At 69.6% G+C, this 112,281-nt stretch carries 110 protein-coding genes, 1 tRNA gene, 1 pseudogene and 1 riboswitch (1 of these 113 only partly in view); of the genes and pseudogenes, 78 read left to right on the top strand and 34 right to left on the bottom strand.

The window, feature by feature from the left end:
• A protein-coding gene (locus tag AB0I98_RS03490; RefSeq protein ID WP_362934586.1) for a hypothetical protein crosses the window boundary here: on the top strand, positions 1 to 338 show its 3' portion. It extends 316 nt beyond the left edge of the window; only the last 338 of its 654 coding nucleotides appear in the window; the start codon falls outside the window, past its left edge; it ends in the stop codon at positions 336 to 338.
• On the opposite strand, the gene AB0I98_RS03485 is transcribed toward AB0I98_RS03490, so the two are convergent.
• Both AB0I98_RS03485 and AB0I98_RS03480 read right to left on the bottom strand, forming a co-directional pair.
• A complete protein-coding gene (locus AB0I98_RS03485) occupies positions 314 to 1,717 on the bottom strand; it encodes a cytosine permease (RefSeq protein WP_362934582.1) in 1,404 nt (467 codons plus the stop codon). The genes AB0I98_RS03490 and AB0I98_RS03485 overlap by 25 nt on opposite strands.
• Before the next feature lie 81 nt (positions 1,718 to 1,798).
• Positions 1,799 to 2,128, bottom strand: a complete 330-nt coding sequence (locus tag AB0I98_RS03480) for a PLD nuclease N-terminal domain-containing protein (protein ID WP_362934579.1) — start codon at positions 2,126 to 2,128, stop codon at positions 1,799 to 1,801.
• 87 nt (positions 2,129 to 2,215) lie between these two features.
• Here AB0I98_RS03480 and AB0I98_RS03475 point away from each other — a divergent pair, with 87 nt between their 5' ends.
• A complete protein-coding gene (locus AB0I98_RS03475; RefSeq protein ID WP_362934576.1) occupies positions 2,216 to 3,673 on the top strand; it encodes a menaquinone biosynthesis decarboxylase in 1,458 nt (485 codons plus the stop codon).
• Positions 3,670 to 4,572, top strand: a complete 903-nt coding sequence (gene mqnP, locus AB0I98_RS03470; RefSeq protein WP_362934573.1) for a menaquinone biosynthesis prenyltransferase MqnP — start codon at positions 3,670 to 3,672, stop codon at positions 4,570 to 4,572. Before AB0I98_RS03475 ends, mqnP begins: the two co-directional genes overlap by 4 nt.
• A gap of 132 nt (positions 4,573 to 4,704) precedes the next feature.
• Here the strand turns inward: mqnP and AB0I98_RS03465 are convergent, their stop codons facing one another.
• Positions 4,705 to 5,244 (bottom strand): rhomboid family intramembrane serine protease, encoded by a 540-nt coding sequence (locus tag AB0I98_RS03465; RefSeq protein WP_362934864.1) that lies wholly within the window; start codon positions 5,242 to 5,244, stop codon positions 4,705 to 4,707.
• A 276-nt stretch (positions 5,245 to 5,520) separates the two neighbouring features.
• Between AB0I98_RS03465 and AB0I98_RS03460 the strand changes: the two genes are divergently transcribed.
• From AB0I98_RS03460 to mqnE, 3 genes are all read left to right on the top strand, one after another.
• On the top strand, positions 5,521 to 6,204 hold the full coding sequence (locus AB0I98_RS03460; RefSeq protein WP_362934570.1) for a UbiX family flavin prenyltransferase: 684 nt from the start codon (positions 5,521 to 5,523) through the stop codon (positions 6,202 to 6,204).
• Between the two features lie 111 nt (positions 6,205 to 6,315).
• Positions 6,316 to 6,771: an Lrp/AsnC family transcriptional regulator gene (locus AB0I98_RS03455; protein WP_210581025.1), complete on the top strand. Its 456-nt coding sequence runs from the start codon at positions 6,316 to 6,318 to the stop codon at positions 6,769 to 6,771.
• Positions 6,772 to 6,812: 41 nt separating this feature from the next.
• Positions 6,813 to 7,976, top strand: coding sequence for an aminofutalosine synthase MqnE (gene mqnE / locus AB0I98_RS03450; RefSeq protein WP_210581027.1), 1,164 nt, complete (start codon positions 6,813 to 6,815; stop codon positions 7,974 to 7,976).
• A 45-nt stretch (positions 7,977 to 8,021) separates the two neighbouring features.
• On the opposite strand, the gene AB0I98_RS03445 is transcribed toward mqnE, so the two are convergent.
• On the bottom strand, positions 8,022 to 8,486 hold the full coding sequence (locus tag AB0I98_RS03445) for a MarR family transcriptional regulator (RefSeq protein WP_362934567.1): 465 nt from the start codon (positions 8,484 to 8,486) through the stop codon (positions 8,022 to 8,024).
• Positions 8,487 to 8,562: 76 nt separating this feature from the next.
• On the opposite strand from AB0I98_RS03445, the gene AB0I98_RS03440 reads away from it, so the two are divergent.
• The 6 genes from AB0I98_RS03440 (at position 8,563) to AB0I98_RS03415 (ending at position 12,733) form a co-directional block, all read left to right on the top strand.
• Positions 8,563 to 9,432 (top strand): alpha/beta hydrolase, encoded by an 870-nt coding sequence (locus AB0I98_RS03440; protein WP_362934564.1) that lies wholly within the window; start codon positions 8,563 to 8,565, stop codon positions 9,430 to 9,432.
• Positions 9,433 to 9,484: 52 nt separating this feature from the next.
• Positions 9,485 to 10,390 carry an NAD-dependent epimerase/dehydratase family protein gene (locus tag AB0I98_RS03435; protein ID WP_362934561.1) on the top strand — a complete coding sequence of 302 codons (906 nt, stop codon included), beginning with the start codon at positions 9,485 to 9,487 and terminating at the stop codon, positions 10,388 to 10,390.
• A 54-nt stretch (positions 10,391 to 10,444) separates the two neighbouring features.
• On the top strand, positions 10,445 to 11,104 hold the full coding sequence (locus AB0I98_RS03430; RefSeq protein WP_362934557.1) for a UdgX family uracil-DNA binding protein: 660 nt from the start codon (positions 10,445 to 10,447) through the stop codon (positions 11,102 to 11,104).
• 16 nt (positions 11,105 to 11,120) lie between these two features.
• Entirely contained in the window at positions 11,121 to 11,645 is a 525-nt protein-coding gene (locus AB0I98_RS03425) for a GNAT family N-acetyltransferase (RefSeq protein WP_362934554.1), read from the top strand.
• Positions 11,646 to 11,730: 85 nt separating this feature from the next.
• On the top strand, positions 11,731 to 12,030 hold the full coding sequence (locus AB0I98_RS03420; RefSeq protein ID WP_362934551.1) for a DUF4229 domain-containing protein: 300 nt from the start codon (positions 11,731 to 11,733) through the stop codon (positions 12,028 to 12,030).
• Between the two features lie 37 nt (positions 12,031 to 12,067).
• Positions 12,068 to 12,733 carry a TetR/AcrR family transcriptional regulator gene (locus AB0I98_RS03415; protein WP_362934548.1) on the top strand — a complete coding sequence of 222 codons (666 nt, stop codon included), beginning with the start codon at positions 12,068 to 12,070 and terminating at the stop codon, positions 12,731 to 12,733.
• Here the strand turns inward: AB0I98_RS03415 and AB0I98_RS03410 are convergent.
• Positions 12,721 to 13,569, bottom strand: a complete 849-nt coding sequence (locus AB0I98_RS03410) for a MaoC/PaaZ C-terminal domain-containing protein (protein ID WP_362934545.1) — start codon at positions 13,567 to 13,569, stop codon at positions 12,721 to 12,723. The genes AB0I98_RS03415 and AB0I98_RS03410 overlap by 13 nt on opposite strands.
• Positions 13,570 to 13,913: 344 nt before the next feature.
• Here AB0I98_RS03410 and AB0I98_RS03405 point away from each other — a divergent pair, with 344 nt between their 5' ends.
• From AB0I98_RS03405 to AB0I98_RS03385, 5 genes are all read left to right on the top strand, one after another.
• Positions 13,914 to 15,857 (top strand): AMP-dependent synthetase/ligase, encoded by a 1,944-nt coding sequence (locus AB0I98_RS03405; protein ID WP_362934542.1) that lies wholly within the window; start codon positions 13,914 to 13,916, stop codon positions 15,855 to 15,857.
• A 30-nt stretch (positions 15,858 to 15,887) separates the two neighbouring features.
• Complete coding sequence (locus AB0I98_RS03400) at positions 15,888 to 16,388, top strand: hypothetical protein (protein WP_362934539.1); 501 nt, start codon at positions 15,888 to 15,890, stop codon at positions 16,386 to 16,388.
• Entirely contained in the window at positions 16,385 to 16,684 is a 300-nt protein-coding gene (locus tag AB0I98_RS03395; RefSeq protein ID WP_362934536.1) for a hypothetical protein, read from the top strand. The genes AB0I98_RS03400 and AB0I98_RS03395 overlap by 4 nt, the downstream gene beginning before the upstream one ends.
• A gap of 309 nt (positions 16,685 to 16,993) precedes the next feature.
• Positions 16,994 to 17,296, top strand: coding sequence for a hypothetical protein (locus tag AB0I98_RS03390; protein ID WP_362934533.1), 303 nt, complete (start codon positions 16,994 to 16,996; stop codon positions 17,294 to 17,296).
• Between the two features lie 116 nt (positions 17,297 to 17,412).
• Positions 17,413 to 18,549 carry a substrate-binding domain-containing protein gene (locus tag AB0I98_RS03385; protein WP_362934530.1) on the top strand — a complete coding sequence of 379 codons (1,137 nt, stop codon included), beginning with the start codon at positions 17,413 to 17,415 and terminating at the stop codon, positions 18,547 to 18,549.
• A 16-nt stretch (positions 18,550 to 18,565) separates the two neighbouring features.
• Here the strand turns inward: AB0I98_RS03385 and AB0I98_RS03380 are convergent, their stop codons facing one another.
• From AB0I98_RS03380 to AB0I98_RS03365, 4 genes are all read right to left on the bottom strand, one after another.
• The gene (locus tag AB0I98_RS03380; RefSeq protein ID WP_362934527.1) at positions 18,566 to 19,465 is read right to left on the bottom strand and encodes a LysR family transcriptional regulator; all 900 of its coding nucleotides are present in this window, start codon (positions 19,463 to 19,465) and stop codon (positions 18,566 to 18,568) included.
• A 242-nt stretch (positions 19,466 to 19,707) separates the two neighbouring features.
• Positions 19,708 to 20,346, bottom strand: coding sequence for a methyltransferase domain-containing protein (locus tag AB0I98_RS03375; RefSeq protein WP_362934524.1), 639 nt, complete (start codon positions 20,344 to 20,346; stop codon positions 19,708 to 19,710).
• A gap of 41 nt (positions 20,347 to 20,387) precedes the next feature.
• Complete coding sequence (locus tag AB0I98_RS03370) at positions 20,388 to 20,702, bottom strand: AzlD domain-containing protein (protein ID WP_362934521.1); 315 nt, start codon at positions 20,700 to 20,702, stop codon at positions 20,388 to 20,390.
• On the bottom strand, positions 20,699 to 21,385 hold the full coding sequence (locus AB0I98_RS03365) for an AzlC family ABC transporter permease (protein WP_362934518.1): 687 nt from the start codon (positions 21,383 to 21,385) through the stop codon (positions 20,699 to 20,701). Before AB0I98_RS03365 ends, AB0I98_RS03370 begins: the two co-directional genes overlap by 4 nt.
• An 82-nt stretch (positions 21,386 to 21,467) precedes the next feature.
• Here AB0I98_RS03365 and AB0I98_RS03360 point away from each other — a divergent pair, with 82 nt between their 5' ends.
• Positions 21,468 to 22,016 (top strand): XRE family transcriptional regulator, encoded by a 549-nt coding sequence (locus AB0I98_RS03360; RefSeq protein ID WP_362934515.1) that lies wholly within the window; start codon positions 21,468 to 21,470, stop codon positions 22,014 to 22,016.
• A gap of 101 nt (positions 22,017 to 22,117) precedes the next feature.
• Here the strand turns inward: AB0I98_RS03360 and AB0I98_RS03355 are convergent, their stop codons facing one another.
• Positions 22,118 to 22,321, bottom strand: a complete 204-nt coding sequence (locus AB0I98_RS03355; RefSeq protein ID WP_003992177.1) for a cold-shock protein — start codon at positions 22,319 to 22,321, stop codon at positions 22,118 to 22,120.
• A gap of 305 nt (positions 22,322 to 22,626) precedes the next feature.
• On the opposite strand from AB0I98_RS03355, the gene AB0I98_RS03350 reads away from it, so the two are divergent.
• The 8 genes from AB0I98_RS03350 to AB0I98_RS03315 all read left to right on the top strand — a co-directional run bounded on the left by AB0I98_RS03350 (position 22,627) and on the right by AB0I98_RS03315 (position 32,088).
• Positions 22,627 to 23,475, top strand: coding sequence for a menaquinone biosynthesis protein (locus AB0I98_RS03350; protein ID WP_362934512.1), 849 nt, complete (start codon positions 22,627 to 22,629; stop codon positions 23,473 to 23,475).
• 80 nt (positions 23,476 to 23,555) lie between these two features.
• Complete coding sequence (locus AB0I98_RS03345) at positions 23,556 to 25,244, top strand: protein kinase (protein ID WP_362934509.1); 1,689 nt, start codon at positions 23,556 to 23,558, stop codon at positions 25,242 to 25,244.
• Positions 25,245 to 25,608: 364 nt separating this feature from the next.
• Positions 25,609 to 28,158, top strand: a complete 2,550-nt coding sequence (locus tag AB0I98_RS03340; protein ID WP_362934861.1) for a YfhO family protein — start codon at positions 25,609 to 25,611, stop codon at positions 28,156 to 28,158.
• Between the two features lie 41 nt (positions 28,159 to 28,199).
• On the top strand, positions 28,200 to 29,183 hold the full coding sequence (locus AB0I98_RS03335) for a glycosyltransferase family 2 protein (RefSeq protein WP_362934506.1): 984 nt from the start codon (positions 28,200 to 28,202) through the stop codon (positions 29,181 to 29,183).
• Positions 29,183 to 29,626, top strand: a complete 444-nt coding sequence (locus AB0I98_RS03330) for a GtrA family protein (protein ID WP_362934503.1) — start codon at positions 29,183 to 29,185, stop codon at positions 29,624 to 29,626. Before AB0I98_RS03335 ends, AB0I98_RS03330 begins: the two co-directional genes overlap by 1 nt.
• A gap of 37 nt (positions 29,627 to 29,663) precedes the next feature.
• Positions 29,664 to 30,392: an A24 family peptidase gene (locus AB0I98_RS03325; protein ID WP_362934500.1), complete on the top strand. Its 729-nt coding sequence runs from the start codon at positions 29,664 to 29,666 to the stop codon at positions 30,390 to 30,392.
• A 72-nt stretch (positions 30,393 to 30,464) separates the two neighbouring features.
• Complete coding sequence (gene mqnC, locus AB0I98_RS03320; RefSeq protein WP_210581056.1) at positions 30,465 to 31,664, top strand: cyclic dehypoxanthinyl futalosine synthase; 1,200 nt, start codon at positions 30,465 to 30,467, stop codon at positions 31,662 to 31,664.
• Between the two features lie 7 nt (positions 31,665 to 31,671).
• Positions 31,672 to 32,088 carry a hypothetical protein gene (locus AB0I98_RS03315; protein WP_362934497.1) on the top strand — a complete coding sequence of 139 codons (417 nt, stop codon included), beginning with the start codon at positions 31,672 to 31,674 and terminating at the stop codon, positions 32,086 to 32,088.
• 72 nt (positions 32,089 to 32,160) lie between these two features.
• Here AB0I98_RS03315 and AB0I98_RS03310 read toward each other — a convergent pair whose 3' ends face one another.
• A complete protein-coding gene (locus tag AB0I98_RS03310) occupies positions 32,161 to 33,168 on the bottom strand; it encodes a chitinase (RefSeq protein WP_362934494.1) in 1,008 nt (335 codons plus the stop codon).
• A 185-nt stretch (positions 33,169 to 33,353) separates the two neighbouring features.
• Here AB0I98_RS03310 and AB0I98_RS03305 point away from each other — a divergent pair, with 185 nt between their 5' ends.
• Genes AB0I98_RS03305 through AB0I98_RS03290 form a run of 4 tightly spaced genes read left to right on the top strand, consistent with a single transcriptional unit; the run spans position 33,354 to position 37,764 of the window.
• Complete coding sequence (locus tag AB0I98_RS03305) at positions 33,354 to 33,683, top strand: hypothetical protein (protein ID WP_362934491.1); 330 nt, start codon at positions 33,354 to 33,356, stop codon at positions 33,681 to 33,683.
• A gap of 19 nt (positions 33,684 to 33,702) precedes the next feature.
• The gene (locus tag AB0I98_RS03300; protein ID WP_362934488.1) at positions 33,703 to 35,943 is read left to right on the top strand and encodes a bifunctional polysaccharide deacetylase/glycosyltransferase family 2 protein; all 2,241 of its coding nucleotides are present in this window, start codon (positions 33,703 to 33,705) and stop codon (positions 35,941 to 35,943) included.
• A gap of 1 nt (position 35,944) precedes the next feature.
• Positions 35,945 to 37,045, top strand: a complete 1,101-nt coding sequence (locus AB0I98_RS03295; RefSeq protein WP_362934485.1) for an acyltransferase — start codon at positions 35,945 to 35,947, stop codon at positions 37,043 to 37,045.
• A gap of 23 nt (positions 37,046 to 37,068) precedes the next feature.
• Positions 37,069 to 37,764 carry a demethylmenaquinone methyltransferase gene (locus AB0I98_RS03290; RefSeq protein ID WP_301983193.1) on the top strand — a complete coding sequence of 232 codons (696 nt, stop codon included), beginning with the start codon at positions 37,069 to 37,071 and terminating at the stop codon, positions 37,762 to 37,764.
• 41 nt (positions 37,765 to 37,805) lie between these two features.
• Here the strand turns inward: AB0I98_RS03290 and AB0I98_RS03285 are convergent, their stop codons facing one another.
• Together AB0I98_RS03285 and AB0I98_RS03280 are read right to left on the bottom strand one after the other, a co-directional pair.
• Entirely contained in the window at positions 37,806 to 38,144 is a 339-nt protein-coding gene (locus tag AB0I98_RS03285; RefSeq protein WP_362934482.1) for a PASTA domain-containing protein, read from the bottom strand.
• A gap of 93 nt (positions 38,145 to 38,237) precedes the next feature.
• Positions 38,238 to 38,744, bottom strand: a complete 507-nt coding sequence (locus AB0I98_RS03280) for a GNAT family N-acetyltransferase (protein WP_362934479.1) — start codon at positions 38,742 to 38,744, stop codon at positions 38,238 to 38,240.
• A 97-nt stretch (positions 38,745 to 38,841) separates the two neighbouring features.
• Here AB0I98_RS03280 and AB0I98_RS03275 point away from each other — a divergent pair, with 97 nt between their 5' ends.
• Both AB0I98_RS03275 and AB0I98_RS03270 read left to right on the top strand, forming a co-directional pair.
• Positions 38,842 to 40,134: a geranylgeranyl reductase family protein gene (locus tag AB0I98_RS03275; protein ID WP_362934476.1), complete on the top strand. Its 1,293-nt coding sequence runs from the start codon at positions 38,842 to 38,844 to the stop codon at positions 40,132 to 40,134.
• A gap of 108 nt (positions 40,135 to 40,242) precedes the next feature.
• On the top strand, positions 40,243 to 42,054 hold the full coding sequence (locus AB0I98_RS03270) for an FAD-dependent oxidoreductase (RefSeq protein WP_362934473.1): 1,812 nt from the start codon (positions 40,243 to 40,245) through the stop codon (positions 42,052 to 42,054).
• 82 nt (positions 42,055 to 42,136) lie between these two features.
• Here AB0I98_RS03270 and AB0I98_RS03265 read toward each other — a convergent pair whose 3' ends face one another.
• On the bottom strand, positions 42,137 to 42,979 hold the full coding sequence (locus AB0I98_RS03265; protein ID WP_362934470.1) for a C40 family peptidase: 843 nt from the start codon (positions 42,977 to 42,979) through the stop codon (positions 42,137 to 42,139).
• Positions 42,980 to 43,693: 714 nt separating this feature from the next.
• Between AB0I98_RS03265 and AB0I98_RS03260 the strand changes: the two genes are divergently transcribed.
• From AB0I98_RS03260 to AB0I98_RS03170, 19 genes are all read left to right on the top strand, one after another.
• A complete protein-coding gene (locus tag AB0I98_RS03260) occupies positions 43,694 to 44,053 on the top strand; it encodes an NADH-quinone oxidoreductase subunit A (protein ID WP_033319564.1) in 360 nt (119 codons plus the stop codon).
• Positions 44,054 to 44,066: 13 nt separating this feature from the next.
• The gene (locus AB0I98_RS03255) at positions 44,067 to 44,621 is read left to right on the top strand and encodes an NADH-quinone oxidoreductase subunit B (protein ID WP_010041554.1); all 555 of its coding nucleotides are present in this window, start codon (positions 44,067 to 44,069) and stop codon (positions 44,619 to 44,621) included.
• Positions 44,618 to 45,373 carry an NADH-quinone oxidoreductase subunit C gene (locus tag AB0I98_RS03250; RefSeq protein ID WP_362934467.1) on the top strand — a complete coding sequence of 252 codons (756 nt, stop codon included), beginning with the start codon at positions 44,618 to 44,620 and terminating at the stop codon, positions 45,371 to 45,373. Before AB0I98_RS03255 ends, AB0I98_RS03250 begins: the two co-directional genes overlap by 4 nt.
• The gene (locus tag AB0I98_RS03245; RefSeq protein WP_362934464.1) at positions 45,370 to 46,692 is read left to right on the top strand and encodes an NADH-quinone oxidoreductase subunit D; all 1,323 of its coding nucleotides are present in this window, start codon (positions 45,370 to 45,372) and stop codon (positions 46,690 to 46,692) included. Before AB0I98_RS03250 ends, AB0I98_RS03245 begins: the two co-directional genes overlap by 4 nt.
• Positions 46,689 to 47,561, top strand: coding sequence for an NADH-quinone oxidoreductase subunit NuoE (gene nuoE, locus AB0I98_RS03240; RefSeq protein WP_362934461.1), 873 nt, complete (start codon positions 46,689 to 46,691; stop codon positions 47,559 to 47,561). Before AB0I98_RS03245 ends, nuoE begins: the two co-directional genes overlap by 4 nt.
• A complete protein-coding gene (gene nuoF / locus AB0I98_RS03235) occupies positions 47,558 to 48,907 on the top strand; it encodes an NADH-quinone oxidoreductase subunit NuoF (RefSeq protein WP_362934458.1) in 1,350 nt (449 codons plus the stop codon). The genes nuoE and nuoF overlap by 4 nt, the downstream gene beginning before the upstream one ends.
• Positions 48,904 to 51,408 (top strand): NADH-quinone oxidoreductase subunit G, encoded by a 2,505-nt coding sequence (locus AB0I98_RS03230; RefSeq protein WP_362934455.1) that lies wholly within the window; start codon positions 48,904 to 48,906, stop codon positions 51,406 to 51,408. The genes nuoF and AB0I98_RS03230 overlap by 4 nt, the downstream gene beginning before the upstream one ends.
• Positions 51,405 to 52,769, top strand: a complete 1,365-nt coding sequence (gene nuoH, locus AB0I98_RS03225; protein WP_362934452.1) for an NADH-quinone oxidoreductase subunit NuoH — start codon at positions 51,405 to 51,407, stop codon at positions 52,767 to 52,769. Before AB0I98_RS03230 ends, nuoH begins: the two co-directional genes overlap by 4 nt.
• Positions 52,762 to 53,364, top strand: a complete 603-nt coding sequence (gene nuoI / locus AB0I98_RS03220) for an NADH-quinone oxidoreductase subunit NuoI (RefSeq protein WP_362934449.1) — start codon at positions 52,762 to 52,764, stop codon at positions 53,362 to 53,364. The genes nuoH and nuoI overlap by 8 nt, the downstream gene beginning before the upstream one ends.
• A complete protein-coding gene (locus AB0I98_RS03215; protein ID WP_362934446.1) occupies positions 53,361 to 54,179 on the top strand; it encodes an NADH-quinone oxidoreductase subunit J in 819 nt (272 codons plus the stop codon). Before nuoI ends, AB0I98_RS03215 begins: the two co-directional genes overlap by 4 nt.
• Positions 54,176 to 54,475, top strand: a complete 300-nt coding sequence (nuoK, locus tag AB0I98_RS03210) for an NADH-quinone oxidoreductase subunit NuoK (RefSeq protein WP_107904232.1) — start codon at positions 54,176 to 54,178, stop codon at positions 54,473 to 54,475. Before AB0I98_RS03215 ends, nuoK (AB0I98_RS03210) begins: the two co-directional genes overlap by 4 nt.
• A 14-nt stretch (positions 54,476 to 54,489) precedes the next feature.
• Positions 54,490 to 56,454 carry an NADH-quinone oxidoreductase subunit L gene (gene nuoL, locus AB0I98_RS03205; RefSeq protein ID WP_362934443.1) on the top strand — a complete coding sequence of 655 codons (1,965 nt, stop codon included), beginning with the start codon at positions 54,490 to 54,492 and terminating at the stop codon, positions 56,452 to 56,454.
• A gap of 5 nt (positions 56,455 to 56,459) precedes the next feature.
• Positions 56,460 to 58,031, top strand: a complete 1,572-nt coding sequence (locus AB0I98_RS03200) for an NADH-quinone oxidoreductase subunit M (RefSeq protein WP_362934440.1) — start codon at positions 56,460 to 56,462, stop codon at positions 58,029 to 58,031.
• Positions 58,028 to 59,677 (top strand): NADH-quinone oxidoreductase subunit NuoN, encoded by a 1,650-nt coding sequence (gene nuoN, locus AB0I98_RS03195; RefSeq protein ID WP_210581095.1) that lies wholly within the window; start codon positions 58,028 to 58,030, stop codon positions 59,675 to 59,677. The genes AB0I98_RS03200 and nuoN overlap by 4 nt, the downstream gene beginning before the upstream one ends.
• 182 nt (positions 59,678 to 59,859) lie before the next feature.
• The gene (gene recQ / locus AB0I98_RS03190; RefSeq protein ID WP_362934437.1) at positions 59,860 to 61,848 is read left to right on the top strand and encodes a DNA helicase RecQ; all 1,989 of its coding nucleotides are present in this window, start codon (positions 59,860 to 59,862) and stop codon (positions 61,846 to 61,848) included.
• A 249-nt stretch (positions 61,849 to 62,097) separates the two neighbouring features.
• Positions 62,098 to 62,616 carry a toxin-antitoxin system HicB family antitoxin gene (locus AB0I98_RS03185; protein WP_362934434.1) on the top strand — a complete coding sequence of 173 codons (519 nt, stop codon included), beginning with the start codon at positions 62,098 to 62,100 and terminating at the stop codon, positions 62,614 to 62,616.
• Positions 62,617 to 62,727: 111 nt separating this feature from the next.
• Complete coding sequence (locus AB0I98_RS03180; protein ID WP_362934431.1) at positions 62,728 to 63,570, top strand: DUF4097 family beta strand repeat-containing protein; 843 nt, start codon at positions 62,728 to 62,730, stop codon at positions 63,568 to 63,570.
• A gap of 75 nt (positions 63,571 to 63,645) precedes the next feature.
• Positions 63,646 to 64,653 carry an ATP-binding cassette domain-containing protein gene (locus AB0I98_RS03175; protein WP_362934428.1) on the top strand — a complete coding sequence of 336 codons (1,008 nt, stop codon included), beginning with the start codon at positions 63,646 to 63,648 and terminating at the stop codon, positions 64,651 to 64,653.
• Positions 64,650 to 65,468, top strand: coding sequence for an ABC transporter permease (locus tag AB0I98_RS03170; RefSeq protein ID WP_362934424.1), 819 nt, complete (start codon positions 64,650 to 64,652; stop codon positions 65,466 to 65,468). Before AB0I98_RS03175 ends, AB0I98_RS03170 begins: the two co-directional genes overlap by 4 nt.
• Before the next feature lie 62 nt (positions 65,469 to 65,530).
• On the opposite strand, the gene AB0I98_RS03165 is transcribed toward AB0I98_RS03170, so the two are convergent.
• Positions 65,531 to 66,472: a M56 family metallopeptidase gene (locus AB0I98_RS03165; RefSeq protein WP_362934421.1), complete on the bottom strand. Its 942-nt coding sequence runs from the start codon at positions 66,470 to 66,472 to the stop codon at positions 65,531 to 65,533.
• A 169-nt stretch (positions 66,473 to 66,641) separates the two neighbouring features.
• Positions 66,642 to 67,862 carry a fumarylacetoacetase gene (gene fahA, locus AB0I98_RS03160; protein WP_362934418.1) on the bottom strand — a complete coding sequence of 407 codons (1,221 nt, stop codon included), beginning with the start codon at positions 67,860 to 67,862 and terminating at the stop codon, positions 66,642 to 66,644.
• Between the two features lie 298 nt (positions 67,863 to 68,160).
• Here fahA and AB0I98_RS03155 point away from each other — a divergent pair, with 298 nt between their 5' ends.
• Complete coding sequence (locus AB0I98_RS03155; RefSeq protein WP_362934415.1) at positions 68,161 to 68,973, top strand: HAD family hydrolase; 813 nt, start codon at positions 68,161 to 68,163, stop codon at positions 68,971 to 68,973.
• 3 nt (positions 68,974 to 68,976) lie between these two features.
• On the opposite strand, the gene AB0I98_RS03150 is transcribed toward AB0I98_RS03155, so the two are convergent.
• On the bottom strand, positions 68,977 to 69,459 hold the full coding sequence (locus tag AB0I98_RS03150; protein ID WP_362934412.1) for a transglycosylase SLT domain-containing protein: 483 nt from the start codon (positions 69,457 to 69,459) through the stop codon (positions 68,977 to 68,979).
• Positions 69,460 to 69,464: 5 nt separating this feature from the next.
• Positions 69,465 to 69,632: riboswitch (cyclic di-AMP (ydaO/yuaA leader) on the bottom strand.
• Between the two features lie 274 nt (positions 69,633 to 69,906).
• Positions 69,907 to 71,898 carry a CocE/NonD family hydrolase gene (locus AB0I98_RS03145; RefSeq protein WP_362934409.1) on the bottom strand — a complete coding sequence of 664 codons (1,992 nt, stop codon included), beginning with the start codon at positions 71,896 to 71,898 and terminating at the stop codon, positions 69,907 to 69,909.
• Positions 71,899 to 72,112: 214 nt separating this feature from the next.
• Between AB0I98_RS03145 and AB0I98_RS03140 the strand changes: the two genes are divergently transcribed.
• From AB0I98_RS03140 to AB0I98_RS03120, 5 genes are all read left to right on the top strand, one after another.
• A complete protein-coding gene (locus tag AB0I98_RS03140; protein ID WP_362934406.1) occupies positions 72,113 to 73,123 on the top strand; it encodes a polyprenyl synthetase family protein in 1,011 nt (336 codons plus the stop codon).
• Positions 73,124 to 73,269: 146 nt separating this feature from the next.
• The gene (locus AB0I98_RS03135; protein WP_362934403.1) at positions 73,270 to 74,271 is read left to right on the top strand and encodes a CHRD domain-containing protein; all 1,002 of its coding nucleotides are present in this window, start codon (positions 73,270 to 73,272) and stop codon (positions 74,269 to 74,271) included.
• A 260-nt stretch (positions 74,272 to 74,531) separates the two neighbouring features.
• Positions 74,532 to 75,761 carry a sigma-E factor regulatory protein RseB domain-containing protein gene (locus AB0I98_RS03130; protein ID WP_362934400.1) on the top strand — a complete coding sequence of 410 codons (1,230 nt, stop codon included), beginning with the start codon at positions 74,532 to 74,534 and terminating at the stop codon, positions 75,759 to 75,761.
• 62 nt (positions 75,762 to 75,823) lie between these two features.
• On the top strand, positions 75,824 to 76,798 hold the full coding sequence (locus tag AB0I98_RS03125; protein ID WP_362934397.1) for an ABC transporter ATP-binding protein: 975 nt from the start codon (positions 75,824 to 75,826) through the stop codon (positions 76,796 to 76,798).
• Complete coding sequence (locus AB0I98_RS03120; protein ID WP_362934394.1) at positions 76,785 to 77,684, top strand: ABC transporter permease subunit; 900 nt, start codon at positions 76,785 to 76,787, stop codon at positions 77,682 to 77,684. Before AB0I98_RS03125 ends, AB0I98_RS03120 begins: the two co-directional genes overlap by 14 nt.
• Positions 77,685 to 77,797: 113 nt before the next feature.
• Here AB0I98_RS03120 and AB0I98_RS03115 read toward each other — a convergent pair whose 3' ends face one another.
• The 3 genes from AB0I98_RS03115 to AB0I98_RS03105 form a co-directional block, all read right to left on the bottom strand.
• Positions 77,798 to 78,379, bottom strand: coding sequence for an NAD(P)H-dependent oxidoreductase (locus AB0I98_RS03115; protein ID WP_362934391.1), 582 nt, complete (start codon positions 78,377 to 78,379; stop codon positions 77,798 to 77,800).
• A gap of 92 nt (positions 78,380 to 78,471) precedes the next feature.
• Positions 78,472 to 79,560 (bottom strand): amidase, encoded by a 1,089-nt coding sequence (locus AB0I98_RS03110; protein WP_362934858.1) that lies wholly within the window; start codon positions 79,558 to 79,560, stop codon positions 78,472 to 78,474.
• A 38-nt stretch (positions 79,561 to 79,598) separates the two neighbouring features.
• Complete coding sequence (locus AB0I98_RS03105) at positions 79,599 to 80,102, bottom strand: DUF6668 family protein (protein ID WP_362934388.1); 504 nt, start codon at positions 80,100 to 80,102, stop codon at positions 79,599 to 79,601.
• A gap of 267 nt (positions 80,103 to 80,369) precedes the next feature.
• On the opposite strand from AB0I98_RS03105, the gene AB0I98_RS03100 reads away from it, so the two are divergent.
• Positions 80,370 to 81,824 carry a tetratricopeptide repeat protein gene (locus AB0I98_RS03100; protein ID WP_362934385.1) on the top strand — a complete coding sequence of 485 codons (1,455 nt, stop codon included), beginning with the start codon at positions 80,370 to 80,372 and terminating at the stop codon, positions 81,822 to 81,824.
• A 15-nt stretch (positions 81,825 to 81,839) separates the two neighbouring features.
• On the opposite strand, the gene AB0I98_RS03095 is transcribed toward AB0I98_RS03100, so the two are convergent.
• The 3 genes from AB0I98_RS03095 to AB0I98_RS03085 all read right to left on the bottom strand — a co-directional run bounded on the left by AB0I98_RS03095 (position 81,840) and on the right by AB0I98_RS03085 (position 83,864).
• Complete coding sequence (locus tag AB0I98_RS03095) at positions 81,840 to 82,784, bottom strand: M28 family metallopeptidase (protein ID WP_362934382.1); 945 nt, start codon at positions 82,782 to 82,784, stop codon at positions 81,840 to 81,842.
• A gap of 139 nt (positions 82,785 to 82,923) precedes the next feature.
• Positions 82,924 to 83,391: a VOC family protein gene (locus AB0I98_RS03090; RefSeq protein ID WP_362934379.1), complete on the bottom strand. Its 468-nt coding sequence runs from the start codon at positions 83,389 to 83,391 to the stop codon at positions 82,924 to 82,926.
• A 26-nt stretch (positions 83,392 to 83,417) separates the two neighbouring features.
• On the bottom strand, positions 83,418 to 83,864 hold the full coding sequence (locus tag AB0I98_RS03085; protein ID WP_362934376.1) for a helix-turn-helix domain-containing protein: 447 nt from the start codon (positions 83,862 to 83,864) through the stop codon (positions 83,418 to 83,420).
• Positions 83,865 to 83,966: 102 nt separating this feature from the next.
• Here AB0I98_RS03085 and AB0I98_RS03080 point away from each other — a divergent pair.
• Positions 83,967 to 85,322: pseudogene (locus AB0I98_RS03080) on the top strand (MFS transporter); the annotation flags it as partial.
• On the opposite strand, the gene rarD reads toward AB0I98_RS03080, so the two are convergent.
• Both rarD and AB0I98_RS03070 read right to left on the bottom strand, forming a co-directional pair.
• A complete protein-coding gene (gene rarD, locus AB0I98_RS03075; RefSeq protein WP_362934373.1) occupies positions 85,217 to 86,218 on the bottom strand; it encodes an EamA family transporter RarD in 1,002 nt (333 codons plus the stop codon). The pseudogene AB0I98_RS03080 and the gene rarD sit on opposite strands and share 106 nt — an antisense overlap.
• 107 nt (positions 86,219 to 86,325) lie before the next feature.
• Positions 86,326 to 87,180, bottom strand: coding sequence for an SDR family oxidoreductase (locus AB0I98_RS03070; RefSeq protein ID WP_362934370.1), 855 nt, complete (start codon positions 87,178 to 87,180; stop codon positions 86,326 to 86,328).
• A 90-nt stretch (positions 87,181 to 87,270) separates the two neighbouring features.
• Here AB0I98_RS03070 and AB0I98_RS03065 point away from each other — a divergent pair, with 90 nt between their 5' ends.
• From AB0I98_RS03065 to AB0I98_RS03055, 3 genes are all read left to right on the top strand, one after another.
• Positions 87,271 to 87,657 (top strand): helix-turn-helix domain-containing protein, encoded by a 387-nt coding sequence (locus AB0I98_RS03065; RefSeq protein ID WP_362934367.1) that lies wholly within the window; start codon positions 87,271 to 87,273, stop codon positions 87,655 to 87,657.
• Positions 87,658 to 87,895: 238 nt separating this feature from the next.
• A complete protein-coding gene (locus AB0I98_RS03060) occupies positions 87,896 to 88,459 on the top strand; it encodes a DUF6082 family protein (protein WP_362934364.1) in 564 nt (187 codons plus the stop codon).
• A gap of 175 nt (positions 88,460 to 88,634) precedes the next feature.
• The gene (locus AB0I98_RS03055; protein ID WP_362934361.1) at positions 88,635 to 88,892 is read left to right on the top strand and encodes a hypothetical protein; all 258 of its coding nucleotides are present in this window, start codon (positions 88,635 to 88,637) and stop codon (positions 88,890 to 88,892) included.
• Between the two features lie 108 nt (positions 88,893 to 89,000).
• Here AB0I98_RS03055 and AB0I98_RS03050 read toward each other — a convergent pair whose 3' ends face one another.
• The 5 genes from AB0I98_RS03050 to AB0I98_RS03030 all read right to left on the bottom strand — a co-directional run bounded on the left by AB0I98_RS03050 (position 89,001) and on the right by AB0I98_RS03030 (position 96,083).
• Positions 89,001 to 90,080 (bottom strand): 2-oxoacid:ferredoxin oxidoreductase subunit beta, encoded by a 1,080-nt coding sequence (locus AB0I98_RS03050; RefSeq protein ID WP_362934358.1) that lies wholly within the window; start codon positions 90,078 to 90,080, stop codon positions 89,001 to 89,003.
• Entirely contained in the window at positions 90,073 to 92,001 is a 1,929-nt protein-coding gene (locus AB0I98_RS03045; protein WP_362934355.1) for a 2-oxoacid:acceptor oxidoreductase subunit alpha, read from the bottom strand. The genes AB0I98_RS03050 and AB0I98_RS03045 overlap by 8 nt, the downstream gene beginning before the upstream one ends.
• Before the next feature lie 307 nt (positions 92,002 to 92,308).
• Positions 92,309 to 92,968: a response regulator transcription factor gene (locus AB0I98_RS03040; RefSeq protein ID WP_362934352.1), complete on the bottom strand. Its 660-nt coding sequence runs from the start codon at positions 92,966 to 92,968 to the stop codon at positions 92,309 to 92,311.
• A 409-nt stretch (positions 92,969 to 93,377) separates the two neighbouring features.
• The gene (locus AB0I98_RS03035; protein WP_362934349.1) at positions 93,378 to 94,760 is read right to left on the bottom strand and encodes a sensor domain-containing protein; all 1,383 of its coding nucleotides are present in this window, start codon (positions 94,758 to 94,760) and stop codon (positions 93,378 to 93,380) included.
• Positions 94,761 to 94,889: 129 nt separating this feature from the next.
• Positions 94,890 to 96,083 carry a sensor domain-containing protein gene (locus tag AB0I98_RS03030; protein WP_362934855.1) on the bottom strand — a complete coding sequence of 398 codons (1,194 nt, stop codon included), beginning with the start codon at positions 96,081 to 96,083 and terminating at the stop codon, positions 94,890 to 94,892.
• Between the two features lie 223 nt (positions 96,084 to 96,306).
• Here AB0I98_RS03030 and AB0I98_RS03025 point away from each other — a divergent pair, with 223 nt between their 5' ends.
• The 13 genes from AB0I98_RS03025 (at position 96,307) to AB0I98_RS02965 (ending at position 108,265) form a co-directional block, all read left to right on the top strand.
• Entirely contained in the window at positions 96,307 to 96,702 is a 396-nt protein-coding gene (locus tag AB0I98_RS03025) for an NADH-quinone oxidoreductase subunit A (RefSeq protein WP_362934346.1), read from the top strand.
• On the top strand, positions 96,693 to 97,427 hold the full coding sequence (locus tag AB0I98_RS03020; RefSeq protein ID WP_362934343.1) for an NADH-quinone oxidoreductase subunit B family protein: 735 nt from the start codon (positions 96,693 to 96,695) through the stop codon (positions 97,425 to 97,427). Before AB0I98_RS03025 ends, AB0I98_RS03020 begins: the two co-directional genes overlap by 10 nt.
• Positions 97,424 to 98,584 carry an NADH-quinone oxidoreductase subunit C gene (locus AB0I98_RS03015; RefSeq protein ID WP_362934340.1) on the top strand — a complete coding sequence of 387 codons (1,161 nt, stop codon included), beginning with the start codon at positions 97,424 to 97,426 and terminating at the stop codon, positions 98,582 to 98,584. The genes AB0I98_RS03020 and AB0I98_RS03015 overlap by 4 nt, the downstream gene beginning before the upstream one ends.
• On the top strand, positions 98,581 to 99,549 hold the full coding sequence (locus tag AB0I98_RS03010) for a complex I subunit 1 family protein (RefSeq protein WP_362934337.1): 969 nt from the start codon (positions 98,581 to 98,583) through the stop codon (positions 99,547 to 99,549). Before AB0I98_RS03015 ends, AB0I98_RS03010 begins: the two co-directional genes overlap by 4 nt.
• 2 nt (positions 99,550 to 99,551) lie before the next feature.
• A complete protein-coding gene (locus AB0I98_RS03005; protein WP_362934334.1) occupies positions 99,552 to 100,256 on the top strand; it encodes an NADH-quinone oxidoreductase subunit I in 705 nt (234 codons plus the stop codon).
• Positions 100,253 to 101,017: an NADH-quinone oxidoreductase subunit J gene (locus AB0I98_RS03000; protein ID WP_362934332.1), complete on the top strand. Its 765-nt coding sequence runs from the start codon at positions 100,253 to 100,255 to the stop codon at positions 101,015 to 101,017. The genes AB0I98_RS03005 and AB0I98_RS03000 overlap by 4 nt, the downstream gene beginning before the upstream one ends.
• Positions 101,017 to 101,406 carry an NADH-quinone oxidoreductase subunit NuoK gene (gene nuoK, locus AB0I98_RS02995; protein ID WP_362934330.1) on the top strand — a complete coding sequence of 130 codons (390 nt, stop codon included), beginning with the start codon at positions 101,017 to 101,019 and terminating at the stop codon, positions 101,404 to 101,406. The genes AB0I98_RS03000 and nuoK (AB0I98_RS02995) overlap by 1 nt, the downstream gene beginning before the upstream one ends.
• A complete protein-coding gene (locus AB0I98_RS02990; RefSeq protein WP_362934328.1) occupies positions 101,403 to 103,397 on the top strand; it encodes an NADH-quinone oxidoreductase subunit L in 1,995 nt (664 codons plus the stop codon). The genes nuoK (AB0I98_RS02995) and AB0I98_RS02990 overlap by 4 nt, the downstream gene beginning before the upstream one ends.
• Before the next feature lie 6 nt (positions 103,398 to 103,403).
• Complete coding sequence (locus AB0I98_RS02985) at positions 103,404 to 104,978, top strand: NADH-quinone oxidoreductase subunit M (RefSeq protein WP_362934325.1); 1,575 nt, start codon at positions 103,404 to 103,406, stop codon at positions 104,976 to 104,978.
• On the top strand, positions 104,975 to 106,498 hold the full coding sequence (locus AB0I98_RS02980) for an NADH-quinone oxidoreductase subunit N (protein ID WP_362934322.1): 1,524 nt from the start codon (positions 104,975 to 104,977) through the stop codon (positions 106,496 to 106,498). The genes AB0I98_RS02985 and AB0I98_RS02980 overlap by 4 nt, the downstream gene beginning before the upstream one ends.
• Before the next feature lie 178 nt (positions 106,499 to 106,676).
• Positions 106,677 to 107,540 (top strand): zinc metalloprotease HtpX, encoded by an 864-nt coding sequence (htpX, locus tag AB0I98_RS02975; RefSeq protein ID WP_210582755.1) that lies wholly within the window; start codon positions 106,677 to 106,679, stop codon positions 107,538 to 107,540.
• Entirely contained in the window at positions 107,537 to 107,932 is a 396-nt protein-coding gene (locus AB0I98_RS02970; RefSeq protein ID WP_362934319.1) for a YccF domain-containing protein, read from the top strand. Before htpX ends, AB0I98_RS02970 begins: the two co-directional genes overlap by 4 nt.
• Before the next feature lie 129 nt (positions 107,933 to 108,061).
• Complete coding sequence (locus AB0I98_RS02965) at positions 108,062 to 108,265, top strand: hypothetical protein (protein ID WP_362934316.1); 204 nt, start codon at positions 108,062 to 108,064, stop codon at positions 108,263 to 108,265.
• A gap of 98 nt (positions 108,266 to 108,363) precedes the next feature.
• Here AB0I98_RS02965 and AB0I98_RS02960 read toward each other — a convergent pair whose 3' ends face one another.
• Entirely contained in the window at positions 108,364 to 109,611 is a 1,248-nt protein-coding gene (locus AB0I98_RS02960; RefSeq protein WP_362934313.1) for an APC family permease, read from the bottom strand.
• 161 nt (positions 109,612 to 109,772) lie between these two features.
• Here AB0I98_RS02960 and AB0I98_RS02955 point away from each other — a divergent pair, with 161 nt between their 5' ends.
• The gene (locus AB0I98_RS02955; RefSeq protein ID WP_210582752.1) at positions 109,773 to 110,039 is read left to right on the top strand and encodes a GlsB/YeaQ/YmgE family stress response membrane protein; all 267 of its coding nucleotides are present in this window, start codon (positions 109,773 to 109,775) and stop codon (positions 110,037 to 110,039) included.
• 86 nt (positions 110,040 to 110,125) lie between these two features.
• Here the strand turns inward: AB0I98_RS02955 and AB0I98_RS02950 are convergent, their stop codons facing one another.
• Positions 110,126 to 110,614, bottom strand: coding sequence for a YajQ family cyclic di-GMP-binding protein (locus AB0I98_RS02950; RefSeq protein ID WP_189941171.1), 489 nt, complete (start codon positions 110,612 to 110,614; stop codon positions 110,126 to 110,128).
• 220 nt (positions 110,615 to 110,834) lie between these two features.
• Between AB0I98_RS02950 and AB0I98_RS02945 the strand changes: the two genes are divergently transcribed.
• A tRNA-Tyr gene (locus tag AB0I98_RS02945) sits at positions 110,835 to 110,916 on the top strand.
• 89 nt (positions 110,917 to 111,005) lie between these two features.
• On the top strand, positions 111,006 to 111,218 hold the full coding sequence (locus AB0I98_RS02940; RefSeq protein ID WP_362934310.1) for a hypothetical protein: 213 nt from the start codon (positions 111,006 to 111,008) through the stop codon (positions 111,216 to 111,218).
• A gap of 35 nt (positions 111,219 to 111,253) precedes the next feature.
• On the opposite strand, the gene AB0I98_RS02935 is transcribed toward AB0I98_RS02940, so the two are convergent.
• Positions 111,254 to 111,910 carry an SDR family oxidoreductase gene (locus AB0I98_RS02935; protein WP_362934307.1) on the bottom strand — a complete coding sequence of 219 codons (657 nt, stop codon included), beginning with the start codon at positions 111,908 to 111,910 and terminating at the stop codon, positions 111,254 to 111,256.
• Between the last annotated feature and the right edge of the window lie 371 nt (positions 111,911 to 112,281).

Here is a 112,281-nt window from a genome sequence, read left to right as displayed (position 1 = left end):
CCGTCGACCAGCCCCACCAGACGGCAAAAGTCTGGCGCATTCCTTCCGCCGCGCTCGACGCCGACCTCTGCGGGGCCGCCGAGAAGGGCGTGACGATCCGGCTGCACGACACCGACGTCAACCGCACGACCCTGGACGCGCTCGCCGGGCGGATCAGTGAGGACATGCGGCGTTGGGAGGGCACGTTTCAGATGCGTGTGGTCGGCGTGGACGAGCGGGGATACGTCGATGTCGGCGTCGACCACCCCCGAAAGGCCGAGCCCATCATCAAGAAGGAGTTCGGGCCCCGGCACATCAAGGTGACGTACATGGGTCAGATTGAAGCGGACGTCGGCTGATACTTCCGCCGCAGCGCCCAGTACAGCCCCGCGCTCACCGCGAACCCGACCAGGCATGTCACGTCCCCGAAGGACGGCCACTGCTCCGGCACCCAGCCGACGTACTTCTCCTGGTTGGAGAAGAACGGCACGGACACCACGATGCCGGTCAACAGGGCGGCGATGCCGGGCCAGTTGGTGAAGGTCCGGTCGCCGAGCCGGGGCGCCAGTTCCTCGGCCGGCGTCCGCGCCCGGAGCCACCGCTCCACCAGGACGACCCCCAGCCACGGGCCCACCCAGTACGCGATCACCAGCAGGAACGCCTCGTACGCGTGCCCCGCGTCCGCGAGCGACGCCCACGCCGCCGCCGTACCCGCGAGACCGCACAGCACGACGATCGCGCTGCGCCCGAGCCACACGGGCAGCTTCAGGCCGAGCGAGGTGATCGACATGGCGGAGGAGTAGACGTTCAGGGCGTTCGCGGAGACCGCGCCGAGGATGATGGCCAGCAGCACCAAGTTGCTGAGCCAGCCGGGGAGATGGCCCGTGAAGGCGGCCGTAGGGCTGGCGCCCTCGGGGGCGACGATCGTCGCCGACGCCGCGCCGATCACGGAGACCACCGCGATGGAGACGAAGAGGCCGACGGCCGGGTACAGGGCCGTCCGGAGGCGGTTCGCCGTGCGCGGGAGATAGCGGGAGTAGTCGGAGGCGCCCGGGTTCCAGCCCGCCGCGTAGCCCCAGGCCGCGCTGAAGGCGAGCAGGAAGCCGCCGATGCCGCCGCCCGCGCCGGGGGCGGCGAGGTCCGCCTCCTTGAAGGTCCACACCCCGGCCAGCAGGAAGATCACCGCGAGGGCCGGGAACGCGTACTTCTCGAAGGCGTGGACGAAGTTGTGGCCGATGAAGCCGATCACGATCTCGGCGGCCACCACCAACAGGAGGGAGGGGAGCGGACGTAGACCGGTCAGGGTGTTGAGCGCGAAGGCGGCGCTCACGCTGTTCACGGCGAACCAGCCGACCCCGGCCACCAGCGCGTTCACTCCGGAGGGCAGCAGATTCCCCTTGAACCCGAAGGAGAAGCGCCCGATCGCCATCTGCGGGACCCCGAACCGCGGACCGTCCAGGGACAGGATCCCGTGCGTCAGCGCCCCGAGCGCCGTGCCCAGCAGCAGCGCCGCGGTCGCCTGCCAGAAGGTCAGCCCGAAGAAGAGGACCGAGATCACGCCGATGTAGACGGTCGCGAACTCGATGTTCGGAGACGCCCATGTCCACAGCAACTGCAGTGGACCGCCGTGCCGTTCGGCGTCGGGGATGGGTTCCGAGCCCGCCGTCTCGACGGCGATGACCTTGTCACCGTACTCGGGGGCGATCGTGCCGGAGGAGTCGGCGGGAGCTGTCGTCATGCGAGACAAGTGTCCGGCCCGCACCTGCCCCGGCCCAGGGGCGCATTGCCCGCTTCGGAGGGCTCCGCAGCGTACAGCTTGTCAGTCGTCCTTCGGGTCGTCGCCGCGCTTCTTGTCCTCCTCCTCGTCCTTCTTGAGGGACTTGAGGAAGTCGGGGTTGTCGTCAGGAGCGACGAATTTCGTACGGCTGCCCGGGGAGAAGGGGGTGATGCCGCTCGCCGGGTTCTTGCGGACCTTGCCCGCCACGAGCCAGGCGACCGGGCCGACCAGCACCTGGCCGAAGAGCAGGATGATGAACACCCACGCCAGCTTCGGCAGCTTCTTCACCTCGTCCTCCGGGGTGTTCAGGCAGTCGATGAAGGCGTAGATCCACAGGGCGAGGACCAGCAGGAGGGGCAGATACCTGAGCATGAAGGCGGTGAACCCCCAGAAGACGGAGAGGGGCTTGGGACGGCCCCGGTGACGGGGCCAGGGTAGCCCGTGGCCGATACTGGACACATGGCTTACGACGATCTTCGCTTCCTGCTCAGGGCGCTGGAGCGCGAGGGTGACCTCAAGCGCATCAAGGCCGAGGTAGACCCGTATCTGGAGGTCGGGGAGATCGTCGACCGGGTCCAGAAGGCGGGCGGCCCGGCGCTGCTCTTCGAGAGCGTGCGCGGCTCCAGCATGCCGCTCGCCATGAACGTCTTCGGGACCGACCGGCGCCTGCTGAAGGCGCTGGGCCTGAAGTCGTACGGCGAGATCTCCGAGAAGATCGGCGGCCTGCTCCGCCCGGAGCTGCCGCACGGCTTCGTCGGCGTACGCGAGGCCTTCGGGAAACTCGGCGCGATGACGCACGTACCGCCGAAGAAGGTGAAGTCCGACAGCGCGCCCGTGCAGGACGTCGTTCTGTACGGCGACGAGGTCGACCTCGACGACCTGCCCGCCCTCTTCACCTGGCCCCAGGACGGCGGCTCCTTCTTCAACCTGGGGCTCACCCACACCAAGGACCCCGAGTCCGGTATCCGCAACCTCGGCCTGTACCGCCTCCAGCGCCACGACAAGCGCACCATCGGCATGCACTGGCAGATCCACAAGGACAGCCGGAACCACTACCAGGTCGCTGCCCGGCGCGGTGAGCGGCTGCCGGTCGCCATCGCCTTCGGGTGTCCGCCCGCCGTGACCTACGCCTCGACCGCGCCGCTCCCCGGTGACATCGACGAGTACCTGTTCGCCGGGTTCATCTCGGGCAAGCGGATCGAGATGGTCGACTGCAAGACCGTGCCGCTGCAAGTTCCGGCGCAGGCGGAGGTCGTCCTGGAGGGCTGGCTGGAGCCGGGCGAGATGCTGCCCGAGGGGCCCTTCGGCGACCACACCGGCTTCTACACCCCGCAGGAGCCCTTCCCCGCCCTGAAGATCGACTGTGTGACGATGCGGAAGCGGCCGCTCCTGCAGTCGATCGTCGTAGGCCGCCCCCCGACGGAGGACGGACCGCTGGGCCGTGCAACGGAACGCTTCTTCCTCCCGTTGCTGAAGGTCATCGTCCCGGACATCGTGGACTACCACCTGCCGGAGGCCGGGGGTTTCCACAACTGTGCGATCGTCTCGATCGACAAGAAGTATCCCAAGCACGCCCAAAAGGTGATGCACGCTGTCTGGGGTGCGCACATGATGTCCCTCACCAAGCTGATCGTCGTGGTCGACGCCGACTGTGACGTCCACGATCTGCACGAGGTCGCCTGGCGGGCCCTCGGCAACACGGACTACGCCCGCGACCTCTCGGTCGTGGAGGGTCCGGTCGACCATCTCGACCACGCCTCCTATCAGCAGTTCTGGGGCGGCAAGGCGGGCATCGACGCGACGAAGAAATGGCCCGAGGAGGGCTATACGCGGGACGGCGGGTGGCCCGAGATGGTGCTGTCCGACCCGGAGACGGCGGCGAAGGTCGACCGCCGGTGGAAGGAGTACGGCCTTTGAGTTCCGCATCCGCCGCGATCCCGCAGCCGGGACGCACCAAGGCGTTCCTGCGTCTGGTGATGATCGAGCACTCGGTCTTCGCGCTTCCCTTCGCTTACATCGCCGCGCTCACCGCGATGTTCCAGTGGGACCGGAACATTCACTGGGGGCGGCTGCTCCTGGTGACGATCTGCATGGTCGGGCTGCGCACCTTCGCGATGGCCGTGAACCGGATCATCGACCGTGAGATCGACGCCCGTAATCCCCGGACGGCGCAGCGTGAGCTGGTCACCGGTGCGATGTCGGTGAAGCATGCGTGGACCGGTGCGTTGATCGCCGTGGTGATCTTTCTGGGCTCGGCGGCGCTGCTCAATCCGCTGTGTCTGGCCCTCGCGCCCGTCGCGGTGATCCCGATGGTCGTCTATCCCTACGGCAAGCGGTTCACGAACTTTCCGCAGGCCATCCTTGGTCTCGCCCAGGCGATGGGGCCGGTCGGCGGGTGGCTGGCGATCACCGGTGAGTGGTCCTGGGACGCGGTGATCCTGGGGCTCGCCGTCGGTATCTGGATCGGTGGGTTCGATCTGATCTACGCCTGCCAGGATGTCGAGACCGATCGTGAGATCGGGGTGATGTCGGTTCCGGCTCGCTTCGGGATTCCGGCGGCGGTGCGGGGGGCGCGGGTCTGCCATGCGGTGACGACGGCCTTGTTCGTCTGGTACGCGGTGGTGACGGATGCGGGCTTCTTTTTCTGGTTCGGTCTGCTGATTGTCGCGAGCGCGTTCATTTACGAGCACTCGATTGTGCGGCCGCATGATCTTTCGCGGCTGAACAGGGCGTTCTTCAGTGTCAACGGGTTTATTGGGATCGCGCTGTTTGTGTGTGCGTTGCTGGATCTGATGGTGCGGGGGCTCACGGTCTAGGGGCGGTCCGTTGTGGGTCGTCTGCGGCTGCGTCGTGGCTGGTCGCGCCCACGCGGCGGAGCCGCATATCGATACAGCCCCGCGCCCCTATCGGGGCGCTGCAGAACCGTGGGTGACTTCGCCTGGGTCGCCTTAGGCTCCGCGCGCGGGTGTCGCGGGGCGGCGGAATAGGTACGCCGCCACGACCCCCGACACCAGGCCGATCAAGTGGCCCTGCCAGCTGACGCTGGTTTGGGTGGGGGCCAGGCCGGTCAGGATGGAGCCGCCCCAGACCGCGGCTATCAGGAGGCCGACGAGGATGCCGAGGGGGCGGCGTTCCACGAAGCCGGTCGCCAGGAGGAAGCCGAAGAGGCCGAAGATCAGGCCGGAGGCGCCCGCGGTGTTGCTGTGTGCCGGGGATATGAGCCATACGCCCAGTCCGTCCGCGACGATGATCAGCGCGCAGACGAGGGCGAACCGGCGCAGGCCGCCGAGGGCCGCGAGGAAGCCGAGGACCAGCAGCGGCACGCTGTTGGCGGCGACATGGGCGAAGCCGAAGTGGAGGAAGGCGGCGGGCACGATGTCGATCAGCTCGGACGGTTCGCGCGGGGTGATGCCGAGGCTGTCCAGCGCATGGCCGCTGATCACGTCGACCACTTCCAGCAGCCACAACAGGGCCACCCAGCCCACCATCAACTTGGCCGCGGTCTTCGCCCGGTCACCCCGCGTCAACGCAAGGCCCCCACCGGACCCGGCACCCGGACCCCAACGCCGACCCCCGACCGGCAGCCAACCGGAGCCCGCCCCGAACCGCGAACCGGAGCCCGCGCCAGACCACCCACTCGGCCCGCTCCCAGACCCCGTACCCATACCCGCCATGGCATCCCCCAGCCCTAGCCCGTCACTCATAGCAACGGCCCGCACCCCTCGGCCGGTTCCCGGGGTGCGGAGCCGGATAGGCTCGGTGTCGTGAACCGAGTCAAGCCAGGAGAGACGGCGCGTACGCCTTGGATCGTAGGGGTGTCCGGCGCCTCCGGCACCCCGTATGCCGCCGCCGTGCTGCGCGCGCTGCTGGCCGCGGGCGAGAGCGTCGACCTGGTCGTCAGCCGCGCCTCCCGGCTCACCGTGCTCGATGAGACCGGCATCGCCTTCCGGGACGCCCACTGGCAGGACGACCTGCGGGAATGGCTGGCGCGAGGAGCCGACGGCAAGCCGGACGCCTACGCCGTGGACCTCGCCGGCGTACGGCACTGGAGCGCCGGTGACCTGGCCGCGGGCCCGTCCTCGGGGTCGTACCCCGCCAAGGGCATGCTGATCGTGCCCGCCTCCACCGCCTGCGTCGCGGGCGTCGCGCTCGGTCTGTCGAAGGACCTGCTCCAGCGCGCGGCGAGCGTGACCCTCAAGGAGGGCCGCAAGCTCGTCGTCGCCGTACGCGAGGCTCCGCTCAACGGGCAGACCCTGCGTCACCTGGTGACACTGGACGACGCGGGCGCGACCGTCGTGCCCACCTCGCCCGCCTTCTACCAGGGGGCCACGCACATCCAGGACCTGGTGGACTTCGTGGCCGGCCGGATCCTGGACGCGGCCGGTGTCGAGCACGACCTCTACCGCCGCTGGAAGGGCGAACTCGGCGGCGGCTCCGGCCCGACCTGAACCACCGAGCCACTGAGTCACTGGGTCAGTTGGCAGTCACTTGGCAACACCCGAAAAACTCGTCACCTCTATATCTCTAATCGTCGGAATCAGCGGAAGGCTTCGAATCGCATGGACGCGGTGGACAGGCAGCTCATCCAGGCCCTGAGAGAGAACGGCCGGGCCTCGTACGCGGAGCTGGGGCGCCTCGTCGGCCTGTCGGGACCCAGCGTCACCGACCGCATCAACCGGCTGGAGGCGGCCGGCGTCATCACCGGCTACCGCGCCACCGTCGACGCCGCCTCGCTCGGCCTCGGCGTCACCGCGCTGATCGGCATCTCGCTCTCCGACGCCACCGACCACGAGGACGTGGCCCGGCGACTGAGGGATCTCTCCGAGATCGAGGACTGCTGGTTCATCGCCGGCGAGGACTCCTACATGCTCAAGGTGCGCGCCGCCGACGTGGACGGCCTGGAGAAGATCATCCGCCGGCTCAGCGGTACCAAGGGCGTCTCCCGGACCCGTACCACGATCGTGCTCTCCACGAAGTGGGAGAACCGGGTCGGAGAATTGCCCGAAGAAGCGTAGGCGTACGGTTGTCGAGGCTGTCTGAGAAAGGTGTGACCCCCATGGACGTCGGGCTCAAGCGCGAGCTGGAGCAGAAGGTCAGGGCCGGTGAGCGGCTGACCCGTGAGGACGGCATCGCGCTGTACGAGTCGGACGACCTGGCCTGGCTGGGCGGGCTGGCGCACGAGGTGCGGACGCGCAAGAACGGCGACGTCGTGCACTTCAACGTCAACCGGCACCTCAACATGACCAACGTGTGTACGGCCTCCTGCGCCTACTGCTCGTTCCAGCGCAAGCCGGGCGAGAAGGACGCGTACACGATGCGCATCGAGGAGGCCGTCAAGCTCGCCAAGTCGATGGAGGGCGAGAACCTCACCGAGCTGCACATCGTCAACGGGCTTCATCCCAATCTCCCGTGGCGGTACTACCCCCGCTCACTGCGCGAGCTGAAGGCGGCCCTCCCGGACGTGTCGCTCAAGGCGTTCACGGCGACGGAGATCCACCACTTCGAGACGATCTCCGGGCTGAGCGCGTCCGAGATCCTGGACGAGCTGATCGACGCCGGGCTGGAGTCCCTCACCGGCGGCGGCGCGGAGATCTTCGACTGGGAGGTGCGGCAGCACATCGTGGACCACCGCACCCACTGGGAGGACTGGTCCCGCATCCACCGGCTGGCGCACGAGAAGGGTCTCAAGACCCCCTGCACCATGCTGTACGGCCACATCGAGGAGCCGCGCCACCGCGTCGACCACGTGCTCCGGCTCCGTGAGCTGCAGGACGAGACGAACGGCTTCCAGGTCTTCATCCCGCTGCGCTACCAGCACGACTTCGTCGACATGAAGGACGGCAAGGTACGCAACCGGCTCCAGGCGCGCACGCAGATGGCGACGGGTGCGGAGGCTCTGAAGACCTTCGCCGTCTCCCGGCTCCTCTTCGACAACGTCCCGCACGTCAAGGTCTTCTGGGTCATGCACGGCGTCCAGACCGCGCAGTTGGCTCTGCAGCACGGCGCCGATGACATGGACGGCTCGGTCGTCGAGTACAAGATCACGCACGACGCGGACGACTTCGGCACGCCGAACAAGCTCACCCGTGAGGATCTGCTGGATCTGATCCGGGATGCGGGGTTCCGGCCGGTGGAGCGGAACACGCGGTACGAGATCATTCGGGAGTACGAGGGTCCGGATCCGGAGCGCCGGGAGTCGCCGCAGCCGATGCGGGTGTGATCCTTCGACATCCCGGTACCTGATCGCTCCTTACGTCACCGCAGTTCAGGGCTGGTACAGCGCTTTGGTGGTCCCGGCAAGGGCCCGGGCGAGATCCGGCACCAGGTGCTCAGGGATGTGGTCGAGGACGCGTCGCCGTGCGCTGGCGAGTTGGGTGGCCTGGGCCGAGCGCATGGCGTGCAGACCGGTGTCCGTGAGGACGGCGTCGTTGCCGCGTCTGTCGTTGTCGGGACGTTCCTTGCGGACCATGCCGTGGTGGGCCAGCCCGTCGACCACGCGGGTGATGCGGGAGGGTGTGAGACCGGCCGCGGCAGCGAGTGCGGACATACGCATGCGCCGGTCGGGGGCCTCGCTCAAGAGGAGCAGGACCGCGAACTCGGTCATGGTCACGCCGGTTCGGGCCATGTCCTCCTCCAGCGCGCGCGGCAGGGCGTGGACCAGTCGCCCCAGGCTCCGCCACAGAAGGAGTTCGTCGGGGGTCAGTGCTGCGGGTCCGGTGTCGGGGGCCATGTCTCCAGTTTATTTGACGAGGCAAGCAAGGGAGATTAATACTTGCTGAAGCAAGCAACTGAGAGGTGAGCTGCTCATGGATTCGGCAACCCCCTTACCGGACGGGTTCACGCACGCCCACGCCGAGGTGAACGGCGTCCGGCTGCACTATGTGAGCGGTGGCGCCGGTCCCCTGGTCGTCCTCGTGCACGGTTGGCCGTTCACCTGGATCGAATGGCGGGCCGTGATGCCGCTCCTCGCTGAGCGGGGCTTCACGGTCGTCGTACCGGACCTGCGTGGTTCCGGCGACTCGGCCATCCCGGCAGGGCACTGGACCAAGCGGGACGAGGCCGAGGACCTGCACCAACTGCTGCGGCACCTCGGCCATGAACGTGTCTTCGCCGTCGGTACGGACGTGGGCTCGATGACCGTCCACGCCTGGGCCCAGGCGTACCCGGACGAGGTCTCCCGGCTGGTGCTCAGCGAGGCGTTCCTGCCCGGCTTCGGCCTGGAGGAGCACATGAACCCGGCCAACGGCGGCTCATGGCACTTCGGGTTCCAGGCCCAGAGCGAGTTGGCGGCGATGCTCACCGCGGGCAAGGAGGAGCAGTACCTGTCGGGCTTCTGGTCGATGATGACCCGAGGCGGCATCACTGACGGAGACCGCGCCGACCTCCTGCGCGCCTACACCCGCACCGACGCCATGCGCGGCGGGTTCGAGCACTACGCCACGCTCGTCGAGGACGGCCGGGCCGCCCGTGCCGGGGGCCCGGTCGGGATGCCGGTGCTGGTCCTCAACGGCGAACACGGCCTGCCCCAGGACGTCCTGCTGGACGGCGCCCGCCAGGCGGCCATGGATGTCCGCGCGGACATCGTTCCCGGCGCCGCACACACCTTCGCCGCCGACAACCCGGCATGGACCGCCGACAGGCTCGCCCGCTTCTTCACCACCACCCCCGCTGTCTGATCGCAGGCACACCACACGCGGCACACACCACACACCACACGGAGCACCAAACATGCAGATCCTCGTCATCGGCGCCACCGGATATGCCGGCCGACGCGTCTCCGCCGCTCTGGCCCGGGCCGGCCACCGCGTCCTCGGCCTGACCCGCGACACCACCGGCCAGGCCGCCCGGGACCTCACGATCAGCGAGGTCACGCCCGTCGAGGGCGACTTCACCAAGCCCGAGACCTGGCGCGGCCACCTGGATGGCACGGACGCGGTCGTTCACCTGCTCATGGAGCTGAGCGACCCGTTCGGCGGCGACCAGCGCCTGTTCGCCGAACTCGTCGCCGCTCAGGAGCGTGACGGGCGCCGTCGGCACCTGGTGTTCACCACCGGCATCTCCTCCTACGGCCGCACCGGCCTGCCGCTGATGGACGAGAACACGCCCGGCAACCCCGAAAGCCCCCTCGGCTTCCGCTTCACCCTGGAGAAGGAGCTGGCCGCCGGCGGCCTCGCACACACTGTGGTCCGCCCCGGGTTCATGTACGGAGGGCCCGCCACCACCTCCATGACCGGCGAGTGGTTCGCCGCCGCCGAGGCAGGCAAACCCGTTTTCTACGGCGACACCGCCAAGCGCTGGAGCTGGGTGCACGTCGACGACCTCGCCGACGCCTACGTCCGCATCCTCGACAACCCGACCGCTGTGGACGGCGACGTGTTCGTCGTCGCCGACGACCAGCGCCTGCCCGCCCTGGACATGCAGCACGTCGCCGTGCGCGCGGCGGGCTACACCGGCGAGATCATCCTGGGGACCGCGGAGGCCGGCGGGATGCTGCAGATGGCTGCCGACCAGGACGAACTCGTCACGAGTGCGAAGGCCCATCGCCTGCTCGGCTGGCGCCCCCGCCACGCCTCGTTCACCGACAATCCCGAGCAGCACTACCGCGCGTGGAAGGCCAACCAGTCGAGGCGGTGAGGGCAGGCGCAACGCACACTGCGCTGACCGGGCCGAGGTGGGTACTCGGGCGGCATGACTGGCACCAAGGCTCCTGAGGACGCCTATACCGCTGAACCCTTCCTTCCCGACCGCGGCGGTCTTCCCGCCCTGCGTCGCGCCGCCGCCGACTGTCGCGGCTGCCCCCTGCACCGGGACGCCACCCAGACCGTGTTCGGCGCCGGGAACTCGGATGCTCGCGTCATGCTCGTCGGCGAGCAGCCCGGTGATCAGGAGGATCGTCAGGGCAAACCCTTCGTCGGGCCCGCCGGGCGCCTCCTGGACCGTGCGCTGGAGGAGGCCGGCATAGACCCGGCGGACGCGTATGTCACCAATGCCGTCAAGCACTTCAAGTTCACGCAGTCCGAGCCTCGTAAGCGCCGTATTCACAAGGCGCCGACGCTGCGTGAGATGACGGCGTGCGGGCCGTGGCTCGCGGCCGAGCTGGCGGTCGTGGAGCCGGAGTTGATCGTCGTGCTCGGTGCCACCGCGGGCAAGGCGCTGCTCGGGTCGTCGTTCCGGGTGACGCAGGTGCGCGGGACGGTCCTGGAGGAGGAGATCCATGGACGCCGGGAGCGGCTGGTGCCGACCGTGCACCCGTCGTCGGTGCTGCGGGCGCAGGACGACAAGGACCGGAGGGTGGCGTACGAGGGGCTGGTCTCGGATCTGAAGGTGGCGGCGCGCGCACTGTCGTAATGGCTACGATGGTGCCGTGTCCCTTACGTTCACCCTGGACCCCGCCGTCGATCCCGCCCTCCGCGACGGCATTCTCGACCTGTGGACCGACGTCTCCAACGCGGGCGGATCCGTCGGCTTCGTGCCCCCGGTGACGCGGGAGGCGATACGCCCGGAGCTGGTGAAGCACTTCGCGGCGATGGCGGAGAGCCGCACCCGGCTGCTCGTCGGGCACGACGAGGCCGGGCAGGTCGCGGCGACCGCCTTCCTCACGTTCAACACGCACCGGCTGATGACGCACTGGCTGTGGCTGTACACGGTGATGGTGCACCCGCGGCACCAGGGCCGGGGCTACGGCCGTGACCTGCTGTCCGCCGCCGAGGACGCGGCCCGCGGCTTCGACGGCATCGAGGCGATCCGGCTCACCTGCCGGGGCGGCAACGGCCTGGAGCGGTTCTACGGCTCCTGCGGCTACAAGGAGGTCGGCCGGGTTCCCGGCGCGATCCGCGTCGCTCCCGGCGACGACCGGGACGACGTCCACATGCTGCTGACGCTGAGCTGAGCGTCGTACACCCCCCTCCAAGATCGGGAGGTGCGCGTGCTTCACTGGATGACGGACCTTTTTGGAATCGGAAGAGTGGATTGAGATGCTCCGCTACACACTGATGCGCCTCGGGATCTTCGTGGGCTGCCTCGTGGTCGTCTGGGGCCTCGTCTACTCCGGCCTGGCCCCGCGCGGTCTCGGCGAGTCCAACGGCATGTGGGTCGTCCTGCTGGCTCTGGTGATCTCCGCCCCGATCAGCTTCGTGGCGCTGCGCAAGGAGCGGGACCGGGCGTCGGTGCGGATCGTCCAGAAAGTGGACCGGGTGAAGGCCAACCTGGACGCCAACCGTTCCCAGGAGGACGTGGCGGACGACGCCTCCCGTGCGCAGGGGCAGGCCTCTTAAGGCTCTGCCGCGGCCTGCGAACCGTAGGCTGACCCCCATGGGTGCCGTGAAGACCAAGCGGATGCCGCGTGCCGTACGTGAGCAGCAGATGCTCGACGCCGCCGTGCGGACCTTCGGCCAGCGGGGATACATGGCCGCGTCGATGGACGAGATAGCCGAACTGGCGGGCGTCTCCAAGCCGTTGGTCTATCTGTACCTCAACTCGAAGGAAGACCTCTTCACGGCGTGCATCCGCCGCGAGGCGACCGCGCTCACCGAAGCGGTCCGCAAGGGCGTCGACCCGGGACTGCCCGCCGACCGCCAACTCTGGGCGGGACTGCGGGCGTTCTTCACGCACACCGCGCAGAACCCGGACGGCTGGTCGGTGTTGCACCTCCAGGCCCGTACGCACGGCGAGCCGTTCGCTTCCGAAGTCACCGCGATGCGCGAGGAGATCGTCGCGTTCGTGACGCAGTTGATCCTGGCCGGCGCCCGCGAGGCGCACCACGACCCTGATCTGCCGGAGCGTGAGGTCGCCGGTCTCGCGGAGGCCCTGGTCGGCGCCGCCGAGTCCCTCGCCGCCTGGGCCAACGCGACCCCGGGCGTGACCGCCCGCCAGGCCGCCGCGACCCTCATGAACTTCGCCTGGGCCGGCCTGGGCGGCCTGATGGCGGGCCGCCCCTGGTCCCCGCCGGAGGAGTCGGAGGCGGCTCAGGCCGGGTAGACGGCGCCGGTCAGATGCGTCCGGTGGCCGCCTCGCAGCTCGAAGCGATCGCCGTCCGCCGCGTACGTCACCGTCCCCGGCAACAGCACCGGTGCCTTGAACTGCGCCCGCACCATCGCCCGTTCCGGGACGCCGTGCGCTGCCAGGCATCGCGCCACGGTCCACATCCCGTGCGCGATGGCTCGCCGGAAGCCGAAGAGCCGGGCCGTGAAGGCGTAGAGGTGGATCGGGTTGCGGTCTCCGGACGCGGCCGCGTACCGCCGCCCGATGTCTCCGGCCAGCCGCCACTCGGCGATGACGGGCAACGGCTCCGTCTCTTCCTTCGGAGTCGGAGTCGGAGTCGGAGATGGTGGGGTGCGGGCGTCCGTCCGGTGCCGGGCGAGATACGTACTCCGCGACTCCCATACGACGTCCCCCGCCGCCCGCATCTCCGTGACCACGGCGGCCTCCGTGCCCCGCCGGTGGGGCGCCAGTCCCTCGACGTGGACGGTGACTTCGTACTCCCCGGTCGCCGGGAGCGCACGCCGCTGGGTGATCTCGATCGACGTATGGACGAGTCCCAGCAGGGGCAGCGGGAAGCCCCGGCCGCTCATCAGCCGCATGGCCAGCGGGAAGCCCAGCACCTGCGGATAGGTGACCGGCAGCGCGTCGTCGCCGGTGGCGAAGCCGCAGACGCGTTCGTAGGCGGCCAGCCGGGCGAGGTCGATGCGGACGCCGGGCAGGACGAGCCGGGTGCGGGGGAAGTCGGCGTCCGGGCGGGGCCGTTTGAAGGGGGAGAGGAGGGCGCCGCGGGCGAGCAGGGGCGTGAGCGCGGGCGCGTCGGTCAGGTCGGCCATGGTCATCTCCCCACGCGAAGAATCTGCTTACTCTGAAGTAAAGTTACCTCAGGTAAGGCCAGGTCGGGAGGTGAGGATTCCTCACCTTAGGGGGGTTCCAACGCGCCGGTAAACTAGGGAAGTTGATGTCCGGCGGGCAGGTTCCTGTGTGATCGCCGAGGTTGCACATCCCCGGCCCCTTACCACCCCGTAACCCGCACGAACTCCACACCTGTGCGCCGTACGATCGCCCACCTAACCAGCGGTAACACGCGCGGCCGCACACCGCTGGTGAACGCCGCAGTACGCGCTGCGCGTACTACATGCAGCAGAGCCGTACGAGCTGCACGCCCCAGGAGCTGCCCATGTCGATTCCGCAAGCGTCCCCTTCCGGCTCCACCCCCGACTTCGGCATCGACCTCGACTACGACGGTGAGCCGATCCTCAGGGCGCCGGAGATCCGTCGGCTGGACGGAGTGGTGCGGGAGGTGTCCATTCCGCCGCTGGTCGCACCGGCCGTGCACGGCTCGCTCGCCGACCTGCCGTTCGACCGCGCGGAGACGCAGCCGGGGCATGTGGTCCTCAGCCGCAAGACGGAGGAAGGCGACTGGATCGACGTGACGGCGGCCGAGTTCGCCGCGCAGGCGCACGCGGTGGCCAAAGGGCTGATAGCCGAGGGGCTGGTCCCCGGCGACCGGGTCGCCGTCATGGCCCGTACGAGATACGAGTGGACGCTCCTCGACTTCGCCGCCTGGGCCGCCGGCCTGGTGACCGTCCCCGTCTACCCCACCTCCTCCGTCTACCAGGTTCGCTGGATCCTCCAGGACTCCGGCGCGGTCGCCCTGGTCACCGAGACCGCATCCCAGGCCGCCGCCATCGGCCCCGAGCGCGAACGTCTGCCCGACCTGCGCCATATGTGGGTCATCGAGAAGGGCCATGTGGACCGGCTGGCGGAGCTGGGCGAGCAGGTGCCGGACCAGGAGGTGGACGTACGCCGCGGGATGCTGGTCCCCGACACCCTCGCCACCCTCATCTACACCTCGGGTACGACCGGCCGCCCCAAGGGCTGCGCGCTCAGCCACGGCAACTTCTTCGCCGAGGTCGACAACGCGATCGAACTCCTGTACCCGATCTTCAAGGCGCGCACGAGCGAAGAGGCGTCGGTGCTGCTGTTCCTGCCGATGTCGCATGTCTTCGGCCGGATGGTGGCGATCGCATGCGTCCGGGCGGGAGTACGGCTGGGTCATGCGCCGAGCCTGAAACCGGACGACCTGCTGCCGGACCTGGCGAGCTTCAAACCGACGTGTCTGCTGGCCATCCCGTACATGCTGGAGAAGATCTTCAACAGCGCGCGCGCCCGTGCGGAGTCGAGCGGCCGGGTCTCGGCGTTCGACCGTGCGACGAACGTGGCCGTCAAGTACGGCGAGGCGATGGAGGCGAAACAGACGGGGACGGGCTCGGGCCCCAACCGGGCGCTGAAAGCCGCGCGTAGCTTCTACGACCCCCTGGTCTACCGCCGTATCCGCAACGCCATGGGCGGACGCGTGCGGTACGCGATCTGCGGCGGCTCCCCGCTCGGCAGGCGGCTGGCCGCGTTCTACGCCGGGGCGGGCATCGAGATCTACGAGGGCTACGGCCTGACGGAGACCACGGCCGCGGCGACCATCACGCCCCCGCTCAAACCCCGCCTGGGCACGGTCGGTTGGCCGCTCCCCGGCACGAAGGTCCGCATCGCCGCGGACGGCGAGATCCTGCTGGCCGGCGGTCAAGTACTGCGCGGCTACTGGGACCCGCAGGCCGGCGGAGTGGTCCCCGCGGCCCCCGACGGCTGGCTGGCGACGGGGGACATCGGTGCGCTGGACGACGAGGGCTACCTGACCATCACCGGCCGCAAGAAGGAACTCCTGATCACCGCGGGCGGCAAGAGCGTGGCCCCGATGCCGCTGGAGAACTGGCTCCGCTCCCACCCGCTGATCTCCCAGGCGATCGTCGTCGGCGACGGCCGCCCCTACGTCTCCGCGCTGATCACCCTCGACATGGACGGCATCACCCACTGGCGCCGCATGAACGGCAAACACCCGGTCCCCGCCGAACTCCTGGTCAACGACGAGGAGTTGACCGCCATCCTGCAACGCGCCGTGGACGACGCCAACAAGCTCGTCTCCCGCCCCGAATCGATCCGCCGCTTCGCGATCCTGCCGCAGGACTTCACGGAGTTCTCCGGCCATCTGACGCCCTCCATGAAGCTGCGCCGCGAGGTGGTCATGCGGGACTTCGCGGCGGATGTGGAGCGGCTGTACGAACGTTAGTTGCGCGGCGGGTGGGGGCATCAGGAACGGGTGACCTCCGAACCCGCCGCCCCCGCAGGGGATTCCGCCCGCACGGAAGTCCGCGCGCCGTCGCCGGAACTGCTCGACCTGTACAAGATGGCCGTCGAAATGTCGGATCGGGTCTCGTCACGGCGAGCGACTGCGAACGCCTTCTTTCTCTCCGTCCAGACCGCCTTCCTCGGCGCGATGGGTGTCACCGCCACGGACAACGCGCGTGTGCCGTGGTGGGCGGCGCTCGTATTGGCGCTCGCCGGAATCTCCATCTCGCTGGTCTGGTGGATTCAGTTACACAGTTACCGCACGCTCAACCGCGCGAAATTCGACATCATCAATGCCGTTGAACCGCGGCTGCCGCTTCAGGTTTTCAGTAAGGAGTGGGAGATACTGACCCGGAACTCCGGCGGGCCGCGGTGGACCAGGTATGCCGAGTTGGGTGCTACTGAACGGAAAATCCCCTGGGTGTTTGCGGCATTGCACGCGGGTCTGTTCATCGGCATACTCTCCACGTGAATTATCTACGCGCGGACGCCGGCCTGATACGCGAACTATTGCCGCCGGAGGCCCGGCCGCCGTCGGACTCGGACGGACTCTTCCTGCTGTACGCCGTCCTGATGCGGGCCAAGGGCGAGCAGGTCACCGCGGCCGATGTCCACGACGCCTGGGCCGCCTGGATGGAGAGCCGGGACGAGAGCCATGCGGCACTCGTCCCCTTCGAGGAACTGTCCCCGGCCACGCAGGATGAGGATCTGCCCTACGTGCGGGCCATCCAGGCAGCGGCCCGGACCAGGGCCGCCGCCCGCCGCTGATCGGCCGCGCCAGGGATCTGCGGCGGACAGGTGCGCGAAGTAGCTCTCCCAATGCAGCACGCGCGTGAGCAGGTGCTCGTCCGCTGCTCCGAGACCGGCCGCGCACACCAGGCAGAACGCGAACATGGTGCTGTAGTCGTACAGCGACAACGCCTCGGCTTTCAGTCCCGCATAACTCCGATACCACTAGGGATGCCTGGTCCGAGCCTTCTTCATTGCCCTCTCAACGTCCGGGATCGCCTCCTTCCACAACCCACCCGCATCCAGCAACTCATCGTCCTTCTCCAGGAATTCCGGCCGAGCTTCCATATGCCTCCGTCGGCGTCTCCGGCCGCCCCCCAGCGCTTGAACGCCACGCCCCGAGGTGCCCGGCTCGCCAGACGACTCACCGCGTTGCAACTCGCCGCGTGGGGGCACCCGTACGACAGTGGGGTGAACCGCACCGCGCAACAGCTCGTCGCCGAGCTCGCGGCGAATGCCGTGACGCATGGGCGTGTTCCCGGGCGGGGGCTGATTCTTGTCTCGCTGCTTGCTCTCACCTGGGGTGTTGCGGAGCGCGACGTCGGGAAGACGGTGGGGGTGGAACTCGCCCTCAAGGAGCCGGGGTTGTGAGTGCAGAAAACGGTTGCCGTCCTGTGACGACAACCGCTTGACGTGACATGCCGTCGGGGCATTGGCTACCGCCACCCGGGTAGCAACGCCGCTCATCCGCTCGGAAGGCTCCAGTAGTGAACCCTCGTTCCCCCCACACATCAGTCCTGCGCCGTATCGGTATAGCCCTCGCCGCCTCCGCCTCGGCCCTGTCGATCGCCGCGTGCGGTGTCGTCGACGGAATCGGGGACAGCGACAGCTCCGCGTCCCCGGAGAAGGGCGACGACATCACGGTGGGTCTCCTCCTGCCGGACAAGGACACGACCCGTTTCGACAAGTTCGACCACCCGCTGATCAAGAAGGAAGTCGCGACCCTCACCAACAACAAGGGCAAGGTCGTCTACGCCAACGCCGAGGCGAGCGTGGCCGAGCAGAGCCGGCAGTTCCAGAAGATGATCGACGACAAGGTGGATGTCATCCTCGTCGACGCGCTGGATGCCAAGGCCATCGCCTCGGACGTACAGAAGGCCAAGGACGCGAACATTCCGGTCATCGCCTACGACCGGCTCGCGCAGGGGCCCATCGACGCGTATGTCTCCCACGACAACGAGCTGGTCGGCGAGGTGCAGGGCCGCGCCATCATGGGCGAACTCGGCTCGCGGGCCGAGTCCGCCAAGGTCGTCATGATGAACGGCGATCCCGGTGACCCGAACACGGCACTGTTCAAGAAGGGCGCGCTCGACGAACTCGAGGGCAAGGTCAACATCGTCCAGCAGTACGACACGGACAAGTGGTCGCCCGACGTCGCCGAAGCGAACATGGGGAAGGCGATCGAGGCCGTCGGGCTGGACGACATCGCCGCCGTGTACGCGGCGAGCGACGGTCTCGCGGGCCCCGTCATCAAGGCGCTCAAGGCGGCGGGCGCGAGCAAGGTTCCGCCGGTGACCGGGCAGGACGCGAATCTGGACGCGGTGCAGCGGATCGTCGCGGGCGACCAGTACATGACCGTGTACAAGCCGTTCGCCCAGGAGGCGACCCAGGCCGCGAAGATGGCCGTGTACAAGGTCCAGGGGCGCTCGATCGAGTTCGACGCACTGACCCAGGACAAGATCGACAGCCCGACGCAGGACGACATTCCCGCACAGCTGGTGCCGGTGATCGCCGTCACCCAGGACAACATCGAGGAGACGCTGATCCAGGACGACGTCTACACCGTCAAGGAGATCTGCACCGCGGAGTATGCGGCGGACTGCGCGGCGATCGGCCTGAAGTGAGCCCGGAGCGGAGCGGTCAGGGCCGCGCGCCGTCCCTTCGGTAGCTCTCGACCAAGTGCGCAAACGCCCTGGTCGGCGGGCTGAGCGCGTCCCAGCGGCGCACGGCCCAGCCGACGGGCAGTGGGCGGAGGCTGGGGAGCGGGATCAGGCGGAGCGCTCCGGTGCCCGGGACGGACAGCCCCGGCAACGCGGGCACGACCGCCCGCCCGACCCCCAGCTCGGCCAGGAGCAGCGCCGTGTCCCAGTCGGCCACGCTGGTGTCGAAGCTGAAACGTACGCCCAAGTCGGCGCAGGCGGCGTCGAGATGGGCGGCCGAGGTGGAGGTCGGAGGCAGTCGGATGAGTCGTACGTCCTCCAACTCGGCGGCGTCCAGGGACGCGCGGTCGGCCAGCGGATCGCCGGCCCGCACCGCCAGCACCCACGGCAGCTCCACCACCGGCCGCTGCTCGATGCCCCGCACCGGCCGGCCCAGCGTGATCCACGCCAGGTCCAGGTCGCTGTCGGCCAGCGCGTCGAAACACGCGCGGCTCGAACTCTCCGTACGGAACTCCAGGTTGACCTTGGGGTGCCGCTGCCGGAACGTCACCACCGCGTCCGACATGAAGTGCCGTACGGTCGTCGCGCCCGTCGCCACCCGTACCGTGCCGCTCTCCCCGTCGGCCAGATCCCGCAGCCGCCGCAGCGCCAGCTCCAGCCCGACGAGCCCTTCGGACGCGGCCGCCTCCAGTACGCGGCCCGCGGGCGTCGGTACGACACCCCGCGGCTGCCGCTCCAGCAGGCTGACCCCCGTCTCCCGCTCCAGCCGCTTCACGTGCTGGCTCACCGCGGACTGGGTGCACGAGAGATCACGCGCCACCGCACTGAGGCTCCCGGCCCGGCACACCGCCACGAATACACGCAGGTCGTCAAGGGTCACAACACCCAAGCTAACACTAAGAGTTAGTGACAAAACCTTAGGATTGACTGGCCTCTGGCTCCTGTACGACGATCTCTCCAGGGCCCGGGCGGCAACCCGCTCCGCGCCTCCGCCGGGTCCGGACCGAGTGCGGGGGAGGAGCGGGTGCCGACCCACACGCTGCGGGTTCGTTGTGGCTGGTCGCGCCCACGCGGCGGAGCCGCATATAGATACAGCCCCGCGCCCCTGACGGGGCGCTGATGCTAGGTGGGTTTGCGGGCGATCAACATCGCCTGTTGCGTCGTCTCGTTCGGGGCTGGCTCTCGCACCATCCGCATGACAGGCGCGAACCCTGCCGCCCTGAGCAAGCCGTCGATCTGGTCCGGCTGGCGTCGTTGGAAGTCCAGCGTTACCTCGTGGCCCCAGGGCCGCTCGTGGCGGCGGGGCTCGTCGCCGATCTGGAAGGCGATCAGGAGGTGGCCGCCCGGTGCGAGGACGCGGCGGAACTCGGCGAAGAGGGAGGGGAGTTCGTTCACGGGGGTGTGGATGGAGGAGTACCAGGAGACGGCGCCCGCGAGGGAACCGTCGGGAAGGTCCAGCTCCAGCATCGAGCCCTGCTCGAACCGCAGCCCCGGGTTCTCCCGCCGGGCGATCGCGAGCATCGACTCCGAGAGGTCGAGCCCGAAGACGGACAGTCCTAGGGAGGCGAGGTGGGCCGTGACCCGCCCCGGCCCGCAGCCCAGGTCGGCCACGCGGCCCCCTGCCCCCACCAGTTCCGCGAACCCGGCGAACACCGCCCGGTCCAGGGGCTTGGCCAGTTCGGTACGGAAGAGGTCGGCGTAGTCCTCGGCGATGGCGTCGTAGAAGGTGCGCGTGGTGGTGAGGAAGTCGGCTTCGGTCATGGCCGGGGACCCTACCGAGACCCACTGACAGTCCCTGACAATCACGCCACACCCGCCGCCCGCAGCACCCCCGTTGTGGCCGCCGCCCCCAGCACCACCACCACGAACGGCGCCCGACGCCACGCCAGCACACCCCCGACCAGCACCCCACCCGGCCGCGCCCACCCCGCGAAGTCCCCGCCCTCGGTCAGCGCGCCGGTCGCCAGCAGCGCGGCGAGCAGGACGACCGCGCCCGCTGACATCAACTCCTGGATCTTCAGCGGGAGTTCCACACGTCCGTACAGAACCGGCCCGACCAGCCGGAAGGCGTACGTCCCCACTGCCAGCGCCAGGATCATCGCGACCGTCGTGCTCATGCCGCCGCCCGCCTCCGTCCGTATACGAACAGCCCGGCGAGCGCGAGCAGCACCGGCACCCCGGCTGGGACGGCGGGGGTCACCGCCAGTGCCACGACTGCGCCGAGCACGGCGGCCCGTCGTATGCCCGCGTCCTTGCGCAGGGCGGGCAGCACCAGCGCCATCAGGACGGCGGGGAAGGCCGCGTCGAGGCCGTACGTCGCCGTGTCGCCGAGCGCGCTTCCGGCGAGTGCGCCCGCGAGGACGCCGATGTTCCAGGCGGCGAAGAGGCCGAGGCCGTTCACCCAGAATGCCGTGCGGCGTCGTACCGGATCGGACTGGGCGAGGGTGAAGGCGACCGTCTCGTCGGTGACGAGGTGGGCGCCGAGGAAGCGGGCGAGCCGGCTCCGGCCGCCGAGGACGTCCGCCACGGCCAGGCTGAAGGCCGCCGTCCGGGTGTTCAGGAGCAGTCCGGTCGCCGCCGCGGCGAACGGCCCGCCGCCGGCGAGCAGTACGCCGACCGCGCTGAACTGTGCCGAGCCCGCGTACACGACCAGCGACATCACCACCGGCACCCAGACCGGCAGCCCGCCGGCCACCGCGACCGCGCCGAAGGAGACGCCGACGACACCGCTCGCCAGCCAGACGAGGGCGCTGTCGCGCACCAGAGGTGCCATCATCGGTGTTCGGAGTAGCGAACGCATGTTCTCCAGGATGGACACCCGGATGGCTGTTCGTCAAGCCGAACGAACGTACCTGTAGAGCGAACGACGGGAAGTGAAGCGCATGAGCGAGCCCCTCACCTGGATCGCCGCCTCCCTGCGCCGCGAGCGCACCCGGGCCGGGCTGTCGCTGTCCGAGCTGGCCAAACGGGCGGGGATCGCCAAGTCCACGCTGTCCCAGCTGGAGGCGGGCAGCGGAAACCCCAGCGTGGAGACGCTGTGGGCGCTGGGGGTCGCGCTCGGGGTGCCGTTCAGCGTGCTGGTGGAGCCGCCGGCTTCGGCGGTTCAGGTGATCCGGGCGGGCGAGGGGCCCACGGTCGCCTCCGAACGGGCGGACTACGTGGCCACCTTGCTCTCCGCCAGTCCGCCCGGCGCCCGGCGGGACATCTACCACCTGCGCGCGGAGCCGGGCCCGGCCCGGGAGTCGGAGCCGCACATTCCGGGAAGCGTGGAGCACTTGATCGTCAGCACGGGCCGGGTGAAGGCGGGGCCCCGGGGCGAGGAGGTCGAGCTGGGGCCCGGCGACTACATGTCGTATCGCGGGGATGTGCCGCACTCGTACGAGGCGCTGGCAGCCGGGACGACGTTCGTGCTGGTCATGCAGCACGTGTGAGGGCCCGAGCAAAGGCAGGAGCCCCGTCGCCTTGCGGCGCGGGGCTCCTTGGGTACTGCTATTCGTTCCGGATCAAAGCACCAGGCTCCGAGGCCGAAGACTCAGACGGGGGTGACGTTCTCCGCCTGCGGGCCCTTCGGGCCCTGAGTGACGTCGAAGGAGACCTGCTGGTTCTCCTCCAGCGAGCGGAAGCCGCTCGCATTGATCGCGGAGTAGTGAACGAAGACGTCGGGGCCGCCGCCTTCTTGGGCGATGAAACCAAAGCCCTTTTCGGCGTTGAACCACTTCACGGTTCCGGTAGCCATAAGCCCTCCTTGGGCCCAAAGGGTTGCCCTGCTCCAGAACCTGCAAGTGTGAAAACAGTGCCGCACAACTGCATACGTCTGAAAACGACGAGAGCCCGCGGTTACATGCTCCGCAGGCTCTGTACTGCAAGGGAAACCAAACTGCAACTTGCGGCGAGCCTAGCATGCAGGCAGCCGAAAGCAATAGAGGCCAAGATCACGTCACTCGGAAGTTTGAAGATCGAGGCGGGGGCTGACGGGGCCTATGAGGCGGTTCGCGGCACCCTGAAGGGTGCACCGTACCCCACGGGGTCTAGTCTCGCGATGTGGACATTTCTCGCACCCGGCCGCGCGTCGGCCACATTCAGTTCCTCAACTGCCTGCCCCTGTACTGGGGGCTCGCGAGAACCGGCACCCTCCTCGACTTCGAGCTGACCAAGGACACCCCGGAGAAGCTCAGCGAGCAACTGGTCCAGGGTGACCTCGACATCGGGCCCATCACGCTCGTGGAGTTCCTGCGCAACGCCGACGACCTGGTCGCCTTCCCGGACATCGCCGTCGGCTGCGACGGCCCGGTGATGTCCTGCGTGATCGTCTCGCAGGTCCCGCTGGACCGGCTGGACGGCGCCCGGGTCGCCCTCGGCTCGACCTCGCGCACCTCCGTCCGCCTGGCCCAGCTGCTGCTGGCCGACCGCTACGGCGTACAGCCCGACTACTACACCTGCCCGCCCGACCTGAGCCTGATGATGCAGGAGGCCGAGGCGGCCGTACTGATCGGGGACGCCGCGCTGCGCGCCAACCTGCTCGACGGCCCGCGGTTCGGCCTCGAGGTGCACGACCTCGGCGCGCTGTGGAAGGAGTGGACCGGCCTGCCCTTCGTCTTCGCCGTCTGGGCCGCCCGCCGCGACTACCTGGAGCGCGAGCCCGTCATCACCCGTGCAGTCCACGAGGCCTTCCTCGCCTCCCGCAACCTCTCCCTCGACGAGGTCGGCAAGGTCGCCGAGCAGGCGGCCCGCTGGGAGGCCTTCGACGAACAGGTCCTGGAGCGGTACTTCACGACCCTCGACTTCCGCTTCGGAGGTCCGCAGTTGGAGGCGGTCGCCGAGTTCGCCCGCCGCGTGGGTCCGACGACCGGCTTCCCCGCCGACGTGAAGGTGGATCTGCTCCAGCCGTAGGAGCGTCTGTACCAATAGGCTGCGGGACTGCAGGCGTACGCGGAGGAGACAGGCGTGCGCGGGGGAGAGGGGGGCGCGCCATGCAACCGCTCGACGTCGACGAACCCACCACCGTGGGTCCCTACCGGCTGCTCGGCCGGCTCGGCTCCGGCGGCATGGGGCGGGTCTATCTGGGCCGCAGCTCCGGCGGACGCACGGTCGCGGTGAAGATCGTGCATCCGCACTTCGCCCTCGACGAGGAGTTCCGCGCCCGCTTCCGGCGCGAGGTCGACGCCGCGCGCCGGGTGGGCGGCTCCTGGACCGCGCCGGTACTGGACGCCGACCCCGACGCGCGGGTGCCGTGGGTGGCCACCGCGTATGCGGCGGGTCCCTCGCTGAGCGCGGCGATCGCGGACCGAGGTCCGCTGCCGCTCCATTCCGTACGGGCCTTGGGTGCGGGTCTGGCCGAGGCGCTGGCGGCCGTGCACGAACTGGGGCTGGTCCACCGGGATGTGAAGCCCTCGAATGTGCTGCTCACCCTCGACGGACCGCTGCTGATCGACTTCGGTATCGCCCGGGCCACGGACGGCACGGCGTCCCTCACCTCCACCGGCGTCTCGATCGGCTCGCCCGGCTATATGTCGCCCGAGCAGATCCTCGGCAAGGGCGTCACGGGTGCGGCGGACGTCTTCTCGCTGGGGGCGGTGCTGGCGTACGCGGCGACGGGGGAGCCGCCGTTTCCCGGTGACTCGTCGGCGGCGCTGCTCTACAAGGTCGTACACGAAGAGCCCGAACTCGGGTCCCTGACTGGTGACTTGCGGGAGCTGGTGGCGGCCTGTCTCGGGAAGGACCCGGGGGCGCGGCCCGCGCCGGGTGAGGTGGCCCGGCGACTGGCTCCGGAGGGCGCGGCCCGGCTGGTCGCCGGTGGGTGGCTGCCGGGGGCGCTGGTGGAGCAGGTGAGCCGGGGTGCCGTACAGCTGCTGAATCTTGAGGCGGGTGAGGAACAGCCGTCCGGGCCGGTGGGGTTCAGCAATCCGTCGGTGGGGGAGTTCGGGCCGCCGCCGGTCATGCCGTCCGTCGGGCCGTCGGGTTCCGCGCCGTCGCCGGTCATGCCGTCCGTCGGGCCGTCGGGTTCCGCGCCGCAGGCCTCCGTGCCCGAGCCGCGGGACGCCGCGCCGACGGTGCACCCGCAGCAGCCCGGCAGGCTCTCCGTTTCCGTGGCGGCGACCTCGGCGCCGGGTGACGGTGGTCGGGGTCGGAAGGTGAGCTGCACGGTGGCTCTCGCGGTCGCGGGGGCGCTGGCGGCGGTGACGGTGGGGTCGGTGTTCGTGTTCGACCTGTTGCCGGGAGACGACAACGGGTCGGACGCGGCGGGCGGTTCACCCTCCAGCTCGGCGTCGAGCTCGGCGTCCAGTGAGCCGGGTGACGGTAATCCGACCGCCGTGCCCGCCGCCTACCTCGGCACCTGGGAAGGCCGGGCCACCGGACTTGGCGGCAGCCTCCCCATGGGCACCTTCCGGGTCACCCTCCACAAGGCGGACGTGGGCGAGGAGTTGGGGACTCTTCGGCAGACCGATCCGGTCGGCCTCGTCTGCAATGACGTACTGACTCTGAAGAGCGTGTCCGCGAAGGAGATCGTGGCGACGTCCGTGGGGGCGGAAGGCAATCACGCGGGGTGCAGCCAGGCTGCCGCGACGGTGCGGATCACTCCGGTCGGGGACGATCTCAACTACCGGTCGGACAGCGCGGAGTCGGGGAATCCGACGGCCCGGATGTCGAAGATCAATTAGCGGTTCCCGCTTCAGGACACCTTTTGTCTACCTCTTGGTAATGCCCTGTTCGGGAAACTCCGGTGCACGTATCCGGAATTCTTCCCCACAGTTCCTCATGTCACACAACCATTCGTGAGCAGCGCTCATCTAAGACGGCGAATCACCCGCAATTCTCCGGAGGCTTGCCGAGAATGGTCAGTACGAGCCTGCCCATGGCCGGTTCCCTGAGTGGAAGTGGCGCTGCTCACAGGAACCCGGTCCGCCGACCGGACAGGGACAGGGTGTGAACCAGACGACCCGTCTCGAACGGACGGAACAGGCGACCGGGGCAACGCCGTCGCCCGGAGCCACGCACGGACCCCGGACGCGGCTCCGCCTCCGGCTGCCCCGCCGCCCCACCGGCCCGGCGGGCACCGCCGCGCTGCTGGCCGCGGCCCTCACCATCGCCGTCCTGTGCGCCGGCGACATCATCGCCCGCAGCTACCCCTTCGGCTCCCGCACCCGCAGCGTCAACGACCTCGGCAACCAGTACGTACCCTTCCACGCCCACCTGTGGGACCTGCTGCACGGGCGGGCCGACGGCGGCCTCCTCGTCAACTGGCAGTCCGGGTACGGCTCCAGCTTCCTGCCCGACCTCGGTACGTACGTCAGCAGCCCGTTCGCCCTGCTCGTAGGGGTGTTCCCGCGGGACGAGATCGACCTCGCGGTGTATGTGATCACCCTGCTGAAGGTGGCGTCGGCGGGGGCCGCGATGGCCTGGCTGCTGCTCAGGATGCGCCCCGGCCGCTGGTGGGCCGCGGGGCTGCTGGGAGCGTCGTACGCCCTGTGCGGCTGGACGCTTGCGAGTGCCATCTACAACACGATGTGGCTCGACGGACTTCTCGCCCTGCCGCTGCTGTGCCTGGTCGGCGAGTGGGCGCTGAACGACCGGCGCCGGGTGCTCGGCGTGGTCATCGTGGCGCTCGTCTGGATCGCCAACTTCTACACGGCGTACATGGCCACGCTCGCCGCCGGTCTGGTGGTGCTGCTGCGGCTGTATCTCGCGGACCTCGACCGGCGGCAGCGCCTCGCGGCGGCGGGCCGCGCCGTGCTGACCATGGCGCTCGGCGTGGGACTGGCCGCGCCGCTGGTGGTCGTCGTGTACTTCGGCACCAAGCACGCCTACCCCGGTGTGGTCCGGACGTTCGTCCCCTCATCGACCGAAGACATGGTGGCCCGGCTGCTGCCGGCGACGTACAACTTCGGTACGCCCGCCATCTACGTCGGCACCACAGCGCTGCTGCTCGCCCTCGCCCTGCCCTTCCACCGGAAGGTCCCGCGCCCGGTCCGCTACGGCTGGACGCTGCTCGTCGTCGCCGTTGCGCTGTCGTTCCAGTGGGGCCCGACCCACCTTCTCTGGCACGCCTTCTCCACCCCGAACGGCAGCTCGTACCGCCAGACCTTCGTGCTCTGCGGGCTGCTGGTGATCGCCGCGTGGCATGCGCTGGCGTACGGCCCGCCCGGCCGGCGCGCGTTGGGTGCGGCGGGCGGACTGCTGGCGCTGATCGTCGCCGTCGCGAGCCGCAGTGCGCTGACGGACCGCTCGTTCGTCCTGCCGCTCACCCTTGTCGCCGCCGCGGGCGCCCTGTGCGGGCTGGCCCTGCTGGCCCGCCACCACAGCGGGCGCAAGACGGTACTCGCCGGACTGGCCGTGACCCTGCTCATCGGCACGCAGGTCGGCGAGGCCACCGCCACCTCGGCCGTCGCCACCCGGCTGCGCTTCGGGCACCTCGACGACTACGCGCCCTGGGGACCGCGGCAGCAGCAACAGGCGGACACGATCGCCGAGGCCGACGGCTGGCCCCGCTATCGGACCGACCCGGGCCGGGAGCAGACCGTCGGCAACGACCCGCTGATGGTGGGCGGTCAGGGCGCCCAGTACTACAGCAGCCTGACCGCCGACGTCCTCAGCCGCACGCTCATCGCCCTCGGGGACGGCTACACCTCGCGCGGCCGCAACATCCAGAGCCTGGACAACGCCGTCACGGACGCGATCTTCTCCGTCGGCGCGCGCGTGCACTCACCGCCGGACCCGCATCAGGGCTGGTTCCCGCAGGACGGCACCGAGGCGACCGTGTCCCGGCAGGACGTGCCGCCTCTGGTGACGGTGCGGCCGACCGCCGGCGCGAACGTCTCCGCCTTCGGGCCGTCGCCGTACCGCAACCAGGAACTGCTGCTGGGCGCCCGGGTCTACACCGTGCCGCCCCTCACCGTCCGTACCCCCTCCGGGAAGCAGCCGCAGCGCAGCGCCGACAGCCGACCGGGCTTGCGGGTCAACGGCCCCGGCAGGTCGACGGTCACCACCACCTGCCGGGCCGGCAGCGAGGCGTACCTCTGGGCCCCGCACTTCTCGGGCACCGCGAGCATCACCGGGTCGCAGACCCCCGGGCGGTTCCGCTCCGACCCCGGAACCAAGATCGCCGCGATCGAGCCCCTCGGCACGGTCCCGGCGTCCGGACGGCTCCGCATCGAGCTGTCCCCCAACCGGCCGGGCGTCGTCCCCGAGGGCGCGATCGGCTGCCTCGACACCGGGCGCCTGCGCGCCGCCGTCGACCGGCTGAAGACCACCGGCGCCACGAAGGTGTCCGTCTCCGACGGCACGATCCGCGCCGAACTGCCGCCCGGCAGCAAGGGAACCGCGGTCGTCGCGGCCCCGCGCATCGCCGGCTGGCGCTGTGCGACCGGTGACGCCGACGCCGTACCCGCGAAGCAGTACTACGGCCTGATCGCCGTCCCCCTGGACGGCTCCTCGACCAGTCTCACCTGCACGTTCCACCCACCGGGCCTGCGCCTGGGCGGAGCCGTCGGCGCCGCCTCCCTGCTGACCCTCATCGCCCTCAGCGTCCTCGCCGCGGTCAGACGACGGCGCGCACACCACCATCCGAGCGCCTGACCACCGCTCGCCGACCGGACCTCACGGGGAGTACCCGAACCATGCTCATCTCGATCGTCGCACCCTGTTTCAACGAAGAAGACGTCATAGCCCGGTTCCACGACGCGGTCCAGAAGATCGCGGAGGAACTCCTGCCGCTCGGCCACGACATGGAGTTCGTCTACGTCGACGACGGCAGCCGCGACCGGACTCTCGAGGAGTTGCAGCGGCTGGCCGAACTCGACGCGCGCGTACGCTATGTCTCCTTCAGCCGGAACTTCGGCAAGGAGGCAGCCCTGCTCGCCGGTCTGCGCCATGCCTCGGGAGACTCCGTGATCGTCATGGACGCGGACCTCCAGCACCCGCCGGAGCTGATCCACCGCATGGTGGAACTGCACACACAGGGCTACGACCAGGTCATCGCCAAGCGCACCAGGACCGGCGACCGCCTCACCCGCACGGTCACCGCCCGCCTCTACTACCGCCTCATCAACCGCCTCGTCGACGTCGAACTCGTCGACGGCGTGGGCGACTTCCGTCTGCTCTCCCGGCGTGTGGTGGACGCGATCGTGGACCTCACCGAGTACAACCGCTTCTCCAAGGGCCTGTTCGCCTGGGTGGGCTTCCCCAGCACCACCTTCGAGTACGAGAACGCCACCCGCGCCCACGGCAGCAGCTCCTGGAGCTTCCGCAGCCTGCTCAACTACGGCCTCGACGGCCTGCTCTCCTTCAACAACCGCCCGCTGCGCGCCGCCCTCTACCTCGGCATGGCACTGCTGCTGTGCACGGGCCTGTACACGGCGTGGATCGTGGGCGCCGCGCTCATCAACGGCGTCGAGACCCCGGGCTATGTCACGATTATCACGGCCGTCACCGCTGCGGCGGCCATGCAAATGATCATGCTGGGGATCATCGGCGAATACACCGGGCGGATCTACTACGAGGTCAAGGGCCGCCCGCACTTCCTGGTGAAGGCGACGAACGTGGACCGAGCACAGGACCCGGCACGGTGCGGCGGTCACCCGACCAAGGATCTCATTCCCTGATGAGCAATTCCCTGACGCGCAATTCCTTGACGAACACGCGAACCGGAACCGAGGCGGAACCCCGCCCGATATCGGGCCAGATCGTCGTGTTCGCCGTCGTCGGTGTCATCAACACCGGCACGTACTACGGCCTTTACCTGCTGCTCCTGCCGCACCTTCCGTACATGGCCGCGCATCTCGTCGCCTCCGGCCTCAGCATGATCGGGTCCTTCTTCCTCAACACCCGGTTCACTTACCGGACGAAGCCGACCTGGCGGAAATTCCTGCTGTTCCCCCTGACGAACGCGACGAGCTTCGTCGTCACCACGGCAGGGGTGTACGTCATCGTCGACATCCTGCACGCCGGGAGCCGCTTCGCTCCGCTGCTCGCGTCGATGGTGGCGATCCCGGCGACGTTCGTGGTGTCCCGGACGATCATGCTGCCGAAGGGCCGGCAGAACTGAGGATCCGGTACAAGTGCCGCTGCCATACTGACTCCTTGTGACTGGCCTCCTCGTGATCGTCGCCGCGTTGTGGGGCGCGGTGACGGGTGCGCTGCTGCCCCGCGCGGCCTACCGCTTCGCCGTCCCGTCGGGGGAGGAGTGGCGCGAGCAGTGCCCCGGCGGGCATCCGATCCGGGGATGGGCCGGGCGGGCGCGATGTGCGGAGTGCCCGGACCCGTCGTACGGCCCCGCCACCACCCCCGCCCTCCCGCTCGCCACGGCCCTCGTCTGCGCCGCCCTCGCCGCCGCCACCGACACCCGCCCCGAAATCGCCGTCTGGCTCCTCCTCGCCCCCGTCGGCGTGCTCCTCGCGGTCGTCGACTTCCGGGTGCAGCGCCTGCCGGACGCACTGACCCTCCCGCTCGCGGCGGCGGTCCTGGCCCTCCTCGGGCTTGTCGCGCTCGTCCCCGAGCACACCGGGGACTGGCTCACCGCCCTGTTCGGCGCGCTGACGCTCGGCTGCGGCTACTTCGTCCTGTTCCTGATCAACCCCGGCGGCATGGGCTTCGGCGACGTCAAGCTGGCCCTCGGCATGGGCGCCGCACTGGGCTGGTACGGCTGGCCGACGGTGATGCTCGGCACGCTCGCGGGGTTCGTGCTGGGGGCGCTCTACGGCGGTGCGCTCGTCGTCGCGCGGAAGGCGGGCCGGAAGACGGCGATCCCGTTCGGGCCGTTCCTGATCGCGGGGGCGTATGTCGGATTGCTGATCGGGGCGTACACGGCCTGAGGTCGGCTGGATAAAAGGCCTGGCGTAGGCTGGCTGAGTCCGTCCACAACCCTTGACGAAAGGGACGCTCCGGTGACCGAGAAGGCCGACCTTCAGTCCGTCCTCGACCGTGCCGCCGAGGGTGGGCGGATCACCCCGGAGGAGGCGCTCGACCTCTACCGCGACGCCCCGCTGCACGCGCTCGGCGCCGCCGCCGACGCCGTACGCAAGCGCAGGTACGCCGGGACCGAGCACATCGCGACGTACATCATCGAGCGCAACATCAACTACACGAACGTCTGCGTCACGGCCTGCAAGTTCTGCGCCTTCTACGCGCCGCCCAAGGACACGGCCAAGGGCTGGACCCGCGACCTCGACGACATCCTGCGGCGGTGTGCCGAGACGGTCGAGCTCGGCGGCACGCAGATCATGTTCCAGGGCGGCCACCACCCGGACTTCGGCGTCGAGTACTACGAGCAGCACTTCTCGGCGATCAAGCAGGCCTTCCCGCAGCTCGTCATCCACAGCCTGGGGGCGAGCGAGGTCGAGCACATGGCCCGGATCTCCAAGGTGAGCGTCGAGGAGGCGATCCAACGCATTCACGCCGCCGGCCTCGACTCCTTCGCCGGCGCCGGCGCGGAACTCCTTCCCGCGCGCCCCCGCAAGGCCATCGCGCCCCTCAAGGAGTCCGGCGAGCGCTGGCTGGAGATCATGGAAGCCGCGCACAAGCTGGGCGTGGAATCGACGTCCACGATGCTCATGGGCACGGGCGAGACCAACGCCGAGCGCATCGAGCACCTGCGGATGATCCGCGAGGTACAGGACCGCACGGGCGGCTTCCGGGCCTTCATCCCGTACACCTACCAGCCCGAGAACAACCACCTGAAGGGCCGTACGCAGGCCACGCTCTTCGAGTACCTGCGGATGATCGCCATCGCCCGCCTCTTCATGGACAACATCGCCCACATCCAGGGCTCTTGGCTGACCACGGGCAAGGAGGTCGGCCAGCTCTCCCTCCACTACGGCGCCGACGACCTCGGCTCGATCATGCTGGAGGAGAACGTCGTCTCCAGCGCGGGCGCCAAGCACCGCTCCAACCGCCTCGAGATCATCGACCTGATCCGCAAGGCGGGACGCGTTCCGGCCCAGCGCTCGACCACGTACGAGCACCTCGTCGTCCACGACGACCCGGCCAACGACCCCGTCGACGAGCGCGTCATGTCCCACATCTCCTCCACCGCGATCGAGGGCGGCACCGCACACCCCGAGCTGAAGCTCCTCGCTTCCAACTGACGTACACGTGCTGACGATTCATGCGGCGGATGAGGGCGGCGCTGTCGCGGTGGCGGGGACGCGAGTCGCCGCGGTGGGGTCGCTCGCCGAGCTGACGGAGCGGTTCCCGGGTGCGAGGGTGCGGCAGTGGCCCGGCGGTGTGCTCGGCCCCGCGCGCGTGCACGACGGCCCCCTCCCGGACGCCCCGACACCGCGCGAACGGATTCACGCGGTGCTGAAGGAGGGGGCGGTGGCGGTACTGGAGGAGCACGCAGACACCGCTGAACTGCGGGCGGCGGCAGCACGGAACGACGTGCTCGTACTGCCGAGCACTCGACCCACGGCGATCACCGAGAACGGCAGGGCGGATTTGGCGGTGTTCGACGAGAAGGGCGAGTGCATGGCGACGGTGTGCGCAGGCCGCTTGGTACATAGACGCCGGTGAGAGCAGCGCCCCGTCAGGGGCGCGGGGAACTGCGCGACCAGCCCTCCACTGCCCGCACCTGCCGACGCACCCTCACTCGGCAAACGCTTCCGCAAACGCTCCTGCCTCCTGCTCAACCCCACTGCAATTCGTAGCCGCGTCATCCTCGTCCGCCTCCCCCTCCGCACACTCCTGATCCCGGAACGTAGACCACATAGAAACCCACGCAACCGACTTCTGCTCCGCAAACGCCCGCACTTCCGCCGCATCGGACAACGTGAACGTCTCCCCATCCACGTCATTCACCCCGATCATCGAAGTCAACGCCATTCCACGCCAAGCCGCCGCATCGGACAGCCCGAAAACATCGGCCAGTTCATCGTGCGCGGCCTTCGCCGCGGTGATCGCATAGCCCCCCATGTCCCCGTCGTACGACTCGCCGTAATTCATCGTCATAAGGTTGACCGTGGAGACCTGCACGGAGTGGTTGTTGGCCGACTCCAGCAACGTCAGGCTGTCGTCGTCCAGCCCCGACGGCATGACCGGCAGCGTGAACGACACGTTCAGGTCAGTGCGCTCCTGCTGAAGCAACGCGATGGCCTCGGACCGCAGTTCGACCGAGGCGGAGTCGGTCAGGGCATCGCCCTCGATGTCGAAGTCGGCCTGCTCGGACCCGGCGGCGTCCAGCGCCTTGCCGTAGGCCTGAGCCAACTCGCTGGCGCTGTTGCAGCTTTCCGCCAGTTCCTCCCCGGATGCCCCGCCGAAGGAGACACGGACGGAGGCGCCGGACTCCTTGAGCGCGGAGATACGGGACTGAACGGCCGTATCACCGACCGCGGTCGAGCCGTTCCACTTCGGTGTGCAGCCACTGCCGTCGGAGATGACGAAGGCCAGGTTGTACGTCGTGGGGGAGCCCGCGGAGTCGTTGTCGGACGCGGCCGTGGAACTGACGTACGGGGCGTAGGGCGTGCTGGACGACGTGCTGGATGACGTACTGGACGATGTGCTCGGCGACGCGGATTCGGAGCCGCTGGAGCACCCCGCGGTGGCCAGGGCCATCAGACAGGTGAGCCCGGCCGCCGGCCTCAAGAAACTCCGCATTGCGTATGCACCCGCTCTCGTGATTTCCGCAGTAAGAATGTCTCACACGGGGTTCACTTCATGACGGCGGAATTCGTGCAGATCGCTCATTCTCTCAGTGAACGCACAGGTTAAGACGTTTCTCATAGGCGTCTCACATAAACTCCCGAGTTTTTGCCACATAAAGGCGCCCTAATATTCGGGGAATGCATTCCGAGCCTGCCATCGAAACCCGCGCCGCAGAGGGCCCCGTGTTCGTCGACAACTCCGGTCGCCGATCCAAGGTGCTGCGCCGGATCGGCGTCCTCGTCGGTGTCGTCTGCCTCGGCTACGCGGTCGTCCTGGGCATGGCGTTCATGGGCGTGGGCATCTCGCTCAACCCGTCGCAGCTGCTGCCCTTCGGCAACAACGGCCAGGGCGCCCCGGGGGGTTACCAGGGACCCGGCGGCGGCCAGCAGCCGCAGGGCGGCATCGCCCCCACCGGCACCCCGCCGACCGCCTCCCCGACCCCGCCCCCGACCGCGGCCGCCAACTGACCGGAACGCAGCCACTTTCATGACTACGACGACGTCCTCCCGCGGCCGCAGGCGCGCGCCTTCGAAGGTGCAGCGGGCCGCCGGCAAGGCCGCGGCGCTGCAGAAGCCGCGTGTGATCCTCGCCCTGCTGCTCCTGCTCGCGCTGACCAGCATCATGCTGCTCGACGGCTATCTGCGCGCCGAGGTCGGCGGCGATCAGCGCGTGCGCAGCGGCGCCAGCTCCAACAAGGTTCCGGACGAGATCCTCGACGGCGGCCCGATCGTCACCTTCCGCGGCGGCCAGGCCACCACGCTGTCCGTACCGGAGAAGACCATCGCGCTCACCTTCGACGACGGCCCCAATCCGACGTACACGCCCCAGGTCCTGAAGATCCTCGAGAAGTACGACGTCCCCGCCACGTTCTTCGTGGTCGGCTCGATGGTCTCCCGCTACCCGGGCATCGTGAAGGACCTGATCGAGCAGGGCAACGAGGTGGGCATCCACACCTTCACCCACGTCGACCTCTCCTACCAGAGCGACGCCCGCATCAAGCGCGAGATGACCCAGACGCAGCTCGCGCTCGCGGGCGCGGCCGGCATCACGACCACCCTGTTCCGCGCCCCGTACTCCTCCGAGACGGACGCCATCGACAACTACAGCTGGCCCGTCTACAAGAAGCTCGGCGAGGAAGGCTTCACCAGCGTCTTCATCGACACCGACAGCGACGACTGGAAGCAGCCGGGCGTCTCGAAGATCATCAAGGGGGCCACGCCTTCGAAGAACAAGGGCGCGTCGGTCCTCTTCCATGACGCGGGCGGTGTGCGTGAGCAGACGGTCAAGGCGCTGCCGACGTACATCGAGAAGATGAAGGCGAAGGGGTACACCTTCACCACCATCAGCGGGGTGATCCAGCAGCAGGAGGCGAGCGGCCAGCAGCCCGGAACCACCCAGCCCGGCACCGGCGCTTCGAACCTCCAGGCCGCCCACCGCACCGCCACCGGCGCCACCCTCTATGAGGGCAAGGCCCTCATCGTCGCCGTCGCGGTCGCCGAGTGGACCGTGCCGACGCTGTCCGTCGGGCTGATGATCGTCGGCGTGGCCGTGATCGGCCGGTTCGGGATGATGCTGATCCTGGCCCGCCGCCACTACAGACAGCGCAACAAGCGCCGGTTCAGCTGGGGGCCGCCGGTCACCCGGCCGGTGAGCGTGATCGTCCCGGCGTACAACGAGAAGGAGTGCATCGCCAACACCCTGGAGTCGCTGGCGAAGAGCACCCATCCGATCGAGATCATCATCGTCGACGACGGTTCGTCGGACGGCACGTCGGAGATCGCGCGGAGTGCGGCCGACAAGCTCGGCATGCGCAACGTCCGCGTCATCCGCCAGGAGAACGCGGGCAAGCCGGCGGCGCTGAACAACGGGGTGCGCAGCGCCAGTTTCGACATCGTCGTGATGATGGACGGCGACACCGTCTTCGAGCCGGACACCGTACGGCAGTTGGTGGAGCCCTTCGCCGACCCGGGGATCGGCGCGGTCGCCGGCAACGCCAAGGTCGGCAACCGCAACACCGTCATCGGCGCCTGGCAGCACATCGAGTACGTGATGGGCTTCAACCTCGACCGCCGCATGTACGACCTGCTGCGCTGCATGCCGACCATCCCCGGCGCGATCGGCGCCTTCCGCCGCGAGGCGGTCCTCGAGGTCGGCGGGATGAGCGAGGACACGCTCGCCGAGGACACCGACATCACCATCGCCATGCACCGCGCGGGGTGGCGGGTCGTCTACCAGGAGCACGCGCGCGCGTGGACCGAGGCGCCGGGTTCGCTGAAGCAGCTGTGGTCGCAGCGCTACCGCTGGTCGTACGGCACGATGCAGGCGCTGTGGAAGCACCGCAAGTCGCTTACGGACAAGGGTCCTTCGGGCCGTTTCGGCCGGGTGGGCATGCCGCTGGTCGTGATCTTCCAGATCATCACGCCGGTCTTCGCCCCGCTCATCGACGTCTTCACCGTCTACTCGATGATCTTCGTCGACTTCAAGGCGGCCCTGCTGGCCTGGCTCGCGGTCCTCGGCGTCCAGCTCTTCTGCGCGGCGTACGCCTTCCGCCTCGACCGGGAGCAGTACCGCTACCTCCTGATGATGCCTCTCCAGCAACTGGCTTACCGCCAGATGATGTACCTCGTCCTCATCCACTCCTGCATCACCGCCCTCACCGGCGGCCGCCTCCGCTGGCAGAAACTGAAGCGGACCGGCGAGGTCGGGACTCCGGCGGGGGCGAGCTGAGATGGGCGCGCACAGCAAGGCGCCCCTGGTCGCCGACGCTCCCACCGCTGATGCCCACCCGGCGCCGGCACCCACTCGGGACCGTTACTTCGACACCCTGCGGGCCCTCGCCCTCATCCGCGTGGTCGCGTACCACACCTTCGGCTGGGCCTGGGCCGGCATGGTGTTCCCCTCCATGGGCGTCATGTTCGGCCTGGCCGGCTCCCTGATGGCGAAGTCCCTGGACCGCCCGGCGTTCACGGTGGTGCGGAGCCGGATACGCCGGCTGCTGCCGCCGTTCTGGTTCTGGGGCTTCTTCGTGGTCCTCGCGATGCTGATCCACGGCTGGATGCCGGGCTGGCAGATCGTCTTCTGGGCCGTGCCGCTCGGCGACCCGCCGGGCAACCAGTGGGCCGTCCAGGCCTGGGAGATCCTCTGGTACCTGCGGACGTACCTCTGGTTCGTCCTGCTGTCACCGCTCCTGCTGAAGGTGTTCCGGCCGGCCCCGGTGCCGGTACTGCTGCTGTCCCTGTCGCCGATCCTGGTCCTGCACTTCCTCTGGGAGGCCCCCGACAACCGCTTCGGCAGCGCGCTGACGGACCTCGCCACCTTCCTCTTCTGCTGGATCCTCGGCTTCGCGCACCGCGACGGAGTCCTGCAACGGCTGAAGCCGGCGATCGTGGTGATCCTCTCGCTCGCCGCGATCGGCTACGGCGGCTGGTACGCCCTCACGCACCAGGCCGAGACGGGTTCGTACGACCTCGACGACATCCCGCTCGCCCAGGCCTTCTGGTCGGCCGGCTTTGTGACGCTGCTGTTCTGGGTGAAGTCGCACTTCGGGATCGACTTCGCCCGGCTGACTCGCTTCCGGCGGACGGACCGGATCGTGACGATCTTCAACGCCCGCGCTGTGACGATCTACCTGTGGCACGAGATCGCCCTGATCCTCGCCGTCCCGCTGGTCGACCAGTTCTGGAACGTGCCGGCCTTCGAGAAGTGGCTGCCGCTGGAGAGCCAGTGGTTCATGTTCGGGATCGGCTGGATCCTGATCGCGGTGTTCGTGCTGCTGTGCGGATGGGTGGAGGACGTGGCGGGGAAGAAGAAGCCGCGGCTTCTGCCGTGAACGGGTCCTGCAAGAATGGGCCCGTGACCCGCGCCTCCCTGAACAAGCAGCCGCACGAAGTCGCCTCGATGTTCGACGACGTCGCGGAACGGTACGACCTGACGAACGACGTGCTGTCGCTCGGCCAGGACCGGGTCTGGCGCAAGGAGGTCGCCAGGGCCGTCGACGCCCGCCCCGCCCAGAAGGTGCTGGACCTGGCGGCCGGTACGGCGACGTCCTCGCTGCCCTTCGCCCGCACCGGCGCGTATGTCGTCCCCTGCGACTTCTCCCTCGGCATGCTCCAGGTCGGCAAGCGGAACCACCCCTGGCTGCCGCTGACCGCGGGCGACGCGACGAAGCTGCCCTTCAGGGACGACGTGTTCGACGCCGTCACGATCTCCTTCGGGCTGCGCAATGTCCAGGACACGGATGGCGCGCTGCGTGAGATGTACCGGGTGACCAAGCCGGGCGGCCGGGTCGTGATCTGCGAGTTCTCGCACCCGACCTGGGCGCCCTTCCGCACGGTCTACACCGAGTACCTGATGCGCGCCCTGCCGCCGATCGCCCGCACGGTCTCCTCCAACCCCGACGCCTACGTCTACCTCGCCGAGTCCATCCGCGCCTGGCCCGACCAGCCCGCGCTGGCCGAGCGGCTGCGCAAGGCCGGCTGGTCGAGGGTGGCCTGGCGGAACCTGACCGGCGGGGTGGTCGCCCTGCACCGGGGCTTCAAGGAGAGCTGAGCTTCTTCAGTTCGGCGGGGCACCTCTCACTGGAGCATCTCTCACCGGATCACCTCGAAGGCGTCCCCGGGCGCGTCCAGTTCGCGCTGCAGTCCGCCCGTCGGCGGATTCGGGATCCGCGGCTCGCGCACGCCCGCGCCTCCGCCGCCCTCGCCCTCACCCAGGTCGAACCACACGGTGACCACGGCCCCACGCGGCACCTCGACGCCGGGCGGCGGGTATTGCCGTACGACATAGTCGACGACCGTGAGATGGAACTCGGGCCGGTCGGGTGCGGCCAGCAGCACTCCGTGTGCCTCTGCCGCCTCGCGCGCGTCCATGGCCATCAGACCGACCAGCTTTGGTACGCGCACTTCGGGCGTCTTGGGTGTTATGCGCACAGATGTCACCCCCAGCGGTACAGGCAGGGTAACCGCCCGGGGGTGCCATCCGGAAGCGCCAAGTGGCTTTCTGTAGCAGCCAGTTACTCAGAGTTACAGATCGAGTCGGTAGCGGTGTCCCCGCTGCTTCGACTCCGGTGTCGTGTAGACCTCGGCGAGTTGCATGCCGAGCCGCTGCGTCACCGCGATCGACCGTGCGTTGTCGGCGTGCACCATCGCCACGACGCTCGGTACTCCGGCCGCCCGCACCCGCTCCAGCGTCATGTGCGCGGCGGCGGTGACGTAACCCTTGCCCCAGTACGCCCGCCCGAGCCGCCAGCCGATCTCGATCTCGCCCGTGGGACCCCACTCCCGCTCCCACGGCTGGGCCCCGGTGAAGCCGATGACCTCGCCGGACTCGTCGAGCATGGTCCACAGGCAGAAGCCGCGTTCGGCGTCGTGTCTGCGCTGGCGGGCGGTGAGTTCCTCGTACACCGACAGCTCGGCCGACTTGCCGCCGTGGAACTCCATGACGTCCGGGTCGTCGAAGATCCGGTGCCAGGCGAGGGCGTCCTCGTCGGTGGGGACACGGAGCCGTACCACGGGGAGTGCTCGGTTCACGGGGCAGCCCTTCAGCCGGGTGATCAGTAACGCTGAATAGACTGCCCATGTCCAGTGCCCGTCGGCACGCAGATTGCGAACTTGGGGAGATCCCGCCGTGACCGAGCCCCTCTCCGAAAACACCGCCGATGTGATCGTCGTCGGCGCGGGGCCAGCCGGCTCCACGACCGCGTACTACCTGGCGAAGGCCGGACTCGACGTACTGCTGCTGGAGAAGACCAGCTTCCCCCGCGAAAAGGTGTGCGGCGACGGACTGACCCCGCGCGCCACCAAGCAGCTCGTCTCGATGGGCATCGACATCTCGGAAGAGGCCGGCTGGCTCCGCAACAAGGGGCTCCGGATCATCGGCGGAGGTGTGCGACTGCAGCTGGACTGGCCGGATCTCGCCTCCTTCCCCGACTACGGCCTCGTCCGCAAGCGCGACGACTTCGACGAGCAGCTCGCCCGCCAGGCCCAGAAGGCGGGCGCCCGTCTGTACGAGCGCTGCAACGTCGGCGCCCCGATCATCGACGACCGCACGGGCCGCATCACCGGTGTGCACGCCAAGCTCGGCGACTCCGGGGAGAAGCGCGAGGTGACCTTCCACGCGCCGCTGGTGGTGGCCGCAGACGGCAACTCCACCCGCCTCTCCCTGGCGATGGGCCTGCACCGCCGCGAGGACCGTCCGATGGGCGTCGCGGTCCGCACGTACTTCGAGAGCCCTCGCCACGACGACGACTACCTGGAGTCCTGGCTGGAACTGTGGGACCGCCGCGGCCCGGGCGAGGACCGGCTGCTGCCGGGCTACGGCTGGATCTTCGGCATGGGCGACGGCACGTCGAACGTCGGCTTGGGCGTCCTCAACACCTCCGACTCCTTCAAGGAACTGGACTGGCGCGAGGTGCTGAAGGCCTGGTGCGCGTCCATGCCGGAGGACTGGGGCTACACGCCGGAGAACATGACCGGCCCCATTCGCGGAGCCGCGCTGCCCATGGCCTTCAACCGCCAGCCCCACTACACGCGCGGGCTGCTGCTCGTCGGCGACGCCGGCGGCTTGGTGAACCCCTTCAACGGCGAGGGCATCGCCTACGCCATGGAGTCTGGCCAGATCGCCGCCGACGTCATCGTGCAGGCACACGCGCGTGCCACCCCGGCTCAGCGGGAGATCGCCCTCCAGCGCTACCCGCGCGTCCTCAAGGACACCTACGGCGGCTACTACACGCTCGGCCGCGCCTTCGTGAAGCTCATCGGCAACCCGAAGGTCATGAAGATCGCGACCCAGCGCGGCCTGACCCACCCGCTCCTGATGAAGTTCACCCTGAAGATGCTGGCCAACCTCACCGACCCGACCGGCGGCGACGCGATGGACCGGATCATCAACGGGCTGAGCAAGGTGGCGCCGAAGGCCTGATCCGGCAACGCCGAACTCCCCTTCGTACGTTGCCTGTTGTGAGGATGCTGTGGGTGGCCGGGATTCGGGGTTCCGGCCTCCGGCACCCCTCCCTACCCTCCCGTATTCATGACAACAGAACACACGCAGCAGCCACGCCCCACCCGCAGACGCTTCCTCGCCGGCGCGAGCGCGGGCGTCGCCGGGGGAGTCGCCCTCTCCTTAGGAACGGCCGGGGGCGCGTCCGCCGCCGCGCCCGGCAAGCGCGTCGCCGTCCTCGGCGGCGGGGTCTCCGGACTCAGCGCCGCCCATGAACTCGCCGAGCGCGGCTACGCGGTGACCGTCTACGAGTACTACGACGCCCTCGGCGGCAAGGCCCGCTCGATGCCGTTTCCCGGCACGGCGGCCGGAGGACGGCAGGATCTCCCCGCCGAACACGGCTTCCGCTTCTTCCCCGGCTTCTACCGCAACCTGCCGGACACGATGCGCCGCATCCCCTTCCCCGGCAACGCGAACGGCGTCCACGACAACCTCCGCAGCGGCACCGAGGCCCTCTTCGCCCGCGAGGCCGGCCGTCCCGACCTGCACTTCCCGCTGCGCCGCCTCACCACCCCGCCCGCCCCCGGCGACCTCACCCCGTCCTGGATCCGGGACCAGATCCTCTCCGTCCTCGACCTCGGCACCCGCCTGCCCGCCCACGAGGCCGCCTACTTCGCCGGTCGGCTCCTCGTCCACCTCACCAGCTGCGAGGCCCGCCGCCAGGACCAGTGGGAGAAGACCTCCTGGTGGGACTTCATCCGCGCGGAGGAGATGAGCGAGGAGTACCAGACCGTCCTCGGCGTCGGCCAGACCCGCAACCTGGTGGCCACGCGCGCGGAGGTCGCCTCCACCCGCACCGTCGGCCGCATCATCATCGAGGCCCTGCTGCTGTGGGGCCTCCTCGGCCGCGGCATGGACGGCGACGCCGACATCGACCGCGTCCTCAACGCCCCCACCAGCGAGGCCTGGATCGACCCCTGGGAGACGTATCTGCGCTCCCTCGGCGTCGAATTCGTGCTGGGGACGCAGGTCGAGGAGATCGTGTACGAGGGCGGCCGGGTGACCGGCGTACGGGTCTCCACGCGCGACGGCGGCCAGGCCCGCACCGTCACCGCCGACCACTACATCTGCGCCCTGCCCGTCGAGCACGCCCGCCGCACCTGGAGCTCCGCCCTGCGCGCGGCCGACCCGCAGCTCGCCCGCTGCGACGCGCTGGAGACGGACTGGATGGTCGGCGTGATGTTCTATCTGCGCACCCCGACGCCCGTCGTCAACGGGCACATCAACTGCCTCGACTCACCCTGGTCGGTGACGGCCGTCGGCCAGGCCCAGTTCTGGGACGGACGGGACTTTTCGGCCGACTACGGAGACGGCCGGGCGCACGACTGCCTGTCGGCCATCATCTCCGAGTGGGACAAGCCGGGCATCCTGTATGGCAAGACGGCCCGCGAGTGCACGCGCGAGGAGGTCGTCGCCGAGCTCTGGGCCCAACTGAAGGACGGCCTGAACGACTCCGGCAAGACGACGCTCACCGACGAGGACCGCCTCGGCTGGTTCATGGACCCGGCGGTGACGGGCCTGGGCGGCGGGAACCCGCAGAACCGCGAGCAACTCCTCATCCACCCCACGGGCACCCTCTACAACCGCCCCACGGCCCACACCAAGGTGCCCGGCTTCTATCTCGCCGGCGACTACGTCCGTACCGATGTGGACCTGGCGACCATGGAGGGAGCCAACGAGTCCGCGCGGCTGGCCGTCAACGCGCTTCTCGACGCGGACAATTCGGACGCCGACCGCTGTGAGATCCAGGAGCTGTTCCGCCCGCCGGAGATGGAACCGCTCAAACGCGTCGACGAGCTCCGCTACCGGCTGGGCCTGCCCAACACCTTCGACCTCGGCTGAACGGCCCGCAGAACGCCACCAGGAGGGCCGCTGCCCCCGAGCGGCTGCGGCCCTTCCGGTCGTGCGTTTCGCTGTACGCGGCTCAGAGCACGCGCACCGCACCCGAGGCCGGGTACCCGGACAGGTCCTGGATCACCACGCCCTTGGAGGGGTTGGCCGCGTCCAGGTACTGGCCGTTTCCGATGTAGACGCCCGTGTGGTACGCGGAACCCTTGCCGCCCCAGTACAGGATGTCGCCCACCTGGAGGTTGGACAGGGAGACCTCGGTGCCGGCCATCGACTGGTCCTGCGACACCCGCGGGAGGTCCACGCCGACCTGCTTGAACGCGGCCTGCACCAGGCTGGAGCAGTCCCAGGCGTCGGGGCCCGTGGCGCCCATGACGTAGGCGTCGCCCACCTGTGCCTGGAGGAACGAGATGACGGTCGCGACGCTGCCGCTGGCCGGGGCGGACACCGACGCGGAGGTGTCGGCGCCGGCGTCGGCGGAGAGCGTGGTCCGTTCGGCGGCGCGGGAGGCGGCGGCCTCGGCGGCAGCCCTGCGGGCCTCCTCCGCCTTCTCCTTGGCCTCGGCCTTCTTCTTCGCCTCGGCGAGGTCCTTCTTGGCCTCCTTTGCCGCGTCGGCGGCGGCCGCGTCACGCTCGGCCTGCAGCTCATAGGCGGCCGCGGCCAGCTGGGTGGCCTGTGCGGACTGCTCGACCTGAGCGGTCAGGTCGGCGGTGAGCGTGGGCAGTTCGAGCGTCTGTGTCACCGGCTCGGCCGCGTTCGCCGAAGCGGACGCGCCGGCCACTGCCACGGTGCTGAGGATGCCACCGGCAACTCCGGCTCGCATCGCGACTGTCGACGTCGCGGTGCGGCGGGGCTTCCGGTGGCTGCGTATGTGAGCGGTGTGGGACATGGGACTAACCGGTATCAGGGGCTCCTCCATACCTTCAAGAAACGTGTGCTGCGCCACAGTTGTTCAATCGGCGCCCCGAATCCCGGGCGCGTCGCTCCTTATTGACGCCGTAACGGACATTGCGGACGACCTCCATTCGGCCGGTGATCACGGCCTTTCTTCGTTACGCCCGAATTGCCCCCCGCCTACCATCGGTTGGGACAGGTGGCCAACCCCGGTTCTCTTCGGCCCCTCATGGATGTGGCAGAGGTCACGCAACGGTTACGGAGCCGGGTGCGTCCTGCATGCACGCCTCCACCGAATCCGCTCGTGAATGCGCGCACGCGTCCACACCCCGCACCGCCCCTCCCTCCGACGTGTGAACGCGGCCCTCTATCAAGGCCTCGCGTCCAGCGCGAATTTGCATGCAAGGGAAGTCTCTTGATATGGAGACGCCGCCTCTCAACTGCGTCGACGAGCGGAAATATCACCTCTGGTGATCACTGGGACGCTTCTCGTGTGAAGATCACCGCTCATCCGACTTCATGATCCTTCGTCAGGTGGTGGAGATCACAAAGCTTGTGTAATACCCCGTGTCGCAGATCACAGAGCCCCGGGCATAAGATGCGAGGCAGTTGGGCTTGTGACCTGCTTCACATGTTCTCGATCTTCGCCGGGACGGGCGGGGTTCGTGGGACAGGTGAGGCGGGTGGCGAACCCGGCCAACCGCCAGCAGTCAGTGCCGACTGAGAGGAGCGAGGAGCGGTGAACGCGTATGCGCCCATCCTCGTACTGGGAGCCCTCGGGGCAGGCTTTGCGATCTTCTCCGTGGTCATGGCCACGCTGATCGGTCCGAAGCGATACAACCGGGCCAAGCTCGAGGCCTACGAGTGCGGCATCGAGCCGACCCCCACGCCGGCCGGCGGCGGGCGCTTCCCGATCAAGTACTACCTGACGGCGATGCTCTTCATCATCTTCGATATCGAGATCGTCTTCCTCTACCCCTGGGCCGTCACCTTCGACGCCCTGGGTGTTTTCGGGCTCGTGGAGATGCTGCTCTTCGTGCTCACCGTCTTCGTGGCCTACGCGTACGTATGGCGACGCGGCGGCCTGGAATGGGACTGAGGGGCCTTAACTCATGGGACTCGAAGAAAAGCTGCCGAGCGGCTTCCTGCTGACCACCGTCGAGCAGGCCGCGGGCTGGGTGCGCAAGTCGTCCGTCTTCCCCGCCACCTTCGGCCTCGCCTGCTGCGCCATCGAGATGATGACCACCGGCGCCGGGCGCTACGACCTGGCGCGCTTCGGCATGGAGGTCTTCCGCGGCTCACCGCGGCAGGCGGACCTGATGATCGTCGCGGGCCGGGTCAGCCAGAAGATGGCGCCGGTGCTCCGGCAGGTCTATGACCAGATGCCGAACCCCAAGTGGGTGATCTCCATGGGGGTGTGCGCCTCCTCTGGCGGCATGTTCAACAACTACGCCATCGTCCAGGGCGTCGACCACATCGTCCCGGTCGACATCTATCTGCCCGGCTGCCCGCCACGGCCGGAGATGCTGATGGACGCGATCCTCAAGCTCCACCAGAAGATCCAGACCTCCAAGCTCGGTGTGAACGCCGAGGAGGCGGCTCGTGAAGCGGAGGAAGCGGCCCTCAAGGCCCTGCCGACGATCGAGATGAAGGGGCTGCTGCGATGAGCGACGCCAACGGCACCAACGGGGCGTCGAACGGGGTGAACCCCGAGAAGGACCTCGGCGCGGACAACCTCCCTGGCCAGCGCGGTGAGGGCGGTGAGGAGATCCGCGTCCAGCGCGGCATGTTCGGCGCCAACAACGGCGGAGACACCTCCGGGTACGGCGGCCTGGTCCGCTCGGTCCGACTCCCGGGACCGGCGAGCCGCCCCTACGGCGGCTGGTTCGACGAGGTCGCCGACGAACTCGAGGGCGCGCTGGAGGAACAGGGCCTCCTCCCCGAGAACGCGATCGAGAAGACGGTCGTCGACCGCGGCGAACTCACCTTCCACATCGAACGCGAGCACCTGCTCCGCGTCGCCCGCACCCTGCGCGACGACCCCGCCCTGCGCTTCGAGCTCTGCACCGGCGTGAGCGGTGTCCACTATCTCCAGGACAAGGGCCGCGAGCTGCACGCCGTCTACCACCTGCGCTCGATCACCCACAACCGGCTGATCCGCCTGGAAGTCAGCGCCCCGGACGCCGACCCGCACATCCCGTCCCTGGTCTCCGTCTATCCGACCAACGACTGGCACGAGCGCGAGACCTACGACTTCTACGGCATCGTCTTCGACGGTCACCCGGCCCTGACGCGGATCATGATGCCGGACGACTGGCAGGGCCACCCGCAGCGCAAGGACTACCCCCTCGGCGGCATCCCCGTCGAGTACAAGGGCGCCCAGATCCCGGCTCCGGACCAGCGGAGGTCGTACTCATGAGCACGCAGCACGCAACTCCGCGGGAGACCACCGAGGGCACCGTATATACGGTCACCGGTGGCGACTGGGACGAGGTCGTCCAGTCCGCGGCCCGCGCCGACGACGAACGCATCGTCGTCAACATGGGCCCCCAGCACCCCTCCACCCACGGAGTGCTCCGCCTGATCCTGGAGATCGACGGCGAAACGGTCACCGAAGCCCGCTGCGGCATCGGCTACCTCCACACCGGCATCGAGAAGAACCTCGAGTTCCGTACGTGGACGCAGGGCACCACCTTCGTCACGCGCATGGATTACCTGACGTCCTTCTTCAACGAGACCGCCTACTGTCTCGCCGTCGAGAAACTCCTCGGCATCGAGGACCAGATCCCCGACCGGGCCACGATCATCCGGGTGCTCCTGATGGAGCTGAACCGCCTCTCCTCGCACCTGGTCTGCATCGCCACCGGCGGCATGGAACTCGGCGCCACCACGATCATGATCTACGGATTCCGTGATCGTGAAATGATTCTCGACATCTACGAGCTCATCACGGGCCTGAGGATGAACCACGCGTACATCCGCCCCGGCGGACTCGCGCAGGACCTGCCGCCCGGCGCGGTGGACCACATCCGCGAGTTCGTGAAGAAGATGAAGAAGAACCTCCCCGAGTACGACAAGCTCGCCACCGGGAACCCCATCTTCAAGGCCCGTATGCAGGACATCGGCTATCTCGACCTGGCCGGCTGCATGGCCCTCGGCGCCACCGGCCCGATCCTGCGCTCCACCGGCCTGCCGCACGACCTGCGCAAGACGCAGCCCTACTGCGGCTACGAGACCTACGACTTCGACGTCCCGACCACCGACACCTGCGACGCCTACGGCCGCTTCCTGATCCGCCTGGAAGAGATGCGCCAGTCGCTCAGGATCGTCGAGCAGTGTCTGGACCGGCTGCAGCCCGGCCCGGTGATGGTCGCCGACAAGAAGATCGCCTGGCCGGCCCAGCTCGCCCTGGGACCGGACGGGCTCGGCAACTCGCTCGACCACATCAAGAAGATCATGGGCACCTCCATGGAGGCCCTGATCCACCACTTCAAGCTGGTGACCGAGGGCTTCCGCGTCCCGCCGGGACAGACGTACGCGGCAGTCGAGTCACCCAAGGGCGAACTCGGGGTGCACGCCGTCTCCGACGGAGGCACCCGTCCCTACCGGGTCCACTTCCGCGACCCGTCCTTCACCAACCTGCAGGCCATGGCGGCGATGTGCGAAGGCGGCCAGGTCGCCGACGTCATCGTCGCCGTCGCGTCCATCGACCCCGTGATGGGAGGCGTCGACCGGTGACCACCTCTTCTTCGGAGCGGGGCGTCAGCCTGGGCATGCCCGAACTGCCCGCGCCCGGCTACCCGGACGACGTTCGAGCCCGGCTGGAGACCGACGCGCGCGAGATCATCGCGCGCTACCCGGACTCCCGGTCCGCGCTGCTGCCGTTGCTGCACCTCGTCCAGTCGGAGGAGGGTCATGTCACGCGCACCGGGATGCGGTTCTGCGCGGACATGCTCGACCTGACCACGGCCGAGGTCACCGCGGTCGCCACCTTCTACACCATGTACCGGCGCAGGCCGAGCGGTGACTACCAGGTCGGCGTCTGCACCAACACGCTCTGCGCGGTGATGGGCGGGGACGCGATCTTCGAGGAGCTCCAGGAGCACCTCGGCGTCGGCAACGGCGAGACCACCGACGACGGCAAGGTCACCCTGGAGCACATCGAGTGCAACGCGGCCTGCGACTTCGCGCCGGTCGTGATGGTCAACTGGGAGTTCTTCGACAACCAGACCCCGGCCACCGCCAAGCGTCTCGTCGACGACCTCCGCGCGGGACGTCCGGTCGAGCCCACGCGCGGGGCGCCGCTGTGCACCTTCAAGGAGACCGCCCGGATCCTCGCCGGCTTCCCCGACGAGCGGCCAGGGGCCGTCGAGGCAAGCGGCGGAGCGGGACCCGCCTCGCTGGTGGGCCTCCGCCTGGCCAGGGGAGAGGCCGCACCCGCGCGCGTGGTCCATCCCCGGGAGGGCGGCCCGCACACCGAGCCGCAGGACAGGGCCGTACACGAGCCGTCACCCGCAGAACACCTGAGCTCGCACGACGCGCCGCAGGACACATCGGCATCCGACCCAGCCCACCCGGCCGGGCCTACCGCCGAGGAGGGGGAGTGATGACCTTGGCAGCCGAGATCAAGGACACGAGTCCTGAAAAGCTGCTCGCACCCGTGCTGTCGGCCTTCTGGGACGAGGACAGGTCCTGGACGCTGGACGTCTACCGAAGGCACGAAGGATACGAGGGGCTGCGCAAGGCACTCGCCATGTCGCCGGACGACCTCATCGCGTATGTGAAGGAGTCCGGGCTGCGGGGCCGCGGCGGCGCGGGATTCCCGACGGGAATGAAATGGCAGTTCATTCCCCAGGGTGATGGAAAACCGCACTATCTAGTTGTCAACGCCGACGAGTCGGAGCCCGGAACCTGCAAGGACATTCCGCTCCTCTTCGCGAACCCGCACAGCCTCATCGAGGGCATTGTGATCGCGTGTTATGCCATCAGGTCGTCGCATGCCTTCATCTATCTGCGTGGTGAAGTCGTCCCTGTTCTGCGGCGGTTGCACGAGGCCGTGCGCGAGGCCTACGAGGCCGGCTACCTCGGCGAGAACATCCTGGGCAGTGGCCTCGATCTCCAACTCACCGTGCACGCGGGCGCGGGCGCGTACATCTGCGGTGAAGAGACCGCACTGCTCGACTCGCTCGAAGGCCGCCGGGGTCAACCGCGGCTCCGTCCCCCCTTCCCTGCCGTCGCGGGCCTCTATGCGTGCCCGACTGTGGTGAATAACGTCGAGTCGATCGCGTCGGTTCCCGCCATCCTGAAAAACGGCAAGGACTGGTTCAGGTCGATGGGCAGCGAGAAGTCCCCGGGCTTCACGCTCTACTCGCTCAGCGGCCATGTCGCCAATCCCGGCCAGTTCGAGGCACCGCTCGGCATCACGCTCCGCCAGCTCCTCGAAATGAGCGGCGGTATGCGGCCGGGGCACCGCCTCAAGTTCTGGACACCAGGCGGGTCCTCGACGCCGATGTTCACCGACGAGCACCTCGACGTCCCTCTCGACTACGAGGGAGTGGGCGCCGCCGGTTCCATGCTCGGCACCAAAGCCCTGCAGTGCTTCGACGAGACGACCTGCGTGGTGCGGGCCGTCACCCGCTGGACCGAGTTCTATGCCCACGAGTCCTGCGGCAAGTGCACGCCGTGCCGCGAAGGGACGTACTGGCTCGTGCAGTTGCTGCGCGACATCGAGGCCGGCAAGGGCGTGATGAGCGACCTCGACAAGCTGAACGACATCGCCGACAACATCAACGGCAAGTCCTTCTGCGCCCTCGGCGACGGTGCCGCCTCGCCGATCTTCTCCTCGCTGAAGTACTTCCGCGAGGAGTACGAGCAGCACATCACGGGCCGCGGCTGCCCCTTCGACCCGGCCAAGTCGACGGCCTGGGCCGACCGCACGGAGGTGAACGCATGACCGTGACCACCAACGCTCCCTCCGGAGGGGGAGAGGCGGCGGTCCCGCCGGAAGATCTCGTCTCGCTGACGATCGACGGCGTCGAGATCAGCGTGCCCAAGGGCACCCTGGTCATCCGGGCCGCCGAACAACTCGGCATCGAGATCCCCCGGTTCTGCGACCATCCCCTCCTCGACCCGGCCGGCGCCTGCCGCCAGTGCATCGTCGAGGTCGAGGGCCAGCGCAAGCCGATGGCGTCCTGCACGATCACCTGCACCGACGGGATGGTGGTCAAGACCCACCTCACCTCGCCGGTCGCCGAGAAGGCCCAGCACGGTGTGATGGAGCTGCTGCTCATCAACCACCCGCTGGACTGCCCGGTCTGCGACAAGGGCGGCGAGTGCCCGCTGCAGAACCAGGCGATGTCGCACGGCAACGCGGAGTCCCGTTTCGAGGGAAAGAAGCGGACCTTCGAGAAGCCCGTCCCCATCTCCACGCAGGTGCTGCTGGACCGGGAGCGGTGCGTGCTGTGCGCCCGCTGCACCCGGTTCTCCAACCAGATCGCGGGCGACCCGATGATCGAGCTGCTGGAGCGGGGCGCGCTTCAGCAGGTCGGTACCGGCGAGGGCGACCCCTTCGAGTCGTACTTCTCCGGCAACACCATCCAGATCTGCCCGGTCGGCGCTCTCACGTCGGCGGCGTACCGCTTCCGCTCCCGCCCGTTCGACCTCGTCTCCTCGCCGAGCGTGTGCGAGCACTGCTCCGGCGGCTGCGCGACCCGCACCGACCACCGGCGCGGCAAGGTCATGCGGCGCCTCGCCGCCAACGACCCTCAGGTCAACGAGGAGTGGATCTGCGACAAGGGGCGCTTCGCCTTCCGGTACGCGCAACAGCGGGACCGGATCGACACGCCGCTGGTGCGCAACGCCGAGGGGGACCTGGTCCCCGCGTCGTGGCCGGAGGCCCTGCAGATCGCGGCTCAGGGGCTGCTCGCATCGCGTGGGCGCACCGGAGTCCTGGCCGGCGGGCGCCTCACCGTCGAGGACGCCTACGCCTACAGCAAGTTCGCGCGCGTGGCGCTCGACACGAACGACATCGACTTCCGCGCGCGTGTGCACAGCGGCGAGGAGGCCGACTTCCTGGCCGCCCAGGTCGCCGGGCGCGGACGGGATCTCGACGGTACGGGCGTCACGTACACCTCTCTGGAGAAGGCACCCGCGGTCCTGCTGGTCGGGTTCGAGGCCGAGGAGGAGGCGCCCGGCGTCTTCCTGCGGCTGCGCAAGGCCTGGCGAGGACACGGGCAGAAGGTGTTCGCGCTGGCCACACATGCCACGCGCGGCCTGGAGAAGGCGGGCGGCACGCTGTTGCCCGCCGCTCCCGGCACCGAGACCGAGTGGCTGGACGCGCTCGCGAGCGGGGTCGGCCTGGAGGACGACGGTGCCAAGGCCGCCGAGGCGCTGCGCACCGAGGGTGCGGTGATCGTCGTCGGCGAGCGGCTGGCCGCCGTGGCGGGCGGACTCACCGCCGCCGCACGGTTCGCCACCGCGACCGGCGCCCACCTCGTGTGGATTCCGCGCCGGGCCGGTGAGCGGGGCGCGATCGAGGCCGGCGCGCTGCCGTCGCTGCTGCCGGGCGGGCGTCCGGCCACCGACCCGCGCGCGCGTGAGGAGGTCGCCGCGGCCTGGGGCGTCGCCGAACTCCCGCTCCGCTACGGCCGGGACACCGGCCAGATCGTCGAGGCCGCCGCCACAGGCGAACTCCAGGCGCTGCTCGTCGCCGGCGTCGAGATCGCCGACCTGCCCGACCCGGCACGCGCGCGTGAAGCACTTCACGAGGTGGGCTTCGTGGTGTCACTGGAGCTGCGGCCCAGCGAGGTCACCGAGCTCGCCGACGTCGTGCTCCCCGTCGCCGCGGTGGCCGAGAAGGCGGGCACCTTCCTCAACTGGGAAGGCCGGGCTCGTCTCTTCGAGGCCGCGCTCAAGCCCGACCACATGACCCGCACCCTCGCGCCGACCGACGCCCGTGCGCTGCAGATGCTGGCCGACGCCATGGACGTACACCTCGGGCTGCCGGATCTGCGCACCGCGCGCGCGGAGCTGGACCGGCTCGGCGCCTGGGACGGGCCACGGGGCACCGAGCCGCTGGCGATCGCGGGCGTGTTGCCGCGGCCGGCCGCCGGGGAGGCCGTGCTCGCGGGGCACCGGCTGCTGCTCGACCAGGGCCGTCTGCAGGAGGGCGACGAGGCGCTCGCCGGGACCCGGCACGCCGCCCACGCGCGCGTGTCGGCCGCGACGGCTGCCGAGGCGGGCGTCAAGGAAGGCGACCTCCTCGCCGTGACCGGCACCGCGGGAACGGTCGAACTACCTCTCAAGGTCACCGAGATGCCCGACCGCGTGGTCTGGCTCCCGCTGAACTCCACCGGCGGGGGCGTCGCCTCCGACACCGGGGCGCTGCCCGGCTCCCTGGTCCGCATCGGCCCGGCGACGCAACCGACCGAGGCCCCCAAGGAGGTGGAGGCATGAGCCGGTACCTCGCCGCTGAAGACCTCTCGATGTTCGGCCTCGACCCCTGGTGGCTGGTCGTCATCAAGGCGGTGTTCTGCTTCGCCTTCCTGATGGTGACCGTGCTGTTCTCCATCGTCTGGGAGCGCAAGGTCGTCGCCTGGATGCAGCTGCGCATCGGCCCCAACCGGCACGGCCCCTGGGGCATGCTCCAGTCGCTCGCCGACGGCATCAAGCTGATGCTCAAGGAAGACCTCGTCGTCAAACGCGCGGACAAGGCGGTCTACGTCCTCGCGCCGATCGTCGCGGCCATCCCGGCCTTCATGGCGATCGCGGTGATCCCCTTCGGACCGGCCGGCAACGAGATCTCGATCTTCGGCCACCGCACCACGATGCAGCTCACCGACCTGCCCATCGCGATGCTCTACATCCTCGCGGTCGCCTCGGTCGGCATCTACGGCATCGTCCTCGCGGGTTGGAGTTCCGGATCCACCTATCCGCTGCTCGGCGGACTGCGCTCCTGCGCGCAGATGATCTCGTACGAGATCGCCATGGGCGCCGCCTTCGCCTCCGTCTTCCTCTACTCGGGGTCGATGTCGACGTCGGCGATCGTCGAGGCGCAGCAGGACCGCTGGTACATCATCCTGCTGCCGGTGTCCTTCGTGATCTACATCATCACGATGGTCGGCGAGACCAACCGCGCCCCCTTCGACATGCCGGAGTCCGAGGGCGACCTGGTCGGCGGCTTCAACACCGAGTACTCGTCGATCAAGTTCGCGATGTTCATGCTCGCCGAGTACGTGAACATGGTGACGGTCTCGGCCGTGTCGGTGACGCTCTTCCTGGGCGGCTGGCGGGCACCCTGGCCGGTCTCCACCTTCTGGGAGGGCGCGAACCACGGCTGGTGGCCGATGCTCTGGTTCGTCGTCAAGGTCCAGCTGCTGCTGTTCTTCTTCATCTGGCTGCGCGGCACGCTGCCGCGGGTCCGCTACGACCAGCTGATGAAGCTCGGCTGGAAGGTCCTCATCCCGGTCTCCGTGGTCTGGCTGATGCTCGTCGCCACGGTGCGGACGCTCCGGAACGAGAACTACGACTTCGCCGACATCGCCCTGTACGTCGGTGGCGGTGTCCTCGCCCTGCTGCTGCTCTCCTTCGTCGCCGACATGTTCCGCGAGAAAGCGAAGGCGGCCGAGCGGCCCACCGAGGAGCCCCCGGGCTTCGACCCGATGGCGGGCGGATTCCCCGTGCCGCCAATGCCGGGACAGGAGTTGCCGCCGGTGCCCCGGCGCCGTTCGCGCCGCGAGCGGGAGTTGATTGTCAGTGGTGGGTCGGATACTGCCAGTGACGGATCTCTGGATGGAAAGGAGGCGTCCGATGGCTGAGGAGCCCAAGGAGACCAAACCCGGTTTCCAGAACCCGGTGGCCGGCTTCGGCGTGACCTTCAAGGCCATGTTCAAGAAGCGGCTGACCGAGCAGTACCCGGAGCAGCAGAAGACCACCGCCCCCCGGTTCCACGGACGGCACCAGCTCAACCGCCATCCGGACGGCCTGGAGAAGTGCATCGGCTGCGAGCTGTGCGCCTGGGCCTGCCCCGCCGACGCGATCTACGTCGAGGGCGCGGACAACACGGACGAGGAGCGCTACTCGCCGGGCGAGCGGTACGGCCGCGTTTACCAGATCAACTACGCCCGCTGCATCCTGTGCGGCCTGTGCATCGAGGCGTGCCCCACGCGCGCGCTCACGATGACGAACGAGTTCGAGCTCGCCGACTCCAGCCGCGCCAACCTGATCTACACCAAGGAACAGCTGCTGGCCGGCCTCGACGACGCCATGGTCGACACCCCGCACGCCATCTACCCGGGGATGGACGAGCAGGACTACTACCGGGGCCTGGTGACGGAGGCCGCGCCCGGCACGGAGCGCCAAGTCGCCGTCTCCAAGGGCGAGAAGCCCGACGAAGAGGGGGTGGACGCGTGAGCGCGCAGCTCGCCGCCTACTCCACCTCCACCGGAGAGGCCTTCCAGTTCTGGGTCCTCGGTACCGTCGCGGTGATCGGCGCCCTGGGTACCGTCTTCATGAAGAGGGCAGTGCACAGCGCGCTGTGCCTCGCCGGGACCATGATCATCCTGGCGGTGTTCTACCTCGCCAACGGCGCCTACTTCCTGGGCGTCGTGCAGATCATCGTCTACACCGGCGCGATCATGATGCTGTTCCTGTTCGTGGTGATGCTCGTCGGCGTGACGGCGGCGGACTCCCTGAAGGAGACCATCAAGGGCCAGCGCTGGCTGGCCCTTCTCTGCGGGCTCGGCTTCGGCATCCTGCTGGTCGCGGGTATCGGGAACGCCTCCCTGACGGAGTTCAACGGCCTGGCCCAGGCCAACGCGAACGGCAATGTGGAGGGCCTCGCGGCTCTCCTCTTCACCAAGTACGTCTTCGCCTTCGAGATCACCGGCGCGCTGCTGATCACGGCCGCCGTGGGCGCCATGGTGCTCACCCACCGCGAGCGCACCGAACGGGCCAAGACCCAGCGCGAACTGGCCGAGCAGCGTGTGCGCGAGGGCAAGCACCTGCCGCCGCTGCCCGCGCCCGGCGTGTACGCCCGGCACAACGCGGTGGACATCGCGGGCCTGCTGCCCGACGGCACGCCGTCCGAGCTCACCGTCAGCAAGACGCTGCGCGAACGCGGCCAGATCCGTGATGTGTCCACCGAGGCGATCAACGACCTCAAGGCCCTGGAACAGCGCGCCGAGGACCGTCTGGAGCGCACGAACAGCGGGGAGGCGTCGAAGTGAACCCGGTCAACTACATCTACCTCGCCGCCCTGTTGTTCACGATCGGCGCCACCGGAGTACTGATCCGGCGGAACGCGATCGTGGTCTTCATGTGCATCGAGCTGATGCTCAACGCCTGCAACCTCACGCTCGTCGCCTTCTCCCGGATGCACGGCAATCTCGACGGCCAGATCATCGCGTTCTTCACGATGGTCGTCGCCGCCGCGGAGGTCGTGGTCGGGCTCGCGATCATCGTGTCGCTGTTCCGTTCCCGCCACTCGGCCTCGGTCGACGACGCCAGCCTGATGAAGCTCTAAGGGGTCGCTGAATCGTGGAGAACCTGATTGCGCTGCTTGTGGCGGCGCCTCTGCTCGGAGCGGCCGTACTGCTGTGCGGCGGCCGGCGGCTCGATGCCGTCGGCCACTGGATCGGGACGGTCCTCGCGGCCGTCTCCTTCGTGATCGGCGTGGTCCTCTTCGTCGACATGCTGGGGAAGGGCGCCGAGGAACGCGAACTCGGCCAGCACCTGTTCAGCTGGGTGCCGGTCGAGGGCTTCCAGGCCGATGTCGCCTTCCAGCTCGACCAGTTGTCGATGACGTTCGTCCTGTTGATCACCGGCGTCGGCTCGCTGATCCACCTGTACTCGGTCGGGTACATGGAGCACGACGAGCGGCGCCGCCGCTTCTTCGGTTATCTGAACCTGTTCCTCGCGGCGATGCTGCTGCTCGTCCTCGCCGACAACTACCTGCTGCTGTACGTCGGCTGGGAAGGCGTCGGTCTCGCGTCCTACCTGCTGATCGGCTTCTGGCAGCACAAGCCCAGCGCGGCGACCGCCGCGAAGAAGGCCTTCCTGGTCAACCGGGTCGGCGACATGGGCCTGGGCATCGCCATCATGCTGATGTTCACCACCTTCGGGACCTTCGCCTTCGGCCCGGTGCTCGGCGGCCACGAAGAAGAGGGCCTCGTCGGCGGCACCAGTGAGGCCACCCTCACAGGCATCGGGCTGATGCTGCTCCTGGCCGCCTGCGGCAAGTCCGCCCAGGTGCCGCTGCAGTCCTGGCTCGGGGACGCGATGGAGGGCCCGACCCCGGTCTCGGCCCTCATCCACGCCGCGACAATGGTCACCGCGGGCGTCTACCTGATCGTCCGGTCCGGAGCGATCTTCAACGCCGCGCCGGACGCGCAGTTGGCGGTCACCGCGGTCGGCGCCGTCACGCTCCTGTTCGGTGCGATCGTCGGTTGCGCGAAGGACGACATCAAGAAGGCGCTGGCCGGTTCGACCATGTCGCAGATCGGCTACATGATCCTCGCCGCGGGCCTCGGCCCCATCGGCTACGTCTTCGCGATCATGCACCTGGTGACGCACGGCTTCTTCAAGGCCGGGCTGTTCCTCGGCGCCGGCTCGGTCATGCACGGCATGAACGACGAGGTCGACATGAGGAAGTACGGCGGCCTCAGGAAGTACATGCCGGTCACCTTCGTCACCTTCGGCCTCGGCTACCTCGCCATCATCGGCTTCCCGGGCCTGTCCGGCTTCTTCTCCAAGGACAAGATCATCGAGGCGGCGTTCGCCAAGGGCGGCACCGAGGGCTGGATCCTCGGCGGCGCGGCCCTGCTCGGCGCGGCCATCACGGCGTTCTACATGACGCGCGTGATGCTGATGACGTTCTTCGGAGAAGAACGCTGGCGGCATGCCAAGACGGCTTCCCCCGCCGAGCCGAGTGTCGAGCCCGCCGCCGAAACCCGCGGCGAGCACGCGGAACCGCATCCGCACGATTCGCCGAGGTCCATGACGATCCCGATGATCCTGCTGGCCGTCGGATCGGTGGCAGGCGGTGCCTTCTTCAGCATCGGCGACCGCTTCCTGCACTGGCTGGAGCCCATCACCGGGCACGACCACGGCCACTCGCCGATCAGCGCGGGAGCGGTCACGGGAGCGACCGTGGCGTGCATGGTCATCGGCGTCACCCTCGCCTACGCGCAGTACGGCCGCCGCCCGGTCCCGGTCGCCGCCCCGCGCGGATCGCTGCTCACCCGGGCCGCCCGGCGCGATCTGCTCCAGGACGACTTCAACCACGTCGTCCTGGTCCGCGGCGGCGAGCACCTGACGCGGTCCCTGGTGTACGTCGACCACACCCTGGTCGACGGAGTCGTCAACGGCACGGCGGCCTCGGTCGGCGGCCTCTCCGGACGGATGCGCAGGCTGCAGAACGGCTTCGCGCGGTCGTACGCGGTCTCGATGTTCGGCGGCGCGGCGATCCTCGTCGCCGCGACCCTGCTGATGAGGGCGGTCTGATACCGATGTCCTTTCCACTGCTGACAGCGACGGCGGCGCTCCCCGCGATCGGGGCGATCGCCACGGCCGCCGTACCGGCCGCCCAGCGCACCGCCGCCAAGTGGCTGGCGCTGCTGGTCTCGTTGGCCACCCTCGGGCTGGCCATCACCACCCTGGTGCGCTTCGATCCCGACGGTGACCGCTACCAGCTCACCGAATCCCACGCCTGGATCGCGGAGTTCGGGGTCCGGTACGAGCTGGGCGTGGACGGTATCGCGGTGGCGCTGATCGCGCTGACCGCCCTGCTGATCCCGTTCATCATCCTCGCGGGCTGGCACGACGCCGATCCGCTGGAGACCGGAAGCAGGCGCTGGCGGCCGACGCAGGGCTTCTTCGCCCTGATCCTGGCCGTCGAGGCGATGGTGATCCTCTCCTTCGAGGCCACCGACGTCTTCCTCTTCTACATCTTCTTCGAAGCCATGCTGATCCCGATGTACTTCCTCATCGGCGGCTTCGGGGACCGCGCCCACGAGCACGGCGAGAAGGTGGCGTCGACGCAACGGTCGTACGCGGCCGTGAAGTTCCTGCTCTACAACCTGGCCGGCGGTCTGATCATGCTGGCCGCCGTGATCGGCCTGTATGTGGTCGCCGGGAACTTCTCGCTCCAGGAGATCGCCGAGGCGCGGGCCAACGGCTCGCTCGACATGGCGACCAACACCGAACGCTGGCTGTTCCTGGGCTTCTTCTTCGCGTTCGCGGTGAAGGCCCCGCTGTGGCCCCTGCACACCTGGCTGCCCAACGCGATGGGGGAGGCCACCGCTCCGGTCGCAGTCCTCATCACCGCGGTCGTCGACAAGGTGGGCACCTTCGCGATGCTCCGCTTCTGCCTCCAGCTGTTCCCGGAGGCGTCGAAGTGGGCGACGCCCGTCATCCTCGTACTGGCGCTGATCAGCATCATCTACGGGGCGCTGCTCGCCGTCGGGCAGCGGGACATCAAGCGGCTGGTGGCGTACGCGTCGATCTCGCACTTCGGGTTCATCATCATGGGCATCTTCGCGATGACCAGCCAGGGCCAGTCGGGCGCGACGCTGTACATGGTCAACCACGGGATCTCGACGGCCGCGTTGATGCTGGTGGCCGGCTTCCTGATCTCGCGGCGCGGCTCGCGGCTCATCGCCGACTACGGAGGGGTGCAGAAGGTCGCTCCGGTGCTCGCGGGCACGTTCCTGATCGGTGGCCTGGCGACCCTGTCGCTGCCCGGACTTGCCCCCTTTGTCAGTGAATTCCTGGTCCTGGTCGGCACGTTCGCGCGCTACCCGGTCATCGGGATCATCGCCACGTTCGGCATCGTGCTCGCCGCGCTCTACACCCTGGTCCTCTATCAGAGGACGATGACGGGCCCGGTGAAGCCGGAGGTCTCGGCGATGCCGGATCTCCGGGTGCGTGAACTCGTGGTCGTGGCCCCGCTGGTCGCACTGCTGATCTTCCTGGGTGTCTACCCGAAGCCCCTCACGGACATCGTGAACCCGGCGGTCAAGCAGACCATGTCCGATGTAGAGCAGAAGGATCCTCAGCCCGAGGTGGAGGCGGCCAAGTGAGTACAGCAGTCGTCCACAGCCTGTGGACAACCGCGGCCGATCCGATCTCGAAGATCGAGTCGCCGAAGATCGAATACGGACAATTGTCGCCGACCTTGATCGTCGTCGGGGCGGCGGTGGTCGGGGTGCTGGTCGAGGCGCTGGTGCCGCGCAAGGCCCGCTACTACGTGCAGGTCTTCGTCTCCGTCGTGGCGCTGGTCGCCGCCTTCGCGGCGGTCGTCGCGCTCGCGGCGGACGGATACGGCACGACCCGTGCGGGCATCGCGGCGATGGGCGCCATCGCGGTCGACGGTCCGGCCCTGTTCCTGCAGGGCACGATCCTGCTGGCCGGTCTGGTGGGCCTGTTCACCTTCGCCGAACGGCGGTTGGACCCGGCGGCGCACGGCAACCGGGTCGACTCGTTCGCCGCGCAGGCCGCCTCCGTGCCGGGCAGCGACAGTGAAAAGGCCGCGGTCAAGGCGGGGTTCACCACCACCGAGGTTTTCCCGCTGTTGCTGTTCGCGATCGCGGGGATGCTGATCTTCCCGGCGGCCAACGACCTGCTGACGCTGTTCATCGCCCTGGAAGTCTTCTCGCTGCCGCTGTACCTGCTGTGCGCGATCGCCCGCCGCAAGCGGCTGATGTCGCAGGAGGCCGCGGTCAAGTACTTCCTGCTCGGCGCGTTCGCCTCCGCGTTCACGCTGTTCGGCATCGCGCTGCTCTACGGCTACGCGGGCTCCGTGTCGTACGCGACGATCGCGCAGGTCGTCGACGGCACGGTCACGAACGTCACCCCGGCGCTCGCGGACACCATGGGCAACGACGCGCTGCTGCTCATCGGCGCGGCGATGCTCGTGATGGGCCTGCTGTTCAAGGTCGGCGCTGTGCCGTTCCACATGTGGACGCCGGACGTCTACCAGGGCGCACCGACCCCGGTCACCGGATTCATGGCGGCGGCGACCAAGGTGGCCGCGTTCGGCGCGCTGCTCAGGATCCTGTACGTCGTGCTGCCCGGCCTGCGCTGGGACTGGCGGCCGGTCATGTGGGCGGTCGCGATCGTCACCATGCTCGGCGGTGCGATCGTCGCGATCACGCAGACCGACATCAAGCGGCTGCTGGCGTACTCGTCGATCGCGCACGCGGGCTTCATCCTCGCGGGTGTCATCGCGACCACGCCGGACGGGGTGTCGTCCGTGCTCTTCTATCTGGGCGCCTACTCGTTCGTGACGATCGGCGCGTTCGCGGTGGTCACGCTGGTGCGGGATGCCGGTGGCGAGGCGACGCACCTGTCCAAGTGGGCCGGTCTCGGGCGCCGTTCGCCGCTCGTGGCGGCCGTGTTCGCGGTGTTCTTGCTGGCCTTCGCGGGCATTCCGCTGACCTCCGGCTTCGCCGGGAAGTTCGCCGTGTTCAAGGCGGCGGCGGAGGGCGGCGCGGGCCCGCTGGTCGTGGTCGGTGTGATCTCGTCGGCGATCGCCGCGTTCTTCTACATCCGCGTCATCGTGCTGATGTTCTTCAGCGAGCCGGCGCCCGAGGGCCCGACGGTCGCCGTGCCGTCGGCGCTCACGACGACGGCGATCGGCGTGGGTGTGGCGGTCACGCTGGTGCTCGGTGTGGCACCGCAGTACTTCCTGGACCTGGCGAGCCAGGCGGGAGTGTTCGTGCGCTGAACCGATCCGGACGCACACGGCCGCCCGGCACCCCTTGCTCTGGGGTGCCGGGCGGCTGTGCGCGAAGGGCTGCCGTTCCGTGGGTCTCGGGGCGGGTGAAGCCTGTGGATAACTCCGACGGTGTCAGAGCGGACCCCTATCGTGGAGGCAGTGGTCGAGGTACGGCGTACGGGGGCACAGCGATGGGTGGGACGGGCGGGATCGGCGGGATGACAGCGGTAGCCGGGAGCGAGGCGCTAGCCACGCTCCACAGAGTTTTTGGGTACGACAGTTTCCGCGGCGAGCAGGAAGCCGTCATCGAGCATGTCGTGGCCGGCGAGGACGCCGTCGTGCTCATGCCGACCGGGGGCGGCAAGTCACTGTGCTACCAGATCCCCTCCCTGGTCAGACCCGGTACGGGCGTGGTCGTCTCGCCGCTCATCGCGCTGATGCAGGACCAGGTGGACGCGCTGCGGGCGCTCGGTGTGCGGGCCGGGTTCATGAACTCCACGCAGGACTTCGACGAGCGCCGGGTGGTGGAGGCCGAGTTCCTGGCGGGCGAGCTGGACCTGCTGTATCTGGCGCCGGAGCGTCTGCGGCTGGACGCCACCCTCGATCTGCTCTCGCGCGGCAAGATCGCCGTCTTCGCGATCGACGAGGCGCACTGTGTGTCCCAGTGGGGCCACGACTTCCGCCCCGACTATCTGGCCCTCTTCCTGCTCGGGGAGCGCTGGCCGGACGTCCCGCGGATCGCGCTCACCGCGACGGCCACACACGCGACACACAAGGAAATCACCCAACGGCTGAACATGCCGACGGCCCGCCACTTCGTGGCGAGCTTCGACCGGCCCAACATCCAGTACCGGATCGTGCCGAAGGCCGACCCCAAGAAGCAGCTGCTGAGCTTCCTGCGCGAGGAGCACGCGGGCGACGCGGGCATCGTGTACTGCCTGTCCCGCAAGTCGGTGGACGCGACGGCCGAGTTCCTGAGCCGCAACGGCATCGAGGCGGTGCCGTATCACGCCGGTCTGGACGCGGGCACGCGCGCGGCGCACCAGTCCCGGTTCCTGCGGGAGGACGGCCTGGTCGTGGTGGCGACCATCGCCTTCGGGATGGGCATCGACAAGCCGGACGTACGGTTCGTCGCGCACCTGGATCTGCCGAAGTCGGTGGAGGGCTACTACCAGGAGACAGGGCGTGCCGGGCGGGACGGGCTGCCGTCCACCGCCTGGATGGCGTACGGGCTCAACGACGTCATACAGCAGCGCAAGCTGATCCAGTCCGGCGAGGGGGACGAGGCGTTCCGGCGACGGGCCGCCGCCCACCTGGACTCGATGCTGGCGCTGTGCGAGACGGCGCAGTGCCGCCGGGGCCAGCTCCTCGCCTACTTCGGTCAGGATCCCGATCCGGCCGGCTGCGGCAACTGCGACACCTGTCTGACCCCGCCGGAGACGTGGGACGGCACCGTCGCCGCGCAGAAGGTGCTGTCGACGGTGGTGCGGCTGCAGCGGGAGCGCGGGCAGAAGTTCGGCGCGGTGCAGATCGTCGACATCCTGCTGGGCAAGCGCACCGGCAAGGTGATCCAGTTCGACCACGACCAGCTGTCCGTGTTCGGCATCGGCGAAGAGCTGTCCGAGGGTGAATGGCGGGGCGTCGTACGGCAGTTGCTGGCGCAGGGGCTGCTCGCGGTGGAGGGGGAGTACGGCACGCTGGTGCTGACCGAGGCGAGCGGGGAGGTGCTGCGGCGGGAGCGGGAGGTGCCGCTGCGCAAGGAACCGAAGAAGCCGGCGTCGGCACGTACGACGTCCTCCTCGTCCGGCCGGGGCGACCGCAAGCCGAAGGCGGCGGTGGCCGAACTGCCCGAGGAACTGCTGCCCGCCTTCGAGGCGCTGCGCGCGTGGCGTGCCGAGCAGGCCCGTGAGCAGGGTGTCCCAGCATATGTGATCTTCCATGACGCCACCCTCCGGGAGATCGTCACGGTGTGGCCGACGTCGGTGCGAGGGCTTGGCGGTGTCAGCGGGGTGGGTGAGAAGAAGCTCGCGACGTATGGGGAGGGCGTCATCGGGGTGCTGGCATCGATGGAGGGCGGGGCGCCCGGAGCCGCTCCCGCTCCCGCGGTCGCCGGTGCAACGGGCGACGATGATCACTGGCCCGAGATGGACGCGGAACCGGAGCCGGACGACTGGGGATAGGGGTTCCCTGTGGTGCCTCAATGGCGTCACATAGCGCCAGGTGGCGCCACATGGCACCCAGGAGGTGCCATCCGGTGCCGCGTGGTGCCATTCCTTGCGCACGGCAGCGCATCAGGGCGCGTGGTGTCGCAATCGCTCAGGTCGGTGCCAATGTGTTCTCGCAGGTCAGGGTGGAGGTTGCGCGGCATCGGGTCTGGGCTGCTGTCTGACCGCTTGCGTGTGGCGCCATAGTGGTGCCATGATGGCGTCATGGACCTCACGCCGTATGTCGACACCCTCCGCCGTGAACTCGCGGTGGCCGCCGAAGCCGGCGGTGACGAAGCCCGCGAGCTGGCCGAACGGCTCACGGCTCCGCTGGAGTCGGCGACTCGTCTGACCTTGCTCAATGTGCTCTCCGCCGCGATGGACGAGATCACCCGTGAACTCGCCCCCGGCTCGGTCGACGTACGGCTGCGCGGGCTCGACCCCGACTTCGTGGTGACGCTGCCGTCGACCGACGACGGCGCCCCCGCGGAGCCTGTCGCGCCCGTCGAACACCTAAGGGCCTCGGCTCCCGCCGACGGTGACGAGGGCGGCACCGCTCGCGTCAATCTGCGGCTGCCGGCGCACCTCAAGGCGCGTGCCGAGGAGGCCGCGAGCAGTGAGGGGCTGTCGGTCAACGCGTGGCTGGTGCGGGCCGTGTCGGCCGCGGTCGACGGTGGCACCCGGCCGCGTCCGACGGAGAAGACCCGGACCAAGGGACAGAGCTTCACGGGCTGGGTGCGCTAGCCGACGCCTGGCCCGCACCGCCCAGCCCGCACCACCAGCACACGCACCACTTCACCCACACCTCGTCCCACCAGCGGGGACGCCCCAGAGACTCAAGAGGACGGGACAGCCATGCCTACTTTCGACACTCCCGAACCGATTTCGGTCACGGCGCACGTGGGGGCCGGTTCCATTCACTTCATCGCGGGCGACCGCCTAGACACGGTCGTCGAGGTGCGGCCCGGCGACCCGAAGCGGGACAAGGATGTGCGAGCCGCCGAGCAGACCGAGGTCACGTACGCCGACGGTGTCCTGACCGTCAGGACGAAGGAGCGCTACCTCATCGGGCCGTCCGGCGGCGTCGAGGTGACGGTGGGCCTGCCGACAGGCTCGCGTGTCGACGTGACCGGCTCTTGGGTCCAGGCGTTCGGCGAAGGCCGGCTCGGAGAGGTCCGTATGAAGACCTCGACCGGCGATGCCCGTTTCGATGAGACCGGCCCGCTGCAGCTGACCGTGTCGCACGGCTCGATCATCGTGGAAGGGGTCGAGGGCCTGGCCGAGATCACCAGCAGCACCGGCAATGTGCGCGTCGGCCTCGTCGACGGCCCCGCCGTCCTGAAGAACACGCACGGCACCACGACCGTCGGCACCGTGACCGGCGAGCTGCGGGTGAGCGGCGCCCACGGCGGCATCGACGTCGCGCGCGCCGAGGGGTCGGTCACCGGTACCTCGACCCACGGGCCCCTTCGCATCGGTGAAGTCGCCCGAGGTGAGGTCCAGTTGGAGACCTCCAACGGCCCCATCGAGATCGGCATCCGGGAGGGCACGGCCGCCTGGCTCGACGTCAGCTCCACCCACGGGCAGGTACGCACCAGGCTCGCCGCGTCCGAGGCCCCGGAGCAGGCCGAGGACACCGTCAAGGTCCGCGCACGGACCAACTGGGGCAACATCGACGTCCTCCGCGCCAAGTCCTGAGCGCTTCATCCTCAGCACGCCTCATCCTCAACACGCTCATCCCCACCCCACTTCAGCCTTCAAAGGGAGGGCCCCATGCCTTCATCTGTCATGCCCACGTCCAGGCGTGGCGGCGACGGTCCGCAGTCGCCCGCCGCCGTCTCCACCGTCGGTCTGCGCAAGTCGTACGGCGACAAGACCGTTCTCGACGGCATCGACCTGCGCATCCCGGCCGGTTCCGTGTTCGCGCTGCTCGGGCCGAACGGCGCCGGGAAGACCACCGCCGTCAAGATCCTGTCCACGCTCATCACCGCCGACGGCGGGCAGGCCCAGGTCGCGGGTCACGACATCGCCGCCGAACCACAGGCCGTGCGCGGCGCGATCGGTGTCACCGGGCAGTTCTCGGCCGTGGACGGGCTGATCACCGGTGAGGAGAACATGCTCCTCATGGCGGATCTGCACCACCTGTCCAGGTCCGAGGGGCGGCGGGTCGCCGCCGAGCTGCTGGAACGCTTCGACCTGGTGGAGGCGGCCAAGAAGCCCGCGCAGAGCTACTCCGGCGGTATGAAGCGGCGGCTCGACATCGCCATGACGCTGGTCGGCAACCCGCGGATCATCTTCCTCGACGAGCCGACCACGGGCCTTGACCCCCGCTCCCGCCACAACATGTGGGGCATCATCCGCGAACTCGTCTCCGACGGGGTGACCGTCTTCCTCACCACCCAGTACCTGGAAGAAGCCGACGAACTCGCCGACCGCATCGCCGTGCTGAACGACGGCAAGATCGCCGCCGAGGGAAGCGCCGACGAGCTCAAGCGGCTCATCCCCGGCGGACACATCCGCCTCCGCTTCACCGACCCGGCCGCCTACCAGTTCGCCGCCACAGCACTGCGCGAAGTGACGCGCGACGACGAATCCCTCGCCCTGCACATCCCCAGTGACGGCAGCCAGCGCGAACTGCGCTCCCTCCTCGACTGGTTGGACTCCGTCGGCGTCGAGGCGGATGAGCTGACCGTGCACACCCCCGACCTCGACGACGTCTTCTTCGCCCTCACCGGCAGCGGCGCCACCGTCCCCAACCAGCCCAAGGAGGCTGTCCGATGAGCACCCCCCTGGCTCCCGCCCGCCCGACCCGGATCTCCCTCGCCGTGCGCGACTCCTCCACGATGCTGCGGCGCAACCTGCTGCACGCGCGCCGCTACCCGTCGCTCACCCTGAACCTGCTGCTCACGCCGGTCATGCTCCTGCTGCTCTTCGTCTATATCTTCGGCGAGACGATGAGCGCGGGGATCGGAGGCGGCGGGGCGGACAGGTCCGAGTACATCGCCTATCTCGTGCCCGGCGTCCTGATGATGACCGTCGGCTCCACCGCGGTCGGCACCGCCGTGTCCGTCGCCATGGACATGAACGAGGGCATCATCGCCCGCTTCCGCACGATGGCGATCCACCGCGGCTCGGTGCTCATCGGGCGTGTTCTCGGCAGCGTGCTGCAGGCGATCATGAGCGTGGTCTTCGTCGGCGCCGTCGGCGTGGCCATCGGCTTCCGCTCCACCGATGCCACGGCCCTGGAGTGGCTCGCGGCATTCGCCCTGCTCACGCTGTTCACGCTGGCGCTCACCTGGATCGCGGTCGGGATGGGACTGGTCAGCCCGAACGCCGAGGCGGCCAGCAACAACGCCCTGCCGTTGGTCTTCCTCCCGCTCATCTCCAGCACCTTCGTCCCGATCGACGCGATGCCGGGCTGGTTCCAGCCGATCGCCGAGTACCAGCCGTTCACCCCGGCCATCGAGACCCTGCGTGGTCTGCTGCTCGGCAGCGAGATCGGCCACAACGGGTGGCTCGCGATCGCCTGGTGCCTTGCCCTCACCGCACTCGGCTACCGCTGGTCCAAGTCGGTGTTCAACCGCGACCCGAAGTAGCCGCGAAGTAGCTGACCCGAAGCAAGGGGGCCATCCCCCTCCGGCCCCCTTCTCCCGCTCCCTTACGCCAACGCCGTCAACCCCGGCCCGAAAAGGATCAGCAGGGGCAGCAACGGCACCAGCGCGGCCGTCGTCGTAGCGATGATCCTGCGGCGGCGGCCAAGCCGTGGGCGGGGCTCAAGGAGCCGGTCCACGCGCTCGCCGAGCAGGCGGTGGCTGGATGCGCAGGAGAGGACGCCCCGGTGCTGGTTGAGTTCGATCAACGCGAGTGCGGTGGTCAGGTGGCCGCACCGGCGGGACGCCGTGTCGTCGGCGGCGAGTTCGACCAGGCGGTGGGTCTGGTCGCAGAAGTGGTCGAAGAGCGGGATGCGGGGGAACCCGGTGGCGAGGGCGGTGGACAGGTGCAGCAGCCAGTCGTGGTGGGCGCGGGCGTGGTCGCGTTCGTGGGTGAGGACGGCATCGAGCTGGTGGTCGGTCAGCCGGTGCAGGGCGCCGGTGGTGACGACCAGTTGGGGCGGGCTGCCGGGCATCCACCAGGCGTCGGGGTACTCGTCCTCGAGGACCAGGAGCGGACCGCGCGCTGCGGCCCCCAGCCCGGCCGGCAACTCGGGGGCGCGTTCGCGCAGATGCGCTCGGGTCTGGCCGCGGCGCCTGCGCGCCTCCACCAGCTCACGGGCGAGCATCGCCGTCGTCCAGGCGGCCCCGCAGGCCAGTAGCAGGGTGAGGGCCGCGGCCCAGGCCGGGGCCGTGGACAGGTCGTACGCGGCGGTCACCGACGGCGGCGCCGGGGCGAAGACCCGGTCGCGGACGGTGTGGAAGACGGCGGCCGTGCCCAGCACGAGCGCCGTCAGACAGCACAGCAGCACCGTGGCGACCAGGCACTGCCACACCCATAGCCCCACCACAGGTTCCCGCTCCGGCCACACCGCCCGGGTCAGCGCACGCGGGACCGGCACGGCGGCCGTGAGGGCGACGACGCTCAGCAGGAGCAGGCAGACGGTCATGCCAGGGTCTCCGGATCCTGGTCGGGAAGGCTGCACTTCGGGAGGGGGTGCGGCTACGGGGCATCCCGCCCGCCGTAAGTATGACGGCGATGACCGCCCGAGTCATGGGACAAGCACGACCCGATGCCCGCGCCCGCCCCTCCGTCACCCCCCGCGTCAGCCCTCCCCCTCAGCTCCCCGCCACGACCCGCCCCACAACCTCCCCCACCCCGACCCGCACCCCGTCCGCCCCCGGCGCCCAGGCCGACAGCGTCACCACGTCCCCGTCCTCCAGGAACGTCCGCTTGCCGTCGGGGAGTTCCAGGGCGTCGCGGCCGTTCCAGGTCAGTTCCAGGAGGGAGCCGCGTTCGTGTTCGGCCGGGCCGCTGACCGTGCCGGAGCCGTAGAGATCGCCGGTGCGCAGGGAGGCGCCGTTGACGGTCATGTGGGCCAGTTGCTGGGCGGCGGTCCAGTACATGGTGGAGAAGGGCGGCTCGGAGATCACATGGCCGTTGACGGCGACCGAGATGCGCAGGTCGTAGCCGCCGGGCTCCACGTCGGACGCGGTGTCGTCCAGATAGGGGAGCAACGCGTGCGTCCGCTCCGGCGGCGCCACCCGCGCCTCCTCCAGCGCGTCCAGCGGTGTGATCCACGCCGACACCGACGTGGCGAAGGACTTGCCGAGGAACGGGCCGAGGGGGACGTACTCCCAGGCCTGGATGTCGCGTGCGGACCAGTCGTTGAGGAGGCAGAGGCCGAAGACGTGGTCCCGGAAGTCGCCGAGCCCCACCGGCCGGCCCATCGGCGACGGCGTGCCCACCACGAAGCCGACCTCCGCCTCGATGTCCAGGCGGACGGAGGGGCCGAAGACGGGCGCCGGGTCGGCGGGGGACTTGCGCTGCCCTGACGGTCGTACGACATCCGTGCCCGACACGACCACCGTGCCGGAGCGGCCGTGGTAACCGATCGGCAGATGCTTCCAGTTGGGGGTCAGGGAGTCGGGGGCGTCGGGGCGGAAGATGCGGCCGACGTTCCGGGCGTGGTTCTCGGAGGCGTAGAAGTCGACGTAGTCCGCGACCTCGAAGGGGAGATGCAGGGTCACCGAGGACAGGGGGTGGAACAGCGGCGCGACTGTCTCCCGGTGGGACGGCACCGTCAGCCACGCCGTCAGCGCGCGCCGTACGTCCGACCAGGTGGTGCGGCCCGCGGCCAGCAGCGGGTTGAGGGTGGGCCGGGCGAGCAGGGGGGCGTACGGCGAGCCGAGCGCGTGCGCCGCCGCGCCCGCGTCGAGGACGTGGTCGCCGAGCCGGACCCCGACCCTCCGCTCCGTGGAACCGGCGGGGGAGAAGACACCGTACGGAAGGTTGTGCGGGCCGAAGGGGTCGCCCTCGGGGACATCGAAGGGGGGCATGGGTGCTGCCTCGCTCTCGTGCGGTCCGTATGCCAGGTGTGTCATGTGGTCGCGGCACACGTTACGGGGGCGAGGCCTGCTGCGGCAGCCGCAGGTCAGCGACGTGACCGAAGCCGTTCCGGACGGCGGCGGTGGCGTCTCGGAGGTGCCTTCGGGAAGGAGACGTCACGGCGTCACGGTGTCAGCCGGTCCGGGGGTGTCCCGAGGGAGTGAAACGGGGGCTCTGCGGCCCAAGTCGCCGTAGGAGGCGTCCTGTTCGCGTCGAGTCGGTCGGGCTTTCTGTCCGTATTCTCTGATCATGGCCGCACCCATCGCATATTCACTCATCGCCACTGACCTGGACGGCACCCTGCTCCGGGGCGACGACACGCTCTCCGACCGGTCGCTCGCCGCGCTTGCGCAGGTGACGGCGTTCGGCGCCCGGCACTTGGTGGTGACGGGGCGGCCGGCCCCGAGGGTGCGGCCGTTGCTCGACATCCTCGGCAGCGGGGGGCTCGCGGTGTGCGGACAGGGCGCGCAGGTGTACGACGCCGGCGCGGACCGTCTGCTGTGGTCCGTCACGCTGGACCGGGAGCTGGCCGAGACCGCGCTCGGCAAGATCGAGGCGGAGATCGGGCAGGTGTACGCCGCCGTCGACCAGGACGGCGTCGACGGGCTCACGCTCATCGAACCGGGGTATCTGATGCCCCACCCGACCCTGCCCGCCGTACGCGTGGGGCGCCGCGACGACCTGTGGTGCGCGCCCATCAGCAAGGTGCTGCTGCGTCATCCGGCCCTGTCCGACGACGAGTTGGCGGCGACGGCGCGCTCGGTGGTGGGTTCACTCGCGACGGTCACCATGTCGGGGCCCGGGACCGTCGAACTCCAGCCATGCGGGGTGACCAAGGCGACCGGTCTCGCGCTGGCCGCCGAGTATCTGGGGCTGGGACCCGGGCAGACCATCGCCTTCGGGGACATGCCCAACGACATCCCCATGTTCGACTGGGCGGCGCACGGCGTCGCCATGGCCAACGCCCATCCCGAACTCAAGGCGATGGCCGACGAGATCACCCTGTCGAACGAGGACGACGGCATCGCGGTCGTCCTCGAACGTCTCTGCCCGACGGGGTAGTCCTCAGTACGCGCCGAAGACGTTGTCGATCGAGCCGTACCGCTGGAACGCGTAGTTGCAGGCGGCGGTGATGTTCGCGACCGGGTCGTACGGGTTGAACGCGGTGCCGGCCACGTGGTAGGCCTCGAAGGTCGGGTCGATGACCTGGAGGAGGCCCTTCGACGGGGTGCCCGCGGCGGCGTTGGAGTCCCAGTTGTTGATGGCGGCCGGGTTGCCCGAGGACTCCCGCATGATGTTGCGGTAGATGCCGTCGTACGACCCGGGGATGCCGTTCTGCGCCATCACCTGGAGGGACGCCCGGATCCAGCCGTCGAGCGTGTCGGCGTAGCCCAGCGAGGTGGCGGTGGCCACGGTCGGGGTGGCGGCCGAGGCGCTGGTCGCGCCGATGACCGGCAGCGCGAGGACGGCGACGCCGGTGCCGGCGACGGCGATGGCGCGGGTGATGCGGGCGGTTCTGGTACGACGGTGCTTACCGGCTGCGGCCATGGCGAAGTTCCTCTCCGGCGCCTGCGAGGTGAGCTGTCGGGTTCGGGCTGGGAGGTGCCCGGCCACACCCCACGGGCATGACTTCACCCCGAGCCGTCCCGGCGCGGCGTCCGGTCCGGCGGCTTTCCTGGGTCCCCCGCTCCTGCCGTGCGGTGAGTCGGTCAATGGGTCGTTCGGGCGGTGGCAGGATTCGGCGTCCGCCCGACAGGCCGGGAACGTATGCGAGAGCACATGTCCGAAACAAGTACCGGATTCACACATCGCACCTATTGACCTTGGTGTGGGGCGAATGTGCTGCTTGATCCTTTGCACTCGCCAAGCTCAACTGGCCATGACGGAAGGCGGATCGGCGAGTGCCTGTGTGTTTTCTGTACAGGTTGGGACGTGAGTCACATCACGCATGTCCGCAAGCGCGGCAAAACGGGCAATCATGCCAAGAGGGCTTTATTAACCGGCCGTTCGCGGGATGCGCTTCTCCCAGGTCCGATGGAAGAGGACCTGGCCGCCCTCCGTGCAGATCACCTCGTCGGAGGTGGTGAAGTGGTCCCCGTCACAGGTGATCTCCGAGCGGGTGCGGACCGTGGTGTCCCAGCCCTGTTCCGGGCGGTGCAGCCGGATCGACCAGTCCGAGCGGGTGCGGGCCGACAGTGGATCCGTCTCGTCGATCGTGTACGTCTCCAGCGCGTCCTCGGTGCACTCCAGTCCGTCGGGGTACACGCGCGTGCCGCCGTACCGCGGGTCGACCTCAAGGCGCCACGCGCCCCGCGCGACGTCCCGCACCACCAGGCGCTCGGGGCGCGGTTCGTCGAGCGTGGCGGGGAAGTTGACGCCCAGCGGCTCGGCCTGCTCGGGCTCCTCGAAACGGATATTCCGGTCGAATTCGCGCTTCCGTACGGGCAGTTCCAGGAAGCTGCCCGCCGGGTCCAGGGTGAAGCCCGCCGCCGAGTCGGGCTGCGGCCAGATCCATGGCCAGTACGCGGAGGAGACGGCAAGCCGGATGCGGTGACCGGGCGGGAAGGCGTGGCCGATGGCGTTCAGCTCGAAGGTCACCTCTTCGGTGGTGCCCGGCGTCCACGGCACGGTTCGGTCGCGGCCCGCTCGTGCCGAGAGGTTCAGGGCTCCGCGCGTGACCAGGGTCGACGAGCCGTCCGGTGCTATGTCACATACCCTCGCCACGATCTGCCCCCGCGGCACCTGAGCAGTCACCCGCAGCCCCACCCGCGCCCGCCCCAGCACCCACGTCTCCTCGGCCACCGGAAACTCGAAGCACACCGACCGTGCGTCCTCCTCCCGCTGGTCCGGCGGGAGGTCGGCATCGTTGCCGATGGGGAGGAAACGGCCGGCGTCGACCCCGGTGTGCATCGGCGACCGTACGAGGACGGGGGCGCCCTGACAGGCGTACGTCACCGTCGTCACGTTCGGGGAGGGCCACGCGGGCTCGCCGACCCAGCGGCCGGGCAGGGTGCCGTAGACCGCGGCGGGGCGGTGGGAGTCGGTGACGTAGGCGCGCAGCAGGGGCTCGGGGAGTGCGCCCTTGCCCTTGAGCCAGTGGTCCCACCAGCGCAGCGTCTCCTGGAGGAAGCCGATCGCCGGGCCGGGCGCCAGGCCGCGGTCGGGGTACTGGTGCGACCAGGGGCCGATCAGTCCTCGTACGCGATCGGACGGGAGGTGCTCGACGAGCCGCAGCACAGTGTCGCGGTACGGGTCGTGCCAGCCGCCCACCGCGAGGACGGCCGCCTTGATCGCGCCGTAGTCCTCACAGACGCTGCCATGGCGCCAGTAGCGGTCCCGGGTCTGGTGGGCGAGCCAGGTGTGGATGAGGGGCTGGACGGCCTCCAGGCGCTCGACCCACATCTCGCGCCAGGCGGCCTCGCCGACGTACCGGGGATCGGGCGGCCGGGGGGCGGAGGCGAGCAGGGTGGCGGCCCGGGCGTGCATGTCCGCCGCGAGGACGGAACCTCCCATGTAGTGCGCGTCGTTGTCATAGCGATCGTCGCTCGCGCAGACGGTCACGATCGCCTTGAGCGGCTCGGGCGCGAGGGCCGCGATCTGGAGGGAGTTGAAGCCGCCCCAGGAGATGCCGAACATGCCCACCTTGCCGTCGCACCAGGGCTGCGCGGCCAGCCAGTTGACCACCTCGACCCCGTCGGCCAGCTCCGTCACCGCGTACTCGTCGCCCGGGACGCCCTCGCTGTTGCCGTGCCCGCGCACGTCGACCCGGACGGAGGCGTAGCCGTGGCCCGCGTACCAGGGGTGGCGCTGGAAGTCGCGCGGGGCCGTCCAGTCGGTCAGGCGGTACGGGAGGTACTCGAGGAGCGCCGGTACGGGCTCGTCGGTGAGCGGGCGCCACACGCGCGCGTACAGCAGGGTCCCGTCCGACAGAGGGATGCGGAGGTCCTCGTGAGTCGTCTCGTAGGGGAAGGACGTGCGGATGTTCATGGACACACCTCCCTACTTCCGGGTAAGTCGATAGATATCCATTCTTTTCAGATGATCGAAAACATACCGGTCGTGATCCGATACCGCCCGTGCTGCACGGGTGGGTGGGCATGGGTGATCGAAAGGTGACCGGATACGCTGACTTGAGTGATGGCAGCGACCTATCGACAAACCGTGTAAACGCCAGTGGACACCAGCAGACAGGAGACCCCTCGTGACCGTCGTCGGGCCGTTCGGGCTGAGCGTGCGGGACCAGGCTCTGGAAGCCGATGTCCAGGCCGGATTGGCGGCTGTCGAGGAAGGGCTGCTCGAAGCCACCAAGAGTGAGGTCCCGTTCATCACCGAGGCCGCGCAGCATCTGGTGCGGGCCGGCGGCAAGCGGTTCCGGCCGCTGCTCGTGATGCTCTCCGCGCAGTTCGGGGACCCGTACGCACCGGGGGTCGTGCCGTCCGCCGTGGTCGTCGAGCTGACGCACCTCGCGACGCTGTACCACGACGACGTGATGGACGAGGCGGCCGTACGGCGCGGGGTGCCCAGCGCGAACGTCCGCTGGGGCAACTCGGTCGCCGTGCTCACCGGTGACTTCCTCTTCGCGCGCGCCTCGCACACCCTCGCCGATCTCGGTCCGGAGGCGGTGCGGGTGCAGGCCGAGGCGTTCGAGCGGCTGGTGACCGGGCAGATCCTGGAGACGGCCGGCCCGACGGACGGCCGGGATCCGGTCGAGCACTACTTGGACGTGCTGAGCGGGAAGACCGGGTCGCTGGTCGCGGTGTCGTGCCGGTTCGGGGCGATGATGTCGGGCGCCGACGAGACGATGATCGACGTACTGACGCAGTACGGGGAGCGGCTCGGGGTCGCCTTCCAGCTCGCCGACGACGTCCTGGACATCGCGTCCGACTCGCACGAGTCCGGGAAGACGCCGGGGACCGATCTGCGCGAGGGGATTCCGACCCTTCCGGTGCTGCGGCTGCGGGAGCGGGCGGCCCGGCTGGGGCTGGCCGAGGATGTCGCGCTGTGCGAGCTGCTGGACTCCGACCTGAGCGACGACGCGCGGCTCGCGGAGGCGCTCGCGGGGCTGCGTGGGCATCCGGCGCTGGAGCAGGCGCGGCGGGACACGGTGCGGTATGCGGAGGACGCGCGGGCCGCGCTGGCTCCGTTGCCGGAGTGCGATGCGAAGGCGGCGCTGCTGGAGTTGTGCGACGCCGTGGTGCATCGGGCGGGCTAGTTCCGGCGCTGAGCAGCGGGGACTGGCAACGTGACGCAGGTCACACTGCTGGACTGAGTCCAGACTGAGATCGCCTCCGTATTCATGCCCAGAAGCTGACGCAGGGGGCGTCGGCTGCATTACGGGGAGACAAAAGAATTATGGGCATGAACGCGACGTTCTCACTGCGCAGTAAGAGCCTGATCGTCACCGCTGTCGCGGTGGCCGCCGCCGGTGGTGTCGCCGCCGCGGTGATTCCCGCCTTCGCCGCCGGAGACAACCGCGCCGACCACGCGGGGCACACCGGAGGCGAAGGCATCGTGAGCCAGAGCGGCACCGTGGCGGGCGGCAAGGGCGGGACCATCCTCGCCGCCAGTCTGCGGGGCGCCAACGAGGTGCCCGTGGCGGGCGGTCCGGCCGTCGGGGACAAGGACGGCGCCGCGCTCCAGTTCGTGAAGGTGAAGGGCGACAAGGTGTCCGTCGCCGTGAAGTGGCGCGGCACGGACAAGCCGACCCTGCTCCACATCCACCAGGGCGCCAAGGGCACCAACGGCGGTGTGAAGGTCGACTTCACCAAGCTGCTCGCGGGCGCCAAGGGCAAGACCGTCACCGGCACCGTCAAGGTCGGCGACGCCGCCCTGCTCAACTCGCTGAAGTCCGACCCCGGTTCGTTCTACGCCAACCTGCACACGGCCGAGTTCCCGGGCGGAGCCGTCCGCGGCCAGCTGCACAAGGTGACCACGGCGTTCGACTTCCGCGACGCGCTCGACAACTTCCAGGCGTCCGTCCTCAAGGGCAAGCAGATCTACGAGTGCAAGCCGGCCGAGGGCGGCGGGTACGCCTTCGCCCAACGGGACGTCAGCGCCCTCCTGGCCGGCCCGATCGCGCACTCCTTCGTCGAGCCCAACTCCGGTACGCCGCAGTGGATCGCGCCCGACCGCAGCGCCGTCACCGGATCGGTCATCAGCAGGACGCCCAACGGCGACAAGAACATCCCGGAGCTGGACCTGAAGGCCACCCAGTCCGGCAAGCACCGCGGGCTCCTCGCCGGCACCGCGGAGATCCTGCGGCTGAACACCGTCGGCGGCGTCGCCCCGGCCGGCTCCTGCGAGCCGGGTGCCATCGTCGGCGTGCCCTACCAGGCGGACTACGTGTTCATTCAGCGCTGATACACGCGGCGCTGATCCACTTCGACGGGCGGCGTCTTCCCCGCACGACCCTTACGGGTCGGGGGAGGCGCCGCCCTCGCATGTCATACCGCAGCAGTACGCGGAGTTGGCTCCGCAGGTTGACGTATACCTCCGGCGGATTTGGTCAACTGGAGACCACGGAAAACACCACTCCTCACCGATTCGGGTGAGAATGGCGGCTCAGGGTGGGACGAGTGCGATTAAGCGACAGCCGCCGCTACGACGGAGGTAAGGCACACATGGCACCGTACGAATCCGACGACAGCACGACCGCCGGCGAGGTGGACGACCTCCGCGCCGGCCGCCGCAAGGCCGCGCGGTACGTCGTTCCGGTCGCGGTGGTGGGCGTGGCGGCGGCGACCATCGGGCTCGTCCCGGCGATCGCCGACTCCGGCGACCCCGACCTGCCCAAGATCAGTGCGCAGCAACTCATCGAGAAGATCGCCGCATCGGACGTAGAGCAGCTGTCCGGCACGGTGAAGATCAGCACGGACCTGGGGCTGCCGGACCTCGGCGGGCTGGAGAGCAGCCTGATGTCCGGGGCGACGCAGTCGGGTGAGGGCTCGTCCGCCGACCCGAGCTCCAAGCTGATGGAGCTGGCGTCCGGCACGCACACCGTGCGCGTCGCCGCCGACGGCGAGGACAAGCACAAGATCTCGCTGCTGCAGAACGCCGCCGAGTACAGCCTGATCCACAACGGCAAGGACGTCTGGGGCTACGACAGCGCGTCCAACGAGGTCTACCACGGCACCGCCTCCGAGAGCGCGGACGGGAAGACGAAGGAAGACGTCCCGACCACGCCTCAGGAACTCGCCGAGGAGGCCCTGAAGTCGGTCGACGACACGACGTCCGTGACCGTCGACGGCACCGCGCAGATCGCGGGCCGGGACGCCTACCGGCTGCTCATCAAGCCGAAGGACTCCGGCTCCACGGTCGGTGCGATCACCGTCGGCGTGGACGCCAAGACCGGTCTGCCGTTGAAGTTCACGCTGACCCCGGCGAGCGGCGGCGCCGCCGTGGTGGACGCGGGCTTCACCCAGGTCACCTTCGCCAAGCCGGCCGCCTCCACCTTCGACTTCACCCCGCCCAAGGGTGCGAAGGTCACGGAGGAGGGCGACGTCGCGGCCGGGGAGCACGGCCAGGCTCCGGACAACTTCCGGACCCCGGACGACTCCAAGGCTCCGGACGAGAAGGTGGCGCCCGAGGGCGAGCCGAAGATCATAGGCGAGGGCTGGAACTCCATCGCCGTCATCGAGACCGGCGGCGAGGGCATGCCCTCCGGCTCCGAGGCCGGCGGCGAGTTCGGTGGCTTCCTCGACTCCCTCGGCGACAAGGTGACCGGCAAGTTCGGCGAGGGCACGGTCTTCAAGACCCGCCTGGTCAACGCCCTGATGACGGACGACGGCAAGATCTACGTCGGCACGGTCACGAAGGACGCCCTGGTGAAGGCGGCCAACGCGGCCAAGTAACAGCCGTACGCAGAACACTCGTACGCGACGTACCGTACGCGTACGACGAATCGAGGGAGCCGATGGACGAGCCGCCCGCCACGGAGCCGGACACGGAGGGTGTGGATGACAGCGTCATCCGGACGCGTGCGCTCACCAAGCGCTTCCGCGGCGGGCAGCTCGCCGTCGACGGTCTGGATCTGACCGTCCCGGCGGGCAGCGTCTTCGGCTTCCTCGGTCCGAACGGCTCCGGCAAGACCACCACCATCCGCATGCTGATGGGCCTCATCGAGCCGACCTCCGGCACGGCACGCGTCCTCGGGCAGCCCATGCCCCGGGGCACGCGCGCCGTACTGCCGCACGTCGGCGCCCTGATCGAGGGGCCCGCGCTGTACGGCTTCCTCTCCGGCCGCGACAACCTCATCCGGTACGACGCCGCCGACCCGACCGCCGACCCGCGCACCCGGCGTGCGCGCGTCGCGGCGGCGCTGGACCGGGTGGGCCTGACAGCGGCAGGGAGCAAGAAGGCGAAGGCGTACTCACTCGGCATGAAGCAGCGGCTGGGTCTCGCCGCCGCCCTGCTCCAGCCCCGCCGTCTCCTCGTCCTCGACGAGCCGACGAACGGGCTCGACCCGCAGGGCATGCGTGAAATCCGCTCCCTGATCAGGGAGTTGGCCTCCGACGGCACGACCGTCTTCCTCTCCTCCCATCTGCTGGACGAGATCGAGCAGGTCTGCAGCCATGCCGCCGTGATGGCACAGGGGCGGCTGATCACCCAGGGCGCGGTGGCGGACCTGGCGGCCGGGATGCGGGGCCGGCTGGTCGTCACCACGCCGGACGCGGGCGACGCGGCCCGGGTGCTCAAGGAGCAGGGCGCCTCGGACGTCATCGTCGAGGACGACCGGGTGACCGCGGAACCGCCCGAGCGCGATCTCGCCGAGGTGAACGCCGCGCTGGTGACGGCGGGGGTCCGGGTCCGCGGCTTCGGGGTCGAACGGGCTTCCCTGGAGGACGCGTTCGTGGCGCTGACGGGGGAGGGCTTCGATGTCGCGGGCTGAGCTGGCCGGGTCGAGCGAGGTCCAAGTTCCCCGGAAGCAGAGCCCGTTGTGGACCTTGGGTCTTCTCCGCAGCGAGCTGGTGACCACGTTCCGGCGCTGGCGCACGCTCGCGCTTCTCGGTGTGCTGGCCGCCGTACCCGTCCTGGTCGGGATCGCCGTCAAGATCGAGACGAGCGACGGCTCGGGCGTCGGCGGAGGCGGCGGTGGTGGCGAGGGTCCCGCGTTCATCTCGCAGATCACCAACAACGGCCTCTTCCTGGTCTTCACCGCGCTGGCCGCGACGCTCCCCTTCTTCCTGCCCATGGCCATCGGCGTCATCGCGGGTGACGCGATCGCAGGCGAGGCCAACGCGGGAACGCTGCGCTATCTGCTCGTCGCCCCGGCCGGCCGCACCCGCCTGCTGCTCACCAAGTACGCGACCACGATGGCCTTCTGCCTGGTGGCCACGCTGGTCGTCGCGGTCTCGGCGCTCACGGTCGGCGCGCTGCTCTTCCCGCTCGGCGACCTCACGACGATCTCCGGAACCCAGATCAGCTTCACCGAGGGCCTGGGCCGAGCCCTGCTGATCGCGCTGGTCGTCGCCGCGTCACTGACGGGCGTCGCGGCCCTCGGCCTGTTCGTCTCCACGCTCACCAACAGCGGCATCGCGGCGATGGCGACGACGGTCGGTCTGCTGATCACCGTCCAGATCCTCGACCAGATACCGCAACTGCACGCACTCCAGCCGTACTTCTTCTCCCACTACTGGCTGTCCTTCGCCGACCTCATGCGCGACCCGATCTACTGGGACGAGCTGGTGAAGAACCTCGGGCTGCAAGGCCTCTACGCCGCGGTGTTCGGGGCGGCCGCCTGGGCGCGGTTCACGACGAAGGACGTCACGGCGTAGCGCTCCGCTGGAGAGCAGGGTGACAAACCCGCGGGCCGGTGGGGGCTGGTCGCGCCCACGCGGCGGTAGCCGCAAATCGACACAGCCCCGCGCCCCTTACGGGGCGCGAGGAGTCAGCCGTCGTACGGGAAGCGGGCGAGCGGTGCCTCCTGGGCGAAGAACGTCTTGGCTTGGGCGAGTGCCTCGGCGTCCTTCAGCACGTCACCGGGCTTGCTGCCGTTGCCGAGCAGGACGCCGCCGAAGCGCATCCCCATGTAGGCGGCCGAGTTGTTGAGGGTGCCGATCAACGGGTCGGCGACCTCCCGCTCCTCGTGCGCGAGCGCGGTGACGCCCCAGAGGGTGCGTCCGGCCAGCGTCGCCTTGAAGTCCAGGCCGGGCGTGCGCAGCCAGCCCGCCCAGTAGTCGAGGTAGCGCTTGGTGGGGGCGGACACCGAGTACCAGTACAGCGGCGAGGCGATCACGATGTCCGTCGCCGAGAGCGTCGCGTCCAGCAGGAACCCCGTGTTGCCCTCCGTGGGGCGGACATGGTCGCTGTCGTGACGCAGATCCTCGTAGTCGGGCAGCGGACGGGCGGCGAGGTCGATCCACTCCTGCTCGACGTCCGCGGGCAGCTGATCGGCGGCCTTGCGGGCCAGCAGCTCGGTGTTGCCCTCACTACGGCTGCTGCCCAGCAGGAACAGGAAACGGCGGCTCATGACATCCCCCACTTGGTCGGCGTACGACGGCTACTTGCGTACGCAGTATATGCGCACACATCTAAATGTCCATGGGTCCATGGGCCCATGGGTCACGTGTACGGCGCCAACCGCGCCCGCAACCCGGCTCGTCCCTCCGCCTCCCGCGCCACCCCCAGCAGCAACGCCTCCCGGCCGCGTCCCGCCACCAGCTGAAGCCCGACCGGACAGCCGTCGGTGCCGAAACCGGCCGGGAGGCTGAGCGCCGGGTGGCCGCTGAGGTTGAACGCCCAGGTGAGCGCCGTGGAGTAGCGGTCGCCGGGGCCGTCGTGGCCATGCGGCGGGTTCGGGGTGGTCGGGGTCAGCAGGAGGTCCGCGTCCGCGAAGAGGGCGTCGAGGCGGCGGTCGTTCTCCGCGCGGAGGCGGTGGGCGGCGGTGGGGTCGGCGCCGGGGGTGCGGAGGGCGAGCCAGGCGGGGGCCGGGTCTTCGAGACGGACAGTGGCTCTGACGGGTCGTATGACTCCGGTGTCCGCGAGGTGCTGCGCCGCAGTGCGGGCGATGGTGACGAGGTCCGGATCGGGGGCTGCGAAGCCGAGGTCGGGGGACCAGACAGCGGTCGGTGCCGGTGCTCCGGAATCCGATGGATGTTCCCCGGCCATGATCCGCCAGTACGCCGCCGCATCCTCCGCACACCGCGCCAGCACCCCGGCCGCCGTGAGCCCCGTAGGGTCGGTGTTCGTCGTCTTCAGGCCGACGACCCCGCACCATGCGGCGGGGATCCGCACCGACCCCGCCCCGTCGCTGCCGGTCGCCAGCGGCACCAGGCCCGCGGCCACCGCGGCGGCGGAACCGGCCGAGGAGCCGCCGGGGGTGCGGTCGGAGCGCCAGGGATTGACGGTACGGCCATACGCGCCAAGTCCCCAGGTCTGCCAGGGAGTTCCGGGCCCCGGAACGGATGTGGCGCCCACAGGGACGCACCCGGCCTCGATCAGCCGAGCCGCCGTACGCAGCCCGTGCCGCCGCCCCTTCACGCCGATCGGCACCCCGGCCAGCGGCAGCCGCTCGCCCGCGGCGACCCGTGCGTCCACCTCGCCCGCCCGCCGCAGCGCCTCCTCGCCCCACACCTCGACGAAGGCGCACAACGTGGGCTCGGCCTGCCGGATCCGCTCCAGCGACTCCGCTACGACATCGACGGCGCGCAGCGTCCCCGACCGTACGGCGGCGGCGATCCCGGTGGCGGTCAGCGAGTCCGTGCCTCCGTGAGCGACGCCAGGTCCGCGGTCGCGCGCGGTGGCGTCCCGCTCAGGTCGCCCAGGCGCCAGCTCTGCACCCACGGCACGCGGTACACGTCGATCACCGACTCGAGCGCCTTGACCTGCTGGGTGAGCGGGCGGGGCAGTCGGCCGGGGGCGTCCGCGACGAGAACGATGGCGTCGAGGTCGAGTCCCGCCGGGGCCTCCCCACGCCGGAATGCCTCCACGGCGTGCAGGACGGACGCCAGGCCGGTCGCGTGGGTGCGGGCGACGAGCAGCACTGATTGCGGATCATCGGGGCCGGGCCAGTCACGTCCGCAGTCCTGGCCGCCGTAGACGGTTGCCAGCGTGGTGACGCCCGCCCCGCCGTGCGTGCCGACCCAGGAGAAGCGCCGGGTTGCGGCACCGGGATGCGCGGGGCCCTCCGAACCCGTCACGGCCACCGGGCCGCGAAGCCAGATCTCCGGCCCCTGCTGCGCATCCGTCCGCATACCCCACTCCGTCCTCCCGAGCCACCGATCCCACCCCGCCTGCGCCGGCTCCACGACGGGGCGTGAGCTCTGGGACGAGGCTGTGACGCCATAGTGACGTGGGAACCGGGGACGAGCGGAGAGACTACTCAACAGTACGTGTACGACCGGATCTTGCTGTCGGGGGGCGCGGAAGCGGAGACCGCCGGGCGGGGGGCACCATGGAATCCGAACCCGTAGCCGAACGCCCCGTCCGCGGACTACCCGACACATCCGAGTGAGGGAACGATGTCTCGACTCAGCCGCGACAAGAAGCGGGAACAGAAGCACGCCGCCCAGCCGGCAGGCCCCGCGGTGGCCCCCATCGACGTCCACGTTCCCGTGGCGGGGCCGGGCGCGGGTACCGCATCGGTCGGCGGCGTCCCCGTCGTCCCCGCTCCCGGCGAGGAGATCCAGCACACCATCCTGAACCACCTCCATCGCATCGCCCTCGCCACCGGCCACGCCGTCCGCGCCACCATCCACGATGAGCGCATCGGCTTTGTCGTTCCGCTTCAGATGAACGGCGACGGCTCTACGCAGTTCACGGGGGAGCCGGTGCGGGTGGGTTCTGGGGCGGTGGTGGGTTCTGGGACGGTAGCGAGTTCTGGGACGGTAGCGAGTTCTGGGACGGTGGGGGAGTCGCAGCCGATGTGGGAGGCCGTATCCACGGGGGACGCCTCCACGGGGGACGCCGCGCGAGGGTCGGCTCAGGGGGTCGTATCCCCGGGGGGCGCACCCGCAGCGGATGCCGTACGAGACGCCGTACCGCCGCCTCCCCCTCCCGGTCCGCCCGCCGCGCCCCGCGACAGGTCCACGCACGTGCTGCGCGCCATACCGGAGTCGCAGCCGCAGCCGCAGCCGCAGCCGCCCCGCGACGCGGCCCCCACCTTCCGCCTGCGCGCCCTATCGGAGTCGGTCCAGGACATCCCGCCCGGCACGGTCGCGCCACCGATGGGCGAATTCGGCCCACCGCCGGCGATGGACGCGCCCCCGCCCACGCCCCCGACCCCGGACGCGCAGCCCCTCCCGCCCCCAGCTCTCAAGGACCCCACGCCCCTCCCGTCCCCAACCTCCCAGCCCCTCCCGCCCCACCCCCACAAACCGCAGCCCCCCGTCGACGCGCCCTACACCTCCGCCCCCGACCTCGACCCTGAATCCAAGCCGACCCCGCCCCGCGGGTTCGACGCGGTGGCTGAGGCGGTGCTGGGGGACGACCCGTTGGCTGGGGCGCATGGGGACGAGAGGGCTGAGCTGGCGGAGCCGGTCGCGCGGATCGGGGAGGCGGTCAAGGAGGGGCGGATCGAGTCGGCCGCGGAGTTGGCGGCGGAGACGGTGGCGGAGGCGTCGGGGACGCTGGGGCCGGAGCACCCGGAAGTGCTGCGGCTGCGTGAACTCACCGCCTACGTCGCCTACTTGGCGGGCGACCCGGAACATGCCTTCGGTCTCTCCCTCGACCTGGCCAGGATCCGCAGCAGGGCCCGCGACGCAGAGGCCGCGTACGGCAACGTGCAGAGCGCGGCGACTGCTTGGCGGGCGGTACGCGACCCGGAGCAGGGCCTGCTGCTGGGCCGGGACCTGATCGGCCTGTGGAGCGAACTCACCGCCGAGGACGGGCCCGCGGCCGAGGACATCGAGCAACTCGAGTCGGCCCGGGCGCGGATGGACCGTCTGGCCGAGCGCGCCCGGACCTTGAACTCCTGACCGGACCTTGAACTCCTAAGAGGACAGCTCCCACACCGCATGCGCCACCGCGTCACTGTTCCGGTCCAGCGCGGTGTCGTTGATGTTGGACGTCGTGTCGCAGGACGAGTGGTAGCAGCGGTCGAACGCCTGCCCCGACGTACCGCCCCACTTGGCCGCCTGTGCCGCCGTCTTGGCGCGGCTCGCGCCCGTGAACAGCCCGCCCACCGGCACGCCCGCGCTCTTGAACGGCGCGTGGTCGGAGCGGCCGTCGCCCTCGGTCTCGATCTCCGTGGGGACGCCGAGGCCGGTGAAGTAGTCCTTGAAGGTCTTCTCGATCGCCGGATCGTCGTCGTAGACGAAGTAGCCGGGGTTGGGCGAGCCGATCATGTCGAAGTTGAGGTAGCCGCTGATCTTTGCCCGGTTCGCCGAGGACAGGTTGTTGACGTAGTGGCGGGAGCCGACGAGGCCCAGCTCCTCCGCGCCCCACCAGGCGAACCGCAGATGCTTTGTGGGCTGGTGGTTCGCGCGGGACACGGCCAGCGCGGTCTCCAGGACCGCCGCCGAGCCCGATCCGTTGTCGTTGATACCGGCCCCTGAGGTGACGCTGTCGAGGTGCGAGCCGGCCATGACGACCTGGTTGGTGTCGCCGCCCGGCCAGTCCGCGATCAGGTTGTAGCCGGTGCGGCTGGAGGACGTGAACTGCTGGATGGCCGTGGTGTAACCGGCCGCGTCCAGCTTGGCCTTCACATAGTCGAGCGAGGCCTTGTAGCCGGCCCGGCCGTGCGCCCGGTTGCCGCCGTTGGCGGTGGCGATGGACTGGAGCTGGGTGAGGTGCGCCTTGACGTTGGAGACGGGGATGTCGGGGGCGGCGGCCACCGCGGGTGCGGGTGCCGCCCCGGCTATGGATCCGCCGACCAGGAGCGATGCGGCCGCGACGACGGCGGTGGCCGTGACGCGTCCGGGAACCGAGAGCTTCATGTGGGGGGCTCCGAATTCCTTGGGAATCACAGGGGATTCCACAGTGAATGGGGTGCCTGGATGGTGAAGCTCTGGCTGACGCTCCGTCAAGAGCGCTATCAGGACAAGTGTGTTCGTATATCGGGCGGTGGCGGGCAGATCACTGCACGCAGAACTCGTTGCCCTCGGGATCGGTCATCACGACCCACTCCCCGCCGGGCTCCTTCACCTCCCGCTGCACGCTCGCACCCAGCTCCCGCAGCCGCTCGACCTCGTCCGCGCGCCGCCCCTTGCCGGGGTGCAGATCGAGGTGGAGCCGGTTCTTGACGGACTTGGCCTCGGGTACGCGCTGGAACAGCAGCCGCCGCCCCAGTCCGGCGCCGTTGTCCGCGTCGTACGGATCGTCCGGATGCCGTACGCCGACCAGGTCCCGGAAGGCGAGCCGGGCGTGGAACTCGACGGTCGCCTCGCGCGGCAGGACGCCGAGTTCGAGAAGGCGCTCGATGAAGGCGTTGTTGTCCTCGACCTCGTAGTGGAGCGCGGCGGCCCAGAAATCGGCCTGGGACTGGGGGTTGGCGCAGTCGATGACGAGCTTCCAGTGGACGGGTGTGGGAGTGCTCTCAGTCATGAGTCCACTTATAGCCGCGCATCCGGTCAGCGGCTGTCCTGAAGGGCCTCGGCCTGCTGCCCGTCGTACGCCGCCCGCGCCGCCGCGATCTCCCGCTGATGCTGTTCCGTCCACGTCACCAGCGACTGGATCGTGGCGTGCAGCGTTCCGCCCAGCGGAGTGAGTTCGTACTCCACCCGTGGCGGGACGACCGGATGCACCGTCCGCTTCACCAGTCCGTCCCGCTCCAGCTGGCGCAGGGTCACCGTCAGCATGCGCTGGCTGACGCCGTCGATCTCGCGGCGCAGCTCGGTGAAGCGCAGCCGCCGGTTCTCCAGCAGGGCGATGACGAGCAGCGACCACTTGTCGGCGACCCGGTCGAGGATCTGCCGAACCTCGCAGCCCTCCCGGGTGTCCCACTGGAAGGGGTCGGCGTCGCCGTAGTCCACGGTGCTCTCGCAGTTACTCGGTGACTTCGAAGTGCCTTCTTCCATGTCTCCCGATGCTGCCGCAGGCTGGAGACGGTTACAAGAGGGAACCGACCCTCATGTGCGTAACCGGCTCACCTTTTCCTTTCGCCTACCCGAGGAGTCCCCATGGGCACCCGTGCCTGGGCCCTGCTCTTCGTCCTCTGCGGAACGATCTTCCTGGAGGGCATCGACGTCGCCATGATGGCCGTCGCGATCCCGACGATCCGATCCGATCTCGGCCTGTCCACGGGCACCGCGGCCTGGGTGATGAGCGGTTACGTGCTCGGTTACGCGGGCTTCACCCTGCTCGGCGGACGGGCCGCCGACCTGCTCGGGCGGCGCCGGATGTTCCTGCTCTGGCTGACGGTCTTCCTGGTCTTCTCGGGCCTCGGCGGCTTCGCGACCGAGGGCTGGATGCTGGTCGTCGCCCGGTTCGTCACCGGTGTGTCGGCCGCGTTCATGACCCCGGCGGCGCTGTCGCTGATCACGACGTCGTACGAGGAGGGCCCGCAGCGCAACAAGGCCCTGCTGGTCTTCGCTGGGACGGCCGCCGGCGGCTTCTCGCTCGGCCTCGTCATCGGCGGCCTGCTCACCCAACTCGGCTGGCGCTGGGTGTTCTTCGCGCCGGTACTGCTGGCGGGCGCGCTGCTGGTGCCGGCGGTGCGGCTGATTCCGCGCCAGGAGACGCCGCAGCAAGACCCGGCGTCGATGACCCGCCGCCGCTTCGACCTGCCCGGCGCGCTCACCGCCGCCGGTGCGATGCTGCTGGCCGCCTACACCGTCGTACGACTGGAGCACGGTCCGCACGACTGGCCGCTGACCGCCGTGTCCGGTGCCGCCGCGCTGCTGCTGGCCGCTGCCTTCGTCGCCGTCGAGCGGCGTAGTCCGGATCCGCTGGTGCGGCTCGGCATCCTGCGCAGCGGGGCGCTCGTCCGGGCCGACCTGGGGGCGCTGTTGTTCGTCGGCGCCTTCTTCGGCTTCCAGTTCGTGGTGACGCTGTATCTGCAGGAGTTGCGGGGGTGGTCGTCGCTGCAGACCGCGATCGCCCTGGTGATTATGGGATGTGACATGGTACTGGCCCCGACGCTCACCCCGAAGCTGGTCGCCCGCTACGGCAACGCCCGCGTGATCGTCGCCGGCTTCGTGCTCGCGGTCGTCGCGTACGGGCTGTTCCTGCCGGTCGGCATGGACTGGTCGTATGCGGCGATGTTCCCGACGCTGATCATCGCGGGCACGGCGTTCGCGCTGGCGTACGGGCCGTTGACGATCGCGGCGACGGACGGGGTCGCCGAGGAGGAGCAGGGGCTGGCGGGCGGGCTGCTGAACACCGCGACGCAGTTCGGCTCGGCGATCGGGATCTCGGCGGTGACTGCGGTCTACGGCTTGGCGTCGACCGGGTCGGGGCCTGAGGCCACGCTGTCCGCGTTCCGTACGGCGCTCTGGGTGCCCGTCGTGATGGTGGTGCTGGGCCTGTTGATCTCGGCCCTGACCCTGCGCGCCGCCCGCCAGGCGTCGGCGGTGAGCAGCGTCAGCGCCAGCCAGACCAGCGCGAACCCGGCCCAGCGCTCGGGCGGCATGGCCTCGCGGAAGTAGGCGACGCCGAGCAGGAATTGGAATACGGGGGCCAGGTACTGCAGCAGGCCCAGCGTCGACAGGGGGACGCGGATCGCCGCCGCGCCGAAGCAGACCAGCGGCAGCGCGGTGACCACGCCGGTCGCGGCGAGCAGCGCCGCGTGCCCCGCGCCCTCGGTGGTGAACGTCGAGTCGCCCTGCGCGCTCAGCCACAGCAGATAGCCGAGGGCGGGCAGGAACTGGATCGCGGTCTCGGCGGTCAGCGACTCCAGGCCGCTGAGGTTGACCTTCTTCTTCACCAGGCCGTAGGTGGCGAAGGAGAAGGCGAGGATCAGGGAGATCCACGGCGGCTGCCCGTATCCGACGGTCAGGACGAGGACGGCGGCGAATCCGATGCCGACCGCCGCCCACTGCACGGGCCGCAGCCGTTCTTTCAGGAGCAGCACGCCCATCGCGATGGTGACCAGCGGGTTGATGAAGTATCCGAGGGAGGCCTCGACGACCCGGTCGTTGTTCACGGCCCAGATGTAGACGCCCCAGTTGACGGCGATGACGGCCGCGGCGACCGAGACGAGCGCGAGCCGTCGCGGCTGCCGCAGCAGCTCTCCGGCCCACTTCCAGCGTCGTACGACGAGAAGCACGGCGGCGACGACGACGAAGGACCACGCCATCCGATGGGCGAGGACCTCGGACGGACCGGCCGGCTTGAGCAGGGGGAAGTAGAGGGGAAACAGCCCCCACATCCCGTAGGCCGCGAAGCCGTTCAGCAGTCCTATGCGCCGCTCACTCTTCGGCTCCCCGGTCACCGGCTCCTCCTTCATGCGTCGCTCGCCCGCATGAAGGTAGCGCCGAACGCCCCCGCGTGTCATGCCCGTATCGGTATACGGTCATGACACGCGGGGGCGTCAGAGGCTCAGCCCTTGAGTGCGGTGGCGATCGCCTCGGACAGCGGGGTGGTCGGGCGGCCGGCCAGGCGGGACAGGTCGCCGTTGACGAAGGCCAGCTCGCCCTTCTCGATGGACAGGTCCACGCCGGCCAGGGTGGCGGCCAACGGCTCGGGCAGCCCGGCGCCGGTCAGGATCCCTATGAGAGCGTCGGCCGGGACGGGGCTGTACGCGATCTCCTTGCCGGTCTGCGCGCTCAGCTCGGCGGCGTACTCCGCGAAGCTCCAGGCCGCGTCGCCGCTCAGCTCGTACGTCTTGTTCTCGTGCCCCTCGCCGGTCAGCACTCCGACGGCGGCGGCCGCGTAGTCGGCGCGCGCGGCGGAGGCGACCTTGCCCTCGCCGGCGGCGGCGACGACCGCGTTGTGCTCCAGCACCGGGGCGAGGTTCTCGGTGTAGTTCTCGTGGTACCAGCCGTTGCGCAGCAGCGTGTAGGGCAGGCCGGAGGCGAGGAGTACGTCCTCGGTGGCGCGGTGGTCGTCGCCGAGCGCGGCGGTCAGGCTGCCGGGGGCGCTGGTGTAGGCGAGGAGCGCGACGCCGGCGGCCTTGGCGGCGTCGATGACGACCTGGTGCTGGCCGACGCGGCCCTTGTCGAACTCGTTGCCCGAGATGAGCAGCACCTTGTCGCCGGCCGCGAACAGGCCGTCGAACGTCTCCGGAGCGTTGTAGTCGGCGACCGCGATCTTCACGCCGCGGGCCGCGAAGTCGGCGGCCTTCTCCGGGGTGCGGACGACGGCGGTGATCTGATCGGCCGGGACCTTCTCCAGCAGCTGCTCGACGACGTGGCGGCCGAGGTGTCCGGTGGCTCCGGTGACAACGATGCTCATGATGAGGAACTCCTTGTGGGGTGCGTTGGCACTAACCCTAGGGCATGCACTAACTCATCGAAAGTACCCACTTTGAAGTAAGGTACTGGCATGGCAGTAACCGAATGGCACCCCGACGGCGCGACGATGTGCCCGTACCGCCTGGTCCTGGAGCACGTCACCAGCAAGTGGGGCGTCCTGGTCCTGATCCAGCTCCTCGACGGCCCGCACCGCTCCAGCGAGCTCCGCCGCGCGATCAGCCAGGTCCGCCAGGTCAGCGAGAAAATGCTGACGCAGACCCTGCAGACCCTTGAGCGCGACGGCATGGTCCACCGCGAGGCCCACCCGGTGATCCCCCCGCGCGTCGACTACTCCCTCACCGACCTCGGCCGCGAGGCCGCGGAACAGGTACGCGACCTCGCGCTGTGGACACAGCGGCGGATGGACGCGGTGCAGGAGGCGCGGGATGCGTATGACGCGGCGAAAAGGCAGGTCTGAGCAGGGATGATGCATACGGTCCTGGCCGGCTGACGCGCATGCGGGCGGCGCTCGAAGGGCACACATATGTCGGGGCGTTGGTCGACATGCGAGACACGTCCTTCGATGCGCCCCCTCTCCGCCTCCCGCGCTTGCTTGTGCCGCCGGGCACGCTGGGAAGGGGTGTCACGCCCACTGTGTGCCGACCCGCGCCCCACCCGTCGGTGCACGGACACCAGATCCAGAGGGATGTCTTGACATGGCCACACAGATACCGGTCGCGATAGGGCGAAGTATCGGTTCTGCAGTAGCTGCGGGGTTCGGCCTCTTACGGGAATCGCTCACCCGTGGGACCCGCCGCCGACGCCAGGAGGAAATCCTGCTGGACTTGCTCCGGCAGCTCGCGTTGATGACCGAGGAGGTTCATCGGGCGAACCTGATCCAGGAACACCGCATCACCATGGAGCAGATGAACCGGACCATCGACGATCCCTCCCTGGCTGACGCCCGCTCCACGCTGGCCGGGGTCTCCGAGGCCAGACGCCGACAGATGATCTTCGCCAACGGGCAGTACGCGTCGCTCCTGCTGGCCTATCGCGTCGGAACGTTCGAGTGGAGTGAACTCCTGGGCCACTTGAGGATTCTGTGCCGCAACGACATCTTCGCCGAGTACTGGGACCGCACGGCCGAGCATCGGCGAAGCCTGCCCGGCGACTCCCTGGAGCGGCGGCTGGGCAAGGTGATCGACGGGATGCTGGAGGAACTGGCCGATGATCCGGACCGGTGGTGGGTTGTCGGGCAGGTCGATGCGGTACCTGAGTGACAGGTTTCTGTACCGGCGACCCTTTTATTTCGCTCGCGGGTGTGAAACGTAGCCCGTGAGGGTGAAAGTGTGAATGCCGCGAGTTGCCTGACCCGGCCGCCTACGTTTTTACTGACCGGACGTCCTTACGTCCGGATCATGAGCCGGACGTCCTTACGTCCGAAGAGGCCTCCGAGTGTTCAGCGAAACCCGTGCCGTAACCGTCGTCCGTCGCCTCGGAGACTCCCCCCGCGCCAGGGGAAGCCACACCAACGAAACCTGCCCTGACCTCTTCGAACTGAGTGACGGCAACTTCGCGGTGATCGGCACGGAGGCCACCGCCGATCTCGACCCGCACCTTCCCCCGGATGCCGCCCGAGCCGACTACGAGCGCATCGTCGTGATCGACCGGGACACCCTGATCCGCGCCAAGAAAGACATCCCCGACGAGTAGTGCACCCGTGCGCCCCCTGTACGCCTCCCGCGCGGACTGGCGGCCGAACGCAGAACGCCGAGGGCCCAGGTGCTGTGTCGCACCCGGGCCCTTTATGCCGTACAGCTGTCAGCCGACTACGGTCCAGGTGTCGCCGCCGGCCAGCAGCGCAGCCAGGTCGCCCTTGCCGTTCTGTTCGATCGCTGCGTCGAGTTGGTCGGCCATCTGGGTGTCGTAGACGGGCCGGTCGACGGAGCGCAGGACGCCGATGGGGGTGTGGTGCAGGGTGTCCGGGTCGGCGAGGCGGGACAGGGCGAACGCCGTGGTCGGTGAGGTCGCGTGGGCGTCGTGGACCAGGACCTGCGCCTCGTTCTCCGGCGTGACGGGCACGACCTTCAGGTCGCCGGTCTGCTCGTCGCGTACGACGCCCTTCGAGCCGTCGGCGCCGAAGCGGATCGGCTGCCCGTGCTCCAGCCGGATCACCGCCTCCTCGGCCTGCTGCTTGTCCTTGATCGCGTCGAAGGCGCCGTCGTTGAAGATGTTGCAGTTCTGGTAGATCTCGATCAGTGCCGTGCCCGGGTGGGCGGCGGCCTGGCGCAGCACTTCGGTGAGGTGCTTACGGTCGGAGTCCACCGTCCGCGCCACGAAGGACGCCTCGGCGCCGATGGCCAGCGAGACCGGGTTGAAGGGCGCGTCCAGGGAGCCCATCGGCGTCGACTTCGTGATCTTGCCGACTTCCGATGTCGGGCTGTACTGGCCCTTCGTGAGGCCGTAGATCCGGTTGTTGAAGAGCAGGATCTTCAGGTTCACATTGCGGCGCAGGGCGTGGATGAGGTGGTTGCCGCCGATGGACAGCGCGTCGCCGTCACCGGTGACGACCCACACGCTCAGGTCGCGGCGGGAGGATGCCAGGCCGGTCGCGATGGCGGGCGCGCGGCCGTGGATGGAGTGCATGCCGTACGTGTTCATGTAGTACGGGAAGCGGGACGAGCAGCCGATGCCCGAGACGAAGACGATGTTCTCCTTGGCCAGGCCCAGCTCCGGCATGAAGCCCTGAACGGCCGCGAGGATCGCGTAGTCACCGCAGCCGGGGCACCAGCGCACTTCCTGGTCGGACTTGAAGTCCTTCATGGACTGGCGGGCCTCGGCCTTGGGAACGAGCGAAAGCGACTCGATCGTGCCCGTGCCTTCCGTGGACGTCTCAGCCATCGAGGGCCTCCTTGAGAGCCGTGGCGAGCTGTTCGGCCTTGAACGGCATGCCGTTGACCTGGTTGTAGCTGTGCGCGTCGACCAGGTACTTCGCCCGGATCAGCGTGGCGAGCTGACCGAGGTTCATCTCGGGCACTACCACCTTCTCGTAACGCTCCAGCACCGCGCCGAGATTCCGCGGGAAGGGGTTGAGGTGCCGCAGATGGGCCTGTGCGATGGCCTCCCCGGCCCGGCGCAGCCGCCGTACCGCCGCCGTGATCGGCCCGTACGTCGAGCCCCAGCCCAGGACCAGCGTCCGCGCGCCGTCCGGGTCGTCGACCTCCAGCTCCGGCACGTCGATGCCGTCGATCTTCGCCTGCCGGGTGCGGACCATGAAGTCGTGGTTGGCGGGGTCGTAGGAGATGTTGCCCGAGCCGTCCTGCTTCTCGATGCCGCCGATGCGGTGCTCCAGGCCCGGCGTGCCCGGGATCGCCCAGGGGCGGGCGAGGGTCTGCGGGTCGCGCTTGTACGGCCAGAAGACGTCGCTGCCGTCCTCCAGGGTGTGGTTCGGGCCCTGCGCGAACTGCACCCGCAGGTCCGGGAGGTCGTCGATGTCGGGGATGCGCCAGGGCTCCGAGCCGTTGGCCAGGTAGCCGTCGGACAGCAGCATCACCGGGGTGCGGTACGTCAGCGCGATACGGGCCGCCTCCAGCGCCGCGTCGAAGCAGTCGGCCGGCGTCTGCGGGGCGATGATCGGGACCGGGGCCTCGCCGTTGCGGCCGAACATGGCCTGGAGGAGGTCCGCCTGCTCGGTCTTGGTCGGCAGGCCGGTGGACGGCCCGCCGCGCTGGATGTCGATCACCAGCAGCGGCAGCTCCAGGGAGACCGCGAGCCCGATGGTCTCCGACTTCAGCGCCACACCGGGACCGGACGTGGTGGTGACGGCCAGCGAGCCGCCGAAGGCCGCGCCCAGGGCGGCGCCGATGCCGGCGATCTCGTCCTCGGCCTGGAAGGTCCGTACACCGAAGTTCTTGTGCTTGCTCAGCTCGTGCAGGATGTCCGAGGCCGGGGTGATCGGGTACGAGCCCAGGAACAGCGGCAGGTCCGCCTGGCGGGACGCGGCGACCAGTCCGTAGGACAGGGCCAGGTTCCCGGAGATGTTGCGGTAGGTGCCGACCGGGAAGGCCTTCGCGGCCGGGGCCACCTCGTAGGAGACGGCGAAGTCCTCGGTCGTCTCGCCGAAGTTCCAGCCCGCGCGGAACGCGGCGATGTTGGCGGCCGCGATATCGGGCTTCTTGGCGAATTTGGCGGTCAGGAACTTCTCGGTGCCCTCGGTGGGCCGGTGGTACATCCAGCTCAGCAGGCCCAGCGCGAACATGTTCTTGCTGCGCTCGGCCTCCTTGCGGGTGAGGTCGAACTCCTTGAGCGCCTCGACGGTGAGCGTGGTCAGGGGCACCTCGTGGAGGCTGTATCCGTCGAGCGAGCCGTCCTCCAGCGGGCTCGCCTCATAGCCGACCTTCTGCATCGCCCGCTTGGTGAACTCGTCCGTGTTGACGATGATCTCCGCGCCGCGCGGCACATCGGCGATGTTCGCCTTCAGGGCGGCCGGGTTCATCGCGACCAGCACGTTCGGCGCGTCGCCCGGGGTCAGGATGTCGTGGTCGGCGAAATGCAGCTGGAAAGACGAAACGCCCGGCAGGGTTCCTGCGGGCGCGCGGATCTCGGCGGGGAAGTTCGGCAGCGTCGACAGATCGTTGCCGAAGGACGCCGTCTCCGAGGTGAAGCGATCTCCGGTGAGCTGCATACCGTCACCCGAGTCCCCCGCGAACCGAATGATCACTCTGTCCAGCCGGCGGACGTCCTTCTCTCCTGCCGGTTTGCGCTGCTCTCCCACGACGGCTTCGTCGGCCTGCTCCGCTGGGCTGCTGACCTGGCTGGTCACTGAACTGGACCTCCCTCGAGGCGGCTGTCTGGGAACGGCCTTCCCGCAGGCCCTCCCAGGATCAACCCTACGTCCGTAAGGGGCGCCCTCCCGCGGCCATTCGCATGATGGACACCGCTTTGAGACGGTTCGCCGCCCTGACTTGTCATGATTTCCCGCCCCCGGCGCTTCCCTCAAAGACGCTTCCCGTGCAGGTTTCGGTTCTAGCCTCGTTCTTTGATCTCGCGCCACGCTTGTGTCCCGCTTGCCGGGCCCTTTTCTCGCCCCGATTTCCTCGCCCTCGATTGACTGACACGGTGTCAGGCCCTCAGGAGTTCAAGTACGTCAGAACTGCGAGTACCCGCCGATGGTCCCCGTCGCTCTGGGACAGGCCTAGCTTCAGGAAGATATTGCTGACGTGCTTCTCGACGGCGCCGTCGCTCACCACGAGCTGCCGGGCGATCGCGGAGTTGGTCCGCCCCTCGGCCATCAGGCCCAGGACCTCCCGCTCCCGTGGGGTGAGTCGCGCGAGCACGTCCTGCTTACGGGAGCGGCCGAGCAGCTGCGCGACGACCTCCGGGTCCAGGGCGGTGCCGCCCCCGGCCACCCGGACCACCGCGTCCACGAATTCACGCACCTCGGCTACCCGGTCCTTGAGCAGATACCCGACCCCGCGGCTGGAACCTGCCAGCAGTTCGGTGGCGTACCGCTCCTCCACATACTGTGACAACACGAGCACGCCCAGTCCGGGATGCGCCTTGCGCAGCTGCACGGCCGCGCGAACGCCTTCGTCGGTGTGGGTCGGCGGCATCCGTACGTCGGCCACGACCACGTCGGGCAGCGATCCGGCCGCGTCCAGCTCGCCGATGGTCTTGATCAGCGCGTCCCCGTCACCCACCCCGGCCACGACATCATGGCCCCGGTCGGTCAACAGCCGAGTCAGCCCCTCCCGGAGCAGCACCGAATCCTCGGCGATGACCACACGCACCCTGTCCTCCACGATCCTCGGCCCCCCACAGCCCAACAGCGCCCACCAAGACCCCCAGCATTCCAGCATTCGGTCCGGACTGCGCCCGGGCTGCGGAAATGGGGGAGGGAATGGCGGGTCGGCGGGGGGAGGGGGCAACGTTTCGGCCGCCCGCGGCTGCGGACGGCCCGTTGTAGCCCGTTGCACGTATCCGGTTGCCGTGCGGCGAGGGGCGGCGCCTAGCCAGCAGGCGGGTGGCGTCTCGTCAGGCTGCGGGTCGCCGTCCCGTCAAGCTGCGGGCAGTCGTGCCGCCTGGGGCGGCACGGGTGGGCGCAGGCGGCACCCCGTCAGCGCCGGGCTGCGCGACTCACCCCACCCCGGCCACGACGGCGCGGCGGCCGCGCGACCCGCCCCCGCCCACGTCACCCGCTCACACCCGCTCACTCCGCCACGGCAACTCCGCAGTCACCCGCGTAGGCCCCCCCACCGGCGAATCCACCACCAGAATCCCGTCCACCGCGTCCAGCCGCTCGGCCAGCCCCGCCAGCCCCGACCCACCGGAGGTGTCCGCGCCCCCCACCCCGTTGTCCACGACCTGCAGCATCAGCCGGTGATCCACCCGCCACACATCCACCGCCGCCCACGTGGCCCGCGAATGCTTGCTGATGTTCTGCAGCAGCTCCGACACCGTGAAGTACGCGATCCCCTCGATCGCCGGCGCCGGCCGCTCCACCAGATCGACCTCCACCTGCACCGGCACCGTGCACCGTGACGCCACCGCCGACAGCGCCGCATCCAGCCCCCGGTCCGTCAGCACCGCCGGATGAATCCCCCGCGCCAGATCCCGCAGCTCCTGCAACGCCGTCTTCACCTCACCGTGCGCCTCGTCCACCATCCGCGCCGCGGCCTCCGGATCCTCCGTCAGCTTCTCCTTCGCCAGCCCCAGATCCATCGCCAACGCCACCAGCCGCGCCTGCGCCCCGTCGTGCAGATCCCGCTCGATCCGCCGCAGGTCGGCCGCCGCGGTGTCGACCACGACCCCCCGGTCCGACTCCAGTTCCACGACCCGCGTGGCCAGCCGCGACGGCCCGAGCAGCCCGTGCACCAGCATCCGGTCCACCGTGGTCAGCGCCCGCACGATCCACGGCGTGGCCAGCGTGAACAACAGCCCCACCAGCGCCGTGACGGTGATCTCGAAGGGGTTGTCGAGGTAGACGTGGTGGGTCTCGTCGCCGTACAGCTGCAGGCCGTCCTGACCGCCGTACATCGGGAAGAGCCAGAACCACAGCGGATACGTCAGCAGCGACCAGCCGATCGACCAGGCGGTCACGGAGACGACGAAGGAGAACACCGCCCAGGGCAGGTGCAGCACCGCGTACAGCAGCGCCCGCCACGACGAGCCGCTCTTGAGTACGGCCCCCATCCAGGCCATCGCGCCGGGCTTCCGCATCCGCAGCGGCTCGGGCGCCGCCACCTCGAGCCCCAGCAGCCCCCGCGCCCGCGCCCGCTCCAGCGACCCGAACAACCGGCACCCGGCGAGCCCCGCCGCCAGCACCGGAATCCCGAGGAAGGTGACCAGCAGGCCCGCGCCCAGCGACACCATCGTCACGGCGTAGATGTAGAGCAGGATGCTGATCGGCAGGCTGAGCAGCACATACGTGAACTCGCGCCAGCTGCGCGCCTCGAACGGCGCCCGCAGCCCCGCAGGCAGCCGGTGCCGCCTGGTCTCGGTGGCGTATCCCGTGGGGTGTCCGGTGGGGTATCCGAGCCCGCTGTCGCGCTGGTCGTAGCCCTGTCCGTACTCCGTGGCCATCGGCGTCGTCCGTTCTACTCGGCCTGCTCGTCCTGGTCGTACCGCGGCTGTGCCGTCGTACTCCCACACTGCTCTGCCGCAGTTCCGCGGACCATGGAGTCCGTCGGCCTCTTGAACGGGGGGTTTTCCCTACCTCTGGCCGCCCGCGTCAGGCGCGCGGTCCCGCCACGGCAGCTCGGCCGTCACCGTCGTCGGGCCGCCGGCCGGCGAGTCGACGACGAACAGGCCGTCTACGGCGTCCAGCCGCTCGGCAAGACCGCTCATGCCGGTCCCCCCGTCGAGCTGCGCACCGCCGCGCCCGTCATCCCACACCTGGATCAGCAGCCGGTTCTCCACCCGCCACACATCGACCGACGCGGTCCGCGCCCCGCTGTGCTTGCTGATGTTCTGCAGCAGCTCGGAGACGGTGAAGTAGGCGATGCCCTCGATCGCCGCGGCCGGCCTGGCGTCCAGGTCGGCCGTCACCTTCACGGGCACGGTGCAGCGTGAGGCGACGGAGGAGAGCGCCGCGTCCAGGCCACGGTCGGTGAGGACCGCGGGGTGGATCCCGCGCGCGAGGTCCCGCAGCTCCTGCAGCGCCAGCTTCACCTCGCCGTGCGCCTCCGCGATCATCCCCGCCGCGTAGTCCGGGTCCTCCAGAAGCTTCTCCTTGGCCAGACCCAGCCCCATGGCCAGATTGACCAGCCGCGCCTGCGCCCCGTCGTGCAGGTCGCGCTCGATGCGCCGGAGGTCGGCGGCGGCCGTGTCGACCACGACCCCCCGGTCCGACTCCAGCTCGGCGATACGGCGCTCCAGCTCGTCCGAGGGCGACAGCAGCCCGCGCACCATCGCCCGGTCCGCGTTGGTCAGCCCCCGCGCGATGAACGGCAGCACCGGCCACAGCACGAACAGCGAGGCCAGCGTGATGGTGAAGGTGAGGATGCCCCAGGGCAGCCGGATGAAGTCGTACAGAACCGTGCGCCAGCCCACCGGGTCCTTCAGTGCCATCCACAGCTGCGCGAAGAAGCCGTTCTTGCGGCTGCGCAACGGCAGCGGGCTCGGCTCGTCGATCCGTACGCCGAGCAGGGCCCTGGCCCGCTTCCGTTCCAGTTTGCCCAGCTGTCGCGCGCCCATCAGCCCGAACGCGAGCACCGGCAGGCCGATCACCGTGACGGTCAGCCCGGCACCGAGCCACAGCACGGTGACGACGTAGACGAACCCGAACAGCGCGACCGGAAGGTTCAGCAGAAGGTGCGCGATCTCCTTCCAGGTCTGCGAGTGAAAGGCGAAGTGGGCCGGCGGAAGGCGCTCGGCGTCCGGGGCCGTGGCGGCGTGGCGTGGCATGCCGGTGTCGGGTGTGCGTACGGTCATATGGGCTAGCGTGCCGCGCGGACGTCCGCCGCGCCATGAGGTGGGCCGCCGGGATACACGGGGGAAAACCCCACCCCTGTAGACCAAGGCGTGAAGGCCTGCTTACCGTCGCTTTATCAGGGCCTAGACTCCCGTGCGTACAGATCGTCGAACGCAGGGTTCACGTGGGTCACGAGGTCAGGGAGTGAGGACGGACGTGCGCGATTCGACCGTCGTCGTCGCGGCGGACTACTTCCAGTCGTACTCGGTCGTGGGGCTGCTCGCCGTCATCGGCGTGCTGTTCGTCGCCGTCGCCTTCGGCGCCGGCCGGCTGCTGCGGCCTGTGGTCCCCACCCCCGAGAAGCTCCTGACGTACGAGTGCGGTGTCGACCCCGTCGGCGAGGGCTGGGCCCACACCCAGGTCCGCTACTACGTCTACGCCTTCCTCTACGTCATCTTCGCCGTCGACTCGATCTTCCTGTTCCCGTGGGCGACGGTCTTCGCCGCGCCCGGCTACGGCGCGACGACGCTGGTGGAGATGTTCCTGTTCCTCGGCTTCCTGGCCGTGGGCCTGCTGTACGCCTACAAGAAGGGAGTCCTGGCATGGACGTGACTCCTTCTTCCGAGCCGGTTGTGCGGCCTGCTGAGCCGGTTGTGCGGCCTTCCGAGCCTGTTCTGCTGCCGGAGCCGAAACGGCTGGGCGCGCTCGCCCGTCTTGCCCCCGAGCCGATGAAGGTCGTCCTGAACTGGGGCCGCCGCTACTCGCTCTGGGTCTTCAACTTCGGCCTCGCCTGCTGCGCGATCGAGTTCATCGCCGCGTCGATGGCCCGCCACGACTTCATCCGGCTGGGTGTCATCCCGTTCGCACCCGGTCCGCGCCAGGCCGACCTGATGGTCGTCTCCGGCACGGTCACCGACAAGATGGCCCCTGCCGTGAAGCGCCTGTACGAGCAGATGCCCGAGCCCAAGTACGTCATCTCCTTCGGCGCGTGCAGCAACTGCGGCGGCCCGTACTGGGACTCGTACTCCGTCACCAAGGGCGTCGACCAGATCATCCCCGTGGATGTGTATGTGCCGGGCTGCCCGCCCAGGCCCGAGGCCCTGCTCCAGGGGATCATCAAGCTCCAGGAGAAGATCTCTCGGGAGTCGCTGGGGGAGCGGTACGGAACACCTGCGGGGCGTCCGTCGGCGGCGGCGCTGCAGAGCGGGTTGGTGCAGCCGCCGGGGGTGGCGGCGACGGGTGGCGGTAGCGGGGCGGATAGCAGTAGCGCGAAGGACGGCGATACGGCGAAGGACGGCCGTGCTGCGAGGGACGGCGATACGGGGGAGGCCCCATGACCGGCGCCGTCGGCTGGCTGCCCGCCCCCGCCGAGGAACTCTTCGGCGCGGAGGCCACGGCCGAGGAGTCGTACGAGGTCCTGACGGTCGACGTACCGGCGTCGGCCTGGACCACGGCACTCCGGACCGCCCGCGACGAGCTGGGCTGCACCTACTTCGACTGGCTCAGCGCGGTCGACGAACCCGGCACGGGCTTCCGCATCGCGGCCCACGTCGCCGCCCTCTCGCCGGTACGACGCCTGCTGCTCCGTACGACGGTCCCGCACGAGGCCCCTGCCCTGCCCACCGCCATCGACGTGTACGCGGGCGCGGCCTGGCACGAACGCGAGACCCACGAAATGTTCGGCGTCCACTTCGAGGGCCACCCCGCACTGGACCACCTCCTCCTGCCCGAGACCTTCGAGGGCCACCCCCTCCGCAAGGACTTCGTCCTCGCCTCCCGCGTCGTCAAGGCCTGGCCGGGCGCGAAGGAACCGGGCGAGTCCGAGCACGGCGGCCCCAAGCGCCGCCAGATGCTGCCCCCGGGCGTCCCCGACCCCAACGAATGGGGCCCCCAGAAAGGCCAACTCCCGCCCGCCCCGGCCCGCCCCGCACGGGGTGCGGCAGCACGCGGCACGGGCGAACGTCCTGCGCGGGCCGCACGTGCGGGTGCGGGTGCGGCTGCTGGCGCGGGCGACCGCCCCGTACGTCGTAGCCGTACGGCGTCGGAGGGCTCGGCGAGCCAGGCGGCGACGCCGGAGAGCGGTACAGCTTCGGGGGAGGGCACGCCTCCGACGGAGGGCACGCCTTCGGCTCCGCCGGCTGCCTCGGCTCCTCCGGCCCGGCCGCGTCGCTCGCGGAGCGTGGGCGAGGGCTCGGCCTCGCAGCGGACGGAGGCAGCGACGCCGGAGGGTGCTGCGGCAGAGGGTCAGGCGCCGGAGGGTGCGGCGGACTCAGCCTCCGCCACGCCGCCCGCGGCTCCCCGCAGCGCGGACGCCCCCTGGCACCACGCCCGCCCCGCGTTCAACGAACCTGAGCCGGAGGGGGCGGAACCGGCCGGGGAGGCGGCCCCGAAGTCCGGGGACGAGGACGCGGACGCCACCCCGGAAACCCCGCGCCCCGACCCGTCAACTTCCGAGTCCCCGACCCCCGAAGACCCCGCAGGAGGCCCGCAGTGAACGACGCGCTCGACGTCACCCTGCGACTCCTGATCGTGTTCGTCGTCTTCCTCACCTTCCCTCTGATCATCGGTCAGACGGAGCACAAGGTCATGGCCCATATGCAGGGCCGCCTCGGCCCCATGTACGCCGGTGGCTTCCACGGCTGGGCCCAACTCGTCGCGGACGGCGTGAAGTTCGCGCAGAAGGAAGACGTGGTCCCGGCGGGCGCGGACCGCCGTATCTTCCAGCTCGCCCCTGCCGTGGCCCTCCTCCCGTACCTCCTGGTCCTCCTCGCCATCCCCATCGGCCCGGGCGAGGGCGCGGTCGGCGAGGTCATCGACGCGGGCATCTTCTTCGTCCTCGCGGTGATGGGCGTGGGCGTCCTCGGCTCGCTCATGGCCGGCTGGGCCTCCGCCAACAAGTTCTCCCTCCTCGGCGGCCTGCGCACCGCCGCCCAACTCCTCGCCTACGAACTCCCGATGCTGCTCACCGCCGCCTCCGTGGCGATGGCGGCCGGCACGGTCTCCCTCCCCGGCATCGTCGACGCCTTCGAGTGGTGGTGGCTGCCCTGGCAGATCGTCGGCGCGATCGTGTTCTTCGTGGCGGGGCTGGCCGAACTGCAGCGCCCCCCGTTCGACATGCCGGTCGCCGACTCGGAGATCATCTTCGGCGCGTACACCGAGTACACCGGCCTGCGCTTCGCCCTGTTCCTCCTCGCCGAGTACGCCGGAATCGTCGTCCTGTGCGGCCTCACCACCGTCCTCTTCCTGGGCGGCTGGCACGGCCCCTGGGGCGCCGACGGCCTCGGCTGGGTCTGGACCCTGCTCAAGACGGCCGTCCTCGCCTTCATCGTGATCTGGCTCCGCGTGACCTACCCCCGCCTGCGCGAGGACCAGCTCCAGAAGCTCGCCTGGACCCTCCTCGTTCCCCTCTCCCTCGCCCAGATCGCCCTCACCGGCATCGTGAAGGTGGTGATCCAGTAACCATGGCCCCCATTCCCGGGTCCGGCCTCGCCAAGGGCCTGGCCGTCACCCTCCGCACGATGACCAGGAAGTCCGTCACCGACCAGTACCCGGACGCCCAGCCCGACCTGCCGCCCCGCACCCGTGGCGTCATCGGCCTGTTCGAGGAGAACTGCACGGTCTGCATGCTGTGCGCCCGCGAGTGCCCGGACTGGTGCATCTACATCGACTCCCACAAGGAGACGGTGCCGCCCGCGGCCCCCGGCGGTCGCGAACGCAGCCGCAACGTCCTGGACCGCTTCGCCATCGACTTCGCCCTGTGCATGTACTGCGGCATCTGCATCGAGGTCTGTCCTTTCGACGCCCTGTTCTGGTCCCCGGAGTTCGAGTACGCCGAGACCGACATCCGCGAACTCACCCACGAACGCGACAAGCTCCGCGAGTGGATGTGGACGGTCCCCGCCCCACCCGCCCTCGACCCCGCCGCCGAGGAACCCAAGGAAATCGCCGCGGCCCGCAAAACCGCCGAGAAACTGGCAGCCGCACAGGCCGAGCCGCACCCGACACCTGAGGGCGACCCCGGCACCGCGCAGCCATCCGGGCCCACAACGACCCCCACGCCTGAGAGCGGGCCCGGCACCACCCCACAGGCGAAGCCGTCCGATCCGCAGGCCAAGCCCGCCGATCCCCAGGCCAAGCCCTCCGACCCGCAGGGAGGCGAGTCGTGATCCTTGCCTCGGTCGCCGCGTCGGTGCACACCACGACCACCGTCGCCGCCGACACGCACGGCTTTCTCTCCCCGACCGGCGTCGAGATCGCCTTCCTCCTCGTCGGCCTGGTCACCTTCGGCGCCGCCCTGGTAACCGTCACCACCCGGCAACTGGTGCATGCCGCCCTGTGGCTGGTAGTGACTCTCGGCGGCCTCGCCGTCGAATACCTCCTGCTCACCGCCGAGTTCATCGCCTGGGTCCAGGTCCTCATCTACGTCGGCTCCGTCGTCGTCCTCCTTCTGTTCGGTCTGATGCTCACCCGGGCCCCCATCGGCCGCTCCCCGGACGCCGATTCCGGCAACCGCTGGGCCGCCCTCACCGTCGCCGTCGCCGCGGCGGCCGCCCTGGTCTGGGTCGTCGTCGATGCCTTCCGCACGACCTGGATCGAGCTGGACGGCCCGGCCGCCGGCTCCACCGAGGCCACCGGAGCGAGCCTCTTCCAGAACTGGGTCCTCCCCTTCGAGGCCCTCTCCGTCCTCCTCCTCGCCGCCCTGGTCGGCGCGATCGTCCTCTCCCGCAAGACAAAGGCGGACGCGGCTACCGGCCCGAACACCCCGAGCGCCAAGGGAGCCGGCCCAGACAAGGGGACCGACGCGAGCAAGGGGACCGCCCCGAGCAAGGGTGCTAACCCAAGCAAGGGGACCGGCAACAGCGCGGGAGCCCCCAGCGGCACAGGAGCCGGCAACGCAGACGGCTCCGACAAGGAAGGTGTCCGCTGATGCACCTCGCCTACCCCGCCGTACTCTCCGCCCTCCTCTTCTGCACCGGCCTGTACGGCGTCCTCGCCCGGCGCAACGCGATCCTGGTCCTGATGTCCGTCGAGCTGATGCTCAACGCCGTCAACCTCAACCTCGTCGCCTTCGACGTCTGGCTCAGCAGGACCGCCGAGGAGACCCTGCACTCCGGCCAGGCGCTGACCCTGTTCATCATCGCCATCGCCGCCGCCGAGATCGGCATCGGCCTGGCGATCGTCCTCGCCGTCCACCGCAACCGCGGCACCGCGGACATCGACAAGCTCCGCGACACCGCCGAGGGCCACGAGCCCGAGAGCCCCGAGACCGACGGCCCGGCAGCCGGCGCGGCCGAGAAGGCTGAGGCCACCGCGTGACCACGACCACCCTCGCCGTCCTCGTCCCCCTTCTCCCGTTCCTGGGCGCGGCCGCCGGCTTGCTCCTGGGCCGTAGCGCTCCCGGCTTCGTCCGCCCGCTCGCTGTCCTGCCGGTCCTCACCTCCCTTGTCGTGGCTGTACTGGTCGCCGTTCGCCAGGGCGGTGACGAGGCCGTGAGCGCGGCCACCGAACTGACCCCCACGGGCTCGATCCCGATCGAACTCGCCCTGCACATCGACGGCTTCGCCGCCCTCGTCGCCGTACTGGTCGCCTTCGTCGCCTCCTGCGTGCAGATCTATTCGATGGGCTACCTGCGCGACGACCCGCGCTACCCCTCGTACGCCGCCCTCGTCTCCCTCTTCACCTCCGCGATGCTCCTCGTCGTCTACTCCGGCGACCTGATGGTGCTGCTGGTCGGCTGGGAGATCATGGGCATCTGCTCCTACTTCCTGGTCGGTCACTACTGGGAGACCCCGGAGGCCCGCGCCGCCTCCCTCAAGGCCTTCCTGGTGACCAAGCTCGGTGACGTCCCCTTCCTGATCGGCCTGTTCGCGCTGGCCACCGACGCCGGGTCCTTCCGGATCACCAAGGTTCTCGGTGCCGTGTCGACCGGCGCGCTCGACCATCCGACCCTGATCGCCCTGCTGCTCCTCGCCGGCGTCGCGGGCAAGTCGGCGCAGTTCCCGCTGCACACGTGGCTCCCCGACGCGATGGCCGGCCCGACGCCCGTCTCCGCGCTGATCCACGCCGCGACGATGGTCGCCGCCGGTGTCTACTTCATCGCCCGTCTCCTCCCTGTCTTCGAGGCCTCGCAGGCCGCGATGGTCGTTCTCGCCGTCATGGCCGCGGTCACGATGGCCGGCTCGGCGCTGGCCGCGCTCGCCCAGGACGACATCAAGCGCGTCCTCGCCTACTCGACGATCGGCCAGCTCGGCTACATGACCGGCGCCCTCGCCGTCGGCGACCGCGGAGCCGCCGTCTTCCACCTCCTCACGCACGGCGCCTTCAAGGCGCTGCTGTTCCTCGCGGCCGGCGTGATCATCCACGCCGCCGGCACCAACTCGCTGGCCGCCATGTCCCGGATGCGCGACCTGCGCGACCGCGTCCCGGACGCCTACTGGACGATGACCGTGGCCCTCCTCGCGCTCGCCGCGATCCCGCCCTTCAGCGGCTTCTTCTCCAAGGAGTCCGTCCTCGGCGCCGCTGAGCACATCACCACCGGCCACGCCGAGGGCGTCCCCGTCGCCGTGGGCTGGATCATCCTCGTCGCAGGCCTGCTCACAGCCCTGCTCACCGCCGCCTACGCGATGCGCCTGTGGCTGCTCGCCTTCCGCGGCCGGGGAGCCGAGGCCCCGGACCACGGCAGGCAGCCCCTCACCATGACCGTGGTGCTCTGGGTGCTCGCCGCGCCGTCACTCGCCATCGGCGGGCTGGCCTACCAGTCGCTGCCCGGCTGGTTCGACGGCGACGAGCTGACCCCGACCCTCACCACGTCCATCCTCGGCACGGGCCTCGCCGTCGTCGGCGGACTCGTCACCTACGGAGCCTGGCAGCGCACCACCGCACTGGCGGCCCGCACACCGATCGGCGCGGTCGCGGCCCACCCCGAAGGCGACGCAGCACTGGTCGAGGCCGAGGCCATCGCAAGCCACGCGCCCGCCTACGGAGACGTGGCCTACGCGCCCGACCCGGCCGACCCGGGCCGCTTCCTGCTCGGCCCGATCCACCGTCACGCGGCCGTCGGCTTCCACCTCGACGCCGTGTATTCGGCACTCTTCGTCCGCCCGGTCCGGGCCGGAGCCACCCTCGTCCGGTTCCTGGACCGCGAGGTCGTCGAGACCTACGTACGCGGCGCGGGCACCCTGCCCCGCTGGCTCGGTGCCGCCGTACGACGCGCCCAGACCGGCAATGTGCAGACCTATGTGAGCGCGCTGCTCGCCGGCACCGTCGTCCTCGCGGTCGCCGCCGTCCTCGTCGCCACGGGAGCGTGAGCAGGCGTGATCGATATCAACGAGTCCGTGATGCAGTTCCTTCTGGCATTCGTCGTCGTCGGCCCGCTCCTCGGCGCGGCCGCCGCTCTCCTGCCGGCCCCGCCCGGGCTGAAGGGAAAGTCACCCGAGCAGGCCGTGCTGCGGCACGGCGTCACCGTGACCGGCGCGGTCCTCATCGCCGCGATCGTCCTCACGCTGGGCTTCGACCACGACCAGCCGTCGAAGATGCAGGCCAGCACGGACATCAGCTGGATCCCCGCACTCGACGTACGGATCCACCTCGGCATCGACGGCATTTCCCTCCCCCTTCTGGTCCTGACCGCGCTGCTGACCTTCCTCTGCGCGCTCTACTCCTACTTCAAGATGCCTGCGGGCCCGACCCCGAAGGCCTTCGTCGCACTGCTGCTCGTCCTCGAGTCCGGCACCCTCGCGACCTTCGCCGTCCTCGATCTGCTGCTGTTCTTCCTCGCGTTCGAGATGGTGCTCATCCCGATGTACTTCCTCATCGCCCGCTGGGGCGGCGAGGGCCGGACCCAGGCGGCCTGGCGGTTCATCCTCTACACGCTGCTCGGATCCGTGGTCATGCTGCTCGGCCTGCTCCTGATCGGAATCAACGCGGGCACATTCGACATGGTGGCACTCGCCACTGACAACGGCCGGTCGCTGACCACATCCGTGCAGGTCATCGCCGTTTTGTCGATCGGGATCGGGCTTGCGGTCAAGACGCCGATGTGGCCGCTGCACAGCTGGCTGCCGGACGCCCACACCGCGGCGCCGACCGTCGGTTCGGTCCTACTGGCAGGCGTCCTGCTGAAGATGGGTACGTACGGGTTCGTCCGAATCCTGCTGCCCATCACGCCCGACGGCTTCCGCACCTTCGCGCCGTACCTCGCCGCGTTCGCCGTCGTCGGGATCATCTACGGATCCCTGGCCTGCCTCGCCCTCGCCAAGCGGGGCGCGAAGGGCGATCTGAAGCGCCTCATCGCCTATTCCTCCGTCGGACACATGGGCTTCGTCCTGCTCGGCATCGCGACGATGACCCCGACCGGCGTGAACGGCGCCCTGTTCGCCAACATCGCCCACGGCCTCATCACCGGCCTCCTCTTCTTCCTGGTCGGCGCGCTGAAGGACCGCACGGGCACGACCGACCTCGACACCCTCGCCGACAAGACCGGCGCGGCCCTCTACGCCAAGACACCCCGCCTCGGCGGTCTGCTCGCCTTCGCCGCGGTCGCCTCGCTCGGGCTGCCGGGCCTCGCCGGATTCTGGGGCGAGATGCTGGCGCTGTTCGGCGCGTTCGACCCCGCCGACGAACTCAGCCGCCCGGCGTTCCTGGCCTTCATGTCGATCGCTGCGTTCGGCACGCTGCTGACGGCCGCGTACCTGCTCGTCGTGGTCCGCCGCGTCTGCATGGGCGTCGTCCCGCACGAGGCACCGAAGCTCGCCGACGTCCAGAGCTACGAGTTCGCGGCCTGGACCCCGCTCGTCGCCCTGACCGTCATCGCCGGGCTGTGGCCGAAGGCACTCCTCGGCCTGACCGACCCGGCCGTGCAGCAGCTCCTCGCAGGAGGCACCCGATGAGCGCCCTGGCCCAGCCACTGGCCGAGTCCCTCGTCCAGTCCGTCGACTGGCTCGCCATCGCGCCGCCCACCGTCGCGGCAGTCGTCGGCCTCGTCGTCCTCGTGGCCGACCTGTTCCTCGCCGATGCCCGGAAGTCACTGCTCGGCTGGGTGTCGGTCGCGGGCCTCGCCGCCTCGGCCGCCCTGCTGCTGCCCCTCCTGGACGGCGACCGCAGCACCTTCTGCCTGACCGGCGCCCCGGACATCTGCAGCTATACGGCCGACCGCTTCACCCTCGTCATCCAGTTCCTGGTCCTCGGCGGCGCCCTCCTGGCCGCCCTGCTGTCGGTGACAGCCCTCAAGGACGCCAACAAGGGACTCCCCGAAGGGGAGTTCTGGTTCCTGCTGCTGTCCTCCGCGGCCGGTGCCGCCCTCCTGCCCGCCTCCCGCGACCTGGCGACCCTCATCGTCGCCCTGGAAGTCGCCTCCCTGCCCGCCTTCGCCCTCGTCGGCCTCCGCCACGGCGACCGGAAGTCCTCCGAGGCGGCGCTGAAGTTCTTCCTGTCCTCGGTGACCGCGACCGCGGTCAGCCTCATGGGCATCAGCTTCGTGTACGCCTCCACCGGCACCCTCTACCTCACCCAGATCGCCGACCGGATCCAGGACGTCGACGGACAGCTCGACACCCTCGCCCAGACCGGCGTCGTCCTCACCCTCGTCGGCTTCGCCTTCAAGACGGCCGCCGTGCCCTTCCACTTCTGGGTGCCCGACACCTACATCGGAGCGCCGCTGCCGGTCGCCGCCTATCTGTCGGTCGTCGGCAAGGCGGTCGGCTTCTCCGGCCTGATCCTCGTCACGGTCATCGCGCTGCCGTCGTACGCCGACGTCTGGGGCCCGGCACTCGCCGCGCTGGCCGCCCTGACCATGACCGTCGGCAACGTCGGCGCCCTGCGCCAGCAGGCCACGCGCGCGTACAGCGCCGTACGACTGCTCGCCTGGTCGTCCGTCGGCCAGGCCGGCTATCTCCTCGTGCCGATCGCCGCCGCCGCGTACTCCGACGACGCCGAGAAGTCCATCGGCTCCACCGTCGCCTACGCCCTCATGTACGCCGCCGTGAACCTCGGCGCCTTCGCGGTGGCCGCACTGGTGGGCCGTACAAGATCCCTCAACCGCATCACCGACTACCGCGGCCTGTACGCGAAGAACCCCCTCTCCGCCCTCCTCCTGGCTTTCTTCCTGCTCTGCCTCGCCGGACTGCCCCCGGGCATCATCGGCCTCTTCGCCAAGGTCACCGTCTTCTCCGCGGCCGTCGACGCGGGCCTCGGCTGGCTCGCCGTGGTGATGGCCGTCAACGTAGTGATCGCGCTCTTCTACTACCTCCAGTGGACGGCCCTGCTCTTCCGCGCCCCGGAGGGCGAGCCCGTCGAGCACCGGGTGCCCGCACCCGTCACCGCGGCGATCACCATCACCGCGGTACTCGGCATCGCCCTCTCCGGAGCGCCCCAGGTGGTCCTGCGCTTCGCCGACACCGGCCTCTTCTGAGCGCACGGCACCTCACCCGGACGGCCCACGCCCGCCGCCGCACGCACAAGGGAACTAGTCCCCCTCGCCTGGCGTTGACCAGTACGGGAGGGTCCACTGGACGTGACACCACGGCACCAGTGGCTTCGGATATCGACAAGCAAAGGGTTCCCCTGCCGCACCACTTGGAGGGCGTACCGTGCACCGCCGGCACAACGGGCTCAGGACCGCAGTACTCCTCGGGGGACTGTCCGCACTCATCATCGTCATCGGCAGCCTCTTCGGCCGTATGGGGCTCGTCGTCGCGGTCGTGATCGCCCTCGGGACCAACGCGTACGCGTACTGGAACAGCGACAAGCTCGCGCTACGCGCGATGCGCGCCCGCCCGGTGAGCGAATTCGAGGCCCCGGCCCTGTACCGCATGGTCCGTGACCTCTCCACCCAGGCCCGCCAGCCCATGCCCCGCCTGTACATCTCCCCGACGGAGGCGCCGAACGCCTTCGCGACCGGCCGCAATCCGCGCAACGCGGCCGTGTGCTGCACCGAAGGCATCCTGCGCATCCTCGACGAGCGCGAGCTGCGCGGTGTCATCGGCCACGAACTCAGCCACGTCTACAACCGCGACATCCTGATCTCGTCGGTCGCCGGCGCGCTCGCCTCGGTGATCATGTTCCTGGTCAACTTCGCCTGGCTGATCCCGATCGGCCGCTCCGATGACGACGACGGCCCCGGCCTCCTCGGCATGCTGCTGATCATGATCCTGGGCCCGCTCGCCGCCACTCTCATCCAACTGGCCATCAGCCGCTCCAGGGAGTACGAGGCGGACGCGTCCGGCGCCCAGCTCACCGGCGATCCCCTGGCCCTCGCCAGCGCCCTGCGCAAGCTCGAGACAGGCACCAAGCAGCTCCCGCTGCCGCCCGAGCCCCGGATCGAGACGGCGAGCCACATGATGATCGCGAACCCCTTCCGCCCAGGTCAGGGATTCTCCAAGATGTTCTCGACACATCCGCCGATGGCGGAACGCATCGCCCGGCTCGAGAAGATGGCAGGTCGCCCCCAGTGAAGACAATCCTCAACGTCATCTGGCTCGTCCTGAGCGGTTTCTGGCTGTTCCTCGGCTACCTGCTCGCGGGCGTGCTGCTGTGCATCACCATCATCGGCATTCCATTTGGCATCGCCGCGTTCCGTATCGGCGTCTACGCCCTGTGGCCCTTCGGGTACACAACGGTCGAGCGCCGCGACGCCGGCGCCCCCTCCTGCGTCGGCAACGTCCTGTGGCTGGTCCTCGCGGGCTGGTGGCTCGCCCTGGCCCACATCGTCACCGGCATCGCCCTGTGCATCACGATCATCGGCATCCCGTTCGGCATCGCCAACTTCAAGCTCATCCCGGTGTCGCTGCTCCCGCTGGGACGCGAAATCGTGTCGACAGACCAGCCGTTCTCGTCGCGCTGGTAGGGCAGAGGCGGCAGCTGGTCCAGTAGGTCGGTGGCGGCAATCGCTCCGCCTCCGACCGCCAGTTATCCACAGCCCGACGGTTGTCCACAGCCTCGCCCGATTGTCAGCGGCGGCTTGCATCATGAACCCATGACCGAGATCGAGCAGTTGCTGACACGGGCGGCGGCCAGGGCACGCAACACCCACCCGTGGGGCTGGAGTTCACTCCCCGATCCCGTGGACAAGGCCACCCTGCCCCCGCTGCTCGCCGAGCTCTACCTGCGGATAGGAGACGGCGGATTCGGCGAAGGCGTCCTGCCGATATCCCACCGGGGCTGCAGGACGTACGCGTGATGAACGAAGAGCTGGAGCCGGCCCCTTGGGCTAACTTCCGCATACGCACGGCGCCGATGCCGTAACCCGCCTCGCAAGGCCACGGGCGCACCGCGCACCTACCGCCCGGCCACCCACCGCCGCCGTACGCCATACGCCGCCACACCCACCGCCAGCACGCCCGCACCCACGACCACCGAGACCACGGGCAACGCGAACGCCAGCACCATGCACCCGAGCAGCCCGACCGCTGGCACCACCCGGGCCAAGGGAGCCGATCCGAGCGTCCAGGCCGAGGCGTTGGCCACCGCGTAGTAGACCAGCACACCGAAGGAGGAGAACCCGATCGCGCCGCGTACATCCACCGTGGCGGCCAGGACCGCGACCACCGCGCCCACGGCCAGCTCCGCCCGGTGCGGCACCTGGAAGCGGGGATGGACGGCCGCCAGCGCGCCGGGCAGATGCCGGTCCCGCGCCATCGCGAGCGTCGTACGCGAGACACCGAGGATCAGGGCGAGCAGCGAACCCAACGCGGCCACGGCAGCACCCACCCGTACCACCGGCACCAGCCCCGGAACCCCTGCCGCCCGCACCGCGTCGGCCAGTGGCGCGGCCGCGTCGCCCAGAGCACCCGCCCCCAGCACGGAAAGGACAGCCACCGCCACGCACACGTACACCATCAGCGCGATGCCCAGAGCCAGCGGGATGGCACGGGGAATGGTGCGCGCGGGATCCCGTACCTCCTCACCGAGAGTCGCGATCCGCGCGTACCCGGCGAACGCGAAGAACAGCAGACCAGCCGCCTGAAGCACCCCGCCCAGACCACCGGAGGCCCCGATGTCCAGCCGCCCGGCGTCGGAGTCCCCGGAGCCCAGGCACACGACCACCACGGAAGCGAGGACAGCCAGCACGACAGCCACGATCACCCGGGTCAGCCAGGCCGACTTCTTGACCCCGCCATAGTTCACCGCGGTCAGCGCCACCACGGCCGCGACCGCCACGGCGTGCGCCTGCTCCGGCCAGACGTACGCGCCCACGGTGAGCGCCATCGCCGCACAGGACGCCGTCTTGCCGACCACGAACGACCAGCCGGCGAGATAACCCCAGAACTCCCCGAGCCGCTCGCGCCCGTACACATATGTGCCGCCCGAGGCCGGATACAGCGCGGCCAGCCGCGCCGACGACATGGCGTTGCAGTAGGCGACCACGGCGGCGAGGCCCAGCCCGAGCAACAGCCCGGACCCGGCGGCGTGCGCGGCGGGCGCCAGGGCGGCGAAGATCCCGGCTCCGACCATCGAGCCCAGGCCGATGAGCACGGCGTCCCCCACACCCAGGGTGCGCCGTAGCTCAGAGCTGGAAGTTGTCACGCACCGCACCCTACTGATCAGTGCAACCGCCGGGTGCACCGGTGACGTCCTCTCCATCAACAAGGCACGAACACGCGCGCGACGAGTACAACCCGCCCGGCGGGACCCACATCACAGCGCAGGGACAGTGCGGGCACAGCACGAAAGGGCAGGTTCACGGCATGACCATCGTTGGCTGGATCATCCTGGGGCTGTTGGCCGGAGCCATCGCCAAGTTCCTGCTGCCGGGCCGTGACCCGGGCGGCTTCATCGGTACGACCGTGATCGGCATCGCGGGAGCGTTCATCGGCGGCTGGATATCGGCCCGTTGGCTGGACCACCCGATCACCAAGGACTTCTACGACACCACGACCTGGGCCGCGGCGATCGGCGGCTCACTGGTCCTGCTGGTCGCCTACCGCCTCCTGTTCGGCAACTCGCGCGACTGAGTGCATCCCCCGACCGCAGCCAGCAGGCGAGAAGGGTGGGCACCGCTCGGTGCCCACCCTTCCTCGTACGGCGTCAAAGGCGCGCCTTACCGGTAGTTCACGAACTGCAGCGCGAAGTCGAAGTCCTTGCCCTTCAGCAGAGCGATGACGGCCTGCAGGTCATCACGGCTCTTCGAGCTGACCCGCAGCTCCTCGCCCTGCACCTGGGCCTTCACGCCCTTCGGACCCTCGTCGCGAATGATCTTCGCCACCTTCTTCGCGTTCTCCTGGGAGATGCCCTCCTCGATCGACGCGAAGATCTTGTACTCCTTGCCGGACAGCTGGGGCTCGCCCGCGTCCAGGGCCTTCAGCGAGATCCCGCGCTTGATCAGCTTGGACTGGAAGACGTCGAGGACAGCCTTCACCCGGTCCTCGGAGTTCGCCTCCATCAGGATCTTGTCACCGGACCACGAGATCGAGGCACCCACGCCCTTGAAGTCGTAGCGCTGCGAGATCTCCTTGGCGGCCTGGTTGAGGGCGTTGTCGACCTCCTGCCGCTCGACCTTCGAGACGATGTCGAAACTGGAGTCGGCCATGTCCTGTGGCTCCTTGTATCGGGGTGCGTATCGGGTGCGTATCGGCGTACGTGGGGCCGCCGAGCCCGGCGTCGTCCCGGGCCGCATCCGCATAAGCCTAGCCACCCACCGTCCCCCGAGCGCCGATCAATCGGGTGGCGAAGCACCCCTGTCCATCGGGTATTGTTTACGTCGTTGCCAGCGAGCACCGCCGAAAAGCGGTTCGAACGGCAGCAACCCCGGCGGTGTGCCCGAGCGGCCAAAGGGAGCAGACTGTAAATCTGCCGGCTCAGCCTTCCCAGGTTCGAATCCTGGCGCCGCCACATTTGAGGAGACCCCCTCCGAACTGCGGAAACGCAGACGGAGGGGGTCTCTTCGTTGGCGGGGCGTCCTGTCGGGGCACACTGGCCCCATGTCCACTCCTCGCAGACGGTGTCCCGAATGCCGGCGTGAGATCGCCGTCGTTGCGGGGAGGTTCGCGCGGCATGATCCGCCGGGGGCGCGGGAGAGTGGGGAGCTGGTGTCCTGCTCCGGCTCACGCAGACTCGCGGAACTCGGGGCGACCCAGCCGTCGTTGGACGGGTACGTCGTCCCCGAGTTTCCCGGGCAGCTGCCGCTCTTCTGAGGGGCGCGGGTCTGCTCCGACCCCGCAGCCGCCCCTCAGTTGCCCGCCACCGACTTCACCGCGACCGTCACGGGCGCCGACCCGCTGACCAGCTCCAGGGTCAGGCCTGCCGTCGCCGGAGTGTCCACGAGTTCCGCCAGTACGGCGGCCACATCGTCGCGCGGAATCGCGCCGCGGCCCGTGTGGGCCTCCAGGCGTACGAGACCGGTACCGGCGTCGTTCGTGAGCATGCCGGGGCGCAGGATCGTCCAGTCCAGGGCGTCGAGGCTCTGTACGTGCGCGTCGGCCTCGCCCTTGGCGCGCAGATACACGTCAAAGACCTCGCTCCCTTCGTGTTCCGGGTTCGCGCCCATCGATGACACGACCACATGGCGCCGTACGCCCGCCCGGACCGCCGCGTCCGCGAACAGGATCGCCGCGTCCCGGTCCACCGTGTCCTTGCGGGCCGCCCCGCTGCCGGGGCCCGCGCCGGCCGCGAAGACCGCCGCGTCCGCGCCCTGCAGATGGGCCGCGGCCTCCTCGACCGAGGCCGACTCCAGGTCCAGCAGGATCGGTTCGGCGCCGGCCTCCCTCAGATCGTCGCCCTGTTCGGCGTGGCGGATGATCCCCGCAACCTCGTCTCCGCGCGCGGCGAGCAGCCGCTCCAGCCGCAGCGCGATCTGACCATGACCCCCAGCGATGACAATGCGCATGCTTCCGACCGTACGCCCGGACGGCCGCCCACGCCGCACGACTTCAGCCACGCCCCACGGCGCGCACTCCCCGGATCGTGCGCCGGGCGCCTACCAACGCCGCACGCTCCGCATCCCGCAGCGCCCGCACCACGGTCACGCGCCCCACAACAGGGCGCACACAACACCCGCGCACGCCCGATCTCAATCCCGAACCCAATCCCAATCCCAACCTCGCCCCGGCCCGGGCCGACCCGCGAACCCCAGTTCCCATCACCCCAGCCCACACGCCAACTCACACCCCGCCCCCGGGGCGGGGGGGGGCGCGGGGGCCCGCCCCCGGCCCCCGCCGGCCGGCCCCGCGACGGCGGCCGCGCCGGGGGGGGGCCCCG

This window comes from Streptomyces sp. NPDC050211 (assembly GCF_040656035.1).
Taxonomy (GTDB): domain Bacteria; phylum Actinomycetota; class Actinomycetes; order Streptomycetales; family Streptomycetaceae; genus Streptomyces.
The sequence above is the reverse complement of the archived record's forward strand: the minus strand, read 5'-3'. Positions and strand labels throughout refer to the sequence as shown.

Bases quoted from the DNA above. Each gene is read 5' to 3' on its own strand.
- AB0I98_RS03200 (WP_362934440.1), top strand. From the start codon at position 56,460: ATGTCCTTTCCACTGCTGACAGCGACGGCGGCGCTCCCCGCGATCGGG.
- AB0I98_RS03150 (WP_362934412.1), bottom strand. From the start codon at position 69,459: ATGGCCGCAGCCGGTAAGCACCGTCGTACCAGAACCGCCCGCATCACC.
- AB0I98_RS03365 (WP_362934518.1), bottom strand. From the start codon at position 21,385: ATGCGTTCGCTACTCCGAACACCGATGATGGCACCTCTGGTGCGCGAC.
- AB0I98_RS02940 (WP_362934310.1), top strand. From the start codon at position 111,006: ATGTCCACTCCTCGCAGACGGTGTCCCGAATGCCGGCGTGAGATCGCC.
- AB0I98_RS03255 (WP_010041554.1), top strand. From the start codon at position 44,067: ATGGGACTCGAAGAAAAGCTGCCGAGCGGCTTCCTGCTGACCACCGTC.
- mqnE (WP_210581027.1), top strand. From the start codon at position 6,813: ATGGACGTCGGGCTCAAGCGCGAGCTGGAGCAGAAGGTCAGGGCCGGT.
- AB0I98_RS03265 (WP_362934470.1), bottom strand. From the start codon at position 42,979: ATGGAGGAGCCCCTGATACCGGTTAGTCCCATGTCCCACACCGCTCAC.
- AB0I98_RS03155 (WP_362934415.1), top strand. From the start codon at position 68,161: ATGGCCGCACCCATCGCATATTCACTCATCGCCACTGACCTGGACGGC.
- AB0I98_RS03375 (WP_362934524.1), bottom strand. From the start codon at position 20,346: ATGACCGAAGCCGACTTCCTCACCACCACGCGCACCTTCTACGACGCC.
- AB0I98_RS03455 (WP_210581025.1), top strand. From the start codon at position 6,316: ATGGACGCGGTGGACAGGCAGCTCATCCAGGCCCTGAGAGAGAACGGC.
- AB0I98_RS03475 (WP_362934576.1), top strand. From the start codon at position 2,216: ATGGCTTACGACGATCTTCGCTTCCTGCTCAGGGCGCTGGAGCGCGAG.
- AB0I98_RS03250 (WP_362934467.1), top strand. From the start codon at position 44,618: ATGAGCGACGCCAACGGCACCAACGGGGCGTCGAACGGGGTGAACCCC.
- AB0I98_RS03390 (WP_362934533.1), top strand. From the start codon at position 16,994: ATGCCTCCGTCGGCGTCTCCGGCCGCCCCCCAGCGCTTGAACGCCACG.
- AB0I98_RS03230 (WP_362934455.1), top strand. From the start codon at position 48,904: ATGACCGTGACCACCAACGCTCCCTCCGGAGGGGGAGAGGCGGCGGTC.
- AB0I98_RS03065 (WP_362934367.1), top strand. From the start codon at position 87,271: ATGGCAGTAACCGAATGGCACCCCGACGGCGCGACGATGTGCCCGTAC.
- nuoH (WP_362934452.1), top strand. From the start codon at position 51,405: ATGAGCCGGTACCTCGCCGCTGAAGACCTCTCGATGTTCGGCCTCGAC.
- AB0I98_RS03335 (WP_362934506.1), top strand. From the start codon at position 28,200: ATGCTCATCTCGATCGTCGCACCCTGTTTCAACGAAGAAGACGTCATA.
- nuoK (WP_362934330.1), top strand. From the start codon at position 101,017: ATGCACCTCGCCTACCCCGCCGTACTCTCCGCCCTCCTCTTCTGCACC.
- AB0I98_RS03020 (WP_362934343.1), top strand. From the start codon at position 96,693: ATGGACGTGACTCCTTCTTCCGAGCCGGTTGTGCGGCCTGCTGAGCCG.
- AB0I98_RS03485 (WP_362934582.1), bottom strand. From the start codon at position 1,717: ATGACGACAGCTCCCGCCGACTCCTCCGGCACGATCGCCCCCGAGTAC.
- AB0I98_RS03145 (WP_362934409.1), bottom strand. From the start codon at position 71,898: ATGAACATCCGCACGTCCTTCCCCTACGAGACGACTCACGAGGACCTC.
- AB0I98_RS03415 (WP_362934548.1), top strand. From the start codon at position 12,068: ATGGGTGCCGTGAAGACCAAGCGGATGCCGCGTGCCGTACGTGAGCAG.
- AB0I98_RS03405 (WP_362934542.1), top strand. From the start codon at position 13,914: ATGTCGATTCCGCAAGCGTCCCCTTCCGGCTCCACCCCCGACTTCGGC.
- AB0I98_RS02950 (WP_189941171.1), bottom strand. From the start codon at position 110,614: ATGGCCGACTCCAGTTTCGACATCGTCTCGAAGGTCGAGCGGCAGGAG.
- AB0I98_RS03130 (WP_362934400.1), top strand. From the start codon at position 74,532: ATGGCACCGTACGAATCCGACGACAGCACGACCGCCGGCGAGGTGGAC.
- AB0I98_RS03430 (WP_362934557.1), top strand. From the start codon at position 10,445: ATGACTGGCACCAAGGCTCCTGAGGACGCCTATACCGCTGAACCCTTC.
- AB0I98_RS03030 (WP_362934855.1), bottom strand. From the start codon at position 96,083: ATGCCACGCCACGCCGCCACGGCCCCGGACGCCGAGCGCCTTCCGCCG.
- AB0I98_RS03410 (WP_362934545.1), bottom strand. From the start codon at position 13,569: ATGGCCGACCTGACCGACGCGCCCGCGCTCACGCCCCTGCTCGCCCGC.
- AB0I98_RS03085 (WP_362934376.1), bottom strand. From the start codon at position 83,864: ATGGAAGAAGGCACTTCGAAGTCACCGAGTAACTGCGAGAGCACCGTG.
- AB0I98_RS03435 (WP_362934561.1), top strand. From the start codon at position 9,485: ATGCAGATCCTCGTCATCGGCGCCACCGGATATGCCGGCCGACGCGTC.
- AB0I98_RS03355 (WP_003992177.1), bottom strand. From the start codon at position 22,321: ATGGCTACCGGAACCGTGAAGTGGTTCAACGCCGAAAAGGGCTTTGGT.
- AB0I98_RS03170 (WP_362934424.1), top strand. From the start codon at position 64,650: ATGAGCACCCCCCTGGCTCCCGCCCGCCCGACCCGGATCTCCCTCGCC.
- AB0I98_RS03305 (WP_362934491.1), top strand. From the start codon at position 33,354: ATGCATTCCGAGCCTGCCATCGAAACCCGCGCCGCAGAGGGCCCCGTG.
- AB0I98_RS03165 (WP_362934421.1), bottom strand. From the start codon at position 66,472: ATGACCGTCTGCCTGCTCCTGCTGAGCGTCGTCGCCCTCACGGCCGCC.
- AB0I98_RS03370 (WP_362934521.1), bottom strand. From the start codon at position 20,702: ATGAGCACGACGGTCGCGATGATCCTGGCGCTGGCAGTGGGGACGTAC.
- AB0I98_RS03440 (WP_362934564.1), top strand. From the start codon at position 8,563: ATGGATTCGGCAACCCCCTTACCGGACGGGTTCACGCACGCCCACGCC.
- nuoI (WP_362934449.1), top strand. From the start codon at position 52,762: ATGGCTGAGGAGCCCAAGGAGACCAAACCCGGTTTCCAGAACCCGGTG.
- AB0I98_RS03185 (WP_362934434.1), top strand. From the start codon at position 62,098: ATGGACCTCACGCCGTATGTCGACACCCTCCGCCGTGAACTCGCGGTG.
- AB0I98_RS03175 (WP_362934428.1), top strand. From the start codon at position 63,646: ATGCCTTCATCTGTCATGCCCACGTCCAGGCGTGGCGGCGACGGTCCG.
- AB0I98_RS03445 (WP_362934567.1), bottom strand. From the start codon at position 8,486: ATGGCCCCCGACACCGGACCCGCAGCACTGACCCCCGACGAACTCCTT.
- AB0I98_RS02980 (WP_362934322.1), top strand. From the start codon at position 104,975: ATGAGCGCCCTGGCCCAGCCACTGGCCGAGTCCCTCGTCCAGTCCGTC.
- AB0I98_RS03060 (WP_362934364.1), top strand. From the start codon at position 87,896: ATGGCCACACAGATACCGGTCGCGATAGGGCGAAGTATCGGTTCTGCA.
- AB0I98_RS03330 (WP_362934503.1), top strand. From the start codon at position 29,183: ATGAGCAATTCCCTGACGCGCAATTCCTTGACGAACACGCGAACCGGA.
- AB0I98_RS03360 (WP_362934515.1), top strand. From the start codon at position 21,468: ATGAGCGAGCCCCTCACCTGGATCGCCGCCTCCCTGCGCCGCGAGCGC.
- AB0I98_RS03070 (WP_362934370.1), bottom strand. From the start codon at position 87,180: ATGAGCATCGTTGTCACCGGAGCCACCGGACACCTCGGCCGCCACGTC.
- AB0I98_RS03300 (WP_362934488.1), top strand. From the start codon at position 33,703: ATGACTACGACGACGTCCTCCCGCGGCCGCAGGCGCGCGCCTTCGAAG.
- AB0I98_RS02965 (WP_362934316.1), top strand. From the start codon at position 108,062: ATGACCGAGATCGAGCAGTTGCTGACACGGGCGGCGGCCAGGGCACGC.
- AB0I98_RS03035 (WP_362934349.1), bottom strand. From the start codon at position 94,760: ATGGCCACGGAGTACGGACAGGGCTACGACCAGCGCGACAGCGGGCTC.
- AB0I98_RS03295 (WP_362934485.1), top strand. From the start codon at position 35,945: ATGGGCGCGCACAGCAAGGCGCCCCTGGTCGCCGACGCTCCCACCGCT.
- AB0I98_RS02935 (WP_362934307.1), bottom strand. From the start codon at position 111,910: ATGCGCATTGTCATCGCTGGGGGTCATGGTCAGATCGCGCTGCGGCTG.
- AB0I98_RS03095 (WP_362934382.1), bottom strand. From the start codon at position 82,784: ATGAAGCTCTCGGTTCCCGGACGCGTCACGGCCACCGCCGTCGTCGCG.
- AB0I98_RS03005 (WP_362934334.1), top strand. From the start codon at position 99,552: ATGGCCCCCATTCCCGGGTCCGGCCTCGCCAAGGGCCTGGCCGTCACC.
- AB0I98_RS03120 (WP_362934394.1), top strand. From the start codon at position 76,785: ATGTCGCGGGCTGAGCTGGCCGGGTCGAGCGAGGTCCAAGTTCCCCGG.
- AB0I98_RS03345 (WP_362934509.1), top strand. From the start codon at position 23,556: ATGCAACCGCTCGACGTCGACGAACCCACCACCGTGGGTCCCTACCGG.
- AB0I98_RS03050 (WP_362934358.1), bottom strand. From the start codon at position 90,080: ATGGCTGAGACGTCCACGGAAGGCACGGGCACGATCGAGTCGCTTTCG.
- AB0I98_RS03135 (WP_362934403.1), top strand. From the start codon at position 73,270: ATGAACGCGACGTTCTCACTGCGCAGTAAGAGCCTGATCGTCACCGCT.
- AB0I98_RS03115 (WP_362934391.1), bottom strand. From the start codon at position 78,379: ATGAGCCGCCGTTTCCTGTTCCTGCTGGGCAGCAGCCGTAGTGAGGGC.
- fahA (WP_362934418.1), bottom strand. From the start codon at position 67,862: ATGCCCCCCTTCGATGTCCCCGAGGGCGACCCCTTCGGCCCGCACAAC.
- AB0I98_RS03465 (WP_362934864.1), bottom strand. From the start codon at position 5,244: ATGGTGGGCTGGGTGGCCCTGTTGTGGCTGCTGGAAGTGGTCGACGTG.
- recQ (WP_362934437.1), top strand. From the start codon at position 59,860: ATGGGTGGGACGGGCGGGATCGGCGGGATGACAGCGGTAGCCGGGAGC.
- AB0I98_RS03015 (WP_362934340.1), top strand. From the start codon at position 97,424: ATGACCGGCGCCGTCGGCTGGCTGCCCGCCCCCGCCGAGGAACTCTTC.
- AB0I98_RS03100 (WP_362934385.1), top strand. From the start codon at position 80,370: ATGTCTCGACTCAGCCGCGACAAGAAGCGGGAACAGAAGCACGCCGCC.
- AB0I98_RS02955 (WP_210582752.1), top strand. From the start codon at position 109,773: ATGACCATCGTTGGCTGGATCATCCTGGGGCTGTTGGCCGGAGCCATC.
- AB0I98_RS03105 (WP_362934388.1), bottom strand. From the start codon at position 80,102: ATGCGGACGGATGCGCAGCAGGGGCCGGAGATCTGGCTTCGCGGCCCG.
- AB0I98_RS03310 (WP_362934494.1), bottom strand. From the start codon at position 33,168: ATGCGGAGTTTCTTGAGGCCGGCGGCCGGGCTCACCTGTCTGATGGCC.
- AB0I98_RS03420 (WP_362934551.1), top strand. From the start codon at position 11,731: ATGCTCCGCTACACACTGATGCGCCTCGGGATCTTCGTGGGCTGCCTC.
- AB0I98_RS03125 (WP_362934397.1), top strand. From the start codon at position 75,824: ATGGACGAGCCGCCCGCCACGGAGCCGGACACGGAGGGTGTGGATGAC.
- AB0I98_RS03180 (WP_362934431.1), top strand. From the start codon at position 62,728: ATGCCTACTTTCGACACTCCCGAACCGATTTCGGTCACGGCGCACGTG.
- AB0I98_RS03090 (WP_362934379.1), bottom strand. From the start codon at position 83,391: ATGACTGAGAGCACTCCCACACCCGTCCACTGGAAGCTCGTCATCGAC.
- AB0I98_RS03245 (WP_362934464.1), top strand. From the start codon at position 45,370: ATGAGCACGCAGCACGCAACTCCGCGGGAGACCACCGAGGGCACCGTA.
- AB0I98_RS03480 (WP_362934579.1), bottom strand. From the start codon at position 2,128: ATGCTCAGGTATCTGCCCCTCCTGCTGGTCCTCGCCCTGTGGATCTAC.
- AB0I98_RS03270 (WP_362934473.1), top strand. From the start codon at position 40,243: ATGACAACAGAACACACGCAGCAGCCACGCCCCACCCGCAGACGCTTC.